Source organism: Microbacterium lacus (assembly GCF_044794305.1).
GTDB classification, from domain to species: domain Bacteria; phylum Actinomycetota; class Actinomycetes; order Actinomycetales; family Microbacteriaceae; genus Microbacterium; species Microbacterium lacus_B.
Genome location: NZ_CP084996.1, coordinates 2,754,003 through 2,869,345, shown reverse-complemented (window position 1 = coordinate 2,869,345; position 115,343 = coordinate 2,754,003). Strand labels below are relative to the sequence as shown.

The 115,343-nt window shown below is 67.5% G+C and carries 97 protein-coding genes (2 of these 97 cut by a window edge); 54 read left to right on the top strand and 43 right to left on the bottom strand.

Translation table 11 applies throughout. The annotated features are described in order from the left end of the window. Positions 1-1,189, bottom strand: the 5' portion of a protein-coding gene (locus LG299_RS13585) for an FAD-binding oxidoreductase (protein WP_404431117.1). It extends 191 nt beyond the left edge of the window; only the first 1,189 of its 1,380 coding nucleotides appear in the window; it begins with the start codon at positions 1,187-1,189; its stop codon lies beyond the left edge, outside the window. A 73-nt stretch (positions 1,190-1,262) separates the two neighbouring features. Between LG299_RS13585 and LG299_RS13580 the strand changes: the two genes are divergently transcribed. Next, on the top strand, positions 1,263-2,333 hold the full coding sequence (locus tag LG299_RS13580) for a threonine aldolase family protein (RefSeq protein ID WP_404431115.1): 1,071 nt from the start codon (positions 1,263-1,265) through the stop codon (positions 2,331-2,333). 91 nt (positions 2,334-2,424) lie between these two features. Here LG299_RS13580 and LG299_RS13575 read toward each other — a convergent pair whose 3' ends face one another. From LG299_RS13575 to LG299_RS13565, 3 genes are all read right to left on the bottom strand, one after another. After that, positions 2,425-3,726 carry a DivIVA domain-containing protein gene (locus LG299_RS13575; protein ID WP_404431113.1) on the bottom strand — a complete coding sequence of 434 codons (1,302 nt, stop codon included), beginning with the start codon at positions 3,724-3,726 and terminating at the stop codon, positions 2,425-2,427. A 218-nt stretch (positions 3,727-3,944) separates the two neighbouring features. Continuing rightward, positions 3,945-5,861: a M3 family metallopeptidase gene (locus tag LG299_RS13570; protein WP_404431111.1), complete on the bottom strand. Its 1,917-nt coding sequence runs from the start codon at positions 5,859-5,861 to the stop codon at positions 3,945-3,947. Positions 5,862-5,894: 33 nt separating this feature from the next. Beyond that, positions 5,895-6,500 carry an NUDIX hydrolase family protein gene (locus tag LG299_RS13565; protein ID WP_404431109.1) on the bottom strand — a complete coding sequence of 202 codons (606 nt, stop codon included), beginning with the start codon at positions 6,498-6,500 and terminating at the stop codon, positions 5,895-5,897. Positions 6,501-6,613: 113 nt separating this feature from the next. On the opposite strand from LG299_RS13565, the gene LG299_RS13560 reads away from it, so the two are divergent. The 5 genes from LG299_RS13560 (at position 6,614) to LG299_RS13540 (ending at position 12,012) form a co-directional block, all read left to right on the top strand. Beyond that, complete coding sequence (locus LG299_RS13560) at positions 6,614-7,285, top strand: alpha/beta hydrolase (protein ID WP_404431107.1); 672 nt, start codon at positions 6,614-6,616, stop codon at positions 7,283-7,285. A 115-nt stretch (positions 7,286-7,400) separates the two neighbouring features. Continuing rightward, positions 7,401-8,426: a sugar-transfer associated ATP-grasp domain-containing protein gene (locus tag LG299_RS13555; protein WP_404431105.1), complete on the top strand. Its 1,026-nt coding sequence runs from the start codon at positions 7,401-7,403 to the stop codon at positions 8,424-8,426. Then, the gene (locus tag LG299_RS13550; protein WP_404431103.1) at positions 8,423-9,097 is read left to right on the top strand and encodes an alanine racemase C-terminal domain-containing protein; all 675 of its coding nucleotides are present in this window, start codon (positions 8,423-8,425) and stop codon (positions 9,095-9,097) included. Before LG299_RS13555 ends, LG299_RS13550 begins: the two co-directional genes overlap by 4 nt. Then, a complete protein-coding gene (locus tag LG299_RS13545) occupies positions 9,094-10,116 on the top strand; it encodes an alanine racemase (protein ID WP_404431100.1) in 1,023 nt (340 codons plus the stop codon). The genes LG299_RS13550 and LG299_RS13545 overlap by 4 nt, the downstream gene beginning before the upstream one ends. Before the next feature lie 261 nt (positions 10,117-10,377). After that, positions 10,378-12,012, top strand: coding sequence for an ABC-F family ATP-binding cassette domain-containing protein (locus LG299_RS13540; RefSeq protein ID WP_404431098.1), 1,635 nt, complete (start codon positions 10,378-10,380; stop codon positions 12,010-12,012). Positions 12,013-12,203: 191 nt separating this feature from the next. Here LG299_RS13540 and LG299_RS13535 read toward each other — a convergent pair whose 3' ends face one another. Further along, complete coding sequence (locus LG299_RS13535) at positions 12,204-13,229, bottom strand: hypothetical protein (protein WP_404431096.1); 1,026 nt, start codon at positions 13,227-13,229, stop codon at positions 12,204-12,206. 182 nt (positions 13,230-13,411) lie between these two features. Here LG299_RS13535 and LG299_RS13530 point away from each other — a divergent pair, with 182 nt between their 5' ends. The 12 genes from LG299_RS13530 to LG299_RS13475 all read left to right on the top strand — a co-directional run bounded on the left by LG299_RS13530 (position 13,412) and on the right by LG299_RS13475 (position 32,579). Next, positions 13,412-18,166, top strand: coding sequence for a DNA glycosylase AlkZ-like family protein (locus LG299_RS13530; RefSeq protein ID WP_404431094.1), 4,755 nt, complete (start codon positions 13,412-13,414; stop codon positions 18,164-18,166). Positions 18,167-18,280: 114 nt separating this feature from the next. Next, positions 18,281-19,294, top strand: coding sequence for a TolB family protein (locus tag LG299_RS13525; RefSeq protein WP_404431092.1), 1,014 nt, complete (start codon positions 18,281-18,283; stop codon positions 19,292-19,294). A 71-nt stretch (positions 19,295-19,365) separates the two neighbouring features. Continuing rightward, positions 19,366-20,139, top strand: coding sequence for a DNA-formamidopyrimidine glycosylase family protein (locus tag LG299_RS13520; protein ID WP_404431090.1), 774 nt, complete (start codon positions 19,366-19,368; stop codon positions 20,137-20,139). A 207-nt stretch (positions 20,140-20,346) separates the two neighbouring features. Further along, on the top strand, positions 20,347-21,525 hold the full coding sequence (locus tag LG299_RS13515) for an ABC transporter ATP-binding protein (RefSeq protein WP_404431088.1): 1,179 nt from the start codon (positions 20,347-20,349) through the stop codon (positions 21,523-21,525). 54 nt (positions 21,526-21,579) lie between these two features. Further along, positions 21,580-22,764, top strand: coding sequence for an extracellular solute-binding protein (locus tag LG299_RS13510; protein WP_404431086.1), 1,185 nt, complete (start codon positions 21,580-21,582; stop codon positions 22,762-22,764). Next, on the top strand, positions 22,757-23,695 hold the full coding sequence (locus tag LG299_RS13505) for an ABC transporter permease (RefSeq protein ID WP_404431084.1): 939 nt from the start codon (positions 22,757-22,759) through the stop codon (positions 23,693-23,695). The genes LG299_RS13510 and LG299_RS13505 overlap by 8 nt, the downstream gene beginning before the upstream one ends. An 8-nt stretch (positions 23,696-23,703) precedes the next feature. Beyond that, positions 23,704-24,591 (top strand): ABC transporter permease, encoded by an 888-nt coding sequence (locus tag LG299_RS13500; protein WP_404431082.1) that lies wholly within the window; start codon positions 23,704-23,706, stop codon positions 24,589-24,591. Positions 24,592-24,734: 143 nt separating this feature from the next. Beyond that, positions 24,735-26,390 (top strand): amidohydrolase, encoded by a 1,656-nt coding sequence (locus LG299_RS13495; protein ID WP_404431080.1) that lies wholly within the window; start codon positions 24,735-24,737, stop codon positions 26,388-26,390. A 127-nt stretch (positions 26,391-26,517) separates the two neighbouring features. Then, positions 26,518-30,252, top strand: a complete 3,735-nt coding sequence (locus tag LG299_RS13490) for a right-handed parallel beta-helix repeat-containing protein (RefSeq protein ID WP_404431078.1) — start codon at positions 26,518-26,520, stop codon at positions 30,250-30,252. 127 nt (positions 30,253-30,379) lie between these two features. Continuing rightward, positions 30,380-31,816, top strand: coding sequence for an NAD(P)/FAD-dependent oxidoreductase (locus LG299_RS13485; protein ID WP_404431076.1), 1,437 nt, complete (start codon positions 30,380-30,382; stop codon positions 31,814-31,816). Further along, on the top strand, positions 31,813-32,163 hold the full coding sequence (locus tag LG299_RS13480; RefSeq protein WP_404431074.1) for a cupin domain-containing protein: 351 nt from the start codon (positions 31,813-31,815) through the stop codon (positions 32,161-32,163). The genes LG299_RS13485 and LG299_RS13480 overlap by 4 nt, the downstream gene beginning before the upstream one ends. A 23-nt stretch (positions 32,164-32,186) precedes the next feature. Next, positions 32,187-32,579, top strand: coding sequence for a VOC family protein (locus tag LG299_RS13475; RefSeq protein WP_404431072.1), 393 nt, complete (start codon positions 32,187-32,189; stop codon positions 32,577-32,579). Between the two features lie 2 nt (positions 32,580-32,581). Here the strand turns inward: LG299_RS13475 and LG299_RS13470 are convergent, their stop codons facing one another. Beyond that, positions 32,582-34,168, bottom strand: a complete 1,587-nt coding sequence (locus LG299_RS13470; protein ID WP_404431070.1) for a PucR family transcriptional regulator — start codon at positions 34,166-34,168, stop codon at positions 32,582-32,584. 169 nt (positions 34,169-34,337) lie between these two features. Here LG299_RS13470 and LG299_RS13465 point away from each other — a divergent pair, with 169 nt between their 5' ends. The 3 genes from LG299_RS13465 (at position 34,338) to LG299_RS13455 (ending at position 36,747) form a co-directional block, all read left to right on the top strand. Then, entirely contained in the window at positions 34,338-35,714 is a 1,377-nt protein-coding gene (locus LG299_RS13465) for an aspartate aminotransferase family protein (protein ID WP_404431068.1), read from the top strand. 38 nt (positions 35,715-35,752) lie between these two features. Then, positions 35,753-36,178 carry a GIY-YIG nuclease family protein gene (locus LG299_RS13460; RefSeq protein ID WP_404431066.1) on the top strand — a complete coding sequence of 142 codons (426 nt, stop codon included), beginning with the start codon at positions 35,753-35,755 and terminating at the stop codon, positions 36,176-36,178. Between the two features lie 161 nt (positions 36,179-36,339). Next, a complete protein-coding gene (locus LG299_RS13455) occupies positions 36,340-36,747 on the top strand; it encodes a transferase (RefSeq protein ID WP_404431064.1) in 408 nt (135 codons plus the stop codon). Between the two features lie 12 nt (positions 36,748-36,759). Here the strand turns inward: LG299_RS13455 and LG299_RS13450 are convergent, their stop codons facing one another. Beyond that, on the bottom strand, positions 36,760-37,158 hold the full coding sequence (locus LG299_RS13450; protein WP_404431062.1) for a DUF1304 domain-containing protein: 399 nt from the start codon (positions 37,156-37,158) through the stop codon (positions 36,760-36,762). 33 nt (positions 37,159-37,191) lie between these two features. On the opposite strand from LG299_RS13450, the gene LG299_RS13445 reads away from it, so the two are divergent. Beyond that, a complete protein-coding gene (locus tag LG299_RS13445; RefSeq protein ID WP_404431060.1) occupies positions 37,192-37,944 on the top strand; it encodes a LysR substrate-binding domain-containing protein in 753 nt (250 codons plus the stop codon). 229 nt (positions 37,945-38,173) lie between these two features. Here the strand turns inward: LG299_RS13445 and LG299_RS13440 are convergent, their stop codons facing one another. The 4 genes from LG299_RS13440 to LG299_RS13425 are packed head-to-tail and all read right to left on the bottom strand — an operon-like array spanning position 38,174 to position 43,389. Next, positions 38,174-40,642: a CHAT domain-containing protein gene (locus LG299_RS13440; RefSeq protein ID WP_404431058.1), complete on the bottom strand. Its 2,469-nt coding sequence runs from the start codon at positions 40,640-40,642 to the stop codon at positions 38,174-38,176. Between the two features lie 16 nt (positions 40,643-40,658). After that, complete coding sequence (locus LG299_RS13435) at positions 40,659-42,269, bottom strand: S8 family peptidase (protein WP_404431056.1); 1,611 nt, start codon at positions 42,267-42,269, stop codon at positions 40,659-40,661. Between the two features lie 45 nt (positions 42,270-42,314). Then, positions 42,315-42,782 (bottom strand): hypothetical protein, encoded by a 468-nt coding sequence (locus LG299_RS13430; protein ID WP_404431054.1) that lies wholly within the window; start codon positions 42,780-42,782, stop codon positions 42,315-42,317. Beyond that, a complete protein-coding gene (locus LG299_RS13425; RefSeq protein ID WP_404431052.1) occupies positions 42,772-43,389 on the bottom strand; it encodes an RNA polymerase sigma factor in 618 nt (205 codons plus the stop codon). The genes LG299_RS13430 and LG299_RS13425 overlap by 11 nt, the downstream gene beginning before the upstream one ends. 133 nt (positions 43,390-43,522) lie before the next feature. Here LG299_RS13425 and LG299_RS13420 point away from each other — a divergent pair, with 133 nt between their 5' ends. Beyond that, entirely contained in the window at positions 43,523-44,266 is a 744-nt protein-coding gene (locus LG299_RS13420; RefSeq protein WP_404431050.1) for a GMP synthase, read from the top strand. Positions 44,267-44,275: 9 nt separating this feature from the next. On the opposite strand, the gene LG299_RS13415 is transcribed toward LG299_RS13420, so the two are convergent. From LG299_RS13415 to xylA, 6 genes are all read right to left on the bottom strand, one after another. Further along, the gene (locus tag LG299_RS13415) at positions 44,276-44,761 is read right to left on the bottom strand and encodes a glutaminase (RefSeq protein ID WP_404431048.1); all 486 of its coding nucleotides are present in this window, start codon (positions 44,759-44,761) and stop codon (positions 44,276-44,278) included. After that, a complete protein-coding gene (locus tag LG299_RS13410; protein WP_404431046.1) occupies positions 44,758-45,966 on the bottom strand; it encodes a cation:proton antiporter in 1,209 nt (402 codons plus the stop codon). The genes LG299_RS13415 and LG299_RS13410 overlap by 4 nt, the downstream gene beginning before the upstream one ends. A gap of 22 nt (positions 45,967-45,988) precedes the next feature. Beyond that, a complete protein-coding gene (locus LG299_RS13405) occupies positions 45,989-47,212 on the bottom strand; it encodes an alpha/beta fold hydrolase (RefSeq protein WP_404431044.1) in 1,224 nt (407 codons plus the stop codon). A 24-nt stretch (positions 47,213-47,236) separates the two neighbouring features. Further along, positions 47,237-48,085 (bottom strand): transposase, encoded by an 849-nt coding sequence (locus tag LG299_RS13400; protein ID WP_404431042.1) that lies wholly within the window; start codon positions 48,083-48,085, stop codon positions 47,237-47,239. A 31-nt stretch (positions 48,086-48,116) separates the two neighbouring features. Beyond that, on the bottom strand, positions 48,117-49,421 hold the full coding sequence (gene xylB, locus LG299_RS13395) for a xylulokinase (RefSeq protein ID WP_404431040.1): 1,305 nt from the start codon (positions 49,419-49,421) through the stop codon (positions 48,117-48,119). 99 nt (positions 49,422-49,520) lie between these two features. Next, the gene (gene xylA / locus LG299_RS13390) at positions 49,521-50,708 is read right to left on the bottom strand and encodes a xylose isomerase (protein ID WP_404431038.1); all 1,188 of its coding nucleotides are present in this window, start codon (positions 50,706-50,708) and stop codon (positions 49,521-49,523) included. A 118-nt stretch (positions 50,709-50,826) separates the two neighbouring features. Here xylA and LG299_RS13385 point away from each other — a divergent pair, with 118 nt between their 5' ends. Next, entirely contained in the window at positions 50,827-51,834 is a 1,008-nt protein-coding gene (locus LG299_RS13385) for a LacI family DNA-binding transcriptional regulator (RefSeq protein ID WP_404431036.1), read from the top strand. Between the two features lie 122 nt (positions 51,835-51,956). Here the strand turns inward: LG299_RS13385 and LG299_RS13380 are convergent, their stop codons facing one another. Genes LG299_RS13380 through LG299_RS13365 form a run of 4 tightly spaced genes read right to left on the bottom strand, consistent with a single transcriptional unit; the run spans position 51,957 to position 57,510 of the window. After that, a complete protein-coding gene (locus LG299_RS13380) occupies positions 51,957-54,341 on the bottom strand; it encodes a beta-glucosidase (protein WP_404431034.1) in 2,385 nt (794 codons plus the stop codon). Next, on the bottom strand, positions 54,338-55,237 hold the full coding sequence (locus tag LG299_RS13375) for a carbohydrate ABC transporter permease (RefSeq protein WP_404431032.1): 900 nt from the start codon (positions 55,235-55,237) through the stop codon (positions 54,338-54,340). The genes LG299_RS13380 and LG299_RS13375 overlap by 4 nt, the downstream gene beginning before the upstream one ends. Further along, on the bottom strand, positions 55,237-56,199 hold the full coding sequence (locus tag LG299_RS13370) for a carbohydrate ABC transporter permease (RefSeq protein WP_404431030.1): 963 nt from the start codon (positions 56,197-56,199) through the stop codon (positions 55,237-55,239). The genes LG299_RS13375 and LG299_RS13370 overlap by 1 nt, the downstream gene beginning before the upstream one ends. 6 nt (positions 56,200-56,205) lie before the next feature. Beyond that, a complete protein-coding gene (locus tag LG299_RS13365) occupies positions 56,206-57,510 on the bottom strand; it encodes an ABC transporter substrate-binding protein (RefSeq protein ID WP_404431028.1) in 1,305 nt (434 codons plus the stop codon). A gap of 102 nt (positions 57,511-57,612) precedes the next feature. On the opposite strand from LG299_RS13365, the gene LG299_RS13360 reads away from it, so the two are divergent. Then, positions 57,613-58,812 carry an ROK family protein gene (locus LG299_RS13360; RefSeq protein WP_404431026.1) on the top strand — a complete coding sequence of 400 codons (1,200 nt, stop codon included), beginning with the start codon at positions 57,613-57,615 and terminating at the stop codon, positions 58,810-58,812. Between the two features lie 16 nt (positions 58,813-58,828). Here LG299_RS13360 and LG299_RS13355 read toward each other — a convergent pair whose 3' ends face one another. Next, positions 58,829-59,926: a Gfo/Idh/MocA family protein gene (locus LG299_RS13355; protein ID WP_404431024.1), complete on the bottom strand. Its 1,098-nt coding sequence runs from the start codon at positions 59,924-59,926 to the stop codon at positions 58,829-58,831. Continuing rightward, positions 59,923-60,618: a ThuA domain-containing protein gene (locus LG299_RS13350; protein ID WP_404431022.1), complete on the bottom strand. Its 696-nt coding sequence runs from the start codon at positions 60,616-60,618 to the stop codon at positions 59,923-59,925. The genes LG299_RS13355 and LG299_RS13350 overlap by 4 nt, the downstream gene beginning before the upstream one ends. Before the next feature lie 136 nt (positions 60,619-60,754). Between LG299_RS13350 and LG299_RS13345 the strand changes: the two genes are divergently transcribed. After that, positions 60,755-62,152 (top strand): aspartate aminotransferase family protein, encoded by a 1,398-nt coding sequence (locus LG299_RS13345; RefSeq protein ID WP_404431020.1) that lies wholly within the window; start codon positions 60,755-60,757, stop codon positions 62,150-62,152. Between the two features lie 79 nt (positions 62,153-62,231). On the opposite strand, the gene LG299_RS13340 is transcribed toward LG299_RS13345, so the two are convergent. Next, positions 62,232-62,798: a TetR family transcriptional regulator gene (locus LG299_RS13340; protein ID WP_404431018.1), complete on the bottom strand. Its 567-nt coding sequence runs from the start codon at positions 62,796-62,798 to the stop codon at positions 62,232-62,234. Positions 62,799-62,876: 78 nt separating this feature from the next. On the opposite strand from LG299_RS13340, the gene LG299_RS13335 reads away from it, so the two are divergent. Both LG299_RS13335 and LG299_RS13330 read left to right on the top strand, forming a co-directional pair. Beyond that, the gene (locus LG299_RS13335; protein ID WP_404431016.1) at positions 62,877-63,938 is read left to right on the top strand and encodes an SDR family NAD(P)-dependent oxidoreductase; all 1,062 of its coding nucleotides are present in this window, start codon (positions 62,877-62,879) and stop codon (positions 63,936-63,938) included. A gap of 135 nt (positions 63,939-64,073) precedes the next feature. Further along, on the top strand, positions 64,074-64,712 hold the full coding sequence (locus tag LG299_RS13330) for an NADPH-dependent F420 reductase (protein WP_404431014.1): 639 nt from the start codon (positions 64,074-64,076) through the stop codon (positions 64,710-64,712). A 7-nt stretch (positions 64,713-64,719) separates the two neighbouring features. Here the strand turns inward: LG299_RS13330 and LG299_RS13325 are convergent, their stop codons facing one another. Both LG299_RS13325 and LG299_RS13320 read right to left on the bottom strand, forming a co-directional pair. Then, positions 64,720-65,610, bottom strand: coding sequence for a cation transporter (locus LG299_RS13325; protein WP_404431012.1), 891 nt, complete (start codon positions 65,608-65,610; stop codon positions 64,720-64,722). A 2-nt stretch (positions 65,611-65,612) separates the two neighbouring features. Continuing rightward, positions 65,613-67,175 carry an SLC13 family permease gene (locus tag LG299_RS13320; protein WP_404431010.1) on the bottom strand — a complete coding sequence of 521 codons (1,563 nt, stop codon included), beginning with the start codon at positions 67,173-67,175 and terminating at the stop codon, positions 65,613-65,615. A 47-nt stretch (positions 67,176-67,222) separates the two neighbouring features. Between LG299_RS13320 and LG299_RS13315 the strand changes: the two genes are divergently transcribed. From LG299_RS13315 to LG299_RS13305, 3 genes are all read left to right on the top strand, one after another. Continuing rightward, positions 67,223-68,926, top strand: coding sequence for an MFS transporter (locus tag LG299_RS13315; RefSeq protein ID WP_404431008.1), 1,704 nt, complete (start codon positions 67,223-67,225; stop codon positions 68,924-68,926). Continuing rightward, on the top strand, positions 68,923-70,431 hold the full coding sequence (locus LG299_RS13310) for a leucyl aminopeptidase family protein (protein WP_404431006.1): 1,509 nt from the start codon (positions 68,923-68,925) through the stop codon (positions 70,429-70,431). The genes LG299_RS13315 and LG299_RS13310 overlap by 4 nt, the downstream gene beginning before the upstream one ends. Before the next feature lie 203 nt (positions 70,432-70,634). Continuing rightward, positions 70,635-72,242, top strand: a complete 1,608-nt coding sequence (locus LG299_RS13305; RefSeq protein WP_404431004.1) for an L-lactate permease — start codon at positions 70,635-70,637, stop codon at positions 72,240-72,242. Positions 72,243-72,409: 167 nt separating this feature from the next. Here LG299_RS13305 and LG299_RS13300 read toward each other — a convergent pair whose 3' ends face one another. The 3 genes from LG299_RS13300 to LG299_RS13290 form a co-directional block, all read right to left on the bottom strand. Continuing rightward, a complete protein-coding gene (locus LG299_RS13300; protein WP_404431002.1) occupies positions 72,410-74,389 on the bottom strand; it encodes an NAD(P)-binding protein in 1,980 nt (659 codons plus the stop codon). Between the two features lie 91 nt (positions 74,390-74,480). Beyond that, positions 74,481-75,839, bottom strand: coding sequence for a pyridoxal phosphate-dependent decarboxylase family protein (locus LG299_RS13295; RefSeq protein WP_404434892.1), 1,359 nt, complete (start codon positions 75,837-75,839; stop codon positions 74,481-74,483). A 23-nt stretch (positions 75,840-75,862) separates the two neighbouring features. Beyond that, positions 75,863-76,531: a TetR/AcrR family transcriptional regulator gene (locus LG299_RS13290; protein ID WP_404431000.1), complete on the bottom strand. Its 669-nt coding sequence runs from the start codon at positions 76,529-76,531 to the stop codon at positions 75,863-75,865. 99 nt (positions 76,532-76,630) lie between these two features. On the opposite strand from LG299_RS13290, the gene LG299_RS13285 reads away from it, so the two are divergent. Next, positions 76,631-77,665, top strand: a complete 1,035-nt coding sequence (locus tag LG299_RS13285) for an agmatine/peptidylarginine deiminase (RefSeq protein ID WP_404430998.1) — start codon at positions 76,631-76,633, stop codon at positions 77,663-77,665. A 117-nt stretch (positions 77,666-77,782) separates the two neighbouring features. Beyond that, the gene (locus LG299_RS13280; protein ID WP_404430996.1) at positions 77,783-79,480 is read left to right on the top strand and encodes an amidase; all 1,698 of its coding nucleotides are present in this window, start codon (positions 77,783-77,785) and stop codon (positions 79,478-79,480) included. Between the two features lie 4 nt (positions 79,481-79,484). On the opposite strand, the gene LG299_RS13275 is transcribed toward LG299_RS13280, so the two are convergent. Continuing rightward, a complete protein-coding gene (locus LG299_RS13275; RefSeq protein ID WP_404434890.1) occupies positions 79,485-80,435 on the bottom strand; it encodes a LacI family DNA-binding transcriptional regulator in 951 nt (316 codons plus the stop codon). A 114-nt stretch (positions 80,436-80,549) separates the two neighbouring features. On the opposite strand from LG299_RS13275, the gene galT reads away from it, so the two are divergent. Both galT and galK read left to right on the top strand, forming a co-directional pair. Further along, positions 80,550-81,740 carry a galactose-1-phosphate uridylyltransferase gene (galT, locus tag LG299_RS13270; RefSeq protein WP_404434889.1) on the top strand — a complete coding sequence of 397 codons (1,191 nt, stop codon included), beginning with the start codon at positions 80,550-80,552 and terminating at the stop codon, positions 81,738-81,740. Next, positions 81,737-82,912, top strand: coding sequence for a galactokinase (gene galK, locus LG299_RS13265; RefSeq protein ID WP_404430994.1), 1,176 nt, complete (start codon positions 81,737-81,739; stop codon positions 82,910-82,912). The genes galT and galK overlap by 4 nt, the downstream gene beginning before the upstream one ends. Here the strand turns inward: galK and LG299_RS13260 are convergent. Both LG299_RS13260 and LG299_RS13255 read right to left on the bottom strand, forming a co-directional pair. Further along, positions 82,909-83,295: a hypothetical protein gene (locus tag LG299_RS13260; protein ID WP_404430992.1), complete on the bottom strand. Its 387-nt coding sequence runs from the start codon at positions 83,293-83,295 to the stop codon at positions 82,909-82,911. The genes galK and LG299_RS13260 overlap by 4 nt on opposite strands. Before the next feature lie 19 nt (positions 83,296-83,314). Beyond that, a complete protein-coding gene (locus tag LG299_RS13255; RefSeq protein ID WP_404430990.1) occupies positions 83,315-83,638 on the bottom strand; it encodes an ATP-dependent DNA ligase in 324 nt (107 codons plus the stop codon). A gap of 95 nt (positions 83,639-83,733) precedes the next feature. Between LG299_RS13255 and LG299_RS13250 the strand changes: the two genes are divergently transcribed. Both LG299_RS13250 and LG299_RS13245 read left to right on the top strand, forming a co-directional pair. Then, positions 83,734-83,940 (top strand): three-helix bundle dimerization domain-containing protein, encoded by a 207-nt coding sequence (locus LG299_RS13250; RefSeq protein ID WP_404430988.1) that lies wholly within the window; start codon positions 83,734-83,736, stop codon positions 83,938-83,940. A 46-nt stretch (positions 83,941-83,986) separates the two neighbouring features. After that, positions 83,987-84,961: a squalene cyclase gene (locus LG299_RS13245; protein ID WP_404430986.1), complete on the top strand. Its 975-nt coding sequence runs from the start codon at positions 83,987-83,989 to the stop codon at positions 84,959-84,961. Positions 84,962-84,982: 21 nt separating this feature from the next. Here LG299_RS13245 and LG299_RS13240 read toward each other — a convergent pair whose 3' ends face one another. Then, positions 84,983-85,480 carry a hypothetical protein gene (locus tag LG299_RS13240; protein WP_404430984.1) on the bottom strand — a complete coding sequence of 166 codons (498 nt, stop codon included), beginning with the start codon at positions 85,478-85,480 and terminating at the stop codon, positions 84,983-84,985. 220 nt (positions 85,481-85,700) lie between these two features. Between LG299_RS13240 and LG299_RS13235 the strand changes: the two genes are divergently transcribed. The 3 genes from LG299_RS13235 to LG299_RS13225 are packed head-to-tail and all read left to right on the top strand — an operon-like array spanning position 85,701 to position 91,602. Then, the gene (locus LG299_RS13235; RefSeq protein WP_404430982.1) at positions 85,701-86,303 is read left to right on the top strand and encodes a hypothetical protein; all 603 of its coding nucleotides are present in this window, start codon (positions 85,701-85,703) and stop codon (positions 86,301-86,303) included. 8 nt (positions 86,304-86,311) lie between these two features. Next, the gene (locus tag LG299_RS13230) at positions 86,312-90,244 is read left to right on the top strand and encodes a Pls/PosA family non-ribosomal peptide synthetase (protein ID WP_404430980.1); all 3,933 of its coding nucleotides are present in this window, start codon (positions 86,312-86,314) and stop codon (positions 90,242-90,244) included. Then, the gene (locus LG299_RS13225) at positions 90,241-91,602 is read left to right on the top strand and encodes a M1 family metallopeptidase (protein WP_404430978.1); all 1,362 of its coding nucleotides are present in this window, start codon (positions 90,241-90,243) and stop codon (positions 91,600-91,602) included. The genes LG299_RS13230 and LG299_RS13225 overlap by 4 nt, the downstream gene beginning before the upstream one ends. On the opposite strand, the gene LG299_RS13220 is transcribed toward LG299_RS13225, so the two are convergent. The 6 genes from LG299_RS13220 to LG299_RS13195 form a co-directional block, all read right to left on the bottom strand. Further along, positions 91,553-92,224, bottom strand: coding sequence for a hypothetical protein (locus LG299_RS13220; protein WP_404430976.1), 672 nt, complete (start codon positions 92,222-92,224; stop codon positions 91,553-91,555). The two genes, LG299_RS13225 and LG299_RS13220, sit on opposite strands and share 50 nt — an antisense overlap. A gap of 15 nt (positions 92,225-92,239) precedes the next feature. Continuing rightward, complete coding sequence (locus LG299_RS13215) at positions 92,240-93,538, bottom strand: DUF6716 putative glycosyltransferase (protein ID WP_404430974.1); 1,299 nt, start codon at positions 93,536-93,538, stop codon at positions 92,240-92,242. Then, positions 93,535-94,407 carry an N-acetylneuraminate synthase family protein gene (locus tag LG299_RS13210; RefSeq protein WP_404430972.1) on the bottom strand — a complete coding sequence of 291 codons (873 nt, stop codon included), beginning with the start codon at positions 94,405-94,407 and terminating at the stop codon, positions 93,535-93,537. The genes LG299_RS13215 and LG299_RS13210 overlap by 4 nt, the downstream gene beginning before the upstream one ends. Beyond that, positions 94,404-95,618 carry a cytidylyltransferase domain-containing protein gene (locus LG299_RS13205; protein ID WP_404430970.1) on the bottom strand — a complete coding sequence of 405 codons (1,215 nt, stop codon included), beginning with the start codon at positions 95,616-95,618 and terminating at the stop codon, positions 94,404-94,406. The genes LG299_RS13210 and LG299_RS13205 overlap by 4 nt, the downstream gene beginning before the upstream one ends. Then, positions 95,615-96,544, bottom strand: coding sequence for a hypothetical protein (locus LG299_RS13200; RefSeq protein WP_404430968.1), 930 nt, complete (start codon positions 96,542-96,544; stop codon positions 95,615-95,617). Before LG299_RS13200 ends, LG299_RS13205 begins: the two co-directional genes overlap by 4 nt. Positions 96,545-96,668: 124 nt before the next feature. Continuing rightward, positions 96,669-98,645: a GDSL-type esterase/lipase family protein gene (locus tag LG299_RS13195; RefSeq protein ID WP_404430966.1), complete on the bottom strand. Its 1,977-nt coding sequence runs from the start codon at positions 98,643-98,645 to the stop codon at positions 96,669-96,671. Between the two features lie 138 nt (positions 98,646-98,783). Between LG299_RS13195 and LG299_RS13190 the strand changes: the two genes are divergently transcribed. The 4 genes from LG299_RS13190 (at position 98,784) to LG299_RS13175 (ending at position 102,506) form a co-directional block, all read left to right on the top strand. Beyond that, positions 98,784-99,383 carry a DedA family protein gene (locus LG299_RS13190; protein WP_404430964.1) on the top strand — a complete coding sequence of 200 codons (600 nt, stop codon included), beginning with the start codon at positions 98,784-98,786 and terminating at the stop codon, positions 99,381-99,383. Positions 99,384-99,480: 97 nt separating this feature from the next. Next, complete coding sequence (locus tag LG299_RS13185) at positions 99,481-100,224, top strand: response regulator transcription factor (protein WP_404430962.1); 744 nt, start codon at positions 99,481-99,483, stop codon at positions 100,222-100,224. Continuing rightward, positions 100,211-101,383, top strand: a complete 1,173-nt coding sequence (locus LG299_RS13180; RefSeq protein ID WP_404430960.1) for a sensor histidine kinase — start codon at positions 100,211-100,213, stop codon at positions 101,381-101,383. Before LG299_RS13185 ends, LG299_RS13180 begins: the two co-directional genes overlap by 14 nt. Positions 101,384-101,558: 175 nt before the next feature. Next, positions 101,559-102,506, top strand: coding sequence for a PstS family phosphate ABC transporter substrate-binding protein (locus LG299_RS13175; protein WP_404430958.1), 948 nt, complete (start codon positions 101,559-101,561; stop codon positions 102,504-102,506). Positions 102,507-102,614: 108 nt separating this feature from the next. On the opposite strand, the gene LG299_RS13170 is transcribed toward LG299_RS13175, so the two are convergent. Further along, positions 102,615-102,947 (bottom strand): cupin domain-containing protein, encoded by a 333-nt coding sequence (locus tag LG299_RS13170; protein ID WP_404430956.1) that lies wholly within the window; start codon positions 102,945-102,947, stop codon positions 102,615-102,617. A 253-nt stretch (positions 102,948-103,200) separates the two neighbouring features. On the opposite strand from LG299_RS13170, the gene LG299_RS13165 reads away from it, so the two are divergent. From LG299_RS13165 to LG299_RS13145, 5 genes are all read left to right on the top strand, one after another. Continuing rightward, positions 103,201-103,659, top strand: a complete 459-nt coding sequence (locus LG299_RS13165; protein WP_404430954.1) for an SRPBCC family protein — start codon at positions 103,201-103,203, stop codon at positions 103,657-103,659. Positions 103,660-103,701: 42 nt separating this feature from the next. Next, positions 103,702-103,848 carry a hypothetical protein gene (locus tag LG299_RS13160; RefSeq protein ID WP_404430952.1) on the top strand — a complete coding sequence of 49 codons (147 nt, stop codon included), beginning with the start codon at positions 103,702-103,704 and terminating at the stop codon, positions 103,846-103,848. A 236-nt stretch (positions 103,849-104,084) separates the two neighbouring features. Next, positions 104,085-104,543: a DUF6325 family protein gene (locus tag LG299_RS13155; protein WP_404430950.1), complete on the top strand. Its 459-nt coding sequence runs from the start codon at positions 104,085-104,087 to the stop codon at positions 104,541-104,543. A gap of 1 nt (position 104,544) precedes the next feature. Continuing rightward, positions 104,545-104,757, top strand: a complete 213-nt coding sequence (locus LG299_RS13150; RefSeq protein WP_404430948.1) for a hypothetical protein — start codon at positions 104,545-104,547, stop codon at positions 104,755-104,757. A 129-nt stretch (positions 104,758-104,886) separates the two neighbouring features. Continuing rightward, positions 104,887-105,213: a carboxymuconolactone decarboxylase family protein gene (locus tag LG299_RS13145; protein WP_404430946.1), complete on the top strand. Its 327-nt coding sequence runs from the start codon at positions 104,887-104,889 to the stop codon at positions 105,211-105,213. A gap of 31 nt (positions 105,214-105,244) precedes the next feature. Here the strand turns inward: LG299_RS13145 and LG299_RS13140 are convergent, their stop codons facing one another. Beyond that, complete coding sequence (locus LG299_RS13140; RefSeq protein WP_404430944.1) at positions 105,245-107,485, bottom strand: AAA family ATPase; 2,241 nt, start codon at positions 107,483-107,485, stop codon at positions 105,245-105,247. Positions 107,486-107,599: 114 nt separating this feature from the next. Between LG299_RS13140 and LG299_RS13135 the strand changes: the two genes are divergently transcribed. After that, positions 107,600-109,507, top strand: coding sequence for an amylosucrase (locus LG299_RS13135; protein ID WP_404430942.1), 1,908 nt, complete (start codon positions 107,600-107,602; stop codon positions 109,505-109,507). 12 nt (positions 109,508-109,519) lie between these two features. Here LG299_RS13135 and LG299_RS13130 read toward each other — a convergent pair whose 3' ends face one another. After that, the gene (locus LG299_RS13130) at positions 109,520-111,124 is read right to left on the bottom strand and encodes an amidohydrolase (protein ID WP_404430940.1); all 1,605 of its coding nucleotides are present in this window, start codon (positions 111,122-111,124) and stop codon (positions 109,520-109,522) included. After that, positions 111,121-112,551 (bottom strand): purine-cytosine permease family protein, encoded by a 1,431-nt coding sequence (locus tag LG299_RS13125; RefSeq protein WP_404430938.1) that lies wholly within the window; start codon positions 112,549-112,551, stop codon positions 111,121-111,123. Before LG299_RS13125 ends, LG299_RS13130 begins: the two co-directional genes overlap by 4 nt. Positions 112,552-112,648: 97 nt before the next feature. On the opposite strand from LG299_RS13125, the gene LG299_RS13120 reads away from it, so the two are divergent. From LG299_RS13120 to LG299_RS13105, 4 genes are all read left to right on the top strand, one after another. After that, positions 112,649-113,293, top strand: coding sequence for a TetR/AcrR family transcriptional regulator (locus LG299_RS13120; protein WP_404430936.1), 645 nt, complete (start codon positions 112,649-112,651; stop codon positions 113,291-113,293). An 84-nt stretch (positions 113,294-113,377) separates the two neighbouring features. Further along, complete coding sequence (locus tag LG299_RS13115; RefSeq protein ID WP_404430934.1) at positions 113,378-113,944, top strand: RNA polymerase sigma factor; 567 nt, start codon at positions 113,378-113,380, stop codon at positions 113,942-113,944. After that, positions 113,944-114,564, top strand: coding sequence for a hypothetical protein (locus tag LG299_RS13110; protein ID WP_404430932.1), 621 nt, complete (start codon positions 113,944-113,946; stop codon positions 114,562-114,564). Before LG299_RS13115 ends, LG299_RS13110 begins: the two co-directional genes overlap by 1 nt. Further along, a protein-coding gene (locus tag LG299_RS13105) for a hypothetical protein (protein ID WP_404430930.1) crosses the window boundary here: on the top strand, positions 114,561-115,343 show its 5' portion. The gene runs 90 nt beyond the window's last position; only the first 783 of its 873 coding nucleotides appear in the window; it begins with the start codon at positions 114,561-114,563; its stop codon lies off the right edge, out of view. Before LG299_RS13110 ends, LG299_RS13105 begins: the two co-directional genes overlap by 4 nt.

Below are 115,343 nucleotides of genomic sequence, written 5' to 3'. Positions count from 1 at the left end.
TCGCGCGGGCCTTGGCTGCGGCATCCCCCTCCGGCGCGATGATCAGCGGATGCAGATTGCCGTCTCCGGCGTGCGCGATCGTCGCGATGACGACATCGTGCGCCGCCGCGGTGTCTCGGATGCGGCCGAGCATTTCGGGCACGGCCGCGCGCGGGACGCAGATGTCCTCGGTCAGCACGGGTCCGAGCCGTTCCAGCGCGGGGTAGGCGAGCCGGCGGGCGAGGAAGAGTCGATCGATCTCGGCCGGGTCGACGGCCTGGTCGACCGCGAGCGCACCGGCATCCGTCATGTGACGGGCGACGGATGCTGCGGCCTCGGCGCCGGTCGCACCGGGGTCGTCGACCGTGGACAGCAGCAGGGCGGCGGCGCCGCGCGGAAGACCGAGACCCTGCCACTCGTCGACCGCGTTCAGGCACATCGCGTCGATGAGCTCGAGGGCCGAGGGGATGATCCCGGCTGCGCTGATCGCGGCGACGGCGACCCCCGCGTCTTCGAGCGAGGCGAACGAGCCGACGACCGCGCGCTCCTCACGGCCACCGAGCGGCAGCAGCGACAGGGTCACCTCAGTGATGATGCCGAGCGTGCCCTCGGACCCGACCATCAGAGCCGTGAGGTCGTAGCCGGTCGCGCCCTTCGCGGTGCGCCGCCCGAGGTGTACGATCTCGCCGTCGGCGAGGACGACCGTCATGCCGAGGACGTAGTCGCGGGTCACCCCGTACTTGACGCAGCAGATGCCTCCGGCGTTCGTGGCGGCATTGCCGCCGATCGTCGAGATCCGGTAGCTCGCCGGGTCGGGCGGGTACCAGAGGCCGTGTGCGGCGACGGCGCGGCGAAGGTCGTCGTTGATCAGTCCGGCCTCGGCGACGACGTAGCGTTCTGAGACATTCACCTCGTGCACGCGGGTCATGCGCTCCAACGACACGACGATCGACTCGGCCAGGGCGTTGGCACCTCCGGAGAGCCCCGTGCCCGCACCTCGCGCGACAACGCTGAGCCCCGCGTCCGCAGCGGTGCGGACGACGACGGTGACGTCATCGGTGGTCTCGGCGAGCACGACCGCCACGGGGCGGTGGAACTCGGCCCACTCGGCGTCGTCGTGCGCGTACGCATCCCGCTCGGCCGGATCGGTCAGCACCTGGTCCGGTCGCAGGACTAGCCGTAGTTTCGCGGCGACATCGTCGTCAGACATGGCTCGACTCTAGTCAGCGCGACCGCGCGGTGCGGGCGCGTGCGACGGGCGGTGGCGATGGGAGGATGGAGGGGTGACCCACCCCCTGCATGACACCACCATCCGCGGCTTTGCGTCCGACAACTACTCCGGCATTCACCCCGAGGTGCTCACCGCGATCGCGACTGCCAATGACGGGCACCAGGTCGCTTATGGGGAGGATGCCTACACCGCCCGTCTGCAAGAGGTCATGGCTGGCCACTTCGGCGAGGGCGTCGAAGCGTTCCCCGTCTTCAACGGCACCGGGGCGAATGTCGTCGGGCTGCAGTCGATGCTCCCCCGTTGGGGTGCGGTGATCGCGGCATCCACCGCGCACATCAACGTCGACGAAGGCGGGGCACCCGAGCGGGTCGCGGGCATCAAGCTCCTGACCGTCCCCACCGACGACGGCAAGCTCACCCCCGAACTCATTGACCGCGAGGCCTGGGGCTGGGGCGACGAACACCGCGCTCAACCGCTCGTGGTCTCGATCACCCAGTCCACGGAGCTCGGCACGCTGTACTCGGTCGACGAGCTGCGCGCGATCGCCGATCACACCCACTCGCTCGGCATGAAACTGCACCTCGACGGTGCGCGGATCTCCAACGCCGCAGCATCCCTCGGCGTGCCCCTGCGCGCATTCACGCGCGACATCGGCGTGGACATCCTCAGCTTCGGCGGCACGAAGAACGGCGCGATGCTCGGCGAGGCAATCGTCGTGCTCGACCCCGACGCCTCCGCGGGGCTAACCTTCCTGCGCAAGCTGAACATGCAGCTGTCATCGAAGATGCGGTTCGTCTCAGCTCAGCTCATCGCGCTGCTCGACGGCGACCTCTGGTTGCGCAACGCGACCCACTCCAACGCCATGGCCCAGCGTCTGCGCGCCGGGGTCGAGGCAGGGCTCGCCGACGGGTCAATCCACGGTGTCGCCTTCACTCAACCCACGCAGGCCAACGGCGTGTTCGCGACCGTGCCCGACGGTGTCGCCGACCGCCTGCGCGAGTCGTTCCGTTTCTACGACTGGGACGCCGCGAAGAACGAAGTGCGCTGGATGTGCAGCTTCGACACCACCGAAACCGACATCGACGCCTTCATCGAGGCCATCAAGGCTGAGACCAGCCGTTAGGCCGGTGTCGAGCGTGAAGGTTCCGGGACGAGTCGGCCCCTGGGCTCACCGCGGAGGCACCGCGGGGCAATCCGTCCCGGAACTTTGACGATCAGGCCGCTTCTTCGTCCTGGTCCGGCGCGGGACTGACAGTCGAGCCGTGCTCAGACACGCTCGCCTCGAGCTCGTGCTCTTCGGCAGGCACGACCGCGAGCTCGATCGACGCGTCCGACCCGCTCTGCGGGCGGATCAGCTCTTTCACCTCTGACATGAAGCTCGTCAGCTGATGCTGCTGCCAGCGGAGGTGGCGGGTACGGTCTTCGGCATCGCGGAGCACTGACTGCGAGTGGGTACTGACCATGTCGATGATCTTCTGTGCCTTGTCGCGGGCGCGCTCGAGCGTCTCGCGGGCACGGATGTTGGCGTCGGCCTCGATCTGCGCGGCCTGGGCACGCATGAGGCGTTCGAAGTCGTCCGCCTTGGCGGCAACGCGCTGAGCGTGCTCGAGCGATGCGGCGACCTGGTCGTTCGCGTCCAGCGTGATGCGCTCGGAGTGCGCGACGGCCTGATTGTGCAGCACCAGGAACTCCTGCTGCGCATCGTGCTGTCGGCGGGTCAATGACTCTTCGAACTCGAGCGCACGCACGCGCAACTCGCGCACGGCCTCTTCAGCCTCGGCCCGGGCGTGCGTGGTCTCGCGAGCGACCATTGAGCGCAATGCGGCAGCGCCCTTCTCGGATTCGGCACGCACGGCCGCGGCCTCCTGCTCTGCCTGTGCCACCTTCTCGGTCGCATGAGCGGTCTCACGCTCGATGAGCGCCTGGTGCGCGGTCAGCTCGGTGTCGATGCGCAGCCGGACCTGCGCGGCGTCGTGTTCGGCCTGGGCGCGGATCGCGTCAGCTTCTGCCTGAGCCTGCGACCGGCGGTTCTGCACTTCTTCACGGGCGGCCACGAGCAGGCGCTCGCCCTGAGTCGAGGCGTTGCGCACGAGCACGCTCGCCTGCTCTTCGGCCACCCGAAGGATCTCTTCGAACTGAGGCCGGCTGGGCGAGTCCGCCGTCGCACCGACGAGCTCGTCGGTGAGGGCTTCGATGCGCCCCTCGGCGGTGACGACCCGCGCCTGGGCCGCCGCCAGGTCGCGCTGCAGGCGCTCGACCGTTGCCCGGGCCTGGGCGTCGGCCGCGCCTGCGTGCCGCTGGCGTTCCGTGAGCTCTGCCACGCGCTCACCCTCGACGCGCACCTGCGCGGTCAAGCGGGCAATCGCGCGGTCGACCTCGTCGCGGTCGTAGCCGCGAAACGCCGCGGTGAATTCGGCGCCCGGGGAGCTGGCCTGGAACGAGGCGCCGACGAGCGCGTCGAACGGCGACGAATCGGGCGTTGATGGATCGGGGGCTGAGACCGGGCGGTCAGACATCGGTGTTCCTACTTCGTGATTCTGAGGGTTCAGCACCGCCGCGGGCGCTGCGGTGCGCACGCGGCTCACCGATGAGAATCACTCGCGAGCGTTCGCGAGGGGGTGTCATCGTGCTCGGCCGAACCATCGGGGGATGCGGCGCAGAGGGGGGTTCTGCGCTTCGGTAGTGGAAGGATACCCCGTCCGGCTGTACGCACGAAGACGGCGGATGCTGCGCCTCAGATGCCGCCCGACACCCACGCGCGATAGGCGTCGAACGCGTAGGGACGACCCAGGAACGACTCGACCAGCTCGCGCGCATCGCGCGACCCGCCGGGCTCGAGAATGTGCTCGCGGTAGCGGCGGGCGGCCGCAGCATCCATCAGATCCCCGTTGAATCCTGACAGCAGATCTCGGGCAATGACGAGACTCCACTGGTAGGTGTAGTAGCAAGATCCGTACCCGGTCAGGTGACCGAAACCGGCGTACGAGTGGCTCCCCGGCAGCGGCTGCACCGGCGAACTCGTCGCGTACAGCCGTTCGGTCTCGGCCTGAAGGTCAGCGGGTCGGTCGACGTGCAAGTGATACGACACGTTGGCGTGGCCCAGCTGGCGTCGCACTTCGAGCCCGCGGCCGAACGCGTCGGCGGTCTTCATCTTGGTGACCAGGTCGGCGGGAATCGGGTCGCCATCGGCGTTCGCCGAGAACGATGCGAGGACTCCGGCATCCCACGCCCACTCCTCGAGGAGCTGACTCGGTGCCTCGACGAAGTCCCACTCGGTGGCCACGCCGCTGAAGCGCACCCAGCGCTGGCGTCCGCCCAGGATGTGGTGGACAAGGTGTCCGAACTCGTGGAAGAAGGTCACGACCTCGTCGTGCTCCATCAGGCCGCGAGAGAAATTGCACAGCAGCACACCCTCGGGTAGCACGCGGTCTTCGACACCGGTCGCGAGCGGGAAGCACGCGGCGTGGTTGAACTTGCCGTCGCGCGGGTGCAGATCGAGATGGATGCGCCCGAGCATTTCGCCGTCGCGGACGACGTCGAACGACCGGACGTCTTCGTGCCACGTCGGCTCAGCGACCGCGATGTACCGCACGTCGAGCAGCTTGCCCGTGGTGTCAAGCAATCCCTGCAACACGCGCTCGAACGAGAAGTACGACCGCACGAGCTGAGCGTCGACGTCGTGCTCCTCGCGCTTGAGGGCGCCCAGCAGGTACCAGAAGTCGGCGATCGTGACCTCGTCGGCGTCCGACGCATCACGGCGCAGCCGCTCGAGAAGCTGTGGGTACTCTGCGGCGGCCGCGGGGGCGGATGCCTCATCCACCCGCGCCAGAAACTCGGGCACCGCAGCACCTGAGCCGATCATTCGTGTCTCAGTCTCGTACTCCGCCCAGTCGGCGTAGCCGAGCAGCTGCGCCCGCTCAGCGCGGACGCCGAGCAACTCAGCCAGGATCGGCTCGTTTTCGGGCCAGCCGAGGTTGTTGTACACGCTCACCAGTGCCGAGCGCGTTGCACGGTCGGTCGCATATTCTCGAACCGGCATGAGGTCGGTGTAGTCGGTGGTGAGGGTGACCAGTCCGTTCTCGTCGGTCGGATGCGTCTCGATGAAGTCGGCCGGCAAACCGGCCAGACCGGCGGCCGACACGGTGATTTCGCGCCGCCCGTCGCGGATGTTGCGCGAGAAGGCGAGCGAGAGTTCCGTGTCGCGATCGGTGAGCTCGGTCACGCGAGCGCGCTTCGCGTCAGCGAGTTCTACTCCCCCGCGACGGAAGTCACGCAGCAGTCGTTCGAGCAAACGCGCCGAGTCGGCGTCGAGGTCAGCGGAAGAGGTCTCGGCGAACACACGCCACAGGTCGCGGTCGAGCATCCGGCCGGACGAGAGCGCCTCGACGATCTGCACCTGGTGCTCGGCGATCTCGCGCACGGCTGCATCGGGGTGCGCCTCGCTGAGCAGATACACCTCGCTCAATGCCGCGCCGAGGGCGATCTCGGTATCATTCCACAACTCGAGGCGTTCGGCCGTCGTCAGCCCGGATTCGGTGCGCAGTCGCTCATCGATGGCCTCGACCTGGCGCACGCGTTCGGTCGGACGGTCGGAGGCGAACGCCGTCCAGCCGTCGAGATCGGTCGGGAAGACAAGGGGTGCAGTGCTCACCCGACGAGCCTACGTCGTGCTGCCGGCGGGCGCTCAGCGCAGGGCGCCCACGCTCGCCAGCGCAAGGCGGATGAGCGTGCCGCGGCCGCCCTCCATTTCGGCAGCGAGGGCGTCGGATGCTGCCTCCTGGGGTGTCAGCCACGTCACCTCGAGCGCGTCTTGACGCGGCTCGCACGTCCCGGTCACCGGGACGACGAACGCGAGCGAGACGGCGTGCTGGCGGTCATCGTGGAACGCACTCACGCCGGGGAGAGGGAAGTACTCCGCAACGGTGAAGGGGGTGGGCTGTGCCGGCAACAGCGGGAATGCCATCGGACCGAGGTCGTTCTCAAGGTGGCGGAACAGGGCGTCCCGCACGGTCTCGCCGTAGCGGACCCGACCCGAGACGATCGTCCGTGACATTTCGCCGAGCGGCGACGCGCGCAACAGTATCCCGACCTGCATGACCTGTCCCATGCCGTCGACGCGCACGGGGATGCCCTCGACATAGAGCATCGGCATCCGTCGCCGCGCCTCGGCCAACTCGATCTCGCTCAACCAGCCAGGATTGGCGGCGTTGCCCGATGGGTTACCCGAGGACTGCCCGTACTGGTCGCCTGCGGGGGGATCGGGATCGGGATCGGGCGTGCGCACGGACATGCCTCTTGTATACCCCACCCATCTCTCCGGGCGCTGTGTCAGCCCACGCCGTTTCAGCACAGGCCGTGTCAGTCAGCGCCCGCCGTGTCAGTCAGCGCTGACAAGATGGATTCATGGTGGAGATCCCCGGCCCCGAAACACCCCCACTCGACCCCGTGTACGTGCAGTGGTCGGCAGCACCCGCGGATCGCGCCGGACGGCCCCTGCTCGTACTCCTGCATGGGTACGGCGCCGACGAACATGACCTCTTCGGGCTTGTCCCCTACCTTCCCCGCGAGTTCGTTGTCGCCGCCGTGCGCGCACCGCTCACCCCGCCCTTTCCTGCGCCCGGATTCTCGTGGTACCCGATCGAGGGCCTCGACGGACGCGACCCGCGGCACGTCACCGAGGCCGCGTCGCGGTTGAACGAGTGGGTGTCGGCGTCCTCCGATCTGGAGCCCGTGGGGCTACTCGGCTTCTCGCAGGGCGCGGCAGTCGCCCTCCAGGCGATGCGCTTGCAGCCCGACAGCTACGCCTTCGCCGTCAATCTCAGCGGCTACGTGACTCCAGGCCCGCTCGCGCAAGACGACGTGCTCGCAGAGCTTCGCCCGCCGGTGTTCTGGGGTCGGGGCACACACGACGACGTGATCCCCGACTTCCTGGTGGGCCACTCGACCGACTGGCTTCCCGCGCACGTCGAGTTGAGCGGCCGCGTCTACCCCGGCCTGACGCACAGCGTTTCTGAGGCAGAACTCGGCGACGTGGCAACCTTCCTTCGCAAACAGCTCGACGAGCCCGCTGCCTGAACCACCGTCCCGGGGTGCGCTCAGGCCCCCGCGATAAGATTCCGTGTCGCGCCGGTCGACGCACTCGGGCGTACCGCTCACGCGGGGGCGCGGCATCCACCGATCTGGAGCTTTCATGCCTGCTGAGGGTCTGCGCATTCGCACCCGCCTCGACTACCTTGCCAACCGCGCACGTCGCCTGAATCTCGGCTCGGTGATTGAGCGAGCCAAAGAGGTGTCAGAGCAGTTCGGCAAGCCGGTGCCGTTCGTCGTTGCCGACATGTTCTGGCAGGCCGCGTTTCACCAGGTCGGCTTTCAGGACTACTGCGACTACGACTTCGCGATTCTGACGAAGGCCGAGCGCAAGACGTATATGACGCACCCGCTGTCGAACCAGCTGTCGCAGCGCTACGACCACCCCGACTATCGCCACCTTTTTCAAGACAAGGTGGCTTTCGACCGCACGTTCTCCGACTTTCTCGACCGGGAGTGGATGGTCGTCGAAGCGGATAACGCGGACGAGGTCGAGGCGCTCACGAAGCGCCTCGGCACCATCATCACGAAAGAGCCCGTGGGTCAGGCCGGCACTGGCGTGCACCGCTACCACGCGGCCGACGTCGAAGACTGGGCGGCCTTTCACAGGGGGTTCTTCGAGCGCGGCGAACTGCTGATCGAAGAGGTCATCGTCCAGCACGAAGCCCTCGCGGCGGTCTGCCCCGGCACGGTCAACACCACCCGCATCACGACGTTCTTCGACGGCGAGAAGACCCACGTGCTCGCGATGGCGCAGAAGTTCGGGCGCGGCGAGGTGAGCGACCAGATGACCTTCGGCGGCTTCTACACGATGCTCGACCCCGACACCGGGCATTCCAAGGGCGCGGGCTATGACTCGCACGCCCACGTGCACGAAGTGCACCCCGACTCGAAGTTCGTGATCGCGGACTTTCAGCTGCCGATGATCGACGAGGTCATCGCCTACATCGACCAGGTCGCCCGCGTTGTGCCGCAGGTGCAGTACGTCGGCTGGGACATTGTCGTCACCCCCACCGGACCCGTGCTCGTCGAGGGCAACTGGGGCGCCGGAGTCTACGAGAACAAGCCCAGCGTCACCGGCATTCGCACCGGAAACCGTCCGCGGTACCAGAAGGCCATCGGGTTTTGACGACCCGCCTGCGTGCCCGCCTGTCGGTGTCCGCGCTCGAGACGAACGCGGTTCTGGCGGTCAGACGCGCGGGCGAGCATGCGGTCGCTGACCTTCGGCGCGATGCGTGGGGGCACGGGTTGGCGTTCGTTTCTTCGGCGCTCGCCGCAGCGGGAGTTCGCGCAGCGCGGGTTGACGAGTCGGATCGCGCGACGGTGACCGCGGCCGGATCGACGGCGACGGATGCTGCGCCCACCCTCGACTCTGAGCTCTTGCTCGGCCTGCCCGGGACGGGAGGCTCACCGGTGATGAGCGTGTCGTCGGTCGTCGTGGCCACCAAGGCACTGCGCGCGGGCGAAGGCGTGTCGTACGGGTACACCCACCGGTCCGTAGCCGACACGCGTGTGGCGCTGGTCGCCGGCGGATACGGCCAGGGCATCGTGCGAGGCGTCGGCAATGCCGTGTCGGTCGAGGTCGCGGGCGAGTTGCGACCGATCGTGGGGCGCGTGGCGATGGATGTCTTTGTCGTCGACATCGGATCATCGGCTGTTTCGGCCGGCGACGAGGTCGTGCTGTTCGGCTCGGGACTTGTCCGTGACGGGCTCGCAGCATGGACTGCGGCGACCGGGTTTACCGCCGCCGAGATCGTCTGTGCGATCGGACTGCACGTGCCGCGCGAGGTGATCGCATGACGCGGCTGATGGTCGACCTCGAGCGGATCCGCTCGAACATCGCAGTGCTGCAGCGCCACATCGCACCGGCGGAGTTCATGCTCGTCGTCAAGGATGACGCGTACGGGCACGGGGTCGAGGCCGTGATTGCTGCGGCTGAGGGAGTGCGGTGGTTCGGCTCGTTCGATGTGGCGACCGGGGTCCGCGTGCGAGCGGTCACCGGGCCGGAGGCCCGGATCTTCACCTGGTCGGCAGTGTCGGAGGACGAGCTCGTTCAGGCTCGGGATGCGCGGCTGGACCTGGGCGTCGGCGACTTTGCGACCCTCGCGCGGGTTGCTGAGGGTTCGGGTGCTGCGCCGGTGCGGGTGCACCTCAAGATCGACACCGGGCTGCACCGCAGCGGCGTGCGGCCCGAAGAGTGGGCTGACTTCGTGGCGCGCGCGGCGGCGGCCGAGGCATCCGGAACGATCGTCGTGGCAGGAATCTGGAGCCACATCGCCGAGGCCAGCGACGCCGACGACGACCGTGCCCGGGCGGAGTTCGACCGAGCTGTCGACGTCGCTCTTGCCGCAGGGCTGAAGCCCGAGATGCGGCACCTCGCCGCAAGCGCCGCGGCGCACGCACGGCCGGAGTTCCGGTACGACCTCGTGCGGTTCGGCGCCTTCGCCTACGGCGTGCGTTCTGCCGAAGGCGCGAATGTGCCGGGCATAGAGCCCGCGGCGACCTTGCTCGCATCGGTCACAGCGGTCGACGATGACACGGTCGAGATCGGTATCGGGGCGCTCGACGGTCTGCCCTCGACCCTTTCCGGGCGCGTACCGGTGCGCACCGTTGCCGGTGCGCGGGCTTTGCGGGTCGGCCTCGCATCGTCGATCGTCGCGGGCTGGGACGGCGCAGCGATCGGCGACGAGGTGGCGATCTTCGGTCCGGGCGGAGACTCGGACTCATCCGCGACCACCCTCGCCGAAGCGATCGACTCCGTGGGCGAAGAGATCCTCGTCCGGCTGTCGCCGCTCCTCCCCCGCGAGTACGTGGGCTGAGGCATCCCCCGTGAGACGGACCTGCCCACGACCCACCCGACCGCGCCTGGTATCGTAGTCGAGCCCCGTTCCCGAGTGTGAGGAAAGCCGTTGAAGAAGATCGACGCATCCGCGCTGTAGTCGCGCTGCCCTGTCGATCCCTCGACGAGCCGCGCGTGTCCACTCCGCGCTGAGCCGTCGTTCGCCCGCTTTCCGCCTCCGGCTATGCCGAGGCATCCGCGTGCCCCGGTGTCAGCGCCCCCGCCGACACTCGGAGGTCTCATGCCCACCCCCACTCTCTCCCCGGCGATCGTTCTCGATCGCCTCACCTTCACCTGGCCCGACGGCACCCGCGCACTCGACGGCGTCTCGGGCGCCTTCGGCACCGGCCGCACCGGTCTCGTCGGTCGCAACGGCGCCGGCAAGTCGACGCTCCTGCGTCTGATCGCCGGTGAGCTCACGCCCGACGGCGGTCACGTCGCGCGAACGGCGGATGCCTCGTATCTGCCGCAACGGCTGACGCTCGACGTCGATCGGTCCGTCGCCGACTTGCTCGGCGTGGGTCCGGCGTTGCGCGCGGTGCGCGCGATCGCGTCGGGCGATGTCGACCCTCGTCACTTCGACTCCGTCGGCGACGACTGGGACGTCGAGGCGCGTGCGCACGTCGCCCTCGCCGAGGCCGGCCTCAATCCCGGCTTTCTCGACCGACGCGTCGGCGAACTGTCGGGCGGCGAGGGCGTGCTGACCGCGGTCGCCGGCATCCGCCTGCGTCGCACACCGCTCACGCTGCTCGACGAGCCGACGAACAACCTCGATCGCGTTGCCCGCGCACGCCTGTACGACATGGTGCGCGCGTGGCGCGGCACGCTCGTGGTCGTCAGCCACGACACCGCGCTGCTCGACCTCATGGACGACACCGCCGAACTCTACGGTGCCGAGCTGTCGGTTTTCGGAGGCCCGTACTCGCAGTGGCGGTCGTGGCTGGATGCCGAACAGGGCGCCGCCCGCCAGGCCGAGCGCACCGCCGCCCAGGCGGTGCGTCGTGAAAAGCGCGAGCGCATCCAGGCCGAGACCACGATCGCCAAGCGCCAGGCGATGGGACGCAAGGCCCAGCTCGAGAAGCGGGTCCCGCCCATCGTCGCCGGCGGGCTGGCACGTGCCGCCCAGGTTTCGGCGGGCAAGCTGCGTGGAGAGAAGGCGGCGCGCGAGGCATCAGCTCGCGAAGCGTTGGATGCCGCCGAGCGGCGGGTGCGCGACGACGACGCCGTCCGCATCGACCTGCCTGATCCGGGGGTGCCCGCCGGAAGGCGGATCGCGACGATCGACGACGGCACGCGCTCGTGGGTGGTGCAGGGCCCCGAGCGCATGGCGCTGATCGGCCCGAACGGGGTCGGCAAGACGACGCTGCTCGAGCGGCTGGTGGCCTCGGCCGCCAGCAGCGTGGACGAGAGCGGCGCGCCGCGCGCGGAACTGCGGAGTTCGTGCCGCGCTATTGCCCACACCGAACGTGTCGGGTACCTCCCGCAGCGCGTCGACGGGCTCGACGAGTCCGCCTCCGTGTTGCACAACGTCGCGGTCGCGGCTCCCACAATCGGGACTGTCGAATTGCGGAACCGGCTCGCGCGCTTCCTGTTGCGCGGGGCGGCCGTGGAGCGGCCCGTCGCAGCGCTCTCGGGCGGCGAACGCTTCCGCGTGGCACTCGCGCGGCTGCTGTTGGCCGACCCGCCGCCGCAGCTTCTCGTGCTCGACGAGCCGACCAACAACCTCGACCTCGACACGCTCGACCAACTCGTCGAGGCCCTCTCGGCCTACCGGGGTGCCGTGTTGGTGGTGAGCCACGACGATGCGTTCCTCGCGCGGCTCGGGCTCGACCTCACTCTGGAACTCGGGCCGGACGGGATGCTGACCGAGATGTGAGGGCAGGGTCCGGGCGGCGCCGCCACACGCTCGGTGCGATGAGTTCGCCGATGGTGCCGAAGCCCCAACTCGCCTCGCGGGGTGAGCCCACATGTTGCGCGATACCACACGTTCATGCGGCGCCCATGTGTGGTTTCGGGCACGAGTGCGTGGATTCGAGCGCGATCTACACGACGAGATCGCCCCGCCGGTCAGATCAGCCCGGACTGCACGTATTCAGCCACGGCGGTAACGACCTGAGTGCTGTCCCATGGCGCAGCGTCGGCGACCTCGACGAGGATCGAGTTCGTGCCATCCGACATTTCGACGTTGGTGCCGCCGAGGTAGCCCTGGCCGCGCCCCACGTCGTAAGCAGTGATTCCCGCAACGCCGAGGTCGAAGAGTTCACCGTCCTGCGCCCACGGCACGTCCCATGCGAGTCCGGAGTGGAGGATCACCATCGCAACCGCCTCTGTGCTGACCGAGAGCAAACACCACGTGCGACCGGCCGCGAGGTCGGCGATGTTCGTGGCCGGTCCGGGTGGGTCGTGGTAGCCCGCCACTTCTCCTTCGAGCGTGCCGCCGAGTCTCTCTCCGATGTCCGCAGCCAGGGCAGTGCAGTCCTGCTTCGGTGCCCAGAGTGCCGTGTCGCGGGTCCACTCAATGTCGTCCGGGTTCACGCGTGAAGCGATCGCGTCCCCGATCAGTTCTCCACGACGGTCGGCCTCTTCGCGACCCTTCTCGCCGAGGTCACTCTCCCATCCCGAGATCCATAGGCCTTTCGATTCCCACAACCAGGCGCATGTCCAACCGCACTCTTCGAAGCTCGCGCGGTGAGATTCCGCGGAAAGCTCGGCATCTCCCAAAGCATGCTGAGGAATGATCGTGACTCTTCCGCTCGCGCCATCGGCGCTCCACTCGCAGGTCAGCCCACCCAGGTTGTTGACCGATCGTGTCCACCGCACGTCCCGCTGCGAGACGACGGCGTCCGAGATTCCGGTCGCCGCAGCAATCACCTCGCCGTCAAGCGCGGCTGCGCAATCACCACCGAATACGACCGGTGGTTTTTCGCCACCGCCCACGACGCGCACACTCGGCGTGTGAGTCGGCGCGGAGGTGGGTGTCGGGGTCGAAACCTGTGCCGACGTCTCCGCTGGCGCAGTCTGTCCCGAGCAGGCAGTGAGCATACCGGCGAAAAGGAGAACGAGCGTGATCACTGTGGGGCGTACGCGAGGCATCGACGCTCTTCTTCTCCGAGGGGGCGGGCTTCATCAACGGTAGAACCGTCGGGACTCTGCATCCGCCGCGGTCCGAAACGATCTCGCAACGATGTTCCGGACTTGCTGCCCCACTCCGCTGCTGTCAGCGCAAGAGACCCTCCGCCGCCCACGATGTCGGTGATCACGGCAAAGATGGAGAGATGGCCGATGTGCTCGCGCGGTTCGGTCCTGCCACGCAGGACTGGTTCCGCAGCGCCTTCGCCGCACCGACGAACGCCCAGTCGGGCGCGTGGGACGCGATCTCGGCGGGCAAGCACGCACTCGTGGTCGCCCCGACCGGTTCGGGCAAGACGCTGTCGGCGTTTCTCTGGGCCATCGACCGCGTCTTTCACGATGCGGATGCCGCGCCCCCTGCGCCCCCGAAAGGCAAGAGGGTACCGGTCTCTGAAAAGCCGCCGCGCACGCGCATCCTGTACATCTCGCCGCTCAAGGCACTCGGTGTCGACGTCGAGCGCAACCTGCGCTCGCCGCTCGTCGGCATCGGCCAATCGGCCAGGCGGCTCGGGATCACCCTGCCCGAGGTGACGGTCGGAGTGCGCTCGGGGGATACGACCTCGAGCGACCGTCGCAAGCTCGTGAGTGACCCGCCAGACATTCTGATCACCACCCCCGAGTCGTTGTACCTGATGCTCACGAGCGCCGCAGGCGAGACGCTCAAGGGCGTGCACACCGTCATCGTCGACGAGGTCCACGCGGTCGCCGCCACGAAACGCGGTGCCCACCTCGCCGTGAGTCTCGAGCGGCTCGATGCCTTGCTCGGCAAACCTGCGCAGCGGATCGGCCTGTCGGCGACCGTCCGGCCGATCGACGAAGTCGCGCGGTTCCTGGGTGGAGCCGCCCCCGTCGAGATCGTCGCACCGAAGGCCACGAAGGCGTTCGACCTCAAGGTCGTCGTCCCGGTCGATGACATGCTCAACCCGCCGCCGAAGCCGAGCAGCTACGTGTCACCGCCCGAACAGCGAGAAGAGACCGAGCCCGTGCGCGCGGGTGACGTGATCGACGAGGTGATCGACGAGGACTGGTTCGGCGACGGATCGGGCACGTCCGGCGCCCGCGGCCCCGGCGACCGGGCCGAGTACACCGAGATGACCGGGTCGGTCTGGCCGCACGTCGAAGAGGCGATCGTCGATCGCATCCTTCAGCACCGATCCACGATCGTCTTCGTCAACTCGCGCCGACTCGGCGAACGGCTGACCGGCCGGCTCAACGAGATCTACAGCGAGCGGCTCGGAATCGAACTGCCCGACCCGCTGATCCCTGCGGTCACGATGGCCCAAGCCGGCGCAACGGCCGGAGCCGATCCGGTTCTCGCCAAAGCCCACCACGGGTCGGTCTCGAAAGAGCAGCGCGCGCTCGTCGAAGAAGAACTCAAATCGGGCGTGCTGCGCTGCGTCGTCGCAACGAGCAGCCTCGAGCTGGGCATCGACATGGGTGCGGTCGATCTCGTCATTCAGGTCGAAGCACCGCCGTCCGCGGCATCCGGCCTGCAAAGAATCGGACGCGCGGGCCACCAGGTCGGCGAGGTCAGCCGTGCGGCGCTCTTCCCGAAGCATCGCGCCGACGTCCTGCACACCGCGATCGTGACCGAGCGGATGCTGGCAGGTCAGATCGAGTCGATCGCGGTGCCGCAGAATCCGCTCGACATCCTCGCCCAGCAGACGGTCGCGGCCTGCGCGCTCGGCCCTATCGACGTCGAGGGCTGGTTCGACACGCTCAAGCGCTCGGCGCCGTTCCGGTCGCTCCCGCGTTCGGCGTACGAGGCGACCCTCGACCTGCTCGCGGGGCGGTTCCCGTCCGACGAGTTCGCCGAGCTTCGCCCGCGACTGGTGTGGGACCGCGATCACGGCACACTCACCGGGCGCCCCGGTTCACAGCGCATCGCGGTCACGAGCGGCGGGACGATCCCCGACCGTGGGCTGTTCGGTGTCTTCATCGCGGGTGAGAGCCAGAACGCGCGCGTCGGCGAACTCGACGAAGAGATGGTCTACGAGTCGCGCGTGAGCGATGTCTTCACCCTCGGCACGACGAGCTGGCGGATCGTCGAGATCACCCACGACCGCGTCAACGTCGTGCCGGCGTTCGGGCAGCCCGGCAAAGTGCCGTTCTGGCACGGTGACGGCATCGGACGACCGGCCGAACTCGGCGAGGCACTCGGAAAGTTCTCACGCGAACTTTCGGCCGCGACCCCCGAGAAGGCTCAGGACCGACTCACCGAAGCCGGACTCGACGCGCAGGCCCAGGGTAACCTTCTCGCCTACCTCGCCGAGCAGCGCGAGGCCACCGGCACGCTGCCCAGCGACAAGAACCTCACGGTCGAGCGTGGCCGCGACGAGGTCGGCGACTGGCGCATCATCCTGCATTCCCCGTACGGCATGAAGGTGCACGCGCCGTGGGCTCTGGCGGTGAACGCCCGCATCCGTGAGCGCCTCGGAGTAGAGGGCTCGGCGGTCGCGAGCGATGACGGCATCATCGCGCGGGTTCCGGATGCTACGGCCGAGCCGCCGGGCGCAGACCTCTTCGTGTTCGATGCCGATGAACTCGAGCAGATCGTCACGTCCGAGGTGGGCGGTTCAGCGCTGTTCGCCTCACGGTTTAGAGAGTGCGCGGCTCGGGCACTGCTGCTCCCCCGCCGCGACCCGGGCAAGCGCAGCCCGCTGTGGCAGCAGCGGCAGCGATCGGCGCAGCTGCTGGAGGTCGCCCGGCGCTACCCCACGTTCCCGATCATCCTCGAGACCCTGCGCGAAGTTCTGCAGGACGTCTACGACCTGCCGTCGCTCCTGCGCATTGCGCGGAGCATCGGCGATCGACGCATCCGCCTGATCGAAACCGAACCCTCGCAACCTTCTCCGTATGCGCGCGACCTGCTCTTCGGGTACGTCGGCGCGTTCATGTACGAAGGTGACTCGCCACTCGCCGAACGTCGCGCCGCCGCACTGTCGGTCGACCCTGCGCTGCTCCACGAACTGCTCGGCAAGATCGAACTGCGCGAACTGCTCGACCCCGAGGTGATCGCCCAGTTCGAACGAGAGGTGCAACGCACTGACCCCGAACGCCGCGTACGCGGAGTCGAGGGCGTCGCCGACCTGCTCAGACTGCTCGGCCCGTTGAGCGCCGAAGAGGTCGCCGAGCGACTTCAGAACCCCGAGACCGATACCGAGCCAGCGTCGGTCGAGCACGCCGCGACCCTGCTGGCAGAGCTCGCGACCACCCGTCGCGCGATCCCGGTCACGATCGCAGGGCACCCGAGCTTCGCCGCCATCGAAGACTCCGGCCGCCTGCGCGATGCGCTCGGTGCGGCATTGCCCGTCGGCATCCCGACCGCGTTCGTCGAACCGCTCGCCGATCCGCTCGGCGACCTCATCGCGCGTTACGCACGCACGCATGCGCCCTTCACGACGGATGCCGTCGCCACCCGCCTCGGCCTGGGCGTCGCGGTCGCCCGCCTCACTTTGCAGCGGCTCGAGTCGCAGGGGCGTCTGTCGAGCGGCTACTTCCTTCCTGAGTCGTCGGCGGTCTCGGGTGAAGACACCGAGTGGTGTGACACAGAGGTGCTGCGTCGCCTGCGGATGCGGTCGCTCGCGGCGATCCGCGGCAGCGTCGAACCTGTGCCGCCCGATGCCTACGCCCGGTTCCTTCCGGTCTGGCAGCACGTGACTCGTCCGCTCGAGGGCTTGGACGGCGTCGCCGCGGTCGTCGAACAACTCGCCGGAGTGCCGATCCCGGCGAGCGCCTGGGAATCGCTCATCCTGCCCGCACGCGTGAGCGACTACCGCCCTGCGATGCTCGACGAACTCACCGCAACCGGCGAGGTGAGCTGGTCAGGCCATGGCTCGCTGCCGGGGAGAGACGGCTGGATCGCTTTGCACCCGACGGATGCTGCACCCCTTACCCTCGCGCCCCCCGAAGACGACATCGCCCCCGGCTCGCTCGAAGACCAGATCGTGCACGCCCTCGCGTCGGGCGGAGCCTACTTCGCCGCCCAGTTGCGGCAGCTCACCGGGGCAGCGAGCGAGCAGTCGGTGATCGATGCCCTCTGGTCTCTGACCTGGTCGGGCCGAGTCACGAACGACACCTTCGCGCCGGTGCGCACGCTCACCGGCGGAGGAAAGCAGACCCATCGGGTGGCGCGCAAAGCCCCTCGGGCCCGTCTCTACCGAGGCTCCGCGGTGCGGACAGTCGCCGCATCCGTCCCGCCACGCCCGCCGGCGATCGGCGGCCGATGGTCGCTCCTCCCCGAGGCCGAGGTCGATCCCGCCCTGCGCGCGACCGCGGCGGCGAGCCTGCTCCTGGACCGCTACGGGGTCGTCACCCGAGGCTCGGTGCAGGCCGAGGGCGTTCCCGGCGGATTCGCCCAGGTCTATCGCATCCTCGCCGGGTTCGAAGAGGCCGGGCACTGCCGACGCGGGTACGTGATCGAGAAGCTCGGCGCGGCGCAGTTCGCAGCATCCGCCACCGTCGATCGCCTCCGCAGCTTCGCGAGCCTCGCCGACCCGCCGCCGCTGCGCGCGGTCACGCTTGCCGCTACTGATCCGGCCAATCCGTACGGGGCGGCGCTGGCGTGGCCGGCACTCGAAGGTGTGTCGCACCGACCGGGGCGCAAGGCCGGCGCGGTCGTCGTGCTCGTCGACGGTGACCTTTCGTTGTACCTCGAGCGAGGCGGAAAGTCGGCTCTCGCCTTCACCGCAGAGGACACCACCCTCGCCTCCGCCGCACGCGACTTGGTCACCACCGCCCGTGCGCGGCAGCTCGCGACCCTCACGATCGAGCAGGTCAACGGCGAGTTCGTCTACGGCACACCCGTCGGGCGCGCCCTGCGCGATGCCGGCTTCGTCGAGTCGCCCAAGGGCCTGACCCTGCGGCGGCTGACAGCCGGCGACGCTCTGAGAGCGCAGTAGCGACCTGGCCCACACTGCCTCCCGGACCACCAGTGTCTTCAGTACGACATCGTGACACCGCACCTCGAGAAGAGGATGCTGGAATCAGGAGCGTCGAAACGAGGTGCATCGGTCATGACATCGCACAAGCGAATCGGCACCGTTCTGCTCGCGGTGTCCGCGCTGTCTTTGATTGCGTGTGCGGGCACACCGACACCTGCGGCATCGCCGACCGGCGAGTCGGCAGTCGCGCATCCCGAAGCGACTCTCGCCGACACCACGGCCGGGCCCGAGAGGATCGCCTTCGCGCGCGCGGATAATCCGCTCACCGAGGACTTCATGCTGTGGACGAGCAACATCGACGGCACTGAGCTTCGCCCGGTCGGCAATCAGTCGGGCTATTTTCCGGACTGGAGTCCTGACCGTACGCACCTGCTCTTCGACTATTTCGACGAGAGCGGGATCGATCACGTAGCCACAATCCGACCGGACGGGTCAGGGTTCACACAACTGACGCGGGGCGACGAGTTCGCCTACAACGAGGCGCCCGACTACGCGCCGGACGGTGCGACGATCGTCTTCGATCGCGCCTTGGTGACCGAGGACGAGCCCGGCTTCACGACGACGCTGTGGACGATGCGCGCCGACGGTTCCGACCCGCAGCCGCTGATCGACACCGCCGAGGCAGGGTTCGACTACGAAGCAGAGTTCTCGCCGGACGGTGCTGAGATCGTGTTCGTGCGGGTCGATCCGACCTCGGGAGCCACGGCGGTGGCCGTCGTCGGCGCCGACGGGACCGGCGTGCGGGTTCTGACCCCGTTCTCCTTGCTCGTTGAGCATCCGCGATGGTCGCCTGACGGCTCGACCGTCATCTACAACGTCGAGAGTCGACCCGCCCTCGACCTCGCGACGAACGGCATCTGGACGGTCCCGGCCTCCGGAGGCACGCCCGCGCGGTTACTCGCGACGGACGCCACTCTGCACCCGTTCAAACCTGACTACTCGCCCGACGGAACCCGAGTCCTGTTCGCGGGGGCCGTCGGCGGGATGGGCGGCGGAGAGGAACTCTTCGTGATGAACGCCGATGGTTCCGGCATCCAGCGCCTGACAACCACCGACACCTACGAGAACTATCCGGTGTGGGACTGAAACCCGCGCCGGAATCCGGGCGCATAATCGGACGGTGACCTTCCTGCGCGGTTCGAATGACAGGACGCCGTGTGCCTGAGGGCGACACCGTCTTTCGCGCGGCCCGGCGACTGAACGAGGCACTCGCGGGCGCCGAGGTGATCCGATTCGACCTGCGGGTACCCCAGCTTGCGACCGCCGACCTGCGCGGACAGATCGTCCGTGAGGTCGTTCCGCGAGGCAAGCACCTCCTGCATCGCATCGGCGATCACACCCTGCACACCCACCTCAAGATGGAGGGGCGATGGGATGTCTACGACCGCGGCGGCCGGTGGAAGCGCCCGGCATTCCAGGCGCGGGCGATCATCGGTAGCGACCGCTACGACACCGTGGGCTTCGACCTCGCCGACATCGCGCTGATCCCTACCGCGGCCGAAGACACGCTGGTCGGACACCTCGGACCCGATCCACTCGCGGACGACTGGGATCCACTCGAGGCCGCACGGCGTCTCCAGAATGACGAGCGGGCCATTCACGTGGCGATGCTCGATCAACGCAACGTCGCCGGGTGGGGGAACGAGTACGCAAACGAGATACTGTTCGTCCGAGGCATCCTGCCTACGACTCGTGCGATGCAGACGGATGCTGCCGGCATCGTCGACCTGGGCGCCCGTATGATTCGCGCCAACCGCGACCGCAGAGGCCGGACGTTCACCGGCGACGAGCGCCCCGGCCGTAGCACTTGGGTCTACCGGCGTGAGGGCAAGCCCTGTCGCCGGTGCGGAACCGAGATTCGGCGCACCGAGCTGGGCGCGCACGCCACCGAGGAGCGGATCGTTTTCTGGTGCCCGACCTGCCAGCAATAGTCGCACCCCGATGCGCGTCTGAAACCGCAAAGTAGTCTGCCCGTTACACAACTCCGGACGATCTGTCAGGCACCCCAGATCCGTGGCGCGGATCGTCCGGTTCGTCCGACGGACGATTGCGTAGATCCATGCGGTGTAATGAACTACCCGCTACATCCCACAAGGCCGCGCACTGGCGCGCGGCAGCGACTCAGGAGGCCTTCCGAGGTGACCACGGCTATCGACGCGCAGGCGAATCCCGGTGCTGCGAACGGAACGCCCGCTGACCGCGGCGAAGTGGTGATCGACGGAGTAACCAAGCGCTACGGCGATCAGACCGCCGTCGACAATCTGTCGCTGACGATCCACCCCGGCGAGTTCATCTCGCTGCTCGGCCCCTCTGGTTGCGGCAAGACGACGACGCTGCGCATGATCGCCGGTTTCGAGCATCCGGATGCCGGTGACATCCGTGTCTCGGGCAAGTCAGTGCTCGCCGCACCGCCTTACAAGCGTGATGTCAACACGGTCTTCCAGGCCTACGCACTCTTTCCGCACCTGTCGATCGCCGAGAACGTCGCGTACGGCATGCAGCAGCGCCGGACGCCGAAGGCCGAGGTCCGCGAGCGTGTCGAGTCTGCCCTCGACATGGTGCAGATGCGCCGGTTCGCCGACCGCAAGCCGACCCAGCTCTCGGGTGGCCAGCAGCAGCGCATCGCGCTCGCGCGGGCACTCGTCAATCGCCCCTCGGTGCTGCTCCTGGACGAGCCGCTCGGCGCTCTGGACCGTCAGCTGCGCGAAGAGATGCAGCTTGAGCTGAAGCTTCTGCAGTCGCGCCTGGGCATCACGTTCGTCTTCGTCACCCACGACCAGGGCGAGGCCCTGTCGATGAGCGACCGGATCGCGATCATGCGGGCGGGCCGTATCGAGCAGCTCGCCGACGCCGACACCGTCTACGGGCGGCCCGCCTCGGCCTACGTTGCGGCCTTCGTCGGTCAGCAGAACTTCTTCACCGGCGACGTCAGCGAGGGCGGCGCGGCCGTCACCTCACCGCACGCCGTGGTGCTCGCGGCATCGCCCGTGCTGGCAGGTGCCGCCCAGGGCGAAGCGGCCGTCCGGCCCGAGAACATGAAGCTCGAGGCGGCACCGAACCAGGGGACATCGACAGGTGTAGAGGTCAACGCCGTCCGCGGCGAATTGATCGGCGTCTCGCACCTCGGCGACACGATGCAGTACCTCGTGAACCTCGGCCACGACCAGAGCCTCATTGTTCGCCGCCCGACGCCCGATGCTCCGTCGGTGAAGATCGGTGACTCGGTCATCTGCACGTGGAGGCCCGAGCACGTTCTGCTCTTCCCGCACGATGACTCCGCGGAAGCGGGCGGCTACATCGCCCCGCCGACTTTGTAGATCGATCCCTTTCCACAGCACGCCACCGTCTCCCACCCGAACCAGGAGAACCCGATGCCCGAATCCCGCCCTCCGCTGAAGATCCTTGCTCCGCAGGAATCGATCCCCATGATCGCTCGCGAGCTCTCCCGACGCCGCTTCCTCGGCTTCGCCGCCCTCGCCGGTGGTACCGCTGTCCTCGCAGCCTGCTCGCCTGGCGGGAGCGGCTCGCCCGCACCGCAGGCGACCGGCGGCGAGCTCGAGAGCAGCCTCTCGATCTACACCTGGGGTGACTACGACTCCCCCGATGTCGTCTCGGCCTTCACTTCCGAGCTCGGCCCCACGGTGACGCTCGACTCGTACTCGTCCAATGAAGAGCTCATCGCCAAGCTGGTCGCGGCTCAGGGGACCTCCGGCTTCGACATTGTCGTGCCGACCGGTGTCTTCGTGCCTCAGATGATCGAGAACGGGCTGCTGACGAAGTTCAACAAAGACCTTCTCCCCAACCTCGCCAACATGGACCCCGCGTACCTGGGCCGCGCCTGGGACCCCTCCAATGACTACTCCGTGTGCAAGGCCTGGGGCACGACCGGATTCGTCTACGACAAGACCGTCATCACCCGCGAGCTCGCCACCTGGGCGGACTTCTTCGACGCGGCGCAGAACGAGGCCAGCGGCAAAACGTCGATGTCGGATGACCCGGCCGGCATCATCGGCGCGTACTTCTGGGCCAACGACATGGACTGGAACACCGAAGACCCCGCCGAACTCGACGCGTGCCGCGCGTTCCTCGTCGACGAGATCGCTCCGCACATCTCCGCCTTTGACTCCTATCCGGGCACCAACGCCATCCCGCAGGGCACGCAAGTGCTCATGCAGGCGTGGAACGGTGACGCACGACTCGGGCTGATGGAAACCAGTGAACCCGAGCGCTGGCAGTGGGTACTCCCCGGCCCGATCACCGAACTATGGATGGACAACTGGGCAATCGCCGAGGGCGCGCCGAACCCTGAGGCCGCACACGCGTTCATCAACTTCTCGATGACGCCCGAGAACCTGGCGCTGAACCTCGACTACATCGGCTACAACGTCGGCGGAAAAGACATGGAGCAGGCGGCAGTGGACGCCGGCATCCCGCTTACCGACCTGATCTTCTTCACCCCCTCGCAGCTCGACACGATGAAGGAGCAGGAGCTCAACGACTCGCAGACCGTCCGCGTCGAGATCTGGAACGAGATGAAGGCCGCCGCTGGTGCGTAACCGCTCTGCCGGCGGGTTCCTCGCGGTCCCCGCGTGGGCGTGGCTGGCAGTCTTCTTCATCGCCCCCGTGGCGATGGTGGTGTGGTTCAGCTTCGGCTACAAGCCGGGCATCTTCGGCACCCACGCGAACGACATCCTGTCTTTCGACAGGTACATCGAAGCCCTGTCGCCGACGTTCTTCGCGACATTCCAGAACACACTGGGCGTCGGCATCACAGGCACGATCCTGTGCTTCTTGATCGGTGCTCCGGTGGCGTACTGGATGGCCTTCAAAGTGCGGCCCTCGCGCCGAGGCATCCTGATCGCACTCGTTCTTGTGCCGTTCTGGACGAATTTTCTCGTGCGCACGATCGGGTGGCAGGTGATCCTCTCTCCTGAGGGATGGATGTCGGGGCTGTTGCAGGCCGTCGGAATAATCGACGGCCCGCTCGAACTGCTCTACACCCGCACGGCCGTCGTGATCGGTGTGGTCTACAACTACCTCCCGCTGATGATCCTGCCGTTGTTCGTCGCTTTCGATCGCGTGGGCCCGACGCTGCGTGAGGCATCCAAAGATCTCGGTGCCGGAAAGATCTCGACGTTCTTCCGCGTGACGTTGCCGCTCTCGCAGCCGGGTGTCATCGCGGGTGTGCTGCTTGTGTTCATCCCCCTCATGGGCGACTACATCACCGCGACCGTTCTGGGTGGTGCACGAGGCAACATGATCGGTCAACTCGTTGCCAGCCAATTCCAGACGGCGCAGAACTGGGCGCTGGGCTCGGCGATGGCCGTTCTGCTGATGATCGTGATCACCCTCACGATCGCGGTGGCGGCGCTCATCATCTGGTTGATCGCCCTGCCCTTCCGCTCGGCGAACCGTCTCGTTCTGGGTCCCGTGGCAGAGGATGCGACGGATGCTGCGACCAGCGCCCGCCAGGAGGTGTCGGTATGACTCAGACGGTGACCGAAACGATCGCACGGGCCGAGTCATCCACTCGCGTGCGCCGCGCACCCCGCTCATGGTCAGACATCGCGTTCGGGGTGTGGGGCGTGCTCGTCATGCTCTTCCTGTTCGCACCGATCATCGTGATCGTCATCTACTCGTTCAACACCGGACGGCTTCTCGTGTCGTGGAACGGCTTCGGCTTCGAGGGGTTCTTGGCGATCCTCGAGAAGCCCGCGATCCAGAACGCCGTGCGCGTCTCGGTGATCACGGCATTCATCTCGGCGACCATCGCCACCGCCCTCGGCACCCTCGCCGGCATCGCGATGGCACGCTACCCGGGCAAGTGGGTGTGGTGGTTCCTGGGACTGCTGCTGCTGGTCTCGGTCACCCCCGAGATCGTCGATGCCGTCGCACTGCTGCCCTTCTTCGTGTGGCTCGGTCAAGACGTCGGCCTGGCGATGTTCAACGACGGCATCGTGCGCTTGTCGGTCGGCTCGTCGCTGTTCGCAACTGCGGTCGTCTCGTACATCGTGCGCGCGCGACTGATCGGTATGGACGCCAACCTCGAAGAGGCCTCGAGCGATCTGTATGCAAAGCCTGTGACGACCTTCCGGCGCATCACGCTCGCGCTCGCCATGCCCGCGGTGCTCGCCGGGTTCTTGCTGGCATTCACCCTCAGCCTCGACAACACCATCGTCGCGGCCTTCGTGCAGGTCTCGGGCACCACCCCGTGGCCGGTGTACGTGCTGAGTGCGGTGCGGTCGGGCCTTCGGCCGGAGATCGCCGCGGTATCGACGATCATGCTGCTGCTGACCTTGGTGGCGCTTGCGTTGGTGGCGCTCGTACTCAAGCGTGCGGGCGACTCTGCGACCCAGATCGCCCGCACGATGACCGGCGGCTAGCCCCACCGATCGCCCGAATCTCCGAATGCCGGAGATCGTCCGATCATGCAGACCTTGACCCGAAACGGGGGCTGCATCCGGTAGATCTCCGGCATTCGGCATCCGTCCGCAAACAAATGGCACCCGCCAGCCCGGAGGAAGAAATGACCTACGCCGATCTCGTCTTCACCGGCGGCCCCGTCTTCACCGCGAATACCGTTCGCTCGCGGGCGCGCACAGTCGCGGTGAAGGGCGGTGTCATCGTCGCTGTCGGCGGCGATGACGTCCGCGATCTCGTCGGACCCTCGACCGAAGTCGTTGACCTTGCGGGACGGATGCTGGTGCCGGGCTTTCAAGACGCCCACGCGCACCCGGTGTGGGGTGGGCTCGACATGCTGCGGTGCGACCTCGCGGCGTACTCGAACGCGACAGAGTATCTCGATGTCATCGGCGCTTTCGCGGTCGCGCACCCCGATGACGAGTGGGTGCTCGGCGGCGGCTGGCAGATGTCGGCGTTTCCCGGCGGCACACCGACGGCTTCGGCACTGGATGCGGTCGTCCCCGACCGCCCGGCGTTCCTCCCCAACCGCGATGGCCACGGCGCGTGGGTGAACTCGGCGGCCCTACGGCTCGCCGGAATCGACCGGCACACTCCCGACCCCGCCGACGGGCGCATCGAGCGCGACGCCGACGGCAATCCGTCGGGTACGCTGCACGAGGGCGCGATGGGCTTGGTCAATCGCCACCTTCCCGAAGAACCCCTCGAACGCTTGACCGAAGCCCTGCTCGTCGGCCAGAAGTACCTGCACTCGTTCGGCATCACGGCCTGGCAGGACGCCATCGTGGGCTCGTATGGCGATGCCGGCGACCCCGCTCCCGCGTACCTCAGGGCCGCCGCGGAAGGCACCCTGACCGCTCGCGTGGTCGGCGCGATCTGGTGGGACCGCAACGCCGGCTTGGAGCAGATTCCCTCGCTCGTGGAGCGACGGGAGCAGTTTCGCGGCGGACGCTTCGCCGCAACATCCATCAAGGTCATGCAAGACGGCGTCGCCGAGAACTTCACGGCTGCGATGCTCGAGCCGTATTGCGACGGGCATGGCCACTTCACCGATAACTCCGGCATCTCTTTCGTCGACCCTGCGGTGCTCAACGAAGCGGTGCCGATTCTGGATGCTGCAGGCTTCCAGGTGCACTTCCACGCCATCGGCGACCGGGCCGTGCGCGAGTGCCTCGACGCCGTCGAGCACGCGATCGCGCGCAACGGGCGCAGTGACAATCGGCACCACATTGCCCACATCCAGGTGGTGCACCCCGACGACATCGCGCGGTTCCGCCAGCTCGACGTTGCGGCGAACATGCAGTCGCTGTGGGCGACGCTCGAGCCGCAAATGGTCGATCTCACCCTTCCGTTCCTCGGCGCGCCGCGCGATGCGTGGCAGTACCCGTTCGGCGACCTCCTGCGCGCGGGCGCTGTGCTCGCCGCCGGCAGTGACTGGTCGGTGTCTTCGCCCGATCCCATGGCAGCCATCCACACCGCCGTGAACCGCACGGCGGCACCCGGGTTCGAAGAGGGCGACTACGAAGCCTTCCTGCCGGAACAGGCGATCGACCTCGCCACCTCGCTCACGGCGTACACCGCCGGGTCCGCCTGGCTGAATCACCTGGACGACGTCTCCGGCACGATCGAGGTGGGCAAGTACGCCGACCTGGCTGTCCTCGACCGTGACCCGTTCGACGGCCCGGCCGATCGGATCGGGGCAACCCGCACCCTGCAGACCTTCGTCGAGGGCGAACGGGTCTACGCTGCCGGCGACGCCTGAGCACGACGACGTCGGCCCCGCTCCGTGGGGTTGACCCTGCCCCGGAATGCGGTTACCGTGATGACCACCCCCGCCAGAAAGCGCTTCCTCATCAGTGCGTACGGCTTGCATCTCGATGAGGAGAACTATGTCTGTGCAGACCCAGACGATGCGCATTGCGCTCGCGATGGTCACCGCTGCCGCCCTGACACTGACCGGCGCCACCGCGGCAACGGCCGTCGGCCCGACTACTGCGCTGAGCGCCGACGCGATAGCGATCGGTGATTACGTCGCGGTGACCGAGACGGGTACGGACTTCCGCATCCACGCGGCAGTCGGAAGGTCGGTCACGGTCGATGCGCACACCCGCGTCTCTGACCGCGGCGAGACCTTCTCACAGCGGATCAAGCTCAATGGGTCAGGCACCGCCGACGCACGTTCGCTGCACTTCACGGTCGCGGCAGACGATGTGCCCACACAGGTGTTCGTGAACGCCCGCAGTGGCAGCGGCACGGCCGATCGCGCCATCGCGCTCTTCGGCGCCGCGGGTGAAATTGCCCGCGTGCCCGCCCTCGCCGACAGCGCGGCACAGGCTGTGAGCACGGAGGCGATCGACATCACCGTTCCGGGCGACTATTGGCTGGCCTCCCCCAGCTCAGGCGTGAACGTCTATTACGCGCAACTCGGCGCGTTCGACGACGAGGAGCGGATGCCGTGGGCCGAGGTCGCGACGCCCGTCATCGACGGCGTCACGGTCGACCCCACCAATCCCACAGACCTCATCGTTCAGTACTCGGGTGTGCTCGGCGCGGACGGCGGCGACGTGGTCTACGCCACACTGTTCGACAGCTCGGGCTCGATCGTCGATCAAACCCTCGACGCGACGGACGGGGCATCCGGCTCGCTGGTTCTGACGCCTCCGGGATCGGGCGACTACCAGGTCGAGGTGCGCCTGACCCGGGCGGGCGAGGCGACGCCCCGCACCTCGCCACGCGCCGATGCCGTGGGCTTCTCGCTCCCCCTCACGGCGCCCACGATCACCGGCGCGCTGACCAGCGGCGTGACCCCGAGCGGTGCGACCGTGACGCTGACCTGGTCGGCGACGACTGAGGCCGAGTCGTATTCGGTCGAGACGAGCCCCGCTGGCGGCGAGTTCACCACGGCTCTCAGCGATGTGACGGCCACCACGGCCGACATCACCGGGCTCACGCCCGGCGGCACCTACGCGATGCGCGTGGTCGCCCACCGCGGCACCGAGACCGTGACCAGCGCACCGTTCGAGGTCGCTGTCGCCGGGGAAGTCGAACGCTGGCAGAGCGCGGATGTGGGGTCGAACGCAGGCTCGGGCGGCTCGGTCACCGAGAACGCCGACGACTCGATCACCTTCGACGCCCGCGCGAGCACGACGAAGCTCGCGACCTCTGAGGACGGGTTCCAGTACTACTTCACCGAGATCGATCCCGCCACCGAGAACTTCACGCTGCGCGCGTCTTTCCGCGTGGACGACGCCTCCGCCAAGGACAGCCAGTCCGGTTTCGGTGTGATCGCCGTTGACGAACTCGTCACCGAGGAGTCGGCCGCGCGGTACTTCAACTCGGCGGGCGCCCTGATCACCCGGTACGCCTACGGCACCGGAACGGGTGAGTGGCAAGACGGCACCCCCGGCGCGCGCTTCGTCCAGGGGTACACCGGCGCGACGACCGACAACACCGCCGGCGCGCGTGACAGCAGCGACTCGACCGCGTTCGACTGGGATTGGCGGCCTGAGGTTGCCACCGGCCCGAAGTTCGCGGACGGAGACGTGTACGACCTGGCGCTGCGCAAGTCGAACACCGGGTTTCACGCGATCTGGACGCGCGACGGAGAGGAGCTCGAGGTCATCCAGTACGACCCCGAGATGCTGCTGCAGCAGAACTCCGAGAAGCTCTTCGTCGGCATGGCCGTCGCCCGCAAGATTGCGGTGACCGTCACCGACTGGGAGTTCACGACCATCCACCCCGACGACGATGCTCCGGCCGAGGAGCCACCGATGGTTCCGGTGGCGGCGGCGCTGTCAGTCGATGTCACGACGACGACACCCGAGTCCAGCCTCGACATCCCCCTGGTGTCGAACATGTTCGGTACCGGTCAGATTCTGGACGCCTCCGGCGCAGTCATCGTCGATGGCATCGCTCTCGCCCCCGGCGACCGCACGCTCGTGCCCGTCTCGCTGAACCCCGGAGAGAACGCCCTGACGGTGCGCCTGTTGCCCTCAGCTGAGCAACCCCACCTCGACGAGCGCGAGCAGATCGCGTCCACCGAGCCCGTCGATGTTCCGCTCACGATCACCGTCGACGCGTTCGGAGCGCCGGGCGAGTCGATCTGGGTGGCGCCCGACGGCACTGCCGAGGGTGAGGGGACGAAGGCATCACCGCTCGACATCCACACGGCCGTCGCTTTCGCTCAGGCCGGGCAGCAGATCGTGCTGAGCGAGGGGGTCTACACGCCGCAGCGCAACATCGTGGCCGAGCGTGGCCGCAACGGATCCGAAGGCGCACCGATCACGCTCATGTCAGAGCCGGGAACCCGCGCAGTTCTCGACCTGTCGCAGTCGCCGAATGGTGGTCTCGTGCTGCGCGGCGATTGGTGGCACGTGTACGACCTCGAGATCACCGGGTCGGCCGACAAGCAGAAGCCGATGCTCATCCAGGGCCACCACAACGTGGTCGAGCGAGTCGAGTCGCATCACAACCGTGACACCGGCATCCAGATCTCGGGCTCTGAGTTCGAGCCGGCGGCCCTCTGGCCGACCGACAACCTGGTGGTCTCGTCGTATGCGCACAACAACGCCGACGTCGGAGGCAACGACGCGGACGGCTTCGCCGCGAAGCTCGCCGTCGGTGAGGGCAACGTGTTCCGGCACAACATCGCCCACAACAACATCGACGACGGCTGGGACCTCTACGCCAAGTCGACGTCAGGCCCGATCGGCACAGTGGTGATCGAAGACTCGGTCGCCTACGACAACGGCTGGCTCGAAAGCGACCCGTCCGTCACCGGCGAAGGCAACGGGTTCAAGCTCGGCGGCGAGTCGATACCGGGCGACCACCTGTTGCGCAACTCGATCACCTACGGCAACCTCGCGACGGGTGTGACCTCCAACTCGGGCCCTGACGTCCGCATCGAACTCGTCACCTCGGTCGGCAACGAGCGCGGCGTGCGGCTCGAAACCAACGCGGCATCCACCAACTACCGCGCGACGGGTGTGTTGTCGTGGCAGTCGCCGCTGCTCGACACGTTGGCGCTCAAGCAGAGCGACACGTCGCTGCTGACCGACCCGTCGAACATCTGGAACCTCGGCGGCGACTCACCCGTCGCGCCGGGCTGGTTCGTCTCGCTCGACACCGACGGCGTGCGTCCCAGCATCGGCGCGGACGGTTCAGTCGACATGCAGGGTCTGTTGCAGTTGACGGATGCTGCGCCCGCAGCGACCGGCGCACGTCTGAGCGAGATCGACCAGCCGACCGCGATCGAGCTCTACCCCGAGGTGACGGTCCCGCTCGTGAACACGGTCTCGCCGTCGATCACGGGCGACCCGCTCCAGGGCGAGACCCTCACGGTGAACGCCGGCGAGTGGTCGCACCCCGATGCGACGATCACGTATCAGTGGTTGCGGGAGGGAAAGCCGATCCCCGGCCGCCCCGGCACCGAGGCGTCGTACAAGGTGCGCGGCGGCGACGTGGGCCACGACCTGTCCGTGGCGGTCACCGCGACCATCGAGGGGCAAGACTCCGTGACCGTTCTCACCGGGTCAGTCACGGCCGAGCGGGATGCGCCCCCGGCACCCCGAATCCGCGCCCTCATCCAGAAGGTCGTGGGTTGGCTCTGGGCTCTGTTCATCTGAGAGGCAAGAGCCCGGGTTCCGGACACCTCGTCCTGAGAGGTGTCCGGAACCCGACAGCACGCGCGTGCTCAACACACACCCCCGGGGCGAGGATGGAAGGACCTGACCCCCAGAAAGGGTGATATCCGTGGGCACCACAGTCTACGAACGGGATCGGCCGTCGGCATCCCTCCTCACCACCAGCCTTGCCGAATCGCGCCACAGCGTGTTCTGGCTCGACGACCTTCCCGCCTCGCCAGCCCGCGCTCCCCTCACCGGAGCCCACACCGCCGACCTCGTCATCGTCGGCGCGGGGTACACCGGACTCTGGACCGCACTGCAGGCCAAGCGGCGCGACCCCGATGCCCGAGTGATCGTCATCGAAGCCCGCACGGTGGGGTGGGCAGCCTCCGGCCGCAACGGCGGATTCTGCGAAGCGAGCCTCACCCACGGCCGCGACAACGGACTCTCGCGCTGGCCGAACGAGATCGACCACCTCGACGAGCTCGGAATGGCGAACCTCGACGGCATGGGCGACGACATCGCCCACTACGGCATCGACGCCGATTGGGAGCGCGTGGGTGCCCTCGGGATCGCGACCGAGCCCCACCAGCTCGAATGGCTCGACGAGTGGGCGGCGGATGCTGCGTCCCGCGGCGAGCAGGGCGTCGTGCGCATGAACCGGGCTGAGGTGCAGGCATCCATTCATTCACCGACGTTTCTGGGCGCCGTTTTCGAGCAGCACAGCAACGCCCTCGTGCACCCCGGAAAGCTCGCCGCAGGACTCGCCCGCGCCGCCGAGGAGGCCGGTGTCGAGATCTTCGAAGGCTCACCGGTGCGCAGCATCGACGACGACTCCAGTTCGGTTGTCGTCCGAACCGCCGACGCCTTTGTGACGACATCGCAGGTTGCGCTAGCCACCAACGTCTTCCCGTCGTTGCTCAAGCGCAACCGACTGATGACCGTGCCGGTCTACGACTACGTGCTCATGACCGAGCCGCTGAGCGATGCGCAGCTGGTCAGCATCGGATGGACCGATCGCCAGGGCCTCAGCGATCTCGCCAACCAGTTCCACTACTTCCGCCTGAGCGCCGACAACCGCATCCTGTTCGGCGGGTACGACGCGGTGTACCACTACGGCCGCCAGGTGCGCGCGGGGTACGAAAACCGCCCAGAGTCGTGGCAGAAGCTCGCGAGCCACTTCTTCACGACCTTCCCGCAGCTCGACGGGGTGCGCTTCACCCACCGCTGGGCCGGTGCGATCGACACGTCGACGCAGTTCTGCGCGTTCTTCGGCACGGCCCGCCAGGGGCGCGTTGCCTACGCCGCCGGTTTCACCGGGCTCGGCGTCGCGGCGACGCGCTTCGCGGGCGACGTGATGCTCGACCTGCTGTCGGGCGAGAAGACCGAGCGCACCGAGCTCGAGATGGTGCGCAAGCGCCCACTGCCGTTCCCGCCCGAGCCGGCGGCCGCGCTGGGCATCAACGCGACCCGCTGGTCGCTCGATCGCGCCGACCACAACCGCGGGCGCCGCAACATCCTGCTGAAGAGCCTCGACGCGCTGGGATTGGGGTTCGACTCGTGACCAGGCTCACCTCGGGTGTCGCCGCGGATGCGGCACACCTCCCGGTCGCGTTCGAGCCGGTGCCGCTCGATCAGGTCGTCTCGGGGACGCCGATGACCCGGTACGTCGACCTGGATGAAGCATCCGGCCGCACTGTCGGCGTGTGGGAACACACCCCCGGAGTCTCGCGCGACGTCGAAGTCAACGAGGTCTTCGTCGTGCTCGCGGGGTCTGCTCGCATCGAGTTCGAGCAGCCCGTGCTGCCGCCGATAGAGGTGCGGGCGGGTTCGATCGTGCGTCTCGAAGAGGGCATGCACACCGTCTGGACCGTGCGCGAGACCCTGCGCAAGGTCTACGTCGCGCCGTAGCCGGCAGGTGAGAGACTTCTCGCGTGACAGGTTTTCATCACGTCGAGGTGTGGGTGACCGACCTCGCGCAAGCGCGGGCAGAGTGGGGTTGGCTTCTCGAACGGTTGGGGTTCGCGCCGACGTCGAGCTGGCCCGAGGGCCAGTCGTGGGAGGCCGATCGCGCCTATCTCACGCTGACGACGTCGCCGAACACCGTGGGCACCGACCACGATCGCCGGAGGCCAGGGGTCAACCATCTGGCGTTTCACGGTGGCGCGCGCGAGCAGGTAGACGCGATCATGACGGATGCCTCCACCCACGGCTGGCGTCCGCTCTACCACGAGCGCTACCCGCACGCCGGAGGCCCCGACTACTACGCGGGCTGGCTCGAGAACTCGGCCGGATTCAAGGCCGAGATCGTCGCCGAAGACGCCTGAAGTCAGCGCCCGGCGGAACGCCGGACGAGGAGCGCGATGTGCAGTGCCGTCTGGGTCTCACCGTCGTCGAGGTCGACCTCGAGCAGCTCTTCGATGAGCGCGATGCGCTGGTAGAACACCGAGCGCGAGAGATGCGAGGCCGATGCCGCGGCCGTGCGGTTGCCTGGATGCCCGAGCATCGCCTCCAGCACATCGAGAAGGTCTCCCCCACGGGCGAGGTCGTATTCGATGAGCGGAGTCAGCATACGTTCCCCGTGCTCGAGGATGCGGTGGTCTCCGCGCAGGGCTGTGACGAGCTGGACGAGTGGGCGATCCTCGGATCGGCGCAGGTGCGGTCCCCTCCCGGCGCGGCGGCGGCGGCCCCGACCGAGGTCGACTGCTTCGTGCAGAGACCCCAGAGCATCGTCCACACCCTCGGCGGCCTGACCGATCGACACGACGAAGCGGTCGGGGTCGGACTGCGGGTCGCAGATGGCTCGGGCGAAAGCGTGGGCGGTGTCGTCGCCGAAGGCGACGTCGGCGGGGAGCGAAAGGAGGATCGCGGTCGCGGGGGCTGCCACACCGTCGGGCGCCGAGCCGGCGATGGCACGCCCGCGGAGTGAGCGGGCCGCAGCATCCGCCGTCTCTGCACTCACTGGAGCCCCCGACGCGACGATTCCGTACAGGCGCGCATTGCGCAGCGGAAGCCCGGCAGCTTCGAGTCGTGCGGCCGCGCCACCGGCCCCGGCGAACCGCCCCGCGAGGAGTCCATCGACCAGGCGACGGCGGCTGATGCGGCTCCACTCGTCGGCGTCGCCATCGGCCAAGCGTCCGACGGCCAGGGCGATCGCGGCCTGTTCGAGCACGGCGGCACGACCCGCGGGGTGCGCGGGGCCAGGCAGCAGGAGGAGATCGCCCCAGCGGATGCCTCGCGCCTCGACGGGAACGACGAGCCAGTCCTCTGGACCGGGCGCCGCACCGCGCTCGCGGCGCTGGTCGGTGCGGCGGTGCGCCGACCGCGAGCGGAGCTCCCAGTCGGTGAAGAGCTCTTCTTCGAGAGCGAGCGGCACCTCGGCGGCGATGATCTCGTGCGCGCGGTTCTCGAGAATCACGGGAGCCCCGAGCGTCTGCGCGAGCTGGTAGACGATGAAGTCGGCGGGCGAGCCTCTGAGTGCGAGCGCCGTGAAGCGCTCGCGTACCTCGTCGCGCGCACGCAGGGCGTCGGTCTGGTCAGAGATGATGCGGCTGTGGACCGCCTCGGTGAGCGCGACGAACTTCACCTCGCGGTGCAAGACCACCAACGCCAGCCCGCCGGCGCGCGCTGCCTGTTCGACCGCGGGTGGAACAGCGGGGTAGTGCGTGCCGAGCTCGAGCACGACTCCCGACAGCCCGGCAGCGATCAGGCCCTCCACGAACCTTGTCAGCTCGGCAGGCTCGACCGGCCACGACGACCCGGTCGTGAGCAGCAACTCGCCGCCGTCGAGCAGTCGAGCAACGCCGGCGCTATCGGAGACGTGTAGCCACCGCACGCGCGCATCGAGGGCGGCGTCGCCCACAAGGACTTCGGGCACACCTTGGGCCACCGCATCCAGCGCGATCACTTCACGCACGGTCGGCAGCGTCTCGTGCGCTTCACGACCATTCGGACGATTCGTACGGTTGGGTCGATCTTCACGACGGTCGGGCAGCATCGGGTCGCTTTCCGCTTTGACACACTGGGATGACGACAGCCTAGACGATGCCGGTCGATCTGTCCGGCGAGCATCAGGAGACTCCCCCATGACTGACACCCTCATCTCCGGCCCGGTCGCCGACCTCGACGCCGACGCGCAGGTTCGCGCGGACGACCGCGGTCACGTCTTCCACTCGTGGAGCGCGCAGGCCATGATCGATCCGCTTCCGGTCGCCGGCGGCGCGGGTTCGACGTTCTGGGACTATGCCGGCAAGTCGTACCTCGACTTCTCGTCACAGCTGGTGAACCTGAACCTCGGGCATCAGCATCCGGATCTCGTCGCCGCCATTCAGAAGCAGGCCGGACGCCTGTCGACCATCGCGCCGGCCATGGCCAACGACGTGCGCGGCGACCTCGCCCGTCGTATCACCGAGGTCGCGGGCGACGGCTTCGAGAAGGTCTTCTTCACCAACGGCGGCGCTGACGCCAACGAGAACGCTGTGCGCATGGCGCGGCTCGTCACCGGCCGCCGCAAAGTGCTGTCTGCGTACCGCAGCTACCACGGCAACACCACGACCGCGATCGCCCTGACCGGCGACCCGCGCCGCTGGGCGAACGAACCGGCCGACGGCTCAGTCGCGCACTTCTTCGGCCCGTACGCCTACCGTTCGGCTTTTCACTCCGACAGCGCCGAGCAAGAGTCCGAGCGCGCGCTCGCGCACCTCGAGCAGACGATCATCCTCGAGGGTGCCTCGACGATCGGGGCGATCATCATGGAGACGGTGGTCGGCACCAACGGCGTGCTTGCACCGCCGCCCGGTTACCTCGCGGGCGTGCGCGCGATCTGCGACAAGTACGGCATCGTCTGGATCGCCGACGAGGTCATGGTCGGCTTCGGCCGCATCGGCGAGTGGTTCGCCTTCCAGGCGTTCGGCGACGACCTGCCCGATCTCATCACCTTCGCCAAGGGTGTGAACTCGGGCTACGTGCCGCTCGGAGGCGTGGTCATCAGCGAGCGCATCGCCAGCCACTTCGACAAGATCAGCTTCCCGGGTGGACTCACCTACTCGGGCCACCCCCTCGCGTGCGCGGCCGGTGTCGCGACCTTCGAGGTGTTCGAGCGCGACGGAATCCTCGAGCGCGTCCGTGACCTCGGCGAGCGCGTGATCGCGCCGCGCCTGCGCGACATGGCAGAGCGTCACCCCTCGATCGGCGAGATCCGCGGCCAGGGGCTGTTCTGGGCGATCGAGCTCGTCCGCGATCGCGAGACTCGTGAGCCGCTGGTTCCGTTCAATGCGGCGGGGGCGGATGCTGCGCCCGTCGCCGCGGTCGTCGCCGCGTGCAAGAGCGAAGGCCTCTGGCCGTTCACGCACTTCAACCGCCTGCACGTGGCACCGCCGCTCGTGATCAGCGAAGAAGAACTGATCCGCGGGCTCGAGATCATCGATCGCGCTCTCGACGTCGCGGACGGCTACACGGTCTGACGCCAGCCCCTGTCGGGGGTCACTCGTAGCCTGCGAGAGTGCCTACGGCCTACCTGGAATCGCCGTGCCTCCTCTGCGGGGCGCTGATCGGCGTGCGCGACGCCGGCGGCCGGGAATGCGCGGTGTGCGGGTGGCGCGTCGGAGACACTCCGGACGATGGCCTTCCGCGACCCCGCATCGAGGTCGTCTACTACCTGCGCTTCGCGGACCGCATCAAGATCGGAACCTCGGGCACCCCGCGCAGTCGCTTGGGCGCGATCTGGCACGACGAGTTGCTCGCGTTCGAGCGCGGCGGGCGTTCGGTCGAGCAGCAACGCCACCGCGAGTTCGCGGCCGTTCGCGAGGGCGGGGAATGGTTCACCGCGGACCCCGCACTCGTCGCGCATGCGGCAGCCCTGCGCGGCGATACCGACCCGTGGCATGCCTATGCGCGATGGGTCAGCGAGGCGTATCGCGGGCTCTGAGGCCGCGCTTCGGGCGCACGGCAATCCGCCCGGCGATCGGCAACGAATTACCTGCATCCAAAAGACGTTGTTCTGCGGAAGAACCTATTGACGGGAATAGAAGTCGGACGCCACTCGTTGTTTTTTGTACTCGGCTCCGAAAAGAGCACAGGAGGGGAATCGTGGGTAAGAACTACGTCGACATCGAGAACGACCACGGCGAAACGCTGCGTTATCGCAAGCACTCGAACGGTCGCGGATTGATCGCGCACGGCGCGAAGGTTCACCCCACCGCTGTCGTCGAGGCTGGGGCCTACATTGAACCCGGTGCGAAGATCGCGGCAGGCGTTCACGTCGGTCGCGGTGTCTGGGTCGAATCCGATGCGGTCATCGGCCCCGAGGTCGAGATCGCTCCCCACGCTCACATCGGCTCGGGCGCCGCCATTGGCGGTCGCGCGAAGATCGGCGTTCGCACCCAGGTCGGTGCCGGAGCCCGCATCACGGGCGGCTCGCTCATCGGCGATGACCAGACGATCGGCGACGGCGAGACCGTCGCCACCGACCCACGAGGCCTGCACCTGGCCGCCTGACCTCATTTGCGCTTACGCGAAGAGGAACAGAACGAACCCGATCAGCGGGAGCGTGCCCTGAATCAGCGCAGGTCGCAGATACTTTGCGCCCGAGGTGAGCAGCACGAGGGATGCTGCGACCATCGACCCGAGCGAGAACAGCACGAGGGCAAGGCCCGCGGATCGAACGGCTGCATCCGACGAACCGGCGAAGAACAGCACGATGCCGATGGTCGCGCCGATCGCGAGAAACAGGTTGTAGAAGCCCTGGTTGTACGCCATCGGCTTCGTGATCTCGGCGGCGTGCTGATCGGCGACCCCGAAGCGCTTCCAGATGCGCGGCTGGGTCCACTGCACGCTTTCCATGACGAAGATGTACACGTGCAGGAGGGCAGCAAGTGCAGCGAACACGGTGGCGAGGATCGGGATCATGAGCGAACGATAGCGCGCCGATAGTCTGACCACATGGCGAAAGGCGGAGGGTCGCGGTCCCCGCGGTCGGGCAAGAGCGGAAAGGACGGGAAGGATGCCGCGTCCCGTCGCACCGCGAAGGGAGCGGCATCCGCCCACAAGAAGAAGCAGCAGCCGAAGCCCGTTCCGGTCGTCGATCCCGGTCCGCAGATGCCGGAGCACTTCACCCTCGGGGCAATCGCGGGTGCGACTCCGGGTAAATGGATCGATGCGTGGCAAGAGCGGTATCGGCGAGTGCCTCTGCTGCTGCATCCGCTCCACCGCGATGCCCAGCGCTCGGCGCTCGTCGATGGCGAGGTCGATGCCGCGCTCGTGCGCCTGCCGATCGGTCGCGAAGGCTTGCACGTGATCGCCCTGTACGAAGAACTGCCTGTGGTCGTGGCATCCGCCGACTCGCACTTGTGCGCGGCCGAAGAGCTCACTCTCGACGATCTCGGAGGTGAGGTCGTGATCACCCCTCTTGACGACGTTGTGCGGGTGAGCGTTCCCGGCGCGGTCGCTCCGCGATTCGCTGCCCCCGAGACCACCGAAGAGGCGATAGCAACGGTCGCCGCCGGCGTCGGAGTCGTCATCGTGCCGATGTCACTCGCGCGCCTGCACCACCGCAAAGACACCGAGTGGCGCGTATTGCAGGGGGTGGATGCCTCGACCGTCGCGCTCGCCTGGGTGGCCGACGCCGACAACCCGGCGGTCGCCGCGTTCGTCGGAATCGTACGGGGTCGCACGGCCAACTCGTCCCGCGACTGACCTCCTGCTCGCCCCGCCAAGAAGAAGTCCGGGGGATGTCGCGGACCTGGGTCTTCGCGACACCCCCCGGCGATGGCCCTCTACACACCCACGCATCGCGCGCCCCAGTGGGAATGAACCCGGTGTGCAGGCCCCCAGCGTCGAGGTACCCGAAACCTCACTCTGCGCGGACCATCACCTGCACAGAGCGCGCGCAATACGCCCTGATACACACCAGCCAAAGAAGTTTCTAGAACCCCGAACCGTGGGCCTGGAAAGGCGCGACGATGCCGGTGCGGTCGGATGCCTCGGCCAGCGCAACCGCGGGCGCAAGTCCCGCGGCGAGGCCCTGGTGCATTTCACCCAGCAGTTCGCACGCAACATCGTCCGCGACCACGACGGGGGCCGCGATAACGCAGCGCGTTCCGGCATGTAGCCAGATGCGGGTCATGCCGATCGCCTCTTCGCCGCCTCGCGCGGTAGAGCGGCCGACCTCGCAGGCCGACATGACGACAATGTCAGGGACGTTCGGGATGAGATCAATGTCATAGCCGAAGAGGGTTCCGTCAGTAAGTTCGACGCCTGAGAACAGCGGGTGATCGTGGGAGTGACGACCGTGGGCCGCGAGGTGGAGAACATCAGATCGCTCCGACAAGCCGGTGAGCGCCGATACCGTCGCGGCGCCACCCAGCAGAATCTCGGCGCTCGGCCAGGCGGCACTCGCGCGCAGAACCTCCTCGTTTCCACGCGTGACGCGCGGCCCCACGGCGAAGCCGACCCGTCGCGGTCTGGTCGAGATCCGCCGATCGCACCACTGGGACGCCGAGGTGGCCACGGTGAAGATCCGGCCGCGCAGCGCCGGCAGCATCGCCCACGGAAGACCACCGAGGATGCCCGGGATCGTCAGGACGACTCGCCGATCCCCGATCATCGGCAGGAGAGGCTCGATGAGAGCGGCAGACAGGGCGGCGAGCCGCCCCTGCAGGGCTCGGGTGACCGCGGGCGCCATCGGCCCCGTTCGGATGGCTGCGGACATATCCAGATCTGCCCGCAACCCGGCCAATGACTCCGCGACGGCTGGCCATCGGGCGACCGTTGTGATCCGCGCTTCGCCGCCTGCCACCGTCAGCGCGAACATGTCCGATCGGTCGAACACAAACGTGACGTACGCCGTGTCATCGGCGAGGGTCGCGTGCAGCTCAGCGAGCCCGATCCGGCGGCTCGCTCCGACGGCTGCGACGGCGGACCATTGGCGCGCACGAACCGAATCGCTCAGTTCCGCGGCCCGAGGGGCAGACAGCCAGTCGCCCGACCCGTACTCCGCGCGCAGCATCCGCAACTCGGCAAGGTCCGAGGCGAGGTCGGCATCCGGTGGTGGACGGAGGGGAATGGTCTGCACGCTCAAGTGGCGGGCACGCTCGGACCAATCGAAGAGAACCTCCGGACGCGAGGACCTCACGGCGGCACCCAGCCCGGCGAAGATCAATCCTGCACCGTGCTGAACGAGCGAACTAGCAAGGTCAAGGCTTCCGAACGATGCCTGCCATTGCGCAAGCGCCTCGAGTCCCTCGCTCGCGTGATGTCGTGCCCGTGCGTGATCGCCGAGTGCGGCGGCTCGCGTGGCGCGTACTTCGTGGGCGAGCAGACGCACCTGGATCGGAGCATCCTTCGCGATTCGGACGACTGAGCGCTGCGACAGCGCATCAGCATGCCGAGCTCCGTGCAGGAGCCACGTGAAGCGCAATGACGAGGCGTCCGCCCGAAGGCGCCGACGCTCCAGCTCGGCCGCGAGATCGTTGATCGCCTCGCGGGACGGCGCAGGCCGCGACTTGCCGTCCGCCTGAGCCGCCGCGACCATGAGTTGCGCCCGCATCCGCACCGCATCGGCCCGCAGCGCCCACCAGTCGCTCCTCACCCGCCGAAAAGTGCGTGCGCTGCGGGAGGCCGCCTGCACCGCCTTCTCAGGGAGATGGGTCAGCAACGAACGTGCCAGATGGAACTCGGCCTCCCCTTTGGCCTGGCTCATCCGGTGAGCGCCGAAGACTTGCGTAACTCGCTCGAGGCTGCGCTCCGCGTCCGTTGCCATGCCCGCATCGCGGAGGACCTCAGCACGGTCGAGCTCGCAGATTGCGGCGTTCACGGCCGACGCCGACGCGAGTGTCAGGTAGGCCTCACCCATTTGTCCGAGTGCGCTCACGAGGTCACCCGCCAGAAGCGATGCGTAGCCCGCGTTGTGCACCGTCATCGCCCGTTCGATCTCGTTGCCGGTCGCCGCGTAGTCCGGCACGGCGCGATCGAGGTCTGCTCGTCCCTCGGCGAGCCGTCCTGCCTGCATATGTGCGACGCTGCGATTGAGGTACATCGGCGCGCGGTGTTCCACGTCGTCGCCGATCCCCGCGATCGCCCGATCTAGCCACGCGATCGAATCATCGAGATCGCCGCGCTCCAGCGCGAGCAGCCCGAGCTGCCCATGGAGCACGGCGGCGGTGTGTCGGGAAACTCCCGGAAGCTCCAACGCCTCACGACAGATCCGTTCTGCGGATGCCACGTCGCCCTGCCGGATGATCGCAGCCGCGGTCGACCCGGCAATGAGCGCTCGGAGGTCAGTGTCCTCTGTGCGTGCCGCTGCGAGCGAGAGTACCCGGCGCGCAGCAGCGGTCTGGCCGGCGTTCAGATGCGCGCGACCGCGACGGTAGAGCTCCGCAGCGGAGAGGGTCACCCGTACAGCATGATGCCTACGCGTCCGTTGATCCATCCTCCGACGCCAGGCTTTTGATGATCTCAGCGACGGCGGTCGTCAGGAGTGCCGTGGCTGGGCCGGCGATCTTCGTTTTTCTGCCCTCGGCGATCGACGCCGCGACCCGACCTGCGACCAGTGGAGCCGAGAACGAGGTTCCGCTCCACACGGCGAACCCCGAAGCGAAGTCATCGATGTCGAGCGTCTCGCGGCGACGCGCATACTCGTCTCGGCGAAGGTCTGACTGCATCCCGCCCTGGAATACCGGCACAGTCGAGACGACCGAAACCCCCCGCGCGTAGGTAGATACCCACGGCCCGACGTTCGAGAAGAGTGCGACTGATCGGCGAGAGGGATTCAGCGCACCAACTGACACATGAGGTGCGAGATCCTTCTCTTCGGCCGCTGTGATGCCGAAGTCATTGTGCGGCCAGGCATACAGCGCCGCAGGGGATGACGGACGATCGGTGGCATCGTTGCCCGCTGAGCAGATCACCACGCAGTCTTTCGCCCGTGCCCGGGCGAGCAGTTTGTACAGTTCGCCCTCCACCTTCTGCCGTTGCGGCGACTCGTGGTAGAAGCCGAGGGACAGGTTGAGGATGTCGATGCGCTCTCCGGACTCGATAAGGTCGACGATTCGCCCGAGCGCCCCCAAAAGATCGTTCTCCATAATGACGCCGTTTCCATCGGAGACGCGGACCGGAAGGATTCGTGCCTCCGGGCACGCCTGCCTGATCAGTCCGGCGATGAACGTCCCGTGCCCAGCCGCATCGTCGATCACTCCATCGAGCGGGTCACCCAACGACGGGTTGCGTTCGGGATCCGAGTCAGGATCGACCACGCCGAGAGGGTCGCCCCAGGTCTTCACCGGATCCACGACGTTGTCACCGCGTAGCCACGGGTGGTCGCCGAGCCCGGTGTCCAGAACAGCGACGATCGGCCGATCCGCGAGGGGGAGCTTCGCGTCAGGCAGGTCGGGCCCCGCGTACGAGATTGGCTGACGACCGCCAAAGCCCGGGTGGGCGTAGCTCTCGAGACCTCCGGCGTACCCCTTGAACGGGTATCCCTTGAAGGGGTATCCCTTGAAGGGATACCCCTTGAACGGGTTCGCGCCCATGCTGTCGAGCGTCAGCACGTGATTGAGTGACACGCCCTTGATCCCAGCTCTTCGCGCTTCGCGCAGCAGCAGCCACGCGTCGGGCCGCTGCACGGGAACGTCCGGCGCAACGTTCGGCGCGATCGAGATCCGCGCGCGGACTGTGTCGCTCACACCTTTCCGTCGGCCCGGCACGGGCGAGGCCTCAGCGTCCTCGCCGGGCTCCGGCTGCCGAACGGGATCCTCGAGCGGTTCCGGCGTCACGATCCAGCCGAACTTCTTCGCGAGGCCTGAGAGGTCGGGCGTCGACAACGACGGAGATTCATGGCCGAAGGCTGGCAACACGAGGAGGACGTCCGGCTCATACGCGGTCGTATACACATCGGAGCCATCCAATGGAGCGATCGCCGTGTCGAGAAACGCTGCTCGCGACCGCGATGCTTTCTCGCGCTCGCGCCACGAGCGTCTTGGGCCGGGTGCGGGCGTGGGGTTTTCGTTCTCTTCAGGAGTCATCGCTCGTCCTCTCGCGGGGATCGCGTCGTCGGGTCACGGCGACGCTCACAGTTCGAATTGCGGGGTCTGGAAGTCTCGGAGCTCTCCGGCCTCGTCGCGCAGGACGAACCGCAGAAGTGCCAATCCGGGGGTCACGCTGTCGAACGCGAAACGGCCGTGGTCCCCGGCGTCGGCCGTCCAAGTGCGATCGCCCTGGGTGAGCCGGATCGCGAGGGCGGAAGCATCCACCCACCCGTCGACACGACGGCCACCGTCCTCGGTTGCCGTCACGTGCAAAAGCACGTTGGTGGTGCCATCGCTGAACTGCAGCGTGGCGGTGTCGGTCTCGCCGCGGACGGGGGCGAGCGAGCCCTCGACCAGCGTGAGCAGCGCGTACTCGCGCGAGAGGTCTTCAACGGCGACCGCGGCGACCATGCGGTCGACGAGGTCGGCGGGCATCGGGTCGACCTTCTCCCACATCCCACGCATTCGTGCGAAGAGCGCAGCATCTGCCGCGAAGTCTTCAGTGTTCATTTCGGTCCCCTTCCCATCCGTCACCCTGAAGCAGAGTGCGGAGCTTGCCGAGGCACCGCTGGCGGGTCGGTCCGATCGATCCGATGGGCATCGCCAGATCTTGGGCGATGCGTGCATAGTCGGGTCGCTCATCGAACGCGACGACGCGCAACAGGCGCTGGCATCGGTCGTCGAGCCGGCTGACGTACTGCCAGAGGCGACGGGATTCGTCGTCAGTGGCGGCGGTCTGCTCAGCAGATTCGCGGACAGGAAGGTGCGACTCGAGAGTCTCGGTCTCGGTCGCATCGGCGCGGCGGTGGGCCTTACCCACACGCCAGGCTTCACGTCGAGCGCACATCGTGAGCCATCCCGAGACCGCTTTGGGCTCGAGAATCGACTCGTGACGGCGCACGAGGGTCAACCACGTCGTCTGCACGACGTCTTCGGCCAGCGCCGCATCGAGCCCGTAGGCCCGCACGACGTGCCACAGCGTCGGCGACATCAGGCGGACGAGTTCGTCCATCGCCCGAGATTCGCCTTCGCGCCAGCGCATAAACAGCTCCGCGGCGCGCTCCCATCGCGTCGGCTCCACAGAGTCGACGGATGCCTCAGCGCCCACATGCGTCATAGCGCCCATTCTGTCCACACCTACACAGAGAGCGATAGGTCTCTGCTGATACATCCGTGCCAGCACTGATCCGACATCTCCCCGCGTGACATCACTCTCGCCGCTACGGCCAGGGTCGACTTAGACTCGCGCCATGACTTCTGCGCCGTTGCTCTATGTCTGTGTGCGCCCTCAGCAGGGTGCTGCAGCGGCGGAGTACGAGTCGTTTCGAGCGGCAACCAAGCTCGACCCCGCGGGGCTCGCGTCGCACGATCTGGTGCGCGATGCCCTCCCCGAGGATGCCTTCGAGCGGTACAGCGGCTTTCTCATCGGAGGAAGCCCGTTCAACATCACCGACCCCGAGTCGAGCAAGACCGACGCACAGCGCCGACTGGAAGCAGACCTCGAGCGCATCGCCGCGGCCGCTGCCGAACAGGCGACGGCGGCGATGTTCACGTGCTTCGGCATCGGCGCGGTGACCCGACTGCTCGGCGGTGAGGTCAGCCGCGGGTACCCCGAAGATGCCGGTCCGGTCGCCGTTGCGCTGACAACCGACGGCGAGGCCGACCCCGTGCTCGGTGGACTCGCCCACAGGTTCACCGCGCTGAGCGCCCACAAAGAGGGATCAGCTGTGCCCCCGCCGGGTGCGGTACTGCTGGCCACGAACGAGAACTGCCCCGTGCAGGCCTATCGCGTCGGCGATCGGTTGTACGCGACGCAGTTCCATCCCGAACCGACCACACGCGCCTTCACGGAGCGCATGGCGGTCTACCGCGATGACGGATACTTTCCCGCGAGCGACTACGACGAGATCGCCGGGCGCGTGCTCGCGGCATCCGTCACCGAACCGGTGCGGATGCTGCGCGCCTTCGCGCGCCGATTCGCCGTTGCCGCTTAGGCCCAGGGTTCAAGCCCCCGCGGGCGGGTCGATCAGCAGCGCGACACGCTCGTCGAGGTACCGCTCCAGGGGCATGAAGCCTCCGGCCGCACTCCAGCGAACGCTCGGGGTTCCGTCGATGAGCGCCAGGGGTCCGGATGCCGCGCCCCGGTCGACGGCGCTGGGCTGCAGCATCCGCCACCCGATGTGAACCGCAGCGCCCTCGGCGAACCCACCGCGCGACGCCGCTGCGGCGAGCTCCGACCTGCGCCGCTGCGACTCGGCTGTGAAGCCCCTCGGTGCCTCGCGGCGGGCACGGATGATCTCGCCGGTGGCAAGCACATCGTCGTCGGTGAGGAGCAGGGCTCCCAGATGCCAGGCACCGCCGCGCGGCTGAACGCGCGGGGCGCGCGGGATGCCGAGCACGCGCCGCGGTTCGATGAGTTCGCCCAGCAGTTCGCGCGGAGCGTCGCGGAGGCGCTCGCGGGCTGTTGCGATGAGAGATACCGTCGTCACACGCGATCGCCGTCGTCGATGGTGCTCTCTTCTACCAGGTCGGCTCGATGCCCGCGCAGGGTCATGCCGATCAAGGGCAGGAGCAGAACACTGAGCATTCCCGCCCCCACCAGCACGGCCGCCTGGGCGGTCGTCAGAAGCTCTTCGTCGACGCCGATGGCGGTGACCGCCACGATGATCGGCAGCCCCGTCGCGCCGAGAAGGCCGACCGCGATGCGCTCACGCGCAGATGCGTCGTGCGGCGCCGCGAGCATCGACGGAATGCCGCGCACGATGAGCAGCACGATCACGGCGCCCGGCACGAGAAGCAGCATCGTCGGTGTCGCGAGCAGAGCGGCGAGGTCGAAGGTGATACCGGTGTAGATGAAGAAGATCGGCACCAAGAACCCGAAGGCCACACCTTCTATCTTGCTTTCGACGGCCTGGCGATCTGCCTCGTCCGCGTCGCGCATCATCAACCGCCACACGATGCCGGCGGTGAAGGCACCGAGCAGCATGTCGAGATCGAACAGGATGCTGAGGGCCACGAGTCCGCTCAGGATCAGGAACACGACCCGGATCGCGAACTGGCCCGACGTGTGCAGCGTCGAGTTCACGAAACGGTGCATCGCGCCTTGGGGAAGCCGGAACGCCAGCCAAATCGCGAGTCCGGCGATGACGAGGAACCCCGCGAGGACGAGGGTTGATACTCCGGGGTCGCGGCCGCCGAGGAAGATCGAGATAGCGATCAGCGGCCCGAATTCGCCGATCGCTCCGATCGCGGCAACGGCGCGCCCGAACGGGGTGCGCAACTCGCCCGCATCGCGCAGCATCGGGAGCAGGGTGCCGAGAGCCGTGGAGCACAGGGCGATGCCGATGATGACCCCGGCCTCACCGGGTGCGATGAGCCATCCCAGCGCGATACCCGCGGCGATGCTGATCAACCAGCCCAGCACCGCTCTGCGGCCGGTTCTTCCACGGAACGCCGCGAACTCGATCTCTGACCCCGCAACGAAGAAGAGCGTGGCCAGGCCGAACTGAGCGAGAGTGTCGACGAACTCCGACGGTTCAGCCCACCCGAGCAGGCTCGGCCCGATCAGAATCCCCAGCATCAGCTCGAAAACGACGATCGGCACCCGCGCCCACCGACCGGCACCGCGCGCGAGCAGCGGCGCGATCACCGCCGCGAGCGGAATCAGGAACAGTGTCGGTTCGAGATCATCCACGCGTTCAGAGTAGCGAGCGCTGTCACCGCGCGCCCACCTCGGTCAGCCACCGGTCGAGCGCAGGAAGGGTGAAGTAGGCGATGGTGCCGTGGGTCGCGAACGGCACCTCGTGATAGGTCACGCTCATGCCGAGAGATGCCTCGTGCTCGGCGAAATCCTCTGTGTCAGCGGGCACGACCAGGGTGTCGTCGAGTCCCTGGGCGATGAAGAGTGGCGCGTCGAAGGCGACGGACCCGGCCGAGTTCTCTTCGAGCAGCGTCGCCCACGGCTCGGTCGTCGTCGGATCGCTCAGCATGAAGTTGCCGACCACCGGCCCCGCGATCTTGTGCAGCTCGGGGATGTTGCTGAGCAGGCACAGCTCGTTCATCTCGGGCAGGATCTCGATCGCTGCGGGGCTGAGGATGCTCTCGATCGGCTCGTCGTAGATCTCGGCGAACGCGGCGAAGGCGTACGACCCGATTGTGACGCCCGACAGGTCATCGAGGTGCGCGCTCATGAGATCAGACAGGTTGGCCGCGGGCGCGGCGACAGCGACAGCCTCGATGCTCAACTCGGGGGCGTAGTCCGGGGCACGTTCGGCGGCGAACAGCACGGCCTGCCCGCCCTGGGAGTGACCCCAGAGGACGACACGGTCGCTGACATCGGGTCCGAGAACCGCCTGCGCGGCACGGGCGGCATCCAGCACATTGTTGCCTTCAGTTGCACCGATCAAATACGAATCCGGCCCGTCGGTACCCATGCCGATGTAGTCGGTGGCCACCACGGCGTAGCCGCGGTCGAGCAGCAGGCGCAGACCCTCGATGCCGAGGTACGGATCGAACCCGTACGACGGCGCGCAGTCCGGCGACGAGCCGGTGGTCGGGTGCCCCCACGACACGATGGTGCGCCCGCCGGGCGGCGGGGGGCCGAGCGGGGTGACGAGCACTCCCGTCGCGACGACGGGGTCGCCGTTCAGGTCGGTCGAGCGGTACATGATGCGCCAGCCGCGCGCATTGAACGGTGCGCCGAGCAGAGCGTCCGCCTTGATAATCGAGCCGGGGTCGCCGGCCGCCAGGCCTGCCGGCTGTTCGTAAAACGCGGGCACACTCGGCCGTTCGAGAGCATTACCGACGGTCCGGAGGATCTCAGCTGCGACCACTCCACCCAACACAGCGAGCAGCACCGCGAAGAACGCCGATGCGAAGCGAACGCCGGGGAGCCGCCCCGCGAAGGCGCCGCGCAGCGGCGGTCGGGGCGTCCGTGGCATAGGGGCAGAGTACCGCTCGCGCGCTCAGTCTCTACTGTCGAGCGTCTTGCGTGCCGTGGCGGCGGTTTGGCTCGCGGCGCGGGCGACGGATGCTGCGTCTTTCTGTTCCGCGTCGAGCCGTGCGAGATCGGCCTCGATACTGGCCTGGTCGGCCTCGAGTTTCGCGAGATCGCGGCGCAGGTCGTCGATCCGCTCGCGAACGTGGTCGGCGCGTTCCTGCGCCTTGGCTCGGAGCGCCTCGACCTTGGTGAGCTCGCGCTGCGCTTCGTTCTCGGCACGCTCTGCCTCGCGCACGGCCTTTTCGGCCGCCTTGCGGGCGCGTCGCTCGGCCAGGTCGTCGCGGGCGACGGGCGCAGCGGCTCCGGGTAGCGATCCACCCACGGCGTCCGCCAGGTCGTCGGGGTCGATGGCGCCCGCTTCGAGGGCCGAGATCAGACGCCCGGTGAGCACCGCGGCGGCGGCCGCAGCATCCATCACCGCCGCATTGATCGTCTTCTCGACGTCTTGCCGCGCCGCATCGCTGACCGCGACGCCCGCCTCGGTGGCGAGAGTGACGGCTTGGCCTGCGAGAGCGGCGACCAGCTGGCGGCGTTGACGCCCGAGACGCGAGAGCTCGGCGGCGTCGAGGTCGTCCTGCGCATCGCGCAGCGCGGTCGAGAGTTCGACGGCTTCGGCGAGCGCTCCTTCACGGGTGAGGAGATTCACGGCGTACGCGGCGACCGTGGGTTTGCGGAGCGCCTTGAGCTGACCGGCTATCGGGTTGCGCGCGAGGCCCGCGCGGGCGTTGCGAGCCGCGGTGAACTCCGCCGGAGGCAAGACGTAGAGCTCGGCCGCGATCGCGTCGAGGTCGGTCTCGGTTGCGGCGGGCGGCATGGGCCCATTCTGCCCGTTTGGTGTGATCTCGTCAGGCGTCGAGGACGGATGCTGCCTGACGAGCAGCGCCGAGCGCAACGTACTCTCCCGGTTCGGGCACCTCGACCGGCACACCGAATACCAGCGGCGCGATGCGCCGGACGGCTTCGGACTGCGCGCCGCCGCCGATCAGCAGGGCGCGCTCGAGGGGTACACCGAGGTCTCGCACTGCCTGAAGGCCGGCCGCGAGGCCGGAGAGCATTCCCTCGACCGCGGCCCGGGCGAGGTTCTCGCGCGTGGTCGAGGCCAGCGTCATGCCCGTGAGCGACGCTGTCGCGTCGGGCAGGTTCGGGGTGCGCTCGCCCTCGAAGTACGGGACCAACGAAAGCCCGCCCGCACCGGGCGAAGCAGCGAGAGCGAGGCGGCTGAGCTCGGCGTGATCGACGCCGAGCAGACGGCCGATCGCGTCGAGCACCCGCGCGGCGTTGAGGGTGGCGACGAGGGGGAGGAACCTTCCGGTGCAGTCAGCGAAGCCCGCGACCGTGCCGGTGGGGTCGATCGTGCGCTTGTCGCTCACAGCGAAAACCGTTCCGCTCGTGCCGATCGAGACGATGACATCGCCCGACGCCGCCTCGAGCCCGAGAGCAGCCCCGGCATTGTCGCCGGCGCCACCGCCGACACGGCGTCCGTCCTGGTCGAGCACGAACTCAGTCGGGCCCGACACTCTGGGCAACACGGCATCGTGACCGAGCGCAGCAACCAGCAGGTCGCGGTCATACCCCCCGGTGGCGGGGTTCCAGTAGCCGGTGCCCGAGGCATCCGACCGATCAGTGATCAGCTCATCGAAGTTCGGGCCCAGCGCCGAGTCATCTGCGGGGCCGTAACCGCGCATCCTCCAGGTCAGCCAGTCGTGCGGCAGCGCTACGGCGGCGACTCGTGCCGCGTTCTCGGGTTCGTGATCGCGCAACCACCGCAACTTCGTGATCGTGAACGAGGCCACGGGAACCAGGCCGGTGCGCTGCGCCAGTTGCTCGGCACCGAACTCAGAGATGAGGTCGGTGGCAGCATCCGCCGATCGTGTGTCGTTCCACAGCAGCGCGTCGCGAATGACGTGCCCCTCGGCGTCGAGCACGACCATGCCGTGCTGCTGGCCACCGACCGCCCACGCGGCGACGTCGTCAAGCCCTCCGGCATCGACGATCGCCGAGCGCACGGCAGAGAGCCACGCCCCGGGGTGCACCTCGGTGCCCTTCGGATGCGACGCGCGCCCCTCCCGAACCACCTCACCGGTGCCGGTGTCGACAACGATGACCTTGCATGACTGTGTCGACGAGTCGACCCCCATCACGAGCGGCATTGCTCTCCCTTGTTCACCCGGGGTCGAGTGTCCAAGACACACGGAGAGACCTGGACGGTCCTCCGTGTGTCTTGGACACTCAATCGGACGGTGGTTCGGTCAGCGCGCGCCGAGCAGGTGCTCGGTCGCGAGTTGCTGCAGACGCACGAAGCCGAAGCCCTTGCCCCCCAGGTACGCGTCGGCGTCGAAGTCCTCAAACGCCGACGTGTCAGCGAGGAAGTCGTCGTACGACTCGCCCTCGTTCAGCGTCGGCACCGAGAGCTCGTCGACCTTCGCCGCCGCGAGAGCCTCTTGCACTTCGGGGTCGGCGCGGAAGGCCGCGGCGCGCTCCTTGAGCAGCAGGTAGGTGTTCATGTTGGCGGATGCCGAGTCCCAGACACCCTTCTCGTCCTCGGTGCGGCTCGGCTTGTAGTCGAAGTGACGGGGGCCGTCGTAGGCCGGGACCCCGCCGGGGCCGCCGTTCTCGAGCAGGTCGACGAGGGCGAACGCGTTGTGCAGGTCACCGTGACCGAACACGAGGTCCTGGTCGTATTTGATGCCGCGCTGGCCGTTGAGGTCGATGTGGAAGAGCTTGCCGTGGTACAGCGCCTGGGCGATGCCGGCAGAGAAGTTCAGCCCCGCCATCTGCTCGTGGCCGACCTCGGGGTTCACGCCCACGAGCTCGGGGCGCTCGAGCGAGTCGATGAACGCGATCGCATGGCCGAGCGTCGGCAGCAGGATGTCACCACGGGGCTCGTTCGGCTTGGGCTCGATCGCGAAGCGGATGTCGTAGCCCTTGTCAGTGACGTAATCACCGAGCAGGTTGACGGCCTCGCGGTAGCGCTCGAGAGCCTGACGGATGTCTTTCGCGGCGTCGTACTCGGCACCCTCGCGGCCACCCCACATGACGAACGTCTTGGCGCCGAGCTCGGCACCGAGGTCGAGCTGACGGAACACCTTGCGCAGCGCGAAGCGGCGTACGTCACGGTCGTTCGAGGTGAACCCGCCGTCCTTGAAGACCGGGGCACTGAAGAGGTTGGTCGTGACCATCGGGATGATCATCCCGGTGTCGGCCAGAGCTCCCTTGAGGCGGTCGATCTGGGTCTGGCGCTCGGCGTCGGTCGAACCGAAGGCGAACAGGTCGTCATCGTGGAAGGTGAGGCCATAGGCGCCGAGTTCGGTGAGCTTCTCGACGACGTGGACGACGTCGAGCGGCTTGCGAGTCGGTCCGCCGAACGGGTCGGTGCCGTTGTAGCCGACAGTCCAGAGTCCGAACGAGAACTTGTCGGCAGTGGTGGGGGTGGGCATGACGCTCCTGAGTTCTTCGATGAACAATTGTTGTGAACAACAACCTATACCATAATGGATCGTGCGTCCAGCCGGATGCGCACCCGTTTCCGATAGTTTCGAAGGCTACGATCAACGCATGACCGACACCACGCGAGTGACCCTCGCCGAGATCGCCGCCGAGGCCGGCGTCTCACTCGCGACGATGTCGAAGGTGCTGAATGGGCGGACGGATGTCTCGGCCAGCACTCGCGCTCGCCTCGAAGAGCACCTGTCGCGACACGGCTACACCCGACGTAACGCGAGTCAGCGAACCGAGTTCGTCGAACTCGTTTTCCACGAGCTCGAGGCGAGCTGGTCGATGGAGGTCGTCGGCGGCGTCGAAGAAGTCGCGCACGCCGCAGGCCTGTCGGTCGTGCTCACCGTCAGCGGCGATCGACACTCACCCTCGCCTGACTGGATCGACGGAGTCCTTCGGCGTCGACCTGTCGGCGTCATCCTCGTCTTCTCCGACATCGCCGCGCCCTTCCGCGAGAAACTCCGTTCGCGCGGCATCCCCTTCGTCATCGTCGACCCGGCTGGCGACCCCTCGCCCGATGTTCCTTCGGTGGGCTCGGCGAACTGGTCGGGCGGGCTCGCGGCCACCCGCCACCTCATCGAACTCGGCCACCGCCGCATCGCGGCGATTTCGGGCCCCGAAGACATGATGTGCTCGCTCGCCCGAGTCGACGGCTATCGCTCGGCAATGAACGCCGCTGGGCTGCCGATCGATCCGGCGTGGATTCGTTTCGGTGATTTTCACCCGGATGGCGGGCAAGCCCATGGCCGCGAACTGCTCGCGTTGCCCGACCGGCCGACGGCGATCTTCGCCGGGAGCGATCTGCAGGCTCTCGGGGTGATCGCGGCTGGCTCGGCGGCGGGGCTCCGCGTTCCCGACGATCTCTCGGTCGTGGGGTATGACGACATCGCTCTCTCGCGCTGGATGAGCCCCCAGCTGACGACGGTGCATCAGCCGCTCAGGCGCATGGGCGAAGAGGCGACCAGACTCGCTCTCCGCCTCGCCGACGGCGCCAGCGTCGAGACGCTGCGTATGGATCTCGCGACCCACTTGGTGGTTCGTGGCAGCACCGCGCGCTACACCGGCTAGATCCGCACCCGACGGAGCCGGCGGCGCGGCTGGGTCGACCTCGGTTGACGTTTCGAAACTCCTGGGCAGGTGTGCGCTTTATGCGGGCGGGGGGGACAGTTGAAAGTGCCGCGTGCGGCGGGTCAGCCCAGGTGATCGACCGCGACCTCAGCGTGGAGCGCACGCGTGCGGTCGACCTCGCGGGTTGCACCTGTGAGGCGCACGCGGCACTCTTGCACGATGTCAGCGCTCGAGCGACCGAAGCCGAGCACGATGTCGCCGGGCTCCACGATCCGGCGACCATCGACACCGGTGAAGCTCGTGAGATCGGTGGGGACGGTGAAGCTCACGCGGGCTGACTGACCGCGCTCGAGCGTGACACGGGCGTAGCCGATCAGGCGCTGGACCGGACGCACAACCGACGCCACCGGGTCGTGCAGGTAGAGCTGCACCACCTCGACGGTGTTCGCCGCGCCGGCGTGATCGCCCGCGTTGCGGATGTGGATCGACACCGTGACCGAGCCATCGACCGGCATCTCGAAAGCCGAGGCCGAAGCATCCGACCACACCGCCTGGCCATAGCCCAGACCGTGGCCGAAGGCGAACGCCGGCGTGGGGTCGATGTTCGACACCTCGTTGCGCTGCGCCAGCCGCGAGGCGAGGTAAGTCGAGGGCTGCGCACCGGGGTCGCGGGGGATGCTCACCGGTAGTCGCCCGCTCGGATTCACCCGGCCGCTGAGCACGCCGGCGATCGCGCCGGTGCCCTCTTCGCCCGCAAAGAACGTCTGCACGATCGCGGCCGCAGACCCGGGTGCCGACCCGAGCGCGTAGGGGCGACCGGCGAGCAGCGTCACCACGGTGGGCACGCCGGTGGCGAGCATCTCGTCCAGCAGCGCTTGCTGCGCACCCGGGAGCGTGAGGTCACCTGCATCGCAGCCTTCGCCGCTGGTCCCCCGGCCAAAGAGTCCCGCGCGGTCACCGAGGGCGACGATCACGACGTCGGCACCGGATGCTGCGGCCCGCGCAGCCTCGAATCCCTCGGTTTCGCCACCGTCGATGCTGGTGCCTTCGACAGAGACGATCTCGGCATCCGGGAACTCCGCCGCAAGGGCGTCGCGCAGCGTCGGCAACTCGATGCCGATCGCCACTTCCGGATGCCGCACGCCGACGTGCGACGGGAACGAGTAACACCCCAACACGGCGTACGGATCAACGGCGGTGGGTCCCACGAGGGCGACGCGGGTGGGGCGCGCCAACGGCAGTGTGCCGTCATTGCTCACGAGGATGATGGCCTCCTCGGCGAGACGTCGCGCCAGGGCGCGATTCTCGGCGGGATCGAGGTCGACTGTGCCCCGCACCTCCTGAGACTCGTGCGCATGTCCGACCAGCGCCGGAGGCACGGGCGACCAGGCCGAGTCGAGAAGTCCCAGCTCGGCTTTCTGGCGCAGGACACGCCGGAGGGCCCGATCCACCAAGGCCTCGTCGACGTCTCCCGTCTCGACCGCGGAGACCAGGTCGGGGCCGAAGGTCTTCACAGTGGGCAGTTCGACGTCGATGCCCGCCGTGAGCGCATCGCGCGCCGCATCCGTCCATCCTTCGCTGTACCCGTGCAGTTCTTTGAGGAAGGCGATCGAGAAGTAGTCGGCAACGACCGTGCCCTCGAAGCCCCATTCGTCGCGGAGCAGGCCGGTGAGCAGACGCTCGTCCGCCGCGGTGGGAATTCCGTCGATGTCGGTGTAGGAGTTCATCACCGAGCGCACTCCGCTCTCACGCAGCGCCATCTCGAACGGCGGAAGCAGGACGTCGGCGAGTTCGCGAGCGCCCACCGAAACCGGTGCGAGGTTTCGCCCGGTCTTGGATGCGGAGTACCCGACGAAGTGCTTCAGAGTCGCGACCACTCCCGCGGACTCGACCCCCTGAATGTAGGCGGTCGCGACAGTGCCGACAAGATACGGGTCTTCACCGATCGTCTCTTCGACGCGTCCCCAACGGGCGTCACGCACGACGTCGAGCACCGGGGCGAGTCCTTGATGTACGCCGAGGGAGCGCATGTCTCCACCAATGCGCGCACCCATCTCACGAACCAGATCAGGGTCGAAACTCGCTCCCCAACTGAGCGGCACGGGGTAGGCGGTCGCGCCCCACGTGGCGAATCCCGCGAGGCACTCCTCGTGGGCGAGCGCGGGGATCCCGAAGCGGTTGCTCGCCACGATCCTCTGCTGGGCGCGCATCAGCGACAGTGCACCCAGCGCAGGGTCGACCGGCGCTGTGCCGAACGGGCGCGTGAGCTGACCGAGACCTGCGGGAAGGAGAACGTCGAGGTCGATCTCGTCGTTCATGTCGTGCTGGTGCGGCGCGACGTCTTCGCCGTCGGCGGACGCTCCGACCCACACTCCGTAGAGCTGAGCGACTTTCTCGGCCACGGTCATCTGCGCCACAAGCGCGTCGACACGTTCGTCGACGGGAAGCGCGGTGTCGTGCCAGGGCTCGGTGCGGGCTTTCTGCGGTGATTCCTGAGAGAGTGTCATCCCTTCACCGCCCCGGTGAGGCCACCGACGATCCGCTTCTCGGCGAAGAGGAAGAACGCGATCGCCGGGAGCATCGACAGCGAGGTGTACGCGAGTACTGCACCGGTGTCGGAGGAGTACTGCGTCGAGAACTGCTGCACGCCCAGCGGAAGTGTCCACAGCTCTTGCGGCATTCCTCCCGCCGCCATCACGAGCAGGGGGAGGAGGTAGGAATTCCAGCTGCCGATGAAGGCGAGCACCCCGACGGTGACGAGCCCCGGCATCGACAGTGGAAGAAGGATGCGCCAGAAGAAGCCGATGCGGCCGGCGCCATCGATCATCGCAGCCTCTTCGAGTTCGGCGGGGATGGCCTTGAGGAACGGGACCAGGATGATGATCGTGGTCGGGAGCGCGAACGCCACCTGCGGGATGATCACGCCCAGGAACGTGCCGGTGAGTCCGAGTTCACGCAGCAGGATGCTCAGCGGAAGCACGGCCACGGTGATCGGGAACATCAGACCCGCAGCGAACAGCGAGTACAGCACCGTGCGACCACGGAAGTCATACCGCGCGATCACGAATGCGGCCATGATGCCGAACGCCACGGCGCCGAGAGTCGTGCCGATGCCGACGACGGAGGACGAGAACACCGAACCCCAGAAGCGGTCTGAGCCCAGCACGCGGATGTAACTGTCGAGTGTCCACGGGTCGGGCCAGCCCGCGGGGTTCTGGTTGATGTCGGCGGTCGTTCTGAACCCGCCGATCCAGACGTAGAGAACGGGCGAGATCGACACGGCGACGGCGAGCGCGGCGACGAGGTAGACCCAGGGCTGACCCCAGTCGAACTTCTTCTTCGGGTCCTTCGGCCCAGGCGCCTCTCGACGCGACTGGGCGGCGGGTGCGGTGATGGTCGCCATCAGCGTCCCCTTCCCGTGACGGCACCGGCAAGATCGCGGCGCATGGCGAAGCGCTGATAGAGCAACGCGATCACCAGCGAAATGAGGAACAGGATGACGGCGACCGCGCTGCCGAAGCCGGGCTGACCGACGCCGTACTGGATCATGTAGACCGCCATCGTGTTGGTGGCCCCGACGGGGCCGCCCTTGGTGGTCACCCAGACCATGTCGAACAGCTGCAGTGAGCCGATGATCGACAGGAACGCCCAGATGCGGATCGTGGGGCCGAGCAGCGGGATGGTGATGTGCCACTGGATCTGCCACCAGCTCGCTCCGTCGATCGCGGCCGCTTCGCTCAGTTCTTCGGGCACGCCCTGGAGACCGGCGAGCATGAGCAGGATCGCGAAGCCGAGATACTTCCAGGTCAGGATGCCGAACATCACCGCGAGCGCGATGTCAGGGTTCGCCAGCCACGGTTGGGCGAGGTCACCGAGTCCCACGGCCTCGAGCAGAGCGTTCACGCCGCCGCGGGGAGAGAGCAGGAGCTTCCACGACAGACCGGCGATGACTTCGGCGAGCACGTAGGGCACGAAGATCGCGGCCCGGATGAACGTGCGGCCGCGCAGGCGCCGGTTCAGCAGAAGGGCGATCGCGATCGCGAGGGGGCCCTGTATGAGCAGCGACGCGATGATGATCGTGAAGTTGTTGCCGATGGCCTTCAGAAAGACCGGGTCGGTGAGGGCTCGGACGTAGTTGTCGAGCCCGATCAATCGCTCGAGGGGGGTCAGCCCGTTCCAGTTGAAGAAGCTGAACACTGCTGCCAGTGCCACCGGCAGCAGCACGAGCGAGAGGAAGAGAACGAGCGCAGGGCCGGCGAAGAGGCCGATCTCGAGCCACTTGCGCCCGGTGCCGTTGGCACGCTTTTTCGAGGGGGCGGCAGGGCCCGCGGTGACCGCGGGCCCTGCCTCAGTGATGCTGGTCATCTGGTGTTACAGCGCGCCGGCTGTGTCCTCCAGCGTGGTGACGACGTCTTCGGGGGTACCGGTCCCGCCGAAGATGTTGACGATGGCCTGGTTCATCGGCGTACCGAATGTCGGGCCGAGGGCGCTGTCCAGCCACAACTGCACGTAAGAGGACTCGCCGAGCGTCTGCGCGATGACCTGCAGGTTGGGATCGCTCAGTCCGTCGGCTGCAGCGGCGTTGGTCGGGATGCCGGCACCGCTCTCTGCGAAGCGGCGCTGGACGTCGGCACTGGCGATGTACTCCACCAGGGCGACGGCCTCGTCGGGGGCATCCGCGTATACGCCGAAGGCGTCGCCGCCACCCATCGTGATCGTCGGGTCTCCGGCGGCACCGGGCACGCTCGGGAACGGGAACCAGCCGAGGAACTCGGGGACCGTCAGGTCGGCCGTGAGGCCCCCGATGACACCGGAGTTCCAGTGGCCCATGAGCTCCATCGCCGCGTTGCCGTTGGCTACGAGACCAGCCGAGCTGTCGGCACCGGTCTGACCGGGCGTCGCGAGGAAGCCCTCGTTGAACGGCTCGGTTCCGACGAAGTCCTCCAGCAGCGTGCCCGCCTCGGTCCAGCACGGGTCGGTGAAGTCCAGCGCCGGGATGGCCGTCTGCAGCGTGTCGGTCGAGCACGCGGCGAGTGCGAAGTTGTACCACCAGTGCGCGGCCGGCCACAGGTCACCGGCGCCGACGGCGATCGGTGCGACGTCGATCGCCTTCAGCTTGGCGACGGCGTCTTCGAGCTCAGGCAGCGTCTCGGGGGTTCCCTCGATGCCCGCCTGCTCGAAGAGGTCCTTGTTGTACCAGACGCCCTCGACACCGAACGAGAACGGCAGGGCGTACACAGCGCCGTCGACTTCCCACGGAGTGACGGTGGCGCCGAGCTCGGCGATCGCAGCGGACGCGTCTTCGGTCAGATCCTTCAGGTGGCCGGCTTCGGCCTGCGCACGCACCTCGCCACCGGGCCAGACCTGGAACACGTCGGGCGCATCGCCGGACTGGAGGGCGTTGGGGATCAGGGTGCGCTGGAGGTCTTCATTCTGGTAGCCGGTGACTTCGACGGTGACGCCCGGGTTGGCTTCCTCGAACTCTGCGGCGACTTCTTCCCACAGGCCGAGAAGCGGCTCCGCGGTCGCGTTGTGCCACCAGGTGATGGTGACGCCGTCTTCGCCCGAACCTTCACCGCCGTCGGTGCTCGCGCTCGTGCACCCGGCGAGGGTGCCGATCGTGAGACCGACCGCGGCGACTCCCGCGGCGAGCCGCCTGGTGCTGCGTGTGTTCATCATTGAACCTTCCGAAAGTTTCGACACAATTGTCGAAAGTGATGTGGGTTGTGCCCAGGATATGTTGCGATGCATTCGTGGTCAAGGCCAACAAATACGCACATGGTCACGATTCGATCTCATACAGTGGGACGCGTGAGTGAACCGACAGGCGAGGGAGTCCGCCAGCGCAACCTTTCCCGCGTCTTCCGTCTGGTGCACGTGTACGGCCCGCTCTCGCGCGCGGCCCTCACCGAGTCGACGGGGCTCAACCGATCAACCGTTGCCGACCTCGTCAGTCACCTCGTCGGTGCCGGTGTAGTGCAAGAACACGCGCCCGACCCATCACGTCGCGTCGGTCGTCCTTCGCCCGTCGTCGCCGTTGATCCGGGCGTTCTTGTGATCGCGGTGAACCCGGAGGTCGACGCCCTGACGATCGCCGCGGTGAGGCTGGATCGAACCATCCCTCTGCGTGAACGCATCGAACTCGACCGACTGATCAGTCCCGAGGAGACGGCTGCGCGCATCGCCGACCGTGTCTCGACGTGGAAGTCGGAGGCTCTCGCCGGCGCTCGGGTAGTCGGTGTCGGACTCGCCGTGCCGGGGCTCGTCCGCGCGACCGATGGACTCGTGCGCAACGCTCCTCACCTGCACTGGACCGATTCACCCCTGCGAGACCTGGTCACGGCGGCGACGGGCATCCCCACCACCGTCGCCAACGACGCCACCCTCGGCGCTCTCGCCGAGCACCTGTTCGGCGCTGCCCGCGGAGTCGACAACGTGGTGTACCTCAACGGCGGCGCGAGCGGTATCGGCGGGGGCTTGATCATCGGGGGGATGCCGGTACCGGGCGCGGGCGGATACGCGGGTGAGTTCGGTCAGAACCGGCCGGGGATCGCCTCCCCCGCCGACCGCCGGGCAGGGCAGGGTGTACTCGAGGACGAAGTGAGCAGAGCACGTCTGCTTGCTGCCGTCGGGCTCGTGTCGGCCGATGAGCCCACTCTGGAGACGGCGCTGCACTCGAACACGTCGATCACCGTTGTCGAGGAGCTTGCCCGGCAACGACGGATCCTTGCGACCGCCCTGGCGAACGCCGTCAATGTGCTGAACCCGTCCGTCATCGTGCTGGGCGGCTTTCTCGCCACCATTGCGAGCCACGACCTGGATGACCTGCTCGAAGCGGTGCGGGCGCAGGCCATGCCCGCCAGCATGGAGGGTCTCAGCATCCGCACCGCAGTCCTCGCCGAGGACCGCCTCTTGATCGGTGCCGCCGAGATGGCGTTCGGAGAGCTTCTGCGCGACCCCGGTTCGCTCGGCACTTGACTGGCAGGGGCTCTCGCTAGTTCACCAGACCGCCGTGCCACTGCGCGAACGGCGTGAGCGGCACCAGCGGCGGCACGACCACGGTCGAATCGAGGGCGACGCGAGCGCCCGAGGCGCCGGAATCGAGCAGAGCGGCCATGATCTCGAGCACGTGCAGAGCGACCTCACCCGAGGCGCGGTCGTGACCGGCAATGAAATCGAGTAAACCGACGCCGCGCGCCGCATCCACGTATCCGGCGTTCGCCGCGAGCTCTTCGAACTCCGAGCCGCGAGCGCGGCGCAGAAGCACCGCGCCCGAGAAGTGGTTCGGATCGGGGAGCACGAGCATCCCCTCCACACCGTGAACCTCGAGCGGCTCGGCGCGGGTGGCGACAGCGTCGAAGCTGAAGGTCACGGTCGACAGGGCTCCACTCTCGTGGCCGAGCACCCCGGTGACGTGCGTGTCGATCTCGACGGGGATCGACTCCCCCGCCCGCGCCCCCGACCCGATCACGCGGGTATCACGCGCTCGGCTGCTCGCGCCCTGCACCCAGCGCACCGGTCCGAGTACCTGCACGAGCGCGGTCAGGTAGTACGGCCCCATGTCGAGCAGCGGACCGCCGCCGTCGCGGTAGTAGAAGTCGGGGTGCGGATGCCACGACTCGTGCCCGCGCGATATCCAGGTAGCCGTCGCCGAGACGGGCGTGCCGATCAGCCCCGCGGCGACTGCGGCTCGCGCGGTCTGCACTCCGGTACCTAGCACGGTGTCGGGTGCTGCGCCCGCGCGAAGACCGGCGGCGGCCGCAGCATCCATCACCCGATGTGCGCCGTCGAGCGACGCGGCAAGCGGCTTCTCGCCGTAGACGTTCTTGCCGCCCGCAAAGGCTGAAATCGCGACCCCTTCGTGCGCCGCAGGGATCGTGAGGTTGAGCACCGTGTCGACCTCGGGCGAGGCGTAGAGCTCCTCGGGCGTGAGTGCAACCGCGCCGGGGATAGTCTCAGCGACAGCGCGCGCACGGTCAGCGTCGAGGTCGGCGACCGCCGCGACACGAACCCCTGCCGCGCCGGCCAGCGTCTCGAGGTAGGCCCGCGAGATCACTCCGAGACCGACGATGCCGATGCCGTGATCGCTCATGCGCGTGCCGCCCACAGCAGTCCCCGTTCAATGATCGTGCGGACGTTGTCGTCTTGCAGTACATCGACACTGTGGCCGGGAGTGCTGACGAAGATCCGACCCTGGCCCCACAACCGCGTCCAGACCGCGGGCGAGACGATCGGCCGATGCCACGGGTGATACGGCTGCACCGGGTGGGTGGTCGTCGCGAGCACGTCGTTGAGGTCGTCGTGCAGCACCCAGTACTGCTCGGTGGTGAGGGCGAAATCATCGAGGGCAGCCGTGATGTCGTGCTGACGGCCCAGCTCGGTGATCTCGATCGCGTGGGTCAGGTAGCTGTCGGTCTGGTCGCCGACTCGCGCAGACGGCTCTTTGCCGGGATGCGTCGCGAACTGACCGCCGACGAGGTGAAGGTAGTCGGTGTTCGCCCTGTACGAGTCCGCGATTCCGCCGTGCCATCCGGCAAGGCCGGTGCCCGACTCCACCGCTGCTCGAAGGCCTTCACACGCTTCGCGCGAGATCTCTGACATCGTCACGCACTGCACGATGAGGTCGAGCTCTGCCATGCCCGCAGCATCCGCATAAATCTCTGGAGTTGACTCGACCCGCACCTCGAAACCGTTCTCGCGAAGGAAGGGAAGGAAGAGATCCGTAGCGTCGATGGGCTGGTGACCATCCCACCCGCCGCGCACCACCAGTGCTGTTTTGGTCATTGATCAACCCTTCCACGACTCACCCGATCTGTGCGGACGAATCGGCGGTTCGCGCCTGCGAAACGGACGATGCGTCATAGCCCGCGGACAGGGCGCGCGGGTATCGTCGGGAACAACTGACGGAAGGCACGACCCTATGTCGACCACGACCGAACGCCTCGCCCGTACTGACGCTGAACTGCAGCAGATGGCGAAGGATCACCTCTGGATGCACTTCACACGCCAGTCGACCGCAGAGTCGGGCGTGCCGATCATCGTCAAGGGCGAGGGTCACCACATCTACGACTCCACGGGCAAGAAGTACTTCGACGGGCTCTCTGGCCTGTTCGTCGTCAACGCCGGCCACGGCCGCCGGCGGCTCGCCGAGGCCGCCGCGAAGCAGGCCGAGCAGCTCGCCTTCTTCCCGATCTGGTCGTACGCGCACCCGGCGGCGATCGAACTGGCCGACCGCATCGCCGAATACGCGCCCGGTGACCTCAACCACGTGTTCTTCTCCACGGGCGGCGGCGAAGCCGTTGAGACCGCTTTCAAGCTGGCGAAGTACTACTGGAAGCTCCAGGGCCAGCCCATGAAGCACAAGGTGATCTCGCGCGCGGTCGCCTACCACGGCACTCCTCAGGGTGCGCTGGCGATCACCGGCATCCCCGCCATGAAGGCGATGTTCGAGCCGCTCACACCGGGCGGCTTCCGCGTGCCGAACACGAACTTCTACCGCGCGGCCGACATGGGCGGACCGACCGGCAGCCTCGAAGAGTTCGGCGTCTGGGCGGCCGACCGCATCGAAGAGATGATTCAGATGGAGGGGCCCGAAACGGTAGCGGCCGTGTTCTTGGAGCCGGTTCAGAACTCGGGTGGATGCTTCCCCCCGCCCCCCGGCTACTTCCAGCGTGTCCGTGAAATCTGTGACAAGTACGACGTGCTTCTGGTCTCGGACGAGGTCATCTGCGCCTTCGGCCGCATCGGGCACATGTTCGCGTGCGACGCCTACGGCTACAAGCCCGACATGATCACCTTCGCCAAAGCCGTGACCAGCGGCTACTCGCCGCTCGGCGGAACCGTCATCAGCGACAAGATCTACGAGCCGTTCCGCACCGGCGATACGACGTTCTATCACGGGTACACATTCGGTGGTCACCCGGTCTCGGCCGCGGTGGCACTCGAGAACCTCGACATCTTCGAAGAAGAGGGGCTGCTCGAGAACGTCCGCGAGAACTCGCCGGTCTTCCGCTCGACGCTGGAGCAACTCAAAGACCTCCCGATCGTCGGTGACGTGCGCGGGGACGGGTACTTCTTCGGCATCGAGCTCGTCAAAGACAAGACCACGAAAGAGACCTTCGACGACGACGAGTCCGAGCGCTTGCTGCGCGGGTTCCTCTCCAAGGCCCTCTTCGAGGCCGGGCTCTACTGCCGGGCCGATGACCGCGGCGACCCGGTGATCCAGCTCGCTCCCCCGATCACGATCGGGCCGGCAGAGTTCGCCGAGATAGAGCAGATCCTCCGTGGTGTGCTGACTGAGGCCTGGACCCGCCTCTAGCCGAACGTCTCACGCTCCGCTGTCACCCTGTGCTGTCCCCAGCGACACTCCGTGACAGCGGAGCGCGAGATGACTGAGGTCAGCGGGGACTGAAGGCCGCACGAAAGAGGCGCCGGGCGCGCTCGGCGACCTCCGCGCGATCGGCCGGGGCGGCACGGGCGAGTTCGGTGGCCAGCATCCCGGTCGCCATCGTCACGTCGTCGGCCTCAACGTGGTCGCCGATGCGCCCCGCGGCACGCTCGCGCTCCACAAGCCTCACCACGACCTCTCGAAAGCGTCCACCGAGGTGAGCGACCGCCGGATCGTCGCGGTGTGCGTTGATCAGGTCGATGAACGCCGTCGATACGACCGCTTGCGCGACGACCCGGTCGAGCAGGTCATCGATCGTGCGTTCGTCGCCCGCGGTGTCCTCCTCGAGGTCGGTCACGTTCTCTTCGAACACGGCCACCGCCAGCGCCGTGCGATCCGGGAAGTGCCGGTAGAGACTGCCCTGGCCGACCCCGGCGCGCTTCGCGACCGCGCTGAACGGAACATTCAGCCCATCGGCGGCGTACACCTCTCGCGCCGCGGCGATCAGGGCTGCACGATTGGCAGGCCCGGCGGCGGGTCCGCGGTTCGATCTGCCACTGTCTTTGGTCGGGGGCACGGGTGTAGCCTATAACCGGACATAGTTGTCCGGTAGTACCCGCTGCCGGATGTCCACATCCGTCAGAAAGGACTCATCATGGCCAAATCACAGCCGCTCTCCGGCGATTCCTCCATCGCCGATTGGCTCGCGGACCCCGCCGGCAACGCCATCCTCACCGAGATGCTGGCCCAAGGCGGCCAGACCCCCGAGGTCTTCAAGCCCGTGCGACGGCTCGCGATCAAGCGACTCGTGAAGATGAGCCGCGGGGCGTTCACCCAAGAGATGCTCGATGACCTCGTGCGCCGCGTTGCCGCAGGCGACGTTCCGGATGCTTCGGCCACCGCCGCGCCGGTGGCCGAAGCATCCGCCCCCACCGACGACGCGCCCGACCTGCGCGAGTGGACCGAGCGCCTCGACCAGGGCCGCTTCACCGGCCAGACCGTGATCGTCACCGGCGCAGGGTCCGGCATCGGGCGGGCCACCGCCTCGCGCATCGCGCGCGAAGGCGGCCGGGTCATCGCGGTCGATGTCAGCCAGGAGCGACTCGACGAGTTCGTCGCCGAGCACTCCAGCGCCGACGTGGTCACCCTCACCGCCGACATCACCGACGACTCGGGTATCGCCCGCATCGTCGAGGCAGCCGGCGACACGATCGACGGCCTTGCGAACATCGCCGGAATCATGGACGACATGACTCCGGTCGGCGACCTCAGCGATGCCGTATGGGAGCGCGTCATGCGGGTCAACGTGACCGGCACGATGAAGCTCATGCGCGCGGTCATCCCCACCATGCTCGCCCAAGGCGGCGGTTCGATCGTGAACACAGCATCGGAGGCAGCACTGCGGGGTTCCGCCGCGGGCGTCGCCTACACCGCGTCCAAGCACGCCGTCGTGGGACTGACCAAGTCGACGGCGTTCATGTACGGGCCGAGCGGCATCCGCGTCAACGCGGTGGCCCCGGGCCCGACCATCACCAACATCGAGGCGACCTTCGGCTCACCGCTGGGCTCCGAGCGGATCCAGACGGCCATGGCTGTCATGCCCGACCCGGTCGAGGCGGACGCACTTGCCGCATCCATCACCTTCTTGCTCTCGAACGACGGCGTGAACGTCAACGGCGTGATCCTCGCGAGCGACGGCGGCTGGTCGGCGGCGTAAGTCTGACCGCGAGAACCCAGTCCCGCGACGAGAACCCCACCCACAACGGTGTTCTCGTCGGCGGACTGGGTTCTCGCGGAGGGGTGGGGTTCACGCGGGCGGGAATAGCGCGAGCACCCCGGCGTTCTGGGTGCCATGACAACGTTTGGAATCATCGGAGCAGGAAACATCGGATCAGCCCTCGCGCGCGGCCTCGCAGATCGCGGCCACGAAGTGCTGATCAGCAACTCGCGCGGGCCTGAAACTCTCGCCGACCTGGTCGCCGACATCGGTGGCGGGGCGCGCGCAGCAACGGTTCAGGATGCCGCGACCGCCGGAGAGGTCGTCATCGTGACCGTCCCGCTCAAGGCACTCGGCGATGTGCCGGTCGAACCCCTCGCCGGCAAGATCGTGCTCGACACGAACAACTACTACTGGGAACGCGACGGTCACATCGAGGCGCTCGATCAGAATCAGACCACCACGACCCGCCTCGTGCAGGAGCACCTGCCGACGTCGAAGGTCGCGAAGGCCTTCAACCACATCCTGTCGTCGCAGATCCTCACCGATGGCACCCCCGCCGGCACAACCGGTCGGCGCGCGCTCGCCACGGCGAGCGACCACCCCGAGGCGATCGCCTTCGTGACCGATCTCTACGACGCATTCGGGTACGACAGCGTCGACGTAGGTTCGGTGGATGACAGCTGGCGCATCGAGCGCGACCAGCCCGGCTACGGAGCGCCGAAGAGCACCACCGAGACGCTGCGCGAGGCCCTCGCCCGCGCTGACCGCTGAGCACTGATCAGTCGAAGGTGGGATCGGTCGTCAGTTCGACGGACGGCCAGACCTCGAGTCCGAGTTCGGTGAGCCGGGCGAGAATGCTGGAGCGGACAGCATCCTGATCTTCGATCGTCCACCGGCCCGCCTCGACGTGGTAGATGACCTCGAGGTAGAGCCGGTGGCCGAGCTTGGCCGCGCGCACCACCGGCGCATCGAGCCCGTATTCGGCGGTGATCGTCGCGACGGCCTCGTCGATCTTCGCCGACGTGCTGGCGGGTGGAGCGCCCTCCAGCAGTTCGCGCACGCCGCTGCGCACCAGTGAGATCGGCAGCGGTGCGACCAGCGCGCACGAGATGAGCACCAAGATCGGGTCGACGAACGGCAGGATTCCATCCCACGACATCCGCGCGAAAATCGCGGCTATCCCGGCGCCCGCGGTCACCACCGCCGCACGAATCGCGCTCGATCGCCAGTCCAGCGCTTCGGAGTGTACGAGGTCGGTATGCGTGCGGCCGAGCCACCACGCCATAACCGTGGCGCTCACCGCCAGGAAAGCGCCGTAGCCGGCGACGACCCCGACGGCGATGTCTTGCCCGCCGTCCCGGATCACGATGATCGCATCCCCCGCGGCGATCACCAATGTCGCCAGGGCGGCAACGCCCTGCACCGAGACCACGAGCGGAACGAGCGCCGGCCACCCGAACGGATTGCGCCGCGTCGGATCTGCCACCGCCTTTCGCGAAGCGGCGAGCGCCATCCACGTCGTCGCCATTCCGATCACCCCGAACGCCCCGTCGAAGACGAGAACGCGGATGCCCAGCCACAGCCCGAGCGCGAGCGCACCCGCCGAGAGCACGGCGTTCGCGATGAGCGAGACCCGAAGGGCGCGCACTTCGCCTGCCGGAGTGGCCATGGTCAGAACGGCCAGATCACCGGGACGAGCAGCACTGCGACGAGGATGAACCAGAGCGCGAGCGGCACGCCGAGCTTCCAGTAGTCGCCGAATTTGTAGCCGCCCGGTTCCATCACCATGAGGTTCGCGGGAGTGGCGATCGGGGTGAGGAAGGATGCTGCGCCCGCAACGGTGAGCGCCATCATGAACGGTTGCACCGAGAGATCGAGGGCGAAGGCGACCGAGACCGCGATGGGGGCCACGATCAGCACCGTAGCGGTGTTGCTGATCAGCTGACCGAGCACCACCGTGAGCACGACAAGTGCAAGGAGCGCGATGCGAGGACCTGCGTCGCCGATCGCCGACAGCAACCACCCCGCGATGAGATCGGCGGTGCCGGTTTCGATGAAAGCGGTCGACAACGGGATCATGCCGGCCACCAGTACGACGGTCGTCCACGAGACCGACTGATAGGCCTGCGAGACCGACACGGTCTTGGTGAGCACGAGCGCGCAGGCGGCGAGCAATGCCGCGACGGCCGGGGGGACGAGCGCTGTGGCGAGCAGTACCACCATGGCGCCGAGGATGATCAGGGCCATTGGTGCGTGTCTGCCCAGCGGGACAGCCCGGCGCATGGTCGCCGGGGCATCGACAGCGATCACCTTCGCACCCGGCGTCTCGGTGTGCAGCACCAGGTCATCCCACGTGCCCTGCAGCAGCAACTGGTCGCCCGCCTGGACAATGACCTCCTGCATTTGCTCAGCGCCGCGGCGCGCGGCCAACAACACCAAGTCTCCGCTGGGGGTCGCCATCCCTGTGCACAGGCGTTGTCCGATCAACGGTGAGCGCGGCGGAACGATGACCTCAGTCACGCCGTTGAGCGGCCCTATCATCATGCCGGTGTCGAGGGTCACGTCATACTGCTGGCGGAGCAGACGAGCGTGCCGGACGAGATCGGTCGGCATCAGCGCGCCGTTACGCGAGGGCAGCAGGCGCGAGCCGAAGATTCCGAGGATCAGCAGCGTGCCCGCAAGCAGGGGGAGTCCGACGAGCGCGAACTCGAAGAAGTTGAACGCGCGGCCGCCGTTGCTTGCGGCTATGTCGGACACGATGATGTTCACCGGAGTCCCGGTGAGGAGGAGCATCGACCCGGCATGCGCCGAGAACGCGAGCGGCAAGAGCAGTTGTGATGTGGGGATGCCGGCGCGCGCAGCGACCACGACCACCAACGGCAGGAGCGCCGCGACCGCTCCGTTCACGCTGATGAGTGCGGTGAGCGCAGCGACCAGCAGCCCGATCACGATGAGCAGCTTCGTGCGCTTGGTTCCGGCGCGTCCGATCACGAGCTGCCCTGCCCACGCGGTCACTCCCGTGGCGTCGAGTGACTCGCTGACGACGAACAGCGCGGCGATGAACAGCACGGTCGGATCACCGAACCCCGCGAGGGCTTGCGGCAGCGTCAACACGCCCGTGAAGAACAGGGCCAGAGACACGCCGATCGCCACAATTCCCAGCGGTACCCGATTACTGACGAATGCGATGATTGCCAACACTAGGATCAGCAATGTAGCGATGACGGGGTCCACGCGCTCAGCGTAGCCACCCTGGTCGGCCGTAGGGGAAAGGCTGAGAAATGAGCACCCAGAGATCTGGTCCGGGATCCGCTTCGGCGGTCGTAGAGAAGGCCTCGTGGCTCCCGCTGATTGTGGTGGTACTCACCCAGATCCAGGCCTCCTTCGCCGTCAATGCGCTCACCGTCTCGATGGCCGGCATCACGACCGATCTCGACACTCCGGCGACCTCCGTGGGTACTGCCATCACCGCGGGGACTTTTGCGATGGCGGCGTTCATTCTGCTCGGCGCCAAGATCGGCGCGCGTTTCGGCACGCGCGGGGTGTTCCAGATCGCCGTCGCCATCCACGCCCTCGCCATGGCCGGTGTCGCGCTCAGTCTGAGCCCCGCGATGCTGTTCATCGCCCAGGCATCCTCCGGCGCCGTCATCGCCCTCATCGCTCCCGCACTGACCGTCTTCATCGCCACGAATTACCACGGTGACCGTCAGGCGAAGGCGATCGGCTTCCTCGCCGCCGCGATTCCGCTCGCGGGCGTCATGGCGCTGCTTCTCGCGGGCTGGTTCGCCGAGACGATCGGGTGGCGCTGGTCGTTCGCGCTCATGGTCGCGCTCGGTGTGGTCAACCTGCTGCTCAGCTTCGGAGTGAAGAAGGTTCCGGCCCAGCCCAACCTCAAGATCGACTGGACGGGGGCGTTCCTCGCCGCGACCGCGATCATCCTGCTGAGCTTCGGCTTCTCGGGCCTCAACGCCTGGGGTGTGTGGCAGGCGACGAGCCAGGCACCGTTCGACATCCTGGGCATCTCTCCCGCCCCCATCCTGATCATTCTCGGTCTCGTACTGGGGCAGATCTTCTTCGTCTGGATCGGCAAGCGCCAGCGCGAGCACAAGTCCCGCATCTTCGACCTGCGCGTGCTGGCGACCAGCACCGAGCTCGCGATCACGGCGTGCATGGCGATCATGCTGTTCGTCGGCACCGCCGCGAACTTCCTCATCCCGCTCTACATGCAGGTCGTGCAGGGTCTCTCCGGCATCCAGACTTCGTTCTCGATCATCCCGTACACGATCTCGATCTTCTTGGCCTCGACCTTCGTCGCCTACCTCTACAAGGTCGCACCGCCGCGCATCATCGGGTCGGTCGGGTTCGTCGTCGTGGCCAGTGCGCTGACGCTCATCGCCTTCACGATCCGCGGCGACTGGGGCCAGTTCTTCATCGTCGCAGGTCTCATCCTGCTCGGCCTCGGGCAGGGGTCGATCGTCGCGCTCGTCTTCAACACCCTGCTCTCGTCTGCCCCGAAAGAGCTTGCCGGCGACGTCGGCGCCTGGCGCGGCCTGGTCCATAACCTGAGCGGCTCGGTCGGCATCGCCGTCGCGAGCGCGTTCGCCGTCGGCATCCTCGCGTCCACCCTCGCCACTTCGGCGGTGCAGCACCCTGAGATCTCCCCTGAGCTCATCAGCGAAGTGAACATCAACGAGGCCGACTTCCTCACGAACTCGCAACTCGAGCAGGTGCTCGCCGGTACCAGCGCAAGCGAGGCTGAGGTAGCCGCGGCGATCGAGATCAACGAAGACGCGCGCCTGCGGGCACTTCAGATCTCCCTGCTGGGCTTGGCAGGTCTCGCGCTGCTCGCGATCGTTCCTGCGACCCGGATGCCGGGACGCATTGCCGGTGAACTGCCCGAGAAGCTCGAACCCGACGACAACGATGACATCGACCCCTCGATCCCTCTCAACCCAGAGGCCGAAGCCCAGGAGACGAAGGCATGACCCGTAGCCCGAACAAGCTGATTCCCGCGGACTTCGCGACCCTCCCCGGGCTCGCGGACCTCGACGCGATGACCGTCACCGCGCGCCCGCCGGGGGGCGGCGATGAAGCCGTCGGCTACACGGTCTTCGCCGAGGGCGACGTTCCGGCCGCGCTGGGTCTCGACCGCGAGGCCCTCACCCGCGCGGGCTTCGACCCGAAGGTCGGCCAGACACTCGTGATTCCGACTCAGACAGGCCCCGACCTCGTCGCCGTTGGAGCGGGCTCGGTCGCCGAACTCGGCATGGCGCAGCTGCGCGACCTGGCCGCGGCGTTCGCCCGGGCCACCGCGCGTCGCGCGCAGATCGCTCTCGTGGTGACGGAGTCGGGGGTGGATGCCGCTTCCACCGCTCAGGCGGTCGTCGAGGGTGCCGCGCTCGCTCGATACCGCTACCGGGTGCTGCGCACCGACTCGAAGCACACCCCGCTGACCTCCTTGGCGCTGGACGTCGCTGGCGCGGACGCCGATGCCGTGTCCGGCGGCGCCACCGAGGCATCCATCACCGCCCGCGCCACCGTCGTCGCTCGCGACGTGACGAACACCCCTCCGGGACACCTGACCGCGACCGACATCGGACTCATCGCAGACGAACTCGGCCCGCGGTACGGCTTCGGCGTCGAACTCTTCGACAAGGCCGCACTGATCGCGCTGGGTTGCGGTGGCCTGCTCGGAGTCAACCAGGGCTCGACCGAAGAGCCGCGCATGGTCAAGCTGACGTATTCACCCGATGGTGAGGCATCCGGCCATCTCGGTCTTGTCGGCAAGGGGATCATGTACGACTCGGGCGGCATTTCGCTCAAGCCTTCCGATCCGATGCACCTCCTGATGAAGATGGACATGGGTGGGGCAGCAGCCGTGCTCGGCGCCTTCACGGGGCTGCGCGATTCCGGGGTGACGGCGAAGGTCACCGGCTGGCTCATGTGCACCGACAACATGCCCTCGGGCTCGTCGTACAAGCTGGGTGACGTGCTCATCGCGCGCGGCGGTAAGACCGTCGAGGTGAAGAACACCGATGCCGAGGGTCGCCTGGTGATGATGGACGCCATCGTGCTCGCGAACGAAGAGGGCGTCGACGCGATGATAGACATCGCGACGCTGACGGGTGCCGCCCTCATGGCACTCGGGCAGTCCACCGCGCCGGTCTTCGCCAACGATCAGCGCATGGCGGATCTGGCGGTCGCCGCATCACACGTCACCGACGAGCCCCTCTGGCAGCTGCCGCTCGAGAAGAAGTATCGCCCGCAGCTCGACAGCGACATCGCCGACATCTCGAACCTCGGCGGCAAGTACGCCGGAGCGACCACGGCGGCGTTGTTCCTGGCGGACTTCGTGGGCGAGACCCCGTGGGCGCACATCGATATCGCGGGCACGATGCAGTCCGACAAGGACGATCTCTGGCGCTCGGCCGGGGCGACGGGCTTCGGTGCCCGCACCCTTCTGGAGACGGCGCGCACCTTCTCGCTCTGACCTCTGCCATCTGATCTCCGGGGGAGTCCACAGTCGCCTCATTCGGATGCGGAGAGACGCATCAGATTCGGATGCCTCGGGGCGACGCATCCGAATCCGATGACGACTTCCGCATCCGGCGAAGCGCGGAGCACCTTCGCCCGGGATGAGTCCTGCGCCGATAAGGTGACCGCGAAAAGCTACGGCCGACGACGGGGGCGCACATGTGGAGTCAAGACATCGATCCACTCGGTCAGTTGTGGCTGTCGGCGCTCGTCGCCGTCATCCCGATCCTGGTCTTCCTGCTCTGTCTGACTGTTCTCAAGATGAAGGGCATCACGGCCGCCGCGATCGCGGTCGTGCTCGAGATCGCGGTGGCGATCTGGCCGTTCGGTATGCCGATCGGCTCGATCGCCGGTGCCGGATTGCTCGGCATCCTCACCGCCATCTGGCCTATCGCGTACATCATCGTGATGGCGGTGTGGCTGTACAAGCTCGCGGTGGCCAGCGGTCGATTCGACATCATCCGCGCGAGCATCTCAGGCATCTCACCCGATCAGCGCGTGCAGGTGCTGCTCATCAGCTTCTGCTTCGGCGCGTTCCTCGAGGGCGCGGCGGGCTTCGGGGTTCCGATCGCGATCTGCGCCGCGCTCCTCGTGCAGCTCGGGTTCCGGCCCGTGAAGGCCGCCATGCTCTCACTCGTGGCGAACGTCGCGGCGGGCGCGTACGGAGCGATCGGCATCCCGGTCATCGTCGGCGCGCAGGTCGGCGGCGTCGACGTGATGGAGCTGAGCTTCTACATGGTGCTCGTGCTGCAACTGCTCACCCTCACCGTGCCGTTCATCCTCGTGATGATCCTCGACGGCGTGCGCGGAGTGCGCGAGACCTGGCCCGTCACCCTCGGTGTGAGCGTCGCGTTCAGCGTGGTGCAGGCGGCGATCCTGCTCACCCTCGGCCCCGAGCTCGCCGACATCGTTCCGGGGCTCATCGGCATGGTCGTGATCTTCATGATCGGCCGCGTGTTCACACCGTCGCGCATCTACCGCGAGGACGGTGGCGAGGCACCCGCACCCGAGAAGCACGACTTCAGCGAGGTCGTCATCGCGTGGAGCCCCTTCTACATCCTCACCGGCGTGATCTTCGTGTGGAGCATCCCCTGGTTCAAGGCGCTCTTCGCCCCGGATGGTGCACTCAACTGGCTCGTCTTCCCCGTTCCGATCCCCGGTATCACGGGAGTGGTCGTGTCCGATGGTGCGGCCGACCCCGTGACCGCAGTGTGGTCGTTCACCCCGGTGAACGCTACGGGAACCGCGATCCTCATCGCCGTGCTCATCACGTTCTTCACGACGCCGCAACTCAAGGCGAGCGATCTGTGGGATCAGCTGCGAGCGACCCTCCACGACCTGTGGCGACCGATCGTGCTGATCGCGCTCATCTTGGTCGTCGCCAACATCGCGAACTTCTCGGGCGGATCGGCATCGATCGGCAACGCCCTCGCCGGGGTCGGGCTGCTCTTCCCCCTTTTCGCGCCGATCATCGGCTGGTTCGGTGTGTTCATCACCGGGTCGGTCGTCAACAACAACACGCTGTTCGCTCAGCTGCAGTCCGTCACGGCCGAGAAGATCGGCGTCGACCCGACGCTCCTCGTCGCGGCCAATACCGCCGGAGGCACCGTCGCCAAGGTGATCTCGCCGCAGTCGATCGCCATCGCCGCGGGAGCGGTAGGGCTCACCGGACGCGAGGGAGAGATCCTCCGGGCGTCGATCAAGTACAGCCTAGGAATGTTGGCCTACGTCTGCGTCTGGGTGTTCTTGCTCTCGCTGGTGACCTGAATGTGCTCTGACCGCTGATCTCTGACCGCTGATCTCTGACCGCTGATCTCTGACCGCTGATCTCTGACCGCTGCCCGCGAGAACCCAGTCCGCCGACGAGAACACGGGTGTAGGCGGGGTTCTCGTCGCGGGGATGGGTTCTCGCGGTCAATGGTGGACGGCGGAGGTCAGCCGCGTAGCGAGGCCATGCCGGCCACGTCGTAAGCCAGTTCGACCGCGTCGAAGATCGCCGCGTCGATCGTGCGGGGCGCGTACGCGTCGCCGATGACCTCGACCCGCGGCGCGCTGATTCTTTCGAGGTTCACAGAAGCGCGCGGCTCGATCGCAACGACGGTGTCGACGGAGAGGGCGGATGCTTCGCCCGTCAGAGTGTCGCGCATCGAGAGTTTTCCGTCATCGAACCGCTCCACGACCTGCGCGACACGTCGACGGAAGCCCGAGTGCGCGCCGAGCCTCTGCAGGAGCAATGGGCGGTCGTAACCCGCGCCGATGTGCGGAAATACCGTCTCGAACGGTGTGATCAACTCGAGGTGATCGACCTGCTCGAGCAGGCTGAGCACGACGCCGGATGCATATGCGGTGCCGTCGGAGTCGATCACCGCGATCCGGCTGCCGAGCGCAGCGGGGTTGCCGAGGGCGTCGAAGGCGTTCACGATTCCGGCCGGCACGGCCTCGGCGTAGGCCGACAACATCGCCAGCGAGCTGGTGTCGGGCGCAACGGCGCCGGTCGCGATGACGACCCCGTCGGGGTGGGTCTCTGCAACGAGGTCGGCGGTGGCAGTAACGCCGAGCCGCACCTCGACGCCCGCCGCCGCGAGATCGCGCTCGAGGTCGTCAACCAGCAGCCCGACGCTCTCGCGGCCGGGCACCCTGCGTGCCCACCGGAGCTGTCCGCCGAGCTCGTCCGCGCTCTCGAGGAGCGTCACTGCGTGGCCATCCGAGGCGAGCTCCACCGCAGCGCGCATGCCGGCAGGGCCGGCGCCGATGACCGTCCACCGTTGGGCGTGCGGCGCAGTCGGCCGTGGTGGACGCTCGCGCTCGCGCCCGGCCTGAGGATTGACCGTGCAAGACATCGCGAGTCCGCGGCTGCCGCGGCCGAGGCATCCCTGATTCAAACGGATGCAGTGACGGATACCGTCGCCCGACGTGCCCGCGAGCTTCCGTCCGAGATCGGGGTCGGCGATCTGAGCGCGCGTGAGCGCGACCATGTCGGCGATGCCGTCGCGGATCACCTCTTCGGCGTCTTCGACCGCGAGCGCAGCCCCGACTCCGAACACGGGGAGGTCGAGGTTCGCGGCTTTGACCGATGCGACCTCGTCGCGCAGCCACGCGACCGGCATGGCCGACGAGGGAAAGACGTAGTGGACGTTGTGGTAGCCGCCCGCTGCAAGGTCGAGGAAGTCGATTTTCGCCTCGGCGCGCAGCCGCACGATCACCTCGCGGAGAGCTTCGGCATCGAGCCCGTCCGGGTGGAACTCGTTGGCGACGATACGGATGCCGACGGTGAAGTCGTCGCCCGTCCGGGCGCGCACGGCTGAGAGCACCTCGCGCGCGAAGCGCGTGCGCCCCTCGAGGTCGCCACCGTAGCCATCAGTGCGGGCGTTGTAGAGGGGCGAGAGGAACTGGTGCAGCAGATACCCGTGCGCCATGTGGATCTCGACGCCGTCGAACCCGCTTTCTTGGGCGAGCGCGGCAGAGACGGCCCATCCCTCGACGAGCGCGGCGATGTCGGCGTGGTCCATCTCGCGGGTTGCGTGCGAGGTCGACGGTGAGAGTATGCGCGAGGGGGCATAGACCGTGCGTGGACCGTCCGGGCCGTCGGGCTGCGCCTGTGCCCCATGGTGATTGAGCTGCACGAAGACGGCGGCACCGGCATCCTGAATCGCACTCGTGAACGACCGGTTCGCGACGACGGACTCGGGCCGAAAGGCGTCTTGAAACCCGCGGATCGAGCCCGAGGGGTGCACGAAGTGGTTGCCGGCGACGAAGAGCCCGCACCCGCCCTCGGCGCGGCGCACGTAGTAGGCGGTCTCGCGCGCCGACTCGACCCGGTCGGAGTACTGCTTGGAGTGCGCGGTCTGCATCAGGCGGTTTCGCACCGCCGTGGAGCCGATCTTCAGGGGCTGGAACAGCGACGAGGCACTCACAGTTCTGAGCCTACGACCGGCGTCGCTCCGCTGTCGCAAACTGCTGCTCGCAACCGCGACACGACAGCCGAGCGCACTCGGGGGCGCATGCTCAAGCGAGCGTGTCGAGAATCTCGGTCAGAAGCTCCATCGTCGTCGTCGGGTTCACGATCGCGAAGCGCAGCACGGGCTCGCCCGCGTGCGAGCTCGGCACGACGAAGCCGACCTGGTCGTCGAGCAGGCGATCGGACCAGGCCTGATACTCGGCCATGCTCCACCCCTCGCGCCGGAAGACCACGACCGACAGCTGCGGGTCGCGCACGAGCGACAGCCCGTCGCGGCGCTCGATCTCATCGGCGATCTCGCGCGCGAGCGCGATGCCGTGGTCGATCGACGCCCGGTACTGGTCGGTGCCGTGGGTCGCGAGCGAGAACCACAGCGGCAACCCGCGCGCGCGGCGCGTGAGCTGGATCGCCAGATCGGATGGGTTCCAATCCGGGCGGTCTGTGAGCGTGTCGAGGTACTCCGCCTTCTGCGTGTGCGCGGCACGGCCGTGCGAGGGATCGCGGTAGATCAGCGCGCACGCGTCGAACGGTGCGAACAGCCACTTGTGCGGGTCGACGATGACCGAGTCCGCGAGCTCGACTCCGGCGAAGGTCGGTCGCATCCGTTCGACCAGCATGGCCGCGAGGCCGTACGCACCGTCGACGTGCAACCAGATGTCGCGCGCCTTGGTCACCGCGGCAACCGACGCGATGTCATCGACGATGCCGAAGTTGGTGGTTCCGCCGGTGACGACGACGGCGAAGACGGAGTCACCGTGCTCATCGAGGGCGGCCACGACAGCGTTTCCGTGCAGACGACCGTCGGCGCCGGTGCGGACGGCGACGATGTCGACGTCCATGACCTCGGTCGCGGACGCAATCGAGGAGTGCGCCTCCGAACTGCAGACGACCTTCCAGCGGTCGGGATTCGTACGCCCGAGTTCCGCGTTACGGCGGCGTGAAGCATCCCGCGCAGCAACCAGCGCCGAGAGGTTGCCGATCGTGCCGCCCTGCACGAAAACCCCGCCCGCGCCGACGGGCAGACCGAACTCGGCTGCCAGCCAGTGCAAGACCTCGTTCTCGGCGAAGACGGCACCGGCACCCTCCATCCACGACCCGCCGTAGATCGCCGACGCAGACACGACGAGGTCGAACGCGATGGCGGCCTTGCTCGGCGCGCTCGGAATGAACGACAGGTACCCCGGGTGGTCGATGGACAGGCACGTCGGGGCGAGCACGTCGGCGAACAGGGTGGTGGCCGCCTGCGACCCTATTCCGCCGGCGGTGATGGAGCCGGATGCGACGGCCGCGAGCTCGTCGGGCGTCACAGGCTTGTCCAGCGGAACGTCCGCGAAGAGCGCACGGCTGCGCGCATACGCGAGGACCCCGTCGATCGTCTCGCGGGCATCGTCGGAAACGGAATGCATCGCGTCGGGCTGAACCTGGTGAGTCACGGAGTCGCGACCTTTCTGGGGGTGGTGGGCGGCACGTCGAGCGCGCCTCGGGAGAGACCGAACATGCCCTCGACGGCACGGCGGAGGAGAAGGGAACGATCGGATGCCCCACCCCAGCGCACGAGCGCCTGGGCGTTGAGGCCGTCGATCATGCCCAGCAGCTGCCACGCGGCATCGGCAGCATCGTCGATGCGGAAGTCGCCTTCGGAGATGCCGTCGTCGATGAGGTAGTGGAGGGCCTTTTGCCACCGGTCCATGTGGTCACGCACGGCTTCGGCGAGCTGTTCGCTGCGACGTCCCATCGCGAACGCTTCGACCCACACGAGGGTGACATCGTCGCGCGAACCGTCCAGGAGTGTGCCGAGCAGGGTGGCGAGTCGCTCGACCGCGGGGCCGTCGGTGGTCATCGCGTCGAGTTCATCGAGTTCGTCACCCACGATGGTGGCGAATGTGTCGGCCACGAGCGCATCCATGCTGGGGGCGTAGTGGGCGACGAGGGCGGGGGTGACGCCCGCGCGCGTTGCGACCGCGCGCATCGTTACGGCAGAGAGGCCTTCATCCCGTGCCAGATCACGGGCGGCGTCGGCGATCTGCGCGCGACGCTGGGCAGGAGCGCGACGCGCCGCTCGAGTCTGCGCCGCCTGCGGCGCGGGGGTCGTTGACATTGCGGGGCTCCTCTCGCTAACCTGCTTTTATTGATCATACGATCAATATCATGCTTCGACGGCCTGACACAAGAGCGGCCGCTCCCGAACGGAGATCTCATGGCCTGGCGGATGCCCGCAGAAACCGCTCCGCACGATCGCACCTGGATGGCGTTCCCGCGCGAGGGCCTCACCCTCGGCGAGTCACCGGCCGAGGCCGAAGAGGCGTACGCGGCGTGGACAGCTGTCGCCCACGCGATCGCCGAGTTCGAGCGGGTGACCATGGTGGTCGACCCCAGCGAGGTCGCCCGTGCCCGCCGCATGCTCAGCGCCGGCGTAGACATCGAGGTCGCTCCCCTCGACGAGTTCTGGATGCGTGATTTCGGCCCCACGTTCGTCCTCGATGCCGAGCGGCCCGGCGTGCTTGGCGCGGTCGACTGGATCTTCAACGGCTGGGGCGCGCCTGAGTGGTCGGAGTGGCAACTCTCCGCCGAGATCGGCCGTTTCGTCGCGGCGCTCACCGGGGCTGAGCTCGTCAGCTCGGTGCTCGTGAACGAAGGTGGCGGCATCCACGTCGATGGTGAAGGAACCGTCCTCGCCACCGAGACGGTGCAGCTCGACCCGCGCCGCAATCCCTACGCCGACAAGGCCCGGATCGAGGCGGAGTTCGCCCGCACGATCGGTGCGAAAAGAACGATCTGGCTCCCCCGGGGTCTCACCCGCGACTACGACGACTTCGGCACGAACGGCCACGTCGACATCGTCGCGACCATCCCGTCGCCGGGCCGCCTGCTGCTGCACGCACAGAACGACCCGGCCCACCCCGACTTCGAGGTCACCCGGGCGCTCCGCGCGCAACTCCAGACCGAGACCGATGCCGCCGGCCGCCCGTTCGAGATCATCGACCTCGCCGCCCCCGAAACATTGCGCGACCACGAGGGCTTCGTCGACTGGAGTTACGTCAACCACCTGGTGGTCAACGACGGCATCATCGCCTGCGGGTTCGGTGAAGAGCGGGCGGATGCCGCGGCCCGCGAGATCCTCGAAGAGGCCTACCCCGGCCGGCGAGCGGTGACGGTCGACTCGAGGCCCATCTTCGCGCGGGGTGGCGGCATCCACTGCATCACACAGCAACAGCCGACGGTGACCTCGTGATGCGGGTCGGACACGCTGCGCGTGAAGTTCCGGGACCAAACTGCGTCTGCAGTTCCGCCGAGGCCGACAGAGCCCGATCCGTCCCGGATCTTTCACGCCAACCGCGGGAGACCGGTCATGATCGACGTCGTTGAAGCATCAATCGCCGAGCTGCGGGGCGCGCTCGAGTCGGGCGCAACCACCGCGGTCGAGCTCGTCGAGGCCTACCTCGCGCGGATCGACACCTATGACGGACCCGACACCGCTACCGCCCTGAACGCGGTGGTCGTACGCAACCCCGACGCACTCGGCGAGGCCGAAGCTTCCGATGCCCGTCGCGCGACCGGCACCACACGAAGCCCACTCGACGGCATTGCGTACACCGCGAAAGACAGCTACCTTGTGCGCGGGCTCACCGCCGCGGCCGGGAGTCCGGCCTTCGCCGACCTCGTTGCGCAGCGCGACGCGTTCACGATCGAGCGGCTGCGCGGCGCCGGGGCGATCTGCCTGGGCCTGACGAACATGCCGCCGATGGCCAACGGAGGCATGCAGCGCGGCGTCTACGGCCGAGCCGAGAGCCCGTACAACCCCGACTTTCTCACCGCGCCGTTCGGGTCGGGCTCATCGAACGGCTCGGGAACGGCCACCGCGGCGAGTTTCGCCGCCTTCGGCCTCGGCGAAGAGACCTGGTCGAGCGGCCGCGGGCCGGCGAGCAACAACGCCCTCTGCGCCTACACTCCGTCGCGCGGGGTCATCTCGACCCGCGGCAACTGGCCGCTCGTCCCCACGATGGACGTCGTCGTTCCCCACACCCGCACGATGGCCGACCTGCTCGAGGTGCTCGAGGTCATCGTGGCCGACGACCCCGAGACGCGCGGCGACTTCTGGCGCGCGCAGCCGTGGGTGAAGATTCCGGATGCGTCCACCCAGCGCCCCGCGTCATACCCAGCTCTGGCCGCCCGGTCGCGCGTCGAGGGAAAGCGCATCGGAGTGCCGCGCATGTACATCAATGCCGACGAAGCCCCCGACGGCCCGGGAATCGGCGGACCGACGGGTCGCCGCATCCAGACCCGTCCGTCCGTCATCGCCCTCTGGGAGGCCGCCCGCCGCGACCTCGAAGCCGCGGGCGCCACCGTCGTCGAGGTCGACTTTCCGGTCATCTCGAACTACGAGGGCGACCGACCTGGCGCTCCGACCCTCGCTACGCGCGGGCTCGTGACCCCCGAGTACCTACGCCGTGAGATCGTCGACCTCTCGGCGTGGGGATGGCAGGACTTCCTCGCGGCGAACGGCGACCCCACGCTGTCGAGCCTCGATCCCGTCGACGGCGCGACGATCTTCCCGCATCCCGTGGGAGCCCTCCCCGATCGGTACATCAACTTCGACGACGACATCGCGGACTACCCGGCCTGGGTTCGGGCTCACCCCGGCGCGAGCCCGTGGACCGACATGCCCGAACTCGAAGCAGGGCTCCGCGGGCTCGAAGACACTCGCCGCATCGACCTCGAGCAGTGGATGGATGACCTCGCCCTCGACGCCGTGGTCTTTCCCGCCGTGGCCGACGTCGGGCCGGCAGACATGGACGTGAACCCCGAATCGGCCGACCTCGGCTGGCGCAACGGGGTCTGGGTGGCGAACGGCAACCTGGCGATCCGGCATCTCGGGATTCCGACGGTCACGGTGCCGATGGGCACGCTGGACGACATCGGCATGCCGGTCGGTCTCACGTTCACGGGCCGGGCCTACGACGACGCGGCACTGCTGGCTCTCGCCGCCGCGTTCGAGACGACGGGCGACCGCCGCACCGAGCCCCCGCGCACCCCTCGCCTGAGCTGAGCGATCAGGCGCTTTCGCGGACGACGAGCCGGGTCGGCACGACCTCGAGCCTGGTGTCGCTGCCGTCGATCGCGGCGATGAGGGCCGTGACAGCTCGCTCTCCGAGCGCATCGAAGTCTTGCCGCACCGTCGTGAGCGGTGGCCGGAAGTCGGCCGAGTCCGGCACATCGTCGAAGCCGATCACGGCTACATCGTCGGGCACGCGCCGCCCGGCGTCGGCGAAGGCACGCAGCACCCCGAGCGCCATCTGATCGTTGGCGGCGAAGACCGCGGTGACCTCTGAGAGCGCGGCGAGCGTTGCCCCCGCCCGGTAGCCGGATGCAGCGGTCCAATCCCCGCGCAGCACGTCGGGCGCGGCGATGCGCGCGAGCGCAGCGCGCCAGCCGGCTTCGCGCTCGACAGCCGCGAATGAGTCGGCTGGACCGCCGATGTGCCACACGGTTCGATGTCCTGCCTCCAGCAGGTGAGCGACCGCGGCGCGCGCGCCCGCCGCGTGGTCGGACCGCACAACCGCGAATCGGGAATCGTCGGGTGCGTCGACCACGACGAGTCGCAGATCGCTCGGCAGCTCGGCGCCGCGGGCGATGGCGGATGCTTCGTTCAGCACGATCGCTCCATCCACGCCATGATCGTGCAGGCGTTCAAAAGCATCGGCCAAGGCTTCGGCGCCGGTGGCGGTCACCACCGTGAGGGCGTAGCTGCGGGAGGCCGCAGCATCCGCCACCGCCTGCAGCATGCGCGAGTTGCCCACCGTCGCGAGGGTCGACACGATGAGACCGATCGTCTGACTGCGTCCGGTGCGGAGAGCTCGCGCTGCGCGGTGCGGACGGTACCCGAGGGCGGCCATCGCCGCTTCGACCCTGGCGCGGGTCGCGGGGTCGACGCGCGGGCTGTCATTGACGACCCGAGACACTGTTTGACCCGAGACACCCGCGCGGTCGGCGACATCTGCCATCGACACTCGACGTGACATTCGACCTCCGGCGCTCGGTGATGGGCGTGCAGAACTCCAGACAACTGCGACGTGTTGACGTTACCATGGCTTTCCCGCTAGCATGTTGACGTGAACATGATGGAGTTTCGCAACACTGATCCCACCGACGAGCCCGAAGCCCTCGGCGCGGGCGTCGTGAAGCGCTCGACCCGCCTGGCCGACGGCCGCGAGTTGATCTACTTCGACGACCCCGACACCACGCTCGGCCCCGACCGTGGCATCGACGCCCGAGACCTCGACCCCCGGCCTGCGACAGCGACCATGCGCCGCGACGTGCTCACCGGTGACTGGATCTCGGTGGCCGCCGCCCGCCAGAACCGCGCGTTCCTCCCTCCAGCCGAGCTCGATCCGCTCGCGCCGCAGACGCCGACCAACCCGTCCGAGATCCCCTCGACCTACGACGTCGCGGTGTTCGAGAACCGCTCGCCGTCCTTCGGTCCGGCACTGAGCGAACCCTACGACTCCACCGAATCCGCGATCGATGCGCCTCAGGGGCTCGACGACCTCGATGCCCCCGGCCTCGGCCGCACCCGCACCTCGGTCGGCAGGTGCGAGGTCGTGTGCTTCAGCCCCGAGCGCACCGGCTCGTTCGGCACGCTCTCGCCCACCCGGGCCCGCACGGTCATCGAGGCCTGGGCCGACCGCACCGCGGCGCTTTCGGCTCTGCCCGGCGTCGAGCAGGTCTTCCCGTTCGAGAACCGCGGCGAGGCGATCGGTGTGACCCTCGCCCACCCGCACGGCCAGATCTACTCCTACCCGTACATCACCCCGCGGACGACGACGCTGCTCGCCTCGATCGAGCGTGAGGGCGACGACCTGTTCGAGCGCATCCTGCAGTTCGAACGGGCATCCGACCGCGTGATCCTCCAGGGCGAGTACTGGACGGCGTTCGTGCCGTTCGCCGCCCGCTGGCCCCTCGAGGTGCACCTCGTGCCGCACCGGCATGTCGCCGATCTCGCCGAGACCACCGACGCCGAACGCGACGAACTCGCGCCGCTCTACCTGCGCCTGCTCCGCGGTGTCGATGCGATCTACGACTCCCCGACGCCCTACATCGCCGCATGGCATCAAGCTCCGGTGAACCGCGGACGCGACACCGTGCGCCTTCATCTTCAGCTGACCAGCCCACGCCGAGCAGCGGACAAGCTCAAGTTTCTCGCGGGGTCAGAAGCTGCCATGGGTGCGTGGATCGGCGATGTACCGCCCGAGGCATCCGCCGCCCTACTTCGAGACGCCATCACCCGCACTCCGGAGGTAACCCTGTGACCGCTCGCACCGACGCGATCGACCTGTTCCACACTCGTTTCGGTGGCGAGCCTCTCGGCACCTGGTCGGCCCCAGGCCGCGCCAACCTGATCGGCGAGCACACCGATTACAACGACGGGTTCGTTCTGCCGTTCGCGATCCAGCACCGCACATACGTGGCGCTCGGGCGACGCGACGATGGCGTACTCCGAGTCGCCTCGACGTTCGACGATGAGGTCATCGAGGTTGCCGTCGGCAACATCCCCTCGCTCTTTCCCGCAGGTCGCGACAGCGTGGCCGAATGGGCGCGCTACCCGCTCGGGGTTGCGTGGGCCCTCGTGCACGCAAGCGGCCGCGACGCCGCAACGCTCGCGGGCGCTGATCTCGCATTCTCGTCGGACGTGCCCGTCGGCGCCGGACTCTCGTCTTCAGCCGCGATCGAGTCCGCCACCGCGGTCGCTCTGACCGAGGTCTGGGGTCTCGACCTCGACCGCGTCGCGCTCGCCCAGGCGGGGCGTCGCGCCGAGAACGAAGCCGTCGGAGCGCCCACCGGCATCATGGACCAGATGGCCTCGATGCTCGGTCGCACGGACGCCGCGATCTTCCTCGACTGCCGATCTCTCGAAGCCGATGTGATCGACCTCGGCTTCGCTGAAGCCGGGCTCGAGCTCGTCGTCATTGACACGGGGGTGAGCCACTCGCACGCCACCGGCGGCTACGGAGATCGGCGCGCTTCGTGCGAGCGGGGCGCTCAGGCCCTGGGCGTCGTCGCGCTCCGCGATGTCACTGTTGCCGACCTCGAACGGGCCGCCGGCCTCCTCGACGACGAGACGTTCCGCCGAGTCCGGCACATCGTGACCGAGAACGACCGTGTCCAGGCGACCGTCCGCGCGCTTCGTGGAAAGGGACCCGCCGCGATCGGAGACCTCCTGATCGCCTCGCACGCGTCGATGCGCGACGACTTCGAGATCTCGGTGCCCGAGCTCGACACTGCGGTCGACGCGGCCCTCAGCGCGGGAGCGATCGGCGCACGCATGACCGGTGGCGGGTTCGGTGGCGCCGCGATTGCGCTCGTGCCGCACGAATCAGTGAACGCGGTTCAGGATGCCGCGACCGCTGCGTTCGCGGCATCCGGCTTCGCCGCACCGACGATTTTCACCGTCGCACCAGCTGCGGGAGCGGCGCGCGACTAATCCTTCTTGTCGTCGTCCGACTCTTCGTGGGGAGCCATCTGCACGATCTGCGGGGCGTCGTCGTCGACATCGACGGGCTCGATGTCGAAGTGCTCGGCCACGAGCGTGATCCCGCCTGACGAGTGGGCGGAGTGCGCGAGCTGTTCGATCCACTCGCGGCTGAGGGGTGTGGGATCGGGGTCGTCGAAGACGAAGCGCATCGGGATCGACGGGTGCAGCCAGATGGTGCTGCGGCCGCGCGGCTGATCGTCGGGGTGCTGCCACGACACGGTGAAGCTCTCGCCGCGACGGAGCTTGGTCGCGACGACAACTTTCAGGTGTGCGAGTGCACGGTCTTCGATGTGGATCGGGGTGGCGGAGCCGCCGTAATAGATCGTGCCCATGGGGAGATGCTAACCCCTGTCAGCCCACGAGCTCTTCGACTGGCGGCTCGGTGGTCTCGGGTACGACCCGTAGCCCGCTCGGAGAGTTCGCCACGAAGGACAGCGCATCGATCCATGCCGGGTTGAGCTGCGGCGCTTTGCTGCCGAAATACTTGAACGTGAGCGAGCATCGCGGGTGGATCCAGATGCTCGTACGACCGCCACCGGTGCTCGCCTGGTCTGCCCACGAGAAGTAGAACGACTCACCCCGACGAAGCTTGTTGCCGATGACGACCTGAAGGTGCGCGAGAGCGCGGTCTTCGAGGTCGACCTTCACGTTGCCCTCATAAGTCAGTTTTCCCACGGCGGAATCATAACCCCGATTTATCCTCTGCACGGCGGCGCCGGCGGGGTGCAAGGGCGGTAATGTGAATCGGCCGCTCTTCACGGGAGAAATAGATGACACACGAACCCCCGCCAGCCGAAAAAACGATTGCCGAAATCGTCGAACGGTTGTCCGCGAAGTTTCCCGATCTGCCCGAAGCGACAGTCGTCGAGGTCGTCACCGAGTCCTACAACGAACTGGCGGATGCCAAAGTGAAGGACTTCGTCGAGGTACTCGTCGAGAAGCAGTCGAAGAAGCGACTGAAGGCGCTCAACGCCTGACAGTCCCGCTCTACTGAGCGTCGGCGGTGCGCGGTAGCGTGCCGGAATGACGATCGATGAGAGAACTGTCGAATGGATGCTGAACACCGACCCCGCCCTGCGGTGGCAGGTGGAGCGAGACATCGTCGGGGCTCCGCCCGAGGTGTGGCAGGCAACCCGCGCCCGAGTTGGTACCGAAGGCTTCGGGGCGAGGCTGCTGTCCTGGCAAGATCCGGACGGACAGTGGGCCGGCGGCTCCTTCTTTCCGGCGGGGTTCTTCGACAGCCCTGAGATCGAGCAACCTGGTCAGCCCTGGGTTGCGACTACCTGGGTACTGCGAGATCTGCGGCTGTGGGGACTCGATCCCGCCGCCCTGACCGGCACAGCCGAGAAGATCGATGCGAACAGTCGCTGGGACTATGACGATCTGCCCTATTGGGGCGGCGAGGTCGATGTCTGCATCAACTCGTACACCCTCGCCACCGGCGCCTGGTTGGGGGCCGATGTCTCGAAGCTGGTCGCGTGGTTCCCGGCCCACCGCCTCACCGACGGCGGGTGGAACTGCGAGGCCGAGGAAGGCAACTCGACGCGATCCTCGTTCCACTCGACCCTCAATGCGCTCATAGGAATGCTCGCGTACGAGCGCATCACGGGCGATACCAGCCTTCGTGACACGCGGCATGCGGGCGACGAGTATCTCTTATCTCGACGTGCCCTGTACCGGGCGACCACGGGCGAGGTCGTCGGTCCGTTCGTCACCAGATTCGTCTACCCGAACCGTCATCGCTATAGCGCGCTCGCTGCCCTGGACTATTTCCGCGATGCGTCGCTGCTGGACGGCACGCCGCCCGACGAGCGTCTAACCGACGCCATCGAGCTGGTGCGCGAAGCGCGCACGCCGGAGGGCACCTGGATTCAGACCACTCCGCTTGCCGGGCGCACCTGGTTCGACGTCGACGTCGCCGAGGGCGAGCCCTCGCCGTGGCTCACGCTGATGGGCACACGCGTGCTGGCGTGGTGGGATGCCGCGCACCCCGCCTGAGCTACCCAAGTCGGTGGCGGCCTAGCGAGAGTCCTTCTTCGCCTGGCGCTTCGCGCCCTGCGAACGGCTCGAGGCGTCCTTCTTGATACCGCCGGTCGACTGACGGTGCTCGCGTCCGCGCCCGGGACCGCTGATCTTGCCGTCGCTCGAGCCCGAGGCATCCGGCCCCGTTCCTCGACCAGCCTGAGCACGTGCGAGACGCTCGGCCTTGAGCTGTTCGGCGTGCTCATGCGCCACGACGGCGATGCGTTCCGAGACGATCGCCAGCGCTTCTTCGAAGGCCTCGGCGCGCAGTCGCTCTTTCGCACCCTTAGGTGCGGCCGCGCCGCGGCCGCCCGCCTTCTCCACACTCTTCGCACCTCGGCGGCGGTAGTTGGTGACGTGCTTATTGCGGGCGCGGCGCACGCGCTTATGCAATGCGAGCAGCTCCTCTTCGTCGAGCGCAAGCAGTCGATCCGGTTCTATCTCGCGCATCAGATCGAGCTCGCCCTTTTTCAACACCCACAAATAGTCGTCCATGCGCCCATCGTGGCACACCGGGCGCGGTGGAGGACAGAGGCTGGAACTGCTCGCCGCAGGCCCTCCGCCGCACCGACATCGCGGGAGGTGTCGGCGGCATCCGGGCGTTTGTGTTCTGGCTGTTCGTTCCCCCACCGTTCTTCTTGCCCCTGTACCCTGTATCCCCGCAGGGAGCCGCGATTGATCGCGCTCCGATTCCGCGGATGGAGAAGGTGTGACGATGGCGAAGACCACGAAAGCGACGAAAGCCGCAGAGGCCGCAATGGATGCTGCCGCCGCAGCTGCGAAGGATGCAAAGCGGTTGAGCAAGACGCTTCCCAAGAAAGATGCCAAGAAGCTGCGGTCGCTCGCCGAGGAGGCGAAGGATGCTTCGTCGGCGTCGAAGAAGAAGGTCGCGAGCAACCCTCGCAAAGCTCAGAAGAAGGCTGTGGCCGCGATCAAGCGTGTCGACAAGGCCGCTGACAAGGCGGAAGCCAAGCTAGCCGCGAAGGCCGCGGCGTCAAAGAAGAAGGCTGAGTCCGCCGCGAAGACAAAGACAAAAGCCTCTACTCCGAAGTCAGTGAAGAAGAAGGCCGTTGCCGCGCAGCGATCGGTCGAGAAGAAATCAGCGGCACCGGTCGTCGAGCCGAGCATCGCTGAGCCCGAGACGGTCGTTGCACCCGCAGTGCGACCGAAAACGACGCCGAAAGCCGCGCCCGTTCCCGCAGCCGACGATCTCGCCGCGCTCACGGTCGTCAGGCTCCGCGAACGCGCCCGCGAGGCCGGGCACACCGGCTTCTCACGTCTCACCAAGGCGCAGCTCATCGCGCTGCTGTCGTCCTGACGCGGTCGATGCAGGACTATCTCGATCTGTCGTCCGCGGCTCCCACCCCGCGGACGCTCATCGACATCCTTCGCGAAACCGCCGCCCGCTACCCGCAGGCTTCCGCGCTCGAAGACGGTGATGGTGCGCTCAGCTATGCCGAACTTCTGGCGCGCGTCGGGCAGACGGCGGCGCGATTGCACGCCCACGGTGTGCGCCGCGGCGACCGTGTCGGCGTGCGGATGGCCTCAGGCTCTCGCGACCTGTACATCGCGATCCTCGGCATCCTGGCCGCGGGAGCCGCCTACGTCCCCGTCGACGCCGACGACCCCCAGGATCGCGCCGATCTCGTCTTCCGCGAGGCGCGGGTGCGCGGCGTCATCACCGGCGCCGGAGTTTTTCGGGCCGGTGATCCCGCGACGCTCCCCTCCTCTGCCGATGACCTTTTCGAAGGGGATGCCCCGCATCCGAGTTCGCGTGCGATCCCGATCGTTCCGCCGCCCACGGTCGACGACGACGCGTGGATCATCTTCACGTCCGGTTCCACCGGCGTTCCCAAGGGCGTCGCGGTCAGCCATCGATCGGCGGCCGCCTTCGTCGATGCCGAAGCGCGACTGTTTCTGCAGTCGGCTCCGCTCGCTCCCGGCGATCGCGTGCTCGCCGGGCTCTCGGTCGCGTTCGACGCATCCTGTGAAGAAATGTGGCTCGCGTGGAGACACGGGGCGTGCCTCGTGCCTGCGCCGCGCGCGCTGGTGCGATCGGGCGAAGACCTCGGACCCTGGCTGGTCGGCCACGGGATCACCGTGGTCTCGACCGTCCCGACGTTGGCTGCACTCTGGCCGCAAGACGCGATCGAGAACGTCCGGCTGCTGATCTTCGGCGGAGAGGCCTGCCCGCCCGAACTTGTCACCAGGTTGGTGGCTGAGGGCCGCGAAGTCTGGAACACCTACGGCCCGACCGAAGCCACCGTCGTCGCGTGCGCGGCGCTCCTCGACGGCGACGGGCCGGTGCGTATCGGCCTTCCGCTCGAGGGCTGGGCGCTGGCCGTCGTCGATTCCACCGGCGCCCCGGTCGCCGAGGGCGAGGTCGGCGAACTCATCATCGGCGGCGTCGGGCTCGCGCGGTATCTCGACCCCGCAAAGGATGCCGAGAAGTACGCGCCGATGCCGACTCTCGGTTGGGACAGGGCGTACCGCTCCGGCGACCTCGTGCGGCTGGAACGCGAGGGGCTGCTCTTCCAGGGTCGCGCGGATGACCAGGTCAAGGTCGGCGGCCGCCGCATCGAACTCGGCGAGGTCGAGTCCGCACTCCAGGCGCTGAGCGCCGTGTCGGCAGCGACCGTGGTCGTACAGCGGTCCGAAGGTGGGGTGTCACTCCTCGTCGGCTATGTCGTTCCCGCCGAGGGTTTCGACCGCCAGGCTGCGCGCGCCGAACTCGCCGAAACGCTCCCCGCCCCGCTCATCCCCCTGCTCGCGGTGGTCGACGACCTGCCCGTCCGCACCTCCGGAAAGGTCGACAAAGCGGCGCTGCCATGGCCGTTGACAGATACGGATGCTGCAGACTCTTCCCTCTCGGGAACCGCCGCGTGGCTCGCCGAGCAGTGGACGGCTGTGCTCGGCATCCACCCCGGCAATGAAGATGCCGACTTCTTCCAGTTGGGTGGAGGCTCACTGGCTGCCGCCCAGCTCGTGTCGCGCATCCGGGCGCGAGCGCCCGAGTTCACCATGACCGATGTGTACGACCTGCCCCGGCTGCGTCAGATGGCCGACGCGGTCGAGGCCGAAGCATCCGAGCTCGACGATGTCCCCAACACCTTCAGCATCGCGCGCCCGACTCCGAGGATCATGCAGTGGGTGCAGACGGTCGCCGGCGTACCTTTGTTCGTCTTCGCCGGCCTGCGTTGGACGGTGTGGCTGCTGACCGCGAGCTGGATTCTGCGGCTGTTCCCGGGCTTCGACTTTCTTCCCGAGGCTCCGCTCTGGCTGATCGTGGTCGGGCTCATCCTGTTCGTCACTCCCCTGGGTCGCATGGCGACGTCGGCGATCATCGCGCGGCTGCTGCTGGGCGGCCTCAAACCGGGCGACTACCCCCGTGGCGGCGGCGTGCACCTGCGGCTGTGGCTCGCCGAACAGGTCGCCCATCAGGTCGACCCGGTGGGCCTCGCCGGAGCGCCGTGGGTCAGCTACTACGCCCGCGCGCTCGGCGCGAAACTCGGCGCCAACGTCGATCTGCACTCGCTCCCACCCGTCACCGGAATGCTCGAGGTCGCCGAAGGCGCGGCGATCGAACCGGAAGTCGATCTGTCGGGCTATTGGATCGACGGCGACACGGTCCGGATCGGTGGCATCAGCATCGGCGCAGGGGCGACGATCGGCACTCGGAGCACGCTCGCCCCGGGCACGCGGATCGGGCGCAACGCAGAGATCGCCCCCGGATCAGCCGTGTTCGGACGGGTGCGCGCGGGGCAGCTGTGGGCGGGCTCGCCCGCGGTCCGCGTGGGAGGAACGTCCAGCCCCCTGGCGCCCGAGCGTCCGCCTGCGCCGAAGCGGTGGCTGTGGGCGTACGGCGCGTCGTCCGCGATGCTCGGCCTGCTGCCCTTCCTCGCAATCGCTGCGGGCGGCGCGGTGCTCGCCTACGGCATGCGCGGCGCCACCTCCCTTGTCGACGCCATTCCAGCGGTGCTCGTCTGGCTCATTCCGTCCACCCTCGTCGTGGGGGTGTCATTCGCCGCGGCGGTGGTGCTCTTTGTCCGGCTCTTGTCCATCGGCCTGCTTGAGGGCGTGCACCCGGTCCGGAGCAGGGTGGCGTGGCAGGCGTGGACGACCGAGCGCCTGCTGGACTCGGCCCGCACGATCCTGTTCCCGCTGTACTCGAGCCTGTTCACACCGGTCTGGCTGCGGATGCTGGGCGCCGAGGTCGGACGCGATGTCGAGGCATCCACCGTCCTGCTCATTCCGTCCTTCACCACGATCGATGACGGCGCGTTCCTGGCAGATGACACGATGGTCGCGACCTACGAGCTCAAGGGCGGATGGATGAAGCTCGGGCCGGCGCGCATCGGCAAGCGTGCCTTCCTGGGCAACTCGGGCATGGCGGGTGCGGGTCACCGCGTTCCGCGCGACGGACTTGTCGCCGTGTTGTCGGTCGCGCCCGAGAAGTCGAAGCCGGGATCCTCCTGGCTGGGCTCACCCGCGGTGCGCCTTCGGCGCGTGGTGAACGACTCCGACCTCGAGCGCACCTATCGGCCGCGACCCGGCTTGCGCGTCGCGCGAGCGCTGTGGGAGTTGGGTCGCGTGATTCCCGTCGTCATCACCTGTGCGATCGCGTTGGCCGTGATGTTCGCACTCTCGTGGATGGTTACCACCTGGGGTCTTCTGATCGCCGTCCTGCTCTCCGGGGTTGTGCTGCTGGTGGCGGGCGCCGTCGCGGCGCTCATCACGACTCTCGCGAAGTGGGTCTTCGTCGGTCCGATTCGTGCGGGAGAGCACCCCCTGTGGTCGAGTTTCGTGTGGCGCACCGAGGTCGCTGACACCTTCACCGAGATGGTGGCGGCTCCCTGGTTCGCAGGCGCCGCCTCGGGGACGCCGGCACTAGCGATGTGGCTGCGTTCGCTCGGCGCAAAGGTGGGTCGCGGAGTGTGGACCGACAGCTATTGGCTACCGGAACCTGACCTCGTGACGCTGGGAGACGGCGCAACGGTCAACCGCGGATGTGTGGTTCAGACGCATCTGTTCCATGATCGGGTGATGAGCATCGACACGGTCACCCTCGAAGCGGGGGCGACGCTAGGCCCGCACAGCGTGATCCTCCCCGCCGCCAACATCGGGGCGAACGCGACGGTCGGACCGGCGTCGCTGGTCATGCGGGGCGAGTCCGTGCCTGTCGGAAGTCGCTGGAGCGGCAATCCGATCGGCCCGTGGCGAGCGGTAAAGGTTCGGGCTTACCAGTCTGCCGACGCATGAGGCCGGACGCGTACATCCCTCAGAGCGGTGACCCCAGCATCCGGGTGCATCACTACGACCTCACGCTGGACTACAAGGTCACCACGAATCGCCTGTCCGCGACCGCCGTGGTGCGCGGGACAGCGCTCGCGACGACAAAGGCACTGTCGTTCGACCTTGTTGGTCTGCGTGCCACCAAGGTCACCGCGGTCGGCGCGCGCGTGGCCGCTTTTCACCAGAGCGATCGCAAGCTCCGCGTCAGCCTGGCCTCGCCGATCGCGATCGGCGAGGGGTTCGAGGTCGTCGTCACCTACGCGGGCGCTCCGCACCCACGTAGGTCGCGCTGGGGAACAATCGGCTGGGAAGAGCTCGAAGACGGCGCCCTGGTCGCATCGCAGCCCACGGGCGCGGCGACCTGGTTTCCGTGCAACGACGTACCGAGCGACAAGCCGACGTCCCGCTTGTCGGTGACGATCGACCAGGCGTACACGGTCATCGCCAGCGGCGTCCGCACCGCGCGCACGAACCGCGGTGGCAAGTCAACGTGGGTCTTCGAGCAGAATGTGCCCACCCCCACCTATCTGATGACCGTGCAGATCGGGCGCTACGTCGAAGAAGTGGTCTCACTTGCCGGCCCGGTCGGGCGTCTCTTCTATCCGCCGGCTCTGGCCGGTCGTGTGCACGCCGACTTTGCCGACCTCTCCCGAATGGTCTCGGTGTTCCAAAGCCTCTTCGGCCCGTACCCGCTCGAGGAATACGCCGTCGTGGTGACCGCCGATGACCTGGAGATTCCGCTCGAAGCGCAGGGGATCGGGGTGTTCGGCGGCAACCACATCGACGGCACGGGCGGCCTCGAGAGGTTGGTCGCTCACGAACTGGCCCACCAATGGTTCGGTAACAGCGTCGGTGTATCGAAGTGGCAAGACATCTGGCTCAACGAGGGCTTCGCCTGCTACTCGGAGTGGCTCTGGTCAGAGCGCTCCGGCGGACTCTCTGCTCATGAAAAAGCTCTCGCGCACCACGGTCGACTTTCTGCGCTGGCTCAGGACATCGTGCTCAGCGACCCTGGCCCGGATCTGATGTTCGACGACCGCGTCTACAAGCGCGGCGCGCTCACCCTCCACGCGGTACGACTTACTGTCGGCGATGCGGCGTTCTTCACTCTCCTTGCGGAATGGTCGCGAATGTATCGGGCTTCCACGGCTACTACGGCGGACTTCGTGGCACTCACGGAAGACATCTCGCACGTGCCGATCGCGCGCCTATTGCACGAGTGGCTCGATCTGACCCCGCTCCCCGCCTTGCCCGCTGTGGACGGGGGCAGTCCGTTCAGTCGGGATGCCTCGACTGTGCCACCGCCGGAACCGTCGCTGCACTGAGGATGAACCCCTCGGGTCCGTCGATCTCCATCGCATGGACGGGGTCGCTGCGCCCGGGAATCCAGACCGGATGTGTTGACTCGAATCCGCTCGGCCCGACTTCGACCTGAGAGAGCTCGACCGTTAAGCCGCGTCCGTCGGCCTTGAGAGCCGCTTCGATCAGGGTCCACTCCTGGAGCGTCGGCGGACGCGAAGGCGCGAAGAGTGACGTGAGTTCGGGCAGAGGAAGAGCCGGATCATCCCCGCGATCGTGCTCGATGTCGACGCCCACGGCCGATGCATCCGCCACGCTCGCCGCTGCCACCACCGCGACGCTCCCCGCGTACGCGAAGCTGACCGCGACGGGAGCCGTATCGAACCGAGGCTGACCGTGGTCACCGCCGCAGCGTCGGCACGTGGTCGTCAGGACCAGGCTTGTGTCATCGGTGAGTTCCGCCACGAGGTGTCGGGCGAGCCAGCGCGTTGCGAGAAACCTCCGCGCCGCCATGCCGGTCAACACCTCGAAGCGCCGTGCCTGCTGCTCGCCGAGTCCGTCGAGAACTTCGGTCGCCACCAGATGGTGGTGAGCAGCATCCATCCACGCAATACGGGTCGTTCCGAACTCACCTCGGCCGACCGTCATTGCGACAGCCTACGATCACGCCGCCGAGAGTCGCCTGCGGAAGTAGGGGCGCAGGATGGGGCGAAGCACGAAACGCAGCGGGATGCCGACCGCGTACACAGCCGTCCCCGCGACCGAGCGATCCATCCTCCCCAGCGCGAGCTTTCGTTCCCAGATATCGCGCACGCGACCGCCGCGGCGGTCGCGCGCAGGCTTGGGCGGGAGTGCTCCCGCTCGACGCAGCACGACAAGGTCTTCGACCTGGGCGACCCAGTTGTCTTTTGCAGGGTCGTGAAAGTAGTTGCGCGTGAGCCATTCGGACGGCGGAAGACGAAACTCCCGAGCGATGACCGCGGCCTCCGAGCCGAACAACCCGCTTCCCTCGAAGACAGGGTTGATGAGTGAGTCATCGACGCCGAAAGTGTCGAGAGCGATGACCGGAATCCCCCTCGCGATCGCCTCGATCGCGGCGGTCGAACTGACGGTCACCAACCCCTCGGCGGAGTCGAACGCGTGCGACATCGACTCGGTGGACACCACGAGGTTCGGCGGCAGTGGGGCCAGGCGACGAAGGAGGTCGGGGTAGCCGTACCTTTGCTCGTGTGTTTGGTGCTCGCCCGTCACCGTGCGCTCTTTCACCACGACACGTTTCTCGGGGTCAGCACGTGCGGCGGCAACGAGCAGACGTGCGACTCGCATTCGGTCAGCGCGCTCACGCGGGACGATGGCCTGCGAGGCGAAGACGAGGTCAGTGGCACGAGTGTTCTCGCTCGTCGACGCCACAGAACTCCGTGCGAAGGGCAGTCGCGCGAGCGCGAACCGTTGCACGAGGCCCCGCCGCTCTGCGAGCGCTCTGAAGGTGCTCACCTCGCGAGTCGAATGAAGGACGAACACGTCGCTCTGTGTGCGATGGATGAGGGCGGCCGTCGTGGCGGGAATCGAGATCCCGGGCAGCCCCGAGACGATCACCGGCCGGGGGTCGAGTTCAGCCATAGCCGCGATCATTACACGCCCGACGGGTCCGCGGGCGGCCACGAGCACAGCATCCGGTGCCATCTCGCCGACTATGCGCGCGAGATCAGCAAACTGAACGCGGCGCACGTGCTCGGCATCCATCCCGCTGCCGACCAGCGCGCTCTGCATCTGCGTGCGACTCACCGCGAGCGGAGTCTCGACGACCAGAAGTTCGACTTCGGAACCTGCCGGCAAAGAGCTCAGGAGCGCCGCCGCCCACTTGACATAGGAGTCGGTGTCGGCGAGAGCGACAACGCGGAGCGGGGGCGCGCCAGCAGACCGGGGGTCTGGGGCGGAGCCCCAGAATGTACTTCCGGTCACGTCAGAACACGACGCAGCTTCGCCATCGGCGCGCGCTCGCCCGGGAAGACGCGCTTCACACCGTCGCCGAGCGCCTCCTCGATGATGCGGATATCGCGCACGAGGTGCTGCAGACCCGTCGGCTCGAGAGAAGCGGCGTGGTCGGAGCCCCACATCGTGCGGTCGAGCGTGATGTGGCGTTCGACGGCCACCGCGCCGAGGGCGACAGCAGCGACCGAGATCTGCAGCCCACGCTCGTGACCCGAGTAGCCGACGGGAACACCGGGGTAGCGGTCCCGCAACGCAGGGATCACGCGCAGGTTCGCCTCGTCCGGCTCCATCGGGTAGGTGGAGGTGGCGTGCAGGAGCACGAGCCGGTCCGTACCGAGGACGTCGATCGCCGCGTCGATCTGCTCGATGGTCGACATTCCGGTGGAGAGGAGGACGGGCTTGCCGGTGTCACGGATCGCTTCCAGCAGGGGGATGTCGGTCACCGATGCCGAGGCGACCTTGTGGGCGACGACGTTGAGGTCTTCGAGAAAGTGCACGCTGGGGATGTCCCAGGGCGAGGCGAACCACTCCAGACCGCGCAACACGGCGTGATCGGCAACCTCGATGTACTGCTCACGCGTGAACTCCACGCGGTAGCGGTACTGGAGGTAGGTCATTGTGCCCCAGGGAGTCTCGCGAAGCGTGTCGCGCATATGCGCGGGAGTCGAGATCTCGGGTGTGCGCTTCTGAAACTTCACGGCGTCGGCCCCGGCGTCGGCGGCGACATCGATGAGCTGCTTGGCGAGTTCGACGTCGCCGTTGTGGTTCAGGCCGATTTCGGCGATCACGTAGGTGGGTCGGCCACCGCCGATCACCCGCGATCCGATGGTGACGGTCATGGGTTCTGCCTTTCGAAGGGCGTGGAGAGGGAGACAGACGCGGGCACCCGGTAGGTGCTGCGCCGATCACGGAGGACTCGATCGGCAAGCTCTCGTACTGCTCCGTGGCCGCCGGTGCGGCTCACGATCACGCGCGATGCCGCGAGCACGAGCGGGTGCGCTTCGGGGACGGCCACCGGGTAGCCGACGACGTCGAGACAACCGAGATCGTTGATGTCATTGCCGATGTAGGCGACGTGAGCGAGCGAAACGCCCTGCTCGTCTGCCCACTCCCGCAGGACACTCGCTTTGTCGTCTACGCCCTGCCGCACGTCGACCTGAAGCTTTCGGGCCCGAGCGCTCACGACCTGATTGGTCTCGGACGAGAGGATCAGCACCGGAATGCCCGCACGTCGAAGGAGCGCGATCCCCATCCCGTCCGATCTACTCACCCTGACGCTCTCTCGCCCGGCCGCGTCGGTCATCACCGTGTCGTCCGTATGGACGCCATCGAAATCCGTCACGACAGCGCGGACGTCCATCGGATCAGCCTCGTGGCGGATCAGCGGGGCGATCGCCTGTGCCAACGCCAACTGCTCCTCGGTGTCGATCTCGATGGCCGAGCGCTCAGCGACTTCGACCATGCCCACGCGACCGAAGAACCGGTGGCCTGCTGCGCGCAGACCTTCAGCATCCATCACATAGAACGCCCCGGTTTCGAGGTATTGAGGATCCCGATCCTGCCGCCGCAATCGTGCCGTCGGGTCGTGGTTGATGCCTGAGGCAGCACCCTCCTCCGCGGCCCACAAGAACCCATAGGTCTCGACTGCCGAGAAGACGCAGTCATGTTCGTTCGCTCTGATCAATTCGACCGCGACATCGATGTCGCGCGAGTCGATGAAGGGTGACGTCGCTTGCAAGAACACGATGATGTCGGCGTTCATACCCGCGTCTTCCATGACGTCCATCGCGTGCAGGAGTGCGCTCTCGCTGGAGGCGTCGTCTCCGGCGAGCTCGGCGGGCCGATGAATGACCTGCGCCCCCCACTCCTCAGCGACAGCGGCGATTTCAGGGTCGTCCGTTGAGACGATCACACGATCGACGGATGCTGTCGCCCGAGCTGCGACGATCGCCCGTGCAACGAGTGGCACACCGCCGACCCGCCGCACGTTCTTGCGCGAAACACCCTTCGAGCCTCCGCGTGCGGGGATGACGGCAACGATCTCGGTCATTTCTTCAGGCTCCGTCCATCGATGGCGATCTTCGAACGCCCGCTGCGGATGACACTGCCGGTACCGCGCAGTACGAGCGGAAGGGTGGTCGTCGTCGACGACGGCAGGGTGATGATCTCGAGCGGTTCGGCTGCTCCGGCGAGCAGCAGTTCTGCCGGGAGAGCCAGCTTCGACAGCACGACGCCCGGGATACCTGCGACAGCCTCCGTCTGAGCGCGTGGCTCGCGCCGGTGCGGAAGGTAGGTGAGGGGCGCGCGGCCCGCCTCACCCTCGACCCAGTCGAGGTAGGACGGCATCGACATCCGTCCGTCGACCGGTCGCGCGCTGCCGAGCATGACCCGACCATCGGTCTTGGTCGTGAACGAGCGCGCGGTGCGGCGGGTCCACTCGAAGCGGTGGCGCTCGATGCGCGATCCGAGGTCGCCGAGCGCGGATGATCGTGCCGCGCCCAGCTCGAACGCGGTGAAGAACTCGACCTGACCGGCGAGCGACCTCCCGAGGATCTGCTCGAGCGCGAACGGTGCCGCCGCCTTCGTGAGGCCCCTCTCGGGCACGCCGGGCCGCGCGTACGGCCGACGACCCGTGAGCGCATCGGCGAAGGCAAGGGTGTTCGCCCCATCATCGAGGAAGGTGATGCGACGAGGACGAAGAATGGATGCGGCAAGCCGGAACTGGCCCGAAAATCCGTCCCCGACGAGCCAGTGTCGGTGGCGTGCGAGCAACGACCACGGGATGCCGAGATAAGACTCGCACGGCCCGAAGGACGCGCCCCGCGCGATCAGCTCGTCGGCCGTCTGCCCCATCTGCGGCGTCAACCTGCCGGCGATCGGAACGCGGCGGCCGTGGGCAGAAGCCCACTCGGCCACGCCCACGAGTTGCAGGGGGGACTCCGCCCACGCGATGACGGGCATTGCTGTCGAGATCACGACACCTCCGTTTCGCGGGCACGCTCGGCTGATATTCCAGAGTGAGCGGCGCGGATGAACGTGCACGCCCGACTGAGTGACCCGCGTGGAACGGCTGCGTGAACAGTGGGGTTCGCCGAGACCGTTACCGGGCGATGCGACTGGCGGATGCGCCGCGAATCGTGATCAGCTCCGCGTGCTTGGGCTCGAGACCGTCACCTGCCGTACGGCCGCGGATCCGACGGAAGACCCAGGGCAACGCATAATCGCGAATCCAGACCGATCGCGGGTGGCGAGGCGGCACCGGATCGCTTTCGTCTGCATGCAGCAGTTCTTCGAGCTGCAGGAGCGACTTCGCCTCGGGAACACCCAGTCGCGCGGCGGCCTCGTAAGCGAGCAGTCGGTGTCCGCGCGAGTTGAGGTGGACGACATCATCCGCCCATAGCGAGAGATCTCCGAGAGCGGGAACCGTGTCGAGGTCGAGCAGGATGGCACCGGTGTCGCGCGCGATCGTACGAAGCGCCGAGTTGAACTGGGCGAAACGGCCGGCCAGCAGCCGTGAGGCGCGCCTGCGCGGAAGGAACGCGGTGACGAGGAGGACCTCAGCCCCGGATGCTTTCACCATCCGGATGCCGTCATTCAGGCGAGCGGCGAGCGCGAGGGGATCGGCTCCCAGCTTGACGAGGTCGTTGCCACCGATCAGCACCGAGACGAGATCAGCGCGCAGCTCGATCGCACGCGGGATCTGATCGCGGACGACGTGCTCGATGCGCCGGCTGCGGACGGCGAGGTTGGCGTAGCGCAGCCCCGCAGGGTAGCGCTGTGCGTGAGCAATCAGCTCCGCAAGGCGATCCGCCCAACCTCTGTACTCTCCGTCGGCCATTCTCGAGCCGTCGCTGAGGCCCTCGGTGATCGAGTCGCCGACGGCGACGTACCTGCGCACCGGTCGCGAAAGTGTTGCGGGGGGCGCGAGGTTCGGGCGCTCACCCCGCACAGTCGCGCGCCCCGCATCGATCTGGTGAAGAGCGATGGCGTCGCGGTAGTGCTCCATGAGCTGGTCGCCGAGCACGCTCCACGAGCGGCCCTCCACCCCGCGCCGCGCAGCAACGCCGAACGCCCGAGCCTTGTGCTGGTCGCCCACGAGGTCAGCGACAGCCGAGCGCAGCCCGCCCAGGTCTCCGGGCTCGTAGAGCCATCCGTTGACGCTGTTGCGCACGAGATCGACCGGTCCACCGCGACCGGTGGCCACCACGGGGAGCCCGCTCGCGTGCGCTTCTTGAATGCCCTGACAGAACGTTTCACTCTCACCGGGATGCACGAACACGTCCAGGCTGGCAAGAGCGCGCGCCAGCTCCGTACCGCCGAGGAAGCCGGTGAAGATCGCGCTGGGCAGTTCTTGCTCGAGGCGGCCGCGGGCCGGCCCCTCCCCGATGATGACGAGCCGAACGCCCGGCAGGTCGGAGAGCACGCGAAGGTCTTCGACCTGCTTCTCTGCGGCAAGTCTGCCGACGTAGCCGACCAGGATCTCGCCGGATGCGATGCGCCCTCGCCACTCCTCGTCACGCCGTTCAGGAGTGAACCGCTCGATGTCGACACCGCGTCCCCAGAGCCGCACACGATCGACACCGATCTGCTTCAGTTGCTCGGCAGCCGATGTGGACGGCGCGAGCGTGAGGGTGGATCGACGGTGCAGACGGCGGATGTGGGCCGCGACGAGGGGCGCGCCACCGGGCACGCCGTACTTGGCCGCGTAGGCGATGACATCGGTCTGGTAGACCGCGACGCTCGGCACACCCAGCAATTTCGCCGCTGCCTGACCGTGCCAGCCGAGTACCAGCGGAGACGCAAGATGCACCACATCGGGCGAGAAGTCGGCGAGCAGATTCGCGATGTGCGGAGTGCCGACGACGCTCACCCGCACTTGGGGGTAGGCGGGCAGGGGGACGGACCGGACGTGCTCGGTGCGGGCGCGTGACCCCTCGACCTGTGCATTGCCGGAGCCGGGTGCGATGACGAGCGCATCGTGACCTTTGCGTTCGAGGTCGCTCAGCACCTGGAGCACGGAATTCGTGACCCCGTTCATGTGGGGGAGGAAGGACTCGGCCAGCAGCGCGACTCTCACATCTCCAGGGTGCAGGTCGCCAGAGCCGGTCGACGCGGAAGAACGGGGCTTTGGCCAAGAGTTCACCGGTCGCACCCGCCGGGTTAACCGACGCGCGCTGTTCTGAACCCATTCACCCCCACCTGGTACTCAAGAGCGGTGATCAACGATCTCCTGGCCGACATCGCGACCAGCCCGTGGGCGTTGCCACTGCTCTTCGGATTGGTCTTGGGCGACGCATTCCTCGTGGTGATCCCGGGCGAGACAGCCGTCACAGCCTTCGCCGCACTCTCGGTCTTGCACGGTGAGCCGCCCCTCGCGGCGGTGGTCACCGTCGCTGCATTCGCCGCTTTCACGGGTGACGCGGTGTGCTACTTCGTCGGCAGGACGATCGACATCGACCGCTGGCGGTGGGCGCGCAGCACGCGCGTGCAGGCGGCGCGCCGGTGGGCGAGGCGGCGGCTCCATCGCAGCACGGCGGCGATCGTGTTCACGGCGCGCTTCATCCCGTTCGCGCGCATCGTGGTCAACCTGACGGCGGGAGCGGAACGGATGCGGGCACCTCGCTATCTCGCACTCTGCGCTCTCGCTGCCGGCGCCTGGGCCCTCTACCAATCCTTCATCGGCGCCGCGGTTGCCCGCATGCTCCCCGACGCGCCCGTCGCGGCGGTGTTGATATCCGTCGGCGTGGCGTTGTTGTTCGGCCTCGTGCTCGATCTGGTCTTGGCGAAGCGAGTGACGCCCGACCCGGAGGTCTAGCCACCGTCCTCCTCCGTCGAGGGCGGCGATTCTTACGGACTGCGGACGGCTCTCACGATCCGCCGTTGCCCAGGGGGATCCGGCGTACTCTGAGGGCGTGATCCCGGAACCATCGCGCTCGATCGGCAACGCGGACCTCATCGATCGACGCGTACTCGTCGTGGACGACGATCCCACTGTCACCGAAGTCGTCTCGGAGTATCTGCGCTCGGCGGGGTTCGTCGTCGACCACGTCGCCGACGGGTTCGCTGCGATAGAGGCCGAAGCACGGATCGGCCCTGACCTCATCGTGCTTGATCGGATGCTGCCCGGAATCGACGGGATCGAAGCGTGCCGACGCATCCGGACCACCAGCGCCACCCCCATCATTCTGCTCACCGCCCTCGGCAGTGAAGACGAGCGCATCAAAGGTCTCGAGGCCGGTGCGGACGACTATCTCACCAAGCCGTTCTCGCCTCGCGAGCTCGTGCTGCGCGTACAGTCGATCCTGCGTCGGTCGATGACGGAGTTCGCGCCCGAGTCTCCGCTGGATCGTGGCCCGTTCCACATCGATCCGTCGGCGCGCGTAGCCACGATGGACGGACGTCACCTCAACCTCACCGTGCGCGAGTTCGACCTGCTGTCCTTCCTCGTGAAGCATCCGCGCCAGGCTTTCAGCCGCGAAGAGCTGCTGTCGGCGGTGTGGGGGTGGACCTACGGCGATCTCTCGACGGTGACGGTGCACGTGCGGCGACTGCGCGAGAAGATCGAACCGGATCCGACCCAGCCGACGCTGCTCACGACGGTGTGGGGGATCGGGTACCGCATGGATCTGCCGGAGGGTGCGCGTGAGTCTTCCTGAGCTTCTTCAGGTCGCTGTCCTTTCGCTCGTGATCACCCTCACGATCGGCGGGGCGGCGGTCCTCCTGTTGATGACGTTGCGGCGCTCGTCGCTGATGCTGCAGGGGTGCATCCTCGTCTTCGCGTCGATCCTGTCGGTCGTCCTCAGCATGGTGGGCGCGTCGTGGCAGATGTACATCTCAGAGCACGACCTCACCGTCGCCATCAACGTTGCCGCGATCTCGGGTGCCGTGTCACTCGGACTCGTCGCCGCCCTCGGCGCCGTGGTCGTCCGCAACGCTCGCAGCCTCGGGCGGCTCGCCCAGCGGATCGGCGAAGGTGAACGGGTCGATGCCGTAGAGGTGCAGTCGAGTGCCGAGTTCCGCGCACTCGCGAAAGAACTGCTCGCGACAAGCACCAAGCTCGCGGCGTCCCGCGAACGCGAGCAGCGCGCGGAGCAGGCCCGGCGCGAACTCGTTGCGGGGATCGCGCACGACCTGCGCACTCCCCTCACCGGCATCATGTCGATGGCTGAGGCGCTCGAAGACGACCTCGCCACTGATCCTCAGCGCTACCACCGCCAGATGCGCGAACAAGTCACCCGGCTGTCGGCAATGATCGATGACCTCTTCGAGCTGTCGAAGATCGACTCAGGCACGTTGCGTCTCACCCTCGAAGAGGTCTCGCTGTACGACGTGATCTCCGACACCGTCGCAGATCTGCGCTCAGTCTCCGAGGGGCGTGACATCCACATCGACTCGCGCCGCGACAGCGACCTGACCGTGCGCGCCGACGCCCGCGAACTCTCGCGCGCCATCTCGAACCTGCTCCTCAATGCGATCCAGCACACCCCGCCCGGCTCGCCGATCACGGTGTCCGCTGTCGTTGTCGACGGCCGCCCCTCCGTGTCAGTGATCGATACCGGCGGCGGTATCGCAGAAGATGATCTGGCCCGCGTTTTCGACGCCGGCTGGCGGGGGACGCAGGCGCGCACCCCCCAGCCGTCCTCACCCCTCACCCCGCTTCGGTCGAGCGGCGCGGGGCTGGGCCTTGCGATCGTTCGCGGAATCGCGCGGGCGCACGACGGCGAAGTGACCGTCAAGAACGTACCGGGTGGTTGCCGCTTCGACCTGATCCTGCCGAACCCCGGCGAGCGCGAGAGCGAACCCTCGCTGACCTGAGGGGACCGCGTGGTCGACGTGGAGGTCTCGCTCGGTGATCCTTTCTCGGCGGGCGAAGCGTTCACCGACTGTTCATGATCGGTCGCGGCGCCTCACTGTTAAATAGATATGCATCTATGTATCGTCGGTGGACCTCGCATCTCTTGTCGCGAAAATCCGACGGAAGGGACTCACCGTGTCAACGAAGCTCGCGAAGGCTTCCGCCGCAGCATCCGTGCTTGCCACTTCACTCCTGCTCAGTTCCTGCGTAGGAGTTTCAACGCCACTGGTCGGGTCCGTCGGCTCCCTCAACGGCACAGTCATCACGGACGGTTCATCCACCGTCGCACCGCTCACCGATGCCGCGGCGGACCTGTTCGCAGCAGTCGAGCCCGACGTTGACGTTATCGTCACCATTACCGGCACGAGCGCCGGGTTCCGGGCCTTCTGCGATGGAGAGACCGATGTGTCCAACGCTTCGCGACCGATTTCGGAGGAAGAGATCGCGGCCTGTGCGGACGAGGGCGTGGAGTTCACCGAGATCGTGGTTGCCAATGACGGCCTGTCGGTCATCATCAATCCCGACAACGATTGGGCGACCGACCTGACGACTGAGCAGCTCGCGACGATCTGGGCTCCGGAGTCAGAGGGCGAGGTCATGTCGTGGAATCAGGTCGACCCGGCATTTCCGGACGAGCCGCTGGTTCTGTTCGGCGCGGGAAGTGACTCGGGGACCCTCGACTACTTCACCGAAGCGATCAACGGCGAAGAAGGCGCGATCCGCGCAGACTACCGATCCTCCGAGGACGACACGTTCACGCTCGACGGGGTCGCCAAGGAGCTTGGCGGCGTGGGTTTCCTCGGACTGAGCTACGTCGAGACCAACCCCGACGTGGTGGTTGCAGCATCCATCGATGGCGTCGCCCCGAGCACCGAGACCGTCCAGGATGGCACCTACGCTCCGCTCAGCCGCCCGCTCTTCATCTACGTGAGCCACAGCTCCTACGCAGACAAGCCCGAGGTCACGGCCTTCGTCGACTTCTACGTCGAGAAGGCGGTGGCAGTCGCAGATCGCGCGCTGGTCGTGCCCCTCACGAACGAGCAGGTGAGGATCTCTCTGGAAGAACTCGCCTCGCTGAAGTAGAGCGCTGCTCGACGCAGGCTACTCGTCAGCGGTCTCTTCCTTGCCCCACCGCGACTCAGCGACCGGACGCCCCTGCTCGCCGATCCGCTGTTGTGACGGACTTCTCGGTCAGCGAGACTTCACCACGGTGAGCAGAACGACCGAATCTTTGATCGCGTCGAGTGAGTGGAGTCCGGCGGGGACTGCGAGCAGGTCTCCGGGCGATCCGTTCCAGGAGGCCTCCGCCGCCCTGAGAAGGACCCGACCTTCCAACACGTGAACGGTTGCCTCTCCGGGGTTGGCATGCTCAGCGAGGCTCTCACCGGCCTTGAGTGCGATCAGGGTCTGACGGAGTTGATGCTCGTGCCCGCCAAAGACGGTCTTCGCGCTTCTGCCGCTGGAGGCTTCTCGCGCATGCGCGAGTTCGTGACGCGCGAGGGCGATGAGTGAGGTCTTCTGCATGCGCGAACTCCTGAACACGAGGGTGTTGCCCGATTTGCGGTGAGTGCCCGGTCGTTTCGCCGAGGAGTCGCCCGTTGCTCAGGCTACTGCGCCCGGCCGTCGCATGGTTGTCGCGCCTGCTTCGCGGCGAGCATCGTACGCACCGTTGTTCGCGGTGTCTAGGCCCATGCCGAGCGCGGGTGGTACCCGCAGAGTAGACCTACGCAGAGATCCACATCCGTCGATCAGAATGCCCAACAGCGAGGAGCACCCCATGGTCCAGATCATCGAAACCATCGACGTCGACGTCCCCGTACGCATCGCGTACAACCAGTGGACGCAGTTCGAGTCGTTCCCCAAGTTTCTCGACGAGGTCGAGTCGATCACCCAGACGGGCGAAACCCACACCCACTGGAAGGTGAGCGTTGCTGGAGTCACTCGCGAGTTCGACGCCGAGATCACCGAGCAGCACCCTGACGAGCGCGTCGCATGGACGAGCACCGGTGGCGAGACCGAGCACGCGGGCGTGGTCACGTTCCACAAGCTCACCGAGGGATCGAGCCGCGTGACTGTTCAGATCGACTGGGAACCGGAGGGCCTCGTCGAGAAGCTCGGCTCGCTGGTCGGAGCGGGCACGCACGCGGTCAAGAAGGACCTGAAGAACTTCAAGGAGTTCATCGAGGCACAGGGCGGCGCCGAGACCGGCGCCTGGCGCGGAAACGTCGACGCGTAGCGCGCTGACCCAGCGCTCAGAACAGAGAGTCGAAGGAGCATGATGAGCGGCAACGAAAGAAGCTCGCAAAACACCCAGGGCACGCCGGACGGAGATGTCGAGGCCGACACCGCCTCGGGCGGGGCGCCCGAGAGTCCTGACACGACCGACGAAGACGGCATGCCGGTCGACAACCCATCGGGCGGCTGACCACAGGCGTCCATTCTCGACGGCGGGCTTGCGCATCCCCCACATCACCCGTTGGCATGTGTGGGCGGCGCGCGTTCTTCCTGCATTGCGCGAGCCGGAGGCGCTCGGGCGTCCGATGTCAAGGAGCGTCCGGCAGGCATCACCCAGAAGGGGTGATGCGCCGGCGCCGCGCACCGAGCAACGTTGCTGTGGGCGCATTGCGCTCCTCACCACCATCGACCATGAGGACGGACCACATGAGTGAGTACGAACTATCGAGTTTGGGGCCGGTTGACTACCTTGTCATCGAGTTTCCTGCAGGTCAGCAGAACTTCACCGGCGAGATCGCTGAGGAGCTTCTGACGTTGGCGAATGCGGGCACCATCCGCGTCATCGACATCATCATCCTCACCAAGGACGAGGACGGCGTCGTCGACGCCGTCGAGTTGTCGGATGCCGGAGATCTTGGCGAGCTCGTCGCGCTCGAGGCTGAGCTCGCGGAGCTCCTGGCTGCCGAGGATGTCGCACACCTGGCCAACGCGATGGACCCGGGAAGCGTCGCGGGAGTGCTCGTGTACGAGAACGCCTGGGCAGCGCCATTCGCCTCGGCGGCACGACGAGCGGGAGGTCAGCTCATCGCCAACGGTCGCATCCCCATCCAAGCGATCATCGCCTCGCTCGAGGCAGATGACGCACTCGAGTCGACAGGAGTTTGACATGCCATTGAGACCTGCACGAGTGGGACGCGTGGGCGTCATCGGCGCACCCGTCGCCAAAGCAGCCGTCGTCGCGTCAGCGGTGGGTCCCGGCCCATCGCCGATCGCAAAGGCAGCCGTGGTGGGCGCAGCGGTGGGCCCCGGCCCATCGCCGATCGCGAAGGCCGCGGTCGTCGGGGCCGCGGTCACGCCCGGCAGGCGGCGTCGCATCTAGACGGTGTTGTCGGCGACTGCGCGCCCGGGAGTCGGTGACCTCGGGCGCGCAGTCCTCTTTCACGCCGTTGGGGTGAGGCGTAATCTTGCGGTGCTCGGTACCGTCACGTCAGTTGCGAGAGGAATAGTCGTGTCGAACTACCGAGAGAGGCTGTGCCGCCTCGCCGTCAATGACCCCACCTTGCTTGCCGGCGAACTCGGTGTCCACCGTGAACTCCCCGGAGCAGACGACAGACTGTTCGCGATCGCACGTCTCGCATCGCTCGTGGCGGTGCACGGGTCGGGCCCGTCGTTTGCCGAGCAGACCGATGCGGCAATCGACGCCGGCTTGACACCAGACGAGATCGTCGACGTGCTCTTCGCCGTCAGTTCGGTGGTCGGGTTGCCCAGAGTCGTCTCGGCGGCGCCCATGGTGGCACTCGCGCTCGGCTTCGACGTCGAGAGCGTGGTCGATTGAGCGCTGCCATAGGCGCGCTGCAGCCCGGTGCTTAGGCCCCGAGAAGTCCCACAGCGACGGCCCGATCTACGGCCTCGCTGCGCGAAGAGGCTCCGAGCTTGCGATAGATCGATCCCACTTCGGTGCTCACGGTGTTGCGGGACAAGAACAGGCGCGTGCTGATTTCAGGGATGGTGAGGTGAGTCTGCAGGTACGGGAGCAGCCGGAGCTCCGCAGGAGTGAGCGGTGGGCCGTCGAACCCCGCAGATCCTGGCGCAGTGACCAGAGCCTTCAGGTCACTCTGTTGGGTGACGAAAACACCCATGTGCGGCCGGTAGGTCAGAAGGTCGTCGATCTCGCGAACGAGGTGTCGCGCGGTCGAATGATCTCCCAATGCCCAGTAGGTCTTCGCGAGGCAAAGGCTGCTTCTGACCGCTACGGTCGGCATCGCCCATGTGCACACGGGGCGTGCGCGCATTGCTCGCGTAAGTTCTCGGTGAGCTTCTTTCACATCTCCCCGATGGACCGCCATTCGAGCAGCAGCGGCGAAAGTGAGCACCGCTGACGCATAGTCGGCGAGCCGATGGTCACGAACTGCTGCCAGAGCACCATCGAGCAGTGCGGCGGCCTCGTGCCAGCGCCCCGCATCCATGTGAATCAGTGCTCGTTGAGTATCGGTGCGCGTGCGGACGTCGCTGTTGCCCACCGCCGCTGCCCGATCGGACGCGCGGGCGTAGTACTCGGCCGCGCCCTGGACGTCACCGCTCACCAAGTACGCTTCCCCGAGCATGCTCAACGCGAAATCACGCCACGGGCTCCACCCCGGTTCAGCCTCCACAGCCGCGTGAGCATCGGCCAGCATTTGTGCGGGTCCGCTCGCGCACATGGCGGCCAGCAACATCGCGCGACTGGACTCGAAGGACGCCGCGCCGTCGCCAGGCGGCTCGTCGAATGTCATCGACTCCAGCGCACTCCGCCAGCGCTCCGCTTCGAGAGGCCGGCCCGAGAGCACCGACATCCACGCGGTCAGCACCGCCAGCGGCGGGTGCGCCATGACCGCCCGGTCACCGACCGACGCGATCCACCGTTGCAGGGTGTTCTGCTCCCCCGCCTGATAGGTGATGAGTCCGAGAGCGGTGACCATCACCACGCACCGCTTTTCGTCCTCACCCTGAAGGAGGTGCTCGATCGCATTCGCCGGTGAATCATTGGCTTCGTACCAGGACGCAGCAAGCTCATGTAGTTCAGGCATCGCCGTCGGGTCTGTTCGGCGCAACTCATCCAACAGGAACTCACGATAGAGAGGGTGGTAGCGATACCACTTCCGCGTCCGATCCTCTGGGATCAAGAAGACATTGGCGCTCTCCAGCTCGCGCAGAAGAATCGGGGCCGTTGCATCACCGGTTACGTGTCGGCACAGGTCATCGCTCAGGTGTTCGAGCACCGCGGTGCGGCGCAGGAACTGCCGCGTCGCCTCGGGCAGAGTCGAGAACGACTCACGGTAGAGGTAATCCGCCACGAACCTGTCGTCTCCGACGATCACTCTCGATGGATCTCTCGTGTCTCGCGCGATCATCGCGGCAAGTTTCATTCCCACGGGCCAGCCCTCAGTTCGCACCGCGGCGGCCCGCGCGAGATCAGCGGTCAGGTCGATGCGCTCCTCGCGAAAGATCTGCCGAGCACCCTCCGCATCGAGAGCGAGGTCTTCGAGTCCGAATTCGAGCACGTCGCCCCGGGCACGCAAACTCGCCACGTGCGGTTGCGCAGTCCGGCTGGCGGCAACGAACTGCGAACCCGACGGGACTCCGCGAAGTACGACCTCCAAGACGTCGCTTGATGCCGGACCCACGAGGTGCAGGTCATCGACGAAGAGGACGAAGGGGCGGGACGTCGCCCGCAGGGCGGAAGACAGACGGGGCGCGGCACGCCCGAGAGTGGCCACCGATGGCACACGCATGTCGGCGATGATTCCGGGGTCAGCCCCCGTTGCTCGGACGAAAGCGGCAGCCAGTAGCGTCAGCAACGCGACCGGGTCGTCGTCGAACCTGTCCAACGAGACCCATCCCACCGAGCGCGATTCAGCGGCCGCCCACGCCGTCAGAAGGGTCGTCTTGCCATACCCTGCCGGAGCCACGACCGCCACGATGGGGCGACCGCTGGCGGTGGCCGTTCTGATCAGATCGGTGCGACTGACCGATTCCTTTCGAGCGAGTGGCAGTGACAGCTTCGCATCGAGGAGCAGGTCGTCGAGGGCGGGGACATCGCTGCCTGAGATGTCGGGCGCCCCAGGCATAAACCGAATACTAGGGGGCACGCGGGTTGGCCGCCACCGGAGGTGCTTCAGGGCGCTTCGCCGCTAGGGTCGAGGACGAACCGAACGCGTTCGCCGCGATCACGAGGGAGTGACATGCCGAGGCTTTCCGCCGCGTGGGCAGCCGACATCGACGAGGTCCGGACCCGTGCGGCAGAGGCGGTCGGTCCGTTCGACTCCGCGTTCGCCCGACGCTTCACGGAGCACTTCGCGACGCTGCATCCGCTCTTCGTCGACCTCTACGGGGACCGCGAAGACGGTCTCGAGCAGCTTGCGGCGGTCGTAGCCGAGGCGTCGGCTTCGTGGAACGCGCGACCACTCGAGCTGAAGGCCCGAGACGATCTGCGTGAGGCTGACCCGGAGTGGTACCTCTCGAACCGGATGCTCGGGGGTGTCTGTTACGTCGATCGGTACGCCGGCAATCTGCAGGGCGTGCGCGACAGCATCCCGTACTTCCAAGAACTCGGACTCACCTACCTGCACCTGATGCCGCTGTTCGAGAGCCCCGAGGGCAATTCGGACGGTGGCTACGCGGTGTCGAGCTATCGACGAGTCAATCCGGCGCTCGGCACGATGGACGAACTCGCAGCGCTCGCGGCCGACCTTCGCCTCGCTGGCATCTCGCTCGTTGTCGACTTCATCTTCAACCACACGAGCAACGAGCACGAGTGGGCCCAGAACGCCGTGGCCGGCGAAGCAGGCTACGAGGACTTCTACGTGATCTTCCCCGATCGCGAGATGCCCGACGCGTACGAGAAAACCGTCCGCGAGATCTTCCCCGACGACCACGCGGGCTCGTTCGTGCAGCTTCCCGATGGCCGATGGATCTGGGCGACGTTCTACCACTTCCAGTGGGACCTCAATTATGCCAACCCCGCGGTCTTCCGCGCGATGGCAGGCGAAATGCTGTTCCTCGCGAACCAGGGCGTCGAAATCCTGCGCATGGACGCGGTCGCCTTCATCTGGAAGCGCCTCGGCACCACGTGCGAGTCACTCCCCGAAGCTCACCTTCTGCTCCGCGCGTTCAATGCCGTGCTGCGCATGGCCGCACCGAGCCTGCTGTTCAAGTCCGAGGCGATCGTGCACCCCGACGAGGTCGTCGAGTACATCTCGCTCGCGGAGTGCCAGCTCTCGTACAACCCGCTGCAGATGGCGCTCACGTGGGAGGCGCTTGCGACGCGTGATCCCCGGATGCTGCAGCAGGCACTCGATCGTCGGCACGCGATCCCCTCCGGAACCGCGTGGGTGAACTACGTGCGCAGCCACGACGACATCGGGTGGACGTTCGCCGACGAGGACGCCGCGGAGTTCGGCATCGACGGTCACCCGCACCGCCGCTTTCTCAACGACTTCTACGTCGGCCGATTCGGCGGAACATTCGCCCGCGGTGTGCCGTTCCAAGAGAACCCGAAGACCGGCGATGCGCGCGTGACCGGAACCACCGCATCGCTTGCCGGCATTGAAGCGGGAGACGCGGGTGGGGTCGATCGCGTGTTGCTCGCGCACGCGATCGCCATGTCGACCGGCGGTGTGCCGCTGCTCTACCTCGGCGACGAGGTGGCCCAACTCAACGACTACTCCTACACGGATGACGCAGCGACCTCAGGCGACAGTCGCTGGGTGCACCGGCCCGAGCGTCCGGTCGAGCGCTATGCGCAGCGGGCGGATGCTTCCACCGACGCCGGCCGCGTGTTCGCGGGGCTGACCGCCCTGATCAGCGCGCGTCAAGGCACTCCCGAGTTCGCGGGCGGAGCGCTCATCGGCTTCGACGCGAAGCATCCGTCTGTGCTCGCTTATCAACGTCCGGGGGTGGATGCTGTCATCCTCGTACTCGCGAACGTCGGCGACCACCTCGCATTGATCGACCCGCTCACCCTCAGCGGCTTCCACGCGGACGCGGTCGATGTGATCGCTGGGGAGACGGTCGAGCTGAAGAGGGGCCTGGCACTGCTCCCGCACGGATTCCGCTGGTTACGGGTGGTGCCCGTCGCTGCGCACTCGTAGGCGGCTTCGCGCCTAGGCTTCGTGCACGACCGTTCCCCCGACCACGGTGCGGCGCACGCGTGCCTGCAGCAGCTCGTCGAGCGGCACCGCGAAGACGTCGCGGTCGAGTACGAGGAAGTCGGCGTGCAGGCCCGCAGCGATCCGGCCGTAGTCGTCTTCGGCCCGACAGGCCCACGCCGCATCCCGCGTGCCGTGCTCGATCGCCTCCACCAGAGGCACCGCGAACTCTGGCACGTTCGGCGGCAAGATCGGATCGAGCGCCGAGCGCCGGGTCGCGGCGATGAACATATTGGGCAGCGGCGCGTGGGGCGAGGTAGGAGAGTCGGTGCCGAAGACCAAGCGCGCCCCGGCATCCGTCATCTCGGGGAACGGCCACCCCCGCTCTGCGCGGGCGTCGCCGAGCATCGCCTTCCAGTTGCCCTCGATGGCGGGGTCGGAGTGCACAGGCTGCATGCTGGCGATGATGCCGAGGGCTGCCAGCCGCTCGATGTCGGCGGTCTCGACGACCTCGAGGTGCTCGATGCGGTGACGCCGATCGCGCGGACCGTTCGCGGCGACGGCGGCCTCGACCGCGGCGATCGCAATGCGCACCGCCTCGTCGCCGATCGCGTGCATCGCGACCTGCAGGCCCGCGGCATCCGCGGCGATCACGACCGGCGCGAGTGCTGCGAGGCTCCAGATCGGATCGGCGTTCGTCCCGTTCGCGTAGGGGCGGCCGAGCACCGCGGTGCAGCCGTCGACCGTGCCGTCGATCATGACCTTGATGCCGGTAATGCGGAACCATTCCGACCCGTGCGTGCGTGCGAGCTCGACGGCGCGGGCGACGCCTGCCAGGTCGCCCGCGGGATCGGATGCCGGAAACAGGCGCCAGTGCCCGGTGATCCTCGTCGTCAACGTACCGGCGCGCTCGGCGCGCACCATGGCAGCCAGCTCGGTCTCGGTCACCGCCATGTCGGTCGCGGCGGTCACGCCCGTCTCGCGGTACCCGCGCAGCGCCGCCTGGAGCGCAGCGTCCCGAGCCTCATCGGTGATCCACTCCTCAAGCACCGAGAGCACGAGGTCTTCCATCGCGACCTCGTCGATCCAACCGGTCGGGTGCCCCTCGGAGTCTCGGTGGACCGTGCCGCCCGCCGGGGTCACGGTGTCCTCGACGACTCCGATCTCCGCAAGCGCCGCGGAGTTGAGCCAGATCGAGTGGAAGTCGTACGCCATCGCGTAGACCGGACGGTCGACGACGACGGCATCGAGCAACTCCCGCGTGGGCGGGCCTCCGACGGCACCGTGCTGCCACCCGTGGGCACGTATCCGTGGGGCATCGGGATGCTCGTCGGCGAACGCGCGGATGCGGCGCTGGATCTCGTCGAGAGTGAGTGCGCCCCACAGGTCGACGTGGCCGGCCGCCTCACCCGTGCCGACGATGTGGGCGTGGGCATCGACGAAGCCCGGCAGCACGAGCGCGCCGTCGAGGTCGGTTGCCACGACGTCCGGCCCCGCGATGCGGTGCGCCGTCTCCTCGTCGCCGACGTAGACGAAGCGCCGATCGCGCACCACCATCGCCGTCGCCCAGCGGCGACGGTCGGCGGTGAAGATGTGGGCGCCGGTGTAGAGGTCGGTCACGGCCGGCCCTCCTTTCCCAGGGGTGTGAACTTCAGGGCGATGTAGACGATGGCGGAGACCAGCATCCCGACCGGCACCGACAGGTCGACGTAGCCGGTCGCCTCGGCGATGGAACCCGCCCATACATCCGTTGCGAGGCACTGCGCCGTGGCGAACCCGCCGACGACCAGAGCAATGATGCCCGAGAGACCCCACCCTCCGGTGTACCAGAAGCGTCCCCCACGGCGTTCGTCGAACAGGTCGACCCCGTTGTAATCGTTGCGACGTAGCAACAGGTCGACGACGAAGATCGCCATCGCCGGCCCCGACACGACCACGAGGAACTGAAGCATCAGGTTCGCGGCCTCGAGGAGGCTCGTCGACAGTACGAGGTAGATCGTGAGCGCGGTGCCGACGACCCCGACGATGATCGTGGCGGGGATGCGGCGCAGGCGGAACCCGATCGACTGCAGTGACATGCTTGAGGTGTACGCCGTCATCGCGTTGAGGGCGATCGTGTTTACGATGACGCCGAGAACCAGCACCGGGCCGAGCCACGTCGGCATGAGGTCGAACAGCGCCGCGTCGATGCCGGCGTCGAAGGCGTCGCCCGACAGCCCAGTGGCCAGCAGCGCTCCAATGGTGGTGAAGATGATGAACGGGATGCCGCCGCCGAGCGCCGTCGCAGCGGCGATGTGCGCAGGTTTGACGGTGCGAGGAAGGTACCGGGCGATGTCGGGGCTGTTGATGAACGACAGCGGAGTGGACGCGAGGATCGTGAATCCGATCGAGATCGCGGACCACAGAGCGACCCCGGTCAACGGCTCGGGGGCTGTGTACTGCCAGTCCACCGTAGGCAGGATGAACGCCGTCGCCGCCAGAAAGATCACGAACAGCACCGCAGCCATCGCCGGGTAGAGCCGCAGGATCAGCCCGTGGCCATATATCGCGACGGCCACGGTGATCCCCGAGACGACCAGGGTCACCCCGATCGGCACCCACACCGGATCGTCGAGGCCGATGCGACGCAGCAGGTCGGAGCCCATGAACGACGAGGCGAGCCACGTCAGCGAGAGGAAGACGGCGCCGATGAACCACCCGACGAACGCGACGAACAGCTTGTTGCCGATGATCCCGTACATCGCGCGTGTCACCACCGAACCGGACGTGCCGGCGGCGGGCCCGGCGGCAGCGATGATGCCCGGGAAGATCCACAGAGTCGCAGCGGCGAGGATCACACCGATCGCCTGCCACACCTCCAGGCCGAGCAGGATGAGCGTCGCGCCGACGGTGAAGTTCAGGATGCTGACATTCGGTGCTGCCCACACGAAGAACAAGTCGCGGGCTCGCCCGTGTCGGTGGGCGTCGTCGATGAGCTCGATGCCGCGCGTTTCGGGGGTCGTGGAGGAGTCGGCGAGTGTCTCTTCGTCGATGCGCGTCTCGGTCATATCGATCCTTCCGGGCTGAGCGTCACTGCTCGCTGTGCGGGTTTATTGGTCATCTGCCCAATTCCCTATTGGTCACACATCCAATAGCATGGACGCCATGGTGTCAAGTGCGGAGGTCGCGAGGCTCGCTTCGCGTACGCGCAAACGCCCCGAGGAGCGGCGCGAAGAGATCCTCGCGGCGGCTGCCGCGATCGCGGTCGAGGCTGGGCTCGAGCGCATCACCCTGCGCGCCGTCGCAGAGCGACTCGGGGTGCGCCCGGGCCTGATCACTCACTACTTTCCCGCAGCGGAAGACCTGGTCATCGCTGCTTTCGCTCGCGCTGCGGCGATCGAGCGGGAGAAATTCTTCCCCTCGAACGGCGATGCACTGTCGCGGCTCGCGCACTTTCTCCGCTACATCGAAAGCGGCGCATCCCTCCCGCTCGCTCGCCTGTGGCTCAACGCCCGCCACCTGTCGCGATTCAGCGACGCGCTCGGCGAAGCGCTCGAGGAGCAGGATGTGCTCGACCGCACGCGCCTCACTGCACTCGTCGCGTCTGGCATCGCTGAAGGCGTCTTCGCCGACGTGGATCCGGAGGCCGCCTGCATCCGCATCTTCATTGCCGTGGACGGCGTGGGCTCGTACGTCAACAACGGTCCGTTCGACTCGGACACGTACAACCGCTTCGCCGTCGACGTCGCCGAGTGGACGCTCGGACTGGTCACCGGGACTCTCCGGGCCGTTGTCGACGCAGGGCGCTAGTAGCTCGCTGAGCTCCGCAGACAAATCTCCGCACGAGAACGCCAAATGATGTGACTATCTGATCGCCTGCGGACATTATCAAGTGTGCGGGATGACTCGGACGAAGAAGTGTGGACGCTGGTGCTGTCGGGCGACAGCCGCCACTACGGCGCGATCTGGGACCGGCACCGCGACCGCGTCTTCTGGCACTTGATGGCGGTCGGGAACACCGCGAGCACTGCTGAGGACCTCACGGCGACGACTTTCTTGGAGTTGTGGCGTCGACGCCGAGCAGTCAGATTCGTGGATGGTTCGCTTCTTCCGTGGTTGATCGTCACGGCGCGCAATGTCTCGCGCAATGCCGCGCGGGCGACTCGCCGATACGAGCGGTTTCTTTCGGTGTTGCCCGCGCCAACGGTGGTCCCTGATCCCGCCGATCGGATCGCTGACCGCGATGACGAGCACCTGATCGCGCTCCGCGCGGCGATGGCCGCAGCGCGCCCCACGGACGCAACTCTTCTCGCAATGACGGCGTTGGAGGGTTTCACGATTCACGAAGCCGCATCTGTGTTGGGGCTCTCAGAGTCAGCAGCCAAGATGCGGCTCAGCCGTCTCCGCGCCCAGCTCAGAACTGCGGTCACGACGCAACCACTCCCCGAAGGGGGACCATGATGGTCAACTTCACCCCGGAACGCTCCGACACGATCCGAGCGAACCTCATCCACCACGTCGCCGAGAACCCGCCGCAGCGACGGCGTCGCGCCCTCTGGGCGACGGGCTTCGTCCTCGCTGGCGCACTGGCCGGCGCGGGAGCCTCCGCGGGGGCCTTCGCCGCAAGTGGCCGGCTGCCCGTCCCGGACGCTGACGCGTATGCGCGAGTGCCGGATTACGGACCGACGGCGGACCATTTCCTTGAGGTGAAGTCCACCGCCGCTGAGCCGAAAGACCCGCACGGCACGCTCGACCTGCTGGGTCTGCGTTCCGAGGAGCTGCAGCAATACGAGGACTTCGGCGGTCTCAGCCTCTGGAGCGGAGAGTCTCGCAACGGTACGGAGTGCCTGCTCGTGGCACACCCCGGCCAAGGGCTCCTTGAGGGGATCGGCGACGCACGGTGTGCCCCCGATGGCCTCGACACCATTGCCGACATCGTCCTGTGCTCTGGGTGTTCGACCCCGCCGGGCCTTTTCGATGGGTTGCCCACGGGCAGCCTCGTCCGGTTCGTGCTTCGAGATGACCATGTCGAGGTCTATATGTACGTGAGGGCATCCGTTTTGGAAGCGTCATCCTCATGAGCGAAGCACCGCTTGCCCGAGGCACTCCCCGGGCAAGCAATCAGGACATGGATGGCCACGCGGAGCAGACCGAGCGCGCTCACGCAGAGTTGGACAGCCTGCAACGACGTGCCTACGGACCGGATGCCGACATCGCTGGTGACACGACAGCACAGACTCGCCTCGCCGAACTGGAGGCCGCCCACCGCCGACATGAGACCTGGGATGCGGCGGTCGTAGGGCGTGCTCCCGCGACCGGGTCGGTCATTGCGCGCGACCCCACAGGTGGATCCCTGTCCGATGCCGCCCTCGCCCGTCCACTCCCGAGCGCCCGGTGGTGGCGCCGCCGGCGCGGGTTGGTGGTCTTCGTTGGTGGAATGGTTGTCCTCGGTCTGGTCACGTCCCACATCGTGCTGATATCGCAGCTCTATGCGGAGGAGTCCACGCCCACCCCGACCGGCTTTGCGACACCGGATATGCCCGACTTCCCCTCGGGGCAGGGTCGTGGACCTTACATCCCCGCGCCGGACTTCGTGCTTGCGTCGACTGCAGGCGGTGTCGACGCCGCTGAACCCAACGACCTGCACGGCACTCTCGACGCGCTGGGTGTCAGCCGCGATGATCTGACCCGCTACGAGGACTTCGACGGCCCCCTGGGGAGGCTCAACATCTGGAGCGGAGAATCCCGTTTCGGCATGACCTGCCTGTTCGTGGCCGTCCCCGTTCAGGGGATCCGCAATGGGTTCAGTGCCGATGCGTGTTCCCTCAGCGGTCTCGACACCATCGTGGACGCGCACAAG

What these genes read in the sequence shown, in the direction of transcription:
- LG299_RS13575 (WP_404431113.1), bottom strand. Translation starts at nt 3,726, where the DNA reads ATGTCTGACCGCCCGGTCTCAGCCCCCGATCCATCAACGCCCGATTCG.
- LG299_RS13565 (WP_404431109.1), bottom strand. Translation starts at nt 6,500, where the DNA reads ATGTCCGTGCGCACGCCCGATCCCGATCCCGATCCCCCCGCAGGCGAC.
- LG299_RS13560 (WP_404431107.1), top strand. Translation starts at nt 6,614, where the DNA reads ATGGTGGAGATCCCCGGCCCCGAAACACCCCCACTCGACCCCGTGTAC.
- LG299_RS13555 (WP_404431105.1), top strand. Translation starts at nt 7,401, where the DNA reads ATGCCTGCTGAGGGTCTGCGCATTCGCACCCGCCTCGACTACCTTGCC.
- LG299_RS13545 (WP_404431100.1), top strand. Translation starts at nt 9,094, where the DNA reads ATGACGCGGCTGATGGTCGACCTCGAGCGGATCCGCTCGAACATCGCA.
- LG299_RS13540 (WP_404431098.1), top strand. Translation starts at nt 10,378, where the DNA reads ATGCCCACCCCCACTCTCTCCCCGGCGATCGTTCTCGATCGCCTCACC.
- LG299_RS13535 (WP_404431096.1), bottom strand. Translation starts at nt 13,229, where the DNA reads ATGCCTCGCGTACGCCCCACAGTGATCACGCTCGTTCTCCTTTTCGCC.
- LG299_RS13530 (WP_404431094.1), top strand. Translation starts at nt 13,412, where the DNA reads ATGGCCGATGTGCTCGCGCGGTTCGGTCCTGCCACGCAGGACTGGTTC.
- LG299_RS13525 (WP_404431092.1), top strand. Translation starts at nt 18,281, where the DNA reads ATGACATCGCACAAGCGAATCGGCACCGTTCTGCTCGCGGTGTCCGCG.
- LG299_RS13510 (WP_404431086.1), top strand. Translation starts at nt 21,580, where the DNA reads ATGCCCGAATCCCGCCCTCCGCTGAAGATCCTTGCTCCGCAGGAATCG.
- LG299_RS13495 (WP_404431080.1), top strand. Translation starts at nt 24,735, where the DNA reads ATGACCTACGCCGATCTCGTCTTCACCGGCGGCCCCGTCTTCACCGCG.
- LG299_RS13490 (WP_404431078.1), top strand. Translation starts at nt 26,518, where the DNA reads ATGTCTGTGCAGACCCAGACGATGCGCATTGCGCTCGCGATGGTCACC.
- LG299_RS13465 (WP_404431068.1), top strand. Translation starts at nt 34,338, where the DNA reads ATGACTGACACCCTCATCTCCGGCCCGGTCGCCGACCTCGACGCCGAC.
- LG299_RS13450 (WP_404431062.1), bottom strand. Translation starts at nt 37,158, where the DNA reads ATGATCCCGATCCTCGCCACCGTGTTCGCTGCACTTGCTGCCCTCCTG.
- LG299_RS13445 (WP_404431060.1), top strand. Translation starts at nt 37,192, where the DNA reads ATGGCGAAAGGCGGAGGGTCGCGGTCCCCGCGGTCGGGCAAGAGCGGA.
- LG299_RS13435 (WP_404431056.1), bottom strand. Translation starts at nt 42,269, where the DNA reads ATGACTCCTGAAGAGAACGAAAACCCCACGCCCGCACCCGGCCCAAGA.
- LG299_RS13430 (WP_404431054.1), bottom strand. Translation starts at nt 42,782, where the DNA reads ATGAACACTGAAGACTTCGCGGCAGATGCTGCGCTCTTCGCACGAATG.
- LG299_RS13425 (WP_404431052.1), bottom strand. Translation starts at nt 43,389, where the DNA reads ATGACGCATGTGGGCGCTGAGGCATCCGTCGACTCTGTGGAGCCGACG.
- LG299_RS13420 (WP_404431050.1), top strand. Translation starts at nt 43,523, where the DNA reads ATGACTTCTGCGCCGTTGCTCTATGTCTGTGTGCGCCCTCAGCAGGGT.
- LG299_RS13405 (WP_404431044.1), bottom strand. Translation starts at nt 47,212, where the DNA reads ATGCCACGGACGCCCCGACCGCCGCTGCGCGGCGCCTTCGCGGGGCGG.
- LG299_RS13400 (WP_404431042.1), bottom strand. Translation starts at nt 48,085, where the DNA reads ATGCCGCCCGCCGCAACCGAGACCGACCTCGACGCGATCGCGGCCGAG.
- xylB (WP_404431040.1), bottom strand. Translation starts at nt 49,421, where the DNA reads ATGCCGCTCGTGATGGGGGTCGACTCGTCGACACAGTCATGCAAGGTC.
- xylA (WP_404431038.1), bottom strand. Translation starts at nt 50,708, where the DNA reads ATGCCCACCCCCACCACTGCCGACAAGTTCTCGTTCGGACTCTGGACT.
- LG299_RS13385 (WP_404431036.1), top strand. Translation starts at nt 50,827, where the DNA reads ATGACCGACACCACGCGAGTGACCCTCGCCGAGATCGCCGCCGAGGCC.
- LG299_RS13380 (WP_404431034.1), bottom strand. Translation starts at nt 54,341, where the DNA reads ATGACACTCTCTCAGGAATCACCGCAGAAAGCCCGCACCGAGCCCTGG.
- LG299_RS13375 (WP_404431032.1), bottom strand. Translation starts at nt 55,237, where the DNA reads ATGGCGACCATCACCGCACCCGCCGCCCAGTCGCGTCGAGAGGCGCCT.
- LG299_RS13370 (WP_404431030.1), bottom strand. Translation starts at nt 56,199, where the DNA reads ATGACCAGCATCACTGAGGCAGGGCCCGCGGTCACCGCGGGCCCTGCC.
- LG299_RS13365 (WP_404431028.1), bottom strand. Translation starts at nt 57,510, where the DNA reads ATGAACACACGCAGCACCAGGCGGCTCGCCGCGGGAGTCGCCGCGGTC.
- LG299_RS13360 (WP_404431026.1), top strand. Translation starts at nt 57,613, where the DNA reads ATGGTCACGATTCGATCTCATACAGTGGGACGCGTGAGTGAACCGACA.
- LG299_RS13355 (WP_404431024.1), bottom strand. Translation starts at nt 59,926, where the DNA reads ATGAGCGATCACGGCATCGGCATCGTCGGTCTCGGAGTGATCTCGCGG.
- LG299_RS13350 (WP_404431022.1), bottom strand. Translation starts at nt 60,618, where the DNA reads ATGACCAAAACAGCACTGGTGGTGCGCGGCGGGTGGGATGGTCACCAG.
- LG299_RS13345 (WP_404431020.1), top strand. Translation starts at nt 60,755, where the DNA reads ATGTCGACCACGACCGAACGCCTCGCCCGTACTGACGCTGAACTGCAG.
- LG299_RS13335 (WP_404431016.1), top strand. Translation starts at nt 62,877, where the DNA reads ATGGCCAAATCACAGCCGCTCTCCGGCGATTCCTCCATCGCCGATTGG.
- LG299_RS13330 (WP_404431014.1), top strand. Translation starts at nt 64,074, where the DNA reads ATGACAACGTTTGGAATCATCGGAGCAGGAAACATCGGATCAGCCCTC.
- LG299_RS13325 (WP_404431012.1), bottom strand. Translation starts at nt 65,610, where the DNA reads ATGGCCACTCCGGCAGGCGAAGTGCGCGCCCTTCGGGTCTCGCTCATC.
- LG299_RS13315 (WP_404431008.1), top strand. Translation starts at nt 67,223, where the DNA reads ATGAGCACCCAGAGATCTGGTCCGGGATCCGCTTCGGCGGTCGTAGAG.
- LG299_RS13310 (WP_404431006.1), top strand. Translation starts at nt 68,923, where the DNA reads ATGACCCGTAGCCCGAACAAGCTGATTCCCGCGGACTTCGCGACCCTC.
- LG299_RS13305 (WP_404431004.1), top strand. Translation starts at nt 70,635, where the DNA reads ATGTGGAGTCAAGACATCGATCCACTCGGTCAGTTGTGGCTGTCGGCG.
- LG299_RS13295 (WP_404434892.1), bottom strand. Translation starts at nt 75,839, where the DNA reads ATGCATTCCGTTTCCGACGATGCCCGCGAGACGATCGACGGGGTCCTC.
- LG299_RS13290 (WP_404431000.1), bottom strand. Translation starts at nt 76,531, where the DNA reads ATGTCAACGACCCCCGCGCCGCAGGCGGCGCAGACTCGAGCGGCGCGT.
- LG299_RS13285 (WP_404430998.1), top strand. Translation starts at nt 76,631, where the DNA reads ATGGCCTGGCGGATGCCCGCAGAAACCGCTCCGCACGATCGCACCTGG.
- LG299_RS13280 (WP_404430996.1), top strand. Translation starts at nt 77,783, where the DNA reads ATGATCGACGTCGTTGAAGCATCAATCGCCGAGCTGCGGGGCGCGCTC.
- LG299_RS13275 (WP_404434890.1), bottom strand. Translation starts at nt 80,435, where the DNA reads ATGGCAGATGTCGCCGACCGCGCGGGTGTCTCGGGTCAAACAGTGTCT.
- galT (WP_404434889.1), top strand. Translation starts at nt 80,550, where the DNA reads ATGATGGAGTTTCGCAACACTGATCCCACCGACGAGCCCGAAGCCCTC.
- LG299_RS13260 (WP_404430992.1), bottom strand. Translation starts at nt 83,295, where the DNA reads ATGGGCACGATCTATTACGGCGGCTCCGCCACCCCGATCCACATCGAA.
- LG299_RS13250 (WP_404430988.1), top strand. Translation starts at nt 83,734, where the DNA reads ATGACACACGAACCCCCGCCAGCCGAAAAAACGATTGCCGAAATCGTC.
- LG299_RS13245 (WP_404430986.1), top strand. Translation starts at nt 83,987, where the DNA reads ATGACGATCGATGAGAGAACTGTCGAATGGATGCTGAACACCGACCCC.
- LG299_RS13240 (WP_404430984.1), bottom strand. Translation starts at nt 85,480, where the DNA reads ATGGACGACTATTTGTGGGTGTTGAAAAAGGGCGAGCTCGATCTGATG.
- LG299_RS13235 (WP_404430982.1), top strand. Translation starts at nt 85,701, where the DNA reads ATGGCGAAGACCACGAAAGCGACGAAAGCCGCAGAGGCCGCAATGGAT.
- LG299_RS13230 (WP_404430980.1), top strand. Translation starts at nt 86,312, where the DNA reads ATGCAGGACTATCTCGATCTGTCGTCCGCGGCTCCCACCCCGCGGACG.
- LG299_RS13225 (WP_404430978.1), top strand. Translation starts at nt 90,241, where the DNA reads ATGAGGCCGGACGCGTACATCCCTCAGAGCGGTGACCCCAGCATCCGG.
- LG299_RS13220 (WP_404430976.1), bottom strand. Translation starts at nt 92,224, where the DNA reads ATGACGGTCGGCCGAGGTGAGTTCGGAACGACCCGTATTGCGTGGATG.
- LG299_RS13210 (WP_404430972.1), bottom strand. Translation starts at nt 94,407, where the DNA reads ATGACCGTCACCATCGGATCGCGGGTGATCGGCGGTGGCCGACCCACC.
- LG299_RS13205 (WP_404430970.1), bottom strand. Translation starts at nt 95,618, where the DNA reads ATGACCGAGATCGTTGCCGTCATCCCCGCACGCGGAGGCTCGAAGGGT.
- LG299_RS13170 (WP_404430956.1), bottom strand. Translation starts at nt 102,947, where the DNA reads ATGCAGAAGACCTCACTCATCGCCCTCGCGCGTCACGAACTCGCGCAT.
- LG299_RS13165 (WP_404430954.1), top strand. Translation starts at nt 103,201, where the DNA reads ATGGTCCAGATCATCGAAACCATCGACGTCGACGTCCCCGTACGCATC.
- LG299_RS13160 (WP_404430952.1), top strand. Translation starts at nt 103,702, where the DNA reads ATGAGCGGCAACGAAAGAAGCTCGCAAAACACCCAGGGCACGCCGGAC.
- LG299_RS13155 (WP_404430950.1), top strand. Translation starts at nt 104,085, where the DNA reads ATGAGTGAGTACGAACTATCGAGTTTGGGGCCGGTTGACTACCTTGTC.
- LG299_RS13150 (WP_404430948.1), top strand. Translation starts at nt 104,545, where the DNA reads ATGCCATTGAGACCTGCACGAGTGGGACGCGTGGGCGTCATCGGCGCA.
- LG299_RS13140 (WP_404430944.1), bottom strand. Translation starts at nt 107,485, where the DNA reads ATGCCTGGGGCGCCCGACATCTCAGGCAGCGATGTCCCCGCCCTCGAC.
- LG299_RS13135 (WP_404430942.1), top strand. Translation starts at nt 107,600, where the DNA reads ATGCCGAGGCTTTCCGCCGCGTGGGCAGCCGACATCGACGAGGTCCGG.
- LG299_RS13125 (WP_404430938.1), bottom strand. Translation starts at nt 112,551, where the DNA reads ATGACCGAGACGCGCATCGACGAAGAGACACTCGCCGACTCCTCCACG.
- LG299_RS13120 (WP_404430936.1), top strand. Translation starts at nt 112,649, where the DNA reads ATGGTGTCAAGTGCGGAGGTCGCGAGGCTCGCTTCGCGTACGCGCAAA.
- LG299_RS13110 (WP_404430932.1), top strand. Translation starts at nt 113,944, where the DNA reads ATGGTCAACTTCACCCCGGAACGCTCCGACACGATCCGAGCGAACCTC.